This window comes from Pseudomonas sp. W3I7 (assembly GCF_030816095.1).
Classification (GTDB): domain Bacteria; phylum Pseudomonadota; class Gammaproteobacteria; order Pseudomonadales; family Pseudomonadaceae; genus Aquipseudomonas; species Aquipseudomonas salomonii.
This window is the reverse complement of the sequence record NZ_JAUSXP010000001.1, coordinates 227,245-342,587: the sequence shown is the minus strand read 5'-3', so window position 1 is coordinate 342,587 and position 115,343 is coordinate 227,245. Positions and strand designations below refer to the sequence as shown.

Sequence of the window (115,343 nt, the reverse complement as noted above, 5' to 3'; positions counted from 1 at the left end):
TGATTCCGCCGGACGCGCCGCCGGAAATCCCCAATATGAAACCGCTGCACGACCTGTCGAACATGGCTGATGCGCTGTCGGTCGAGGCCGCGCCTGCGGCCAAACAGGAACTGCCCAACGCGCCGGTGGTGCGGAGCCTTAACGGCAAGCACATCCGTTTACCGGGCTATATCGTGCCGCTGGAAGTCAGCGAAGAAGGCCGCACCACCGAGTTTTTGCTGGTGCCGTATTTCGGCGCGTGCATCCACGTACCGCCGCCGCCGTCGAACCAGATCGTGCATGTGAAAAGCGAAGTCGGCGTGAAGCTTGATGAGCTGTATCAGCCGTATTGGATCGAAGGGGCGATGCAGGTAAAGCCGTCGTCCAGTGAACTGGCCGACGCCGGTTACCAGATGGATGCCGAGAAGATTTACGTCTATGAACTGCAGGAATAACCCTTTCCCAGAACACCCACATTTTTGATCAGTGGTGCAAGTGATTGATCGAGCTTTCATTGAGCTGAGTCAAAAGATCGAACGGAACGATCTTTACCATTGGACGTACAACTTTTAACGTCCTTTTGGAGCTCCCATGAACAAGTCTCTGCTCGGCGCGTCCCTCTTCGCGCTTGCCCTCGCCGCCCCTGTCGCACACGCTCACGAAGCGGGTGACATTCTGATTCGTGCCGGTGCAATCACCGTGAACCCGAAAGCAGACAGTGGCCATGTGAAGGTTGACCAGGGGCCATTGGCCGGCACCAACCTGGGCGGCAAGGCGACCATGAGCAGCGACACCCAACTGGGCCTCAACTTCGCCTACATGATCACCAACCACATCGGTATCGAACTGCTGGCCGCCACGCCGTTCGAGCATGACGTGAAGATCAAGAACACCGCCCTGGGCGCCGCCAACGGCAAGCTCGGTACGCTCAAGCACCTGCCGCCGACCTTGAGCGTCGTGTACTACCCGCTGGACAACAAGTCCGCGTTCCAGCCGTATGTGGGCGCCGGTATCAACTACACCTGGATCTACGACGAGCACGTCGGCAGCCGCGCCGAACAAGCCGGTTTCAGCAACTTCAAGGCTGAAAACTCCTGGGGCTGGGCCGCGCAGATCGGTGCCGACTACATGATCAACGACAAGTGGATGATCAACGCCCAGGCGCGTTACATCGACATCAGCACCAAGGCGACTGTGGATAATAATGCGCTGGGCCAAGGCACACGTGCCAAGGTCAATGTGGATGTTGATCCGATGGTTTACATGGTGGGTATTGGTTACAAGTTCTAATACCGGCTCAAGCACCACTGCAAGCCCGCTCCCACATTTTGGTTTTGCAGGGTGTCAGCTTTGGCGGTAGAGCCACCCCACACAAAACCTGCCTCCCACATTGAGTTTTGTGCGGTGTCAGCTATGCCGGTAGAACCGATCCAGCAACGCCGGCAACCCCGCCCGCCACGCCCGTGGCTTGATGCCAAAGGTGTGAAGGATTTTCTTGCAGGCCAGCACCGCGTGCTGCGGCTCGTCCGCCGCATCCGGCCGGGCCGCGTGGGCCTGGGCGGTGGGTGAGTCGATCGCCAGCGGATGGAAATTGCGCGCTTCAGTAAGGATCGCCTGGCCCAGCGCCAACGGCGTGGTGGCTTCGTGACCGGCGTAGTGATAGGTGCCCCACAGCGGCGCCGCGCAATCGAGTTGCTTGAGCACCGAAATGATCACCCGCGCCGCGTCGTCCACCGGCGTAGGGTTGCCGCGCCGGTCATCGGCCATCAGCAATTCATCGGGTTTCTCGGCACGGGCCAGGAAGCGCCCGAGGGTGCCATCGACACTGTCATCCAGCAGCCAGCCAAAGCGCAGCAGCACATGTTGCGGGCAGGTGGCGCGCACGCTCTGCTCGATCCGCCATAACGCCTGACCGCGCAGGCCCAGGGGCACCGGCTCGTCTTTTTCGCTGTAGGCGGTGGCGCGGGAGCCATCGAACACGCGGTAGCTGGACGGTTGCAGCAAGGTGATGTTGTGGTGCTGGCACAGTTCGGCCAGGCGTTCGATGGCGAACTCCTGTGCAGCCAAACGTGTTTCGCTGACCGCTTCGGCCTGGAACCAGTCGAAATAGTAGGCGAGGTTGATCAGCGCATCGGGACGGGTGTCGTCGAGCAATTGGGTGAGGCTCGCGGCATCCCAGCCGTCTTGGGGCGGTTTAGGTGCGAGGAAACCGATGTCTTCCTCTGCACCGAGGCGAATCAGCGCCTGCCCGAGGGCATTCCCGCCGCCCAGTAACATAAGGCGCATTCGCATAGATTGAGCAGGCCCGGTCTGTTTGGAACGATGGTTATTATCGGCAGGCGTGTGCGCCTTGCCGTAGGTTGTTGCCAGAATCGTTGCATTTTGCGGGTTTGTAGCGCAACCGTCACGGACAAAGTACCTGATTGCAACTTGTTGGAATGGGCAGTATCAATCAATAGATGAACCTTCCCGAATCAACCGACACGGTATTGGACGGCTTCCACCCCGCCGTCAGTGCCTGGTTTGGCAATACCTTTCCCTCGGTGACCGGCGCCCAGGCCCAGGCGTGGCCGCTGATCCGCCAACGCCGCTCAACCTTGATCGCCGCGCCCACAGGCTCCGGCAAAACCCTCACCGCGTTCCTGGCGGTGCTCGATGACCTGGTACACCAAGGCTTGGCCAACGGTGGGCAACTGCCGGACGAAACGCTGGTGGTGTACGTGTCGCCGCTCAAGGCGCTGTCCAACGATATCCAGATCAACCTGCAAAACCCACTGGCCGGCATCACCGCGCAATTACAGGCGCAGGGCTTGCCGCCGCTGACTATCCGCACCGCCGTGCGCACCGGCGACACCCCGCAAAAAGACCGCGCGCACATGCGCAAACGGCCGCCGCATATCCTCGTCACTACGCCGGAATCGCTCTATGTGCTGCTGGGCTCGGACTCCGGTCGGCAAATGCTTTCCAGCACGCGCACAGTGATCATCGACGAAATCCACGCCATCGCCGCCGGTAAACGCGGCAGCCACCTGGCCCTGAGCCTGGAACGCCTGCAAGGTTTATGCAGCGAGCCGTTGACCCGCGTCGGCCTGTCGGCCACGCAAAAGCCTATCGAGGCGGTGTCACGCTTTTTGGTCGGCAGCGGGCGTGAATGCGCCATCGTCGATATTGGCCACGCGCGCCCCCGCGACCTGGATATCGAAGTACCGCCGGTGCCGCTCTCGGCGGTGATGGCCAACGATGTGTGGGAATTGGTCTACGACCGCCTGGCCACACTGGCCCGCGAACACCGCACTACGCTGGTGTTCGTCAACACTCGGCGCCTGGCCGAACGCCTGGCCCGGCACCTGAGCGAGCGTTTGGGCAAGACCGCCGTGGCCGCTCACCACGGCAGCCTGGCCAAAGAGCTGCGCCTGGACGCCGAGCAACGGCTCAAAGCCGGTGAGCTGCAAGTGCTGATCGCCACCGCGTCGCTGGAGTTGGGGATTGATATCGGTGAGGTCGACCTGGTCTGCCAGATCGGTTCACCCGGTTCCATCAACGGTTTTCTGCAAAGGGTCGGGCGCTCCGGCCACCAGGTCGGCGGCACGCCCAAGGGACGGCTGTTCGCCACCACCCGCGATGACTTGATCGAATGCGCCGCCCTGCTCGACTGCGTACGGCGCGGCGAACTGGACACCTTGCACATCCCCATCGCCCCGCTGGACGTGCTGGCCCAGCAGATCATCGCCGAAGTCAGCGCCCGCGAATGGCCGGAACAGGCGTTGCTGGACCTCATCCGCCGCGCCTCACCCTACGCCGCACTCGATGAGCGCCACTACCAGGCACTGCTGCACATGCTCGCCGACGGCTACAACGGCCGCCAAGGCATCCGCAGCGCCTACCTGCACCGTGACGCCGTGACCCACACCCTGCGCGCCCGCCGTGGCGCCAAACTGACCGCCGTGACCAGCGGCGGCACCATCCCTGACAACGCCGACTACAGCGTATTGCTGGAGCCTCAGAGCCTGAACATTGGCAGTGTCAACGAAGACTTCGCGGTGGAAAGCATCGCCGGGGATATCTTCCAGCTCGGTAATACGTCCTACAGAATCCTGCGGGTAGAAAGCGGCAAAGTGCGCGTCGAAGATGCCCACGGCCAGCCGCCGACCATCCCGTTCTGGCTGGGTGAAGCACCGGGGCGCAGCAACGAGTTGTCGGCGGCAGTCGCGCGTTTTCAGGGGCAGTTGGACGCCCTGCTCGGCACCACACCCGGTGACCTGCAACCCGCGCAAGACTGGCTCACCGCCAGCCTTGGCCTGAACCGCGCCAGCGCCGAACAGATCCTCGATTACCTGGCCCGTGCACGCCTGGCGCTGAGCGCTTTACCGTCCCAGGACACATTGATCATGGAGCGGTTTTTCGACGCGTCCGGCGGCACTCAACTGATCATCCACACGCCGTTCGGCAGCCGCATCAACCGCGCGTGGGGCCTGGCACTGCGCAAGCGTTTTTGCCGCACGTTCAACTTTGAATTGCAGGCGGCCGCCAGTGAGAATGCAATCGTGCTGTCGCTGTCCACCAGCCACAGTTTTGAGCTGGATGAAGTGTGGCGCTATGTGAACAGCAACAGCGCCGAGCACCTGCTGATCCAGGCCGTGCTGGATGCGCCGCTGTTTGGCGTGCGCTGGCGCTGGAATGCCGGTGTGGCCCTGGCGTTGCCGCGCTACACCGGCGGGCGCAAGGTGGCGCCGCAGATCCAGCGCATGAAAAGCGAAGACCTGATCGCCAGCGTGTTTCCCGACCAGATTGCCTGCCTGGAAAACCTTGCCGGCGAGCGCGAAGTGCCTGAACACCCGCTGGTTGAGCAAACCCTCGACGACTGCCTGCACGAAGCCATGGACAGCGAAGGTTGGCTGAAGCTGTTGCGGCGCATGGAGAGTGGCGAAGTGCGCCTGATCAGCCGCGACCTGCCTGCGCCCTCGCCCATGGCCGCCGAAATTCTCAGCGCGCGGCCCTACACCTTTCTCGACGATGCGCCATTGGAAGAGCGCCGTACCCAGGCCGTGCTCAACCGTCGCTGGAGCGACCCGCACAGCACCGACGACCTCGGCGCGCTGGACGCCGAGGCCATTGCTGGCGTGCGTGAAGAAGCCTGGCCCGCGCCCAATGGCCTGGATGAAATGCATGAAGCGCTGATGAGCCTGGCCTGTATCGCCGGCAACGAAGTCACGCCGCAATGTGCCGAGTGGTTGCACGCCTTGGCCAAAGGTGGGCGCGCCTATCAACTGGAAAATGGCCTGTGGGTGGCGGTGGAACGCCTGAGTTGCCTGCAAGCGATCTATCCGAATGACTTGCCGTTGTTGCCGGGCTTCGATGAGCCGTGGGCCTTTGATGATGCGCTGGCTGAAGTGTTGCGCGCACGCCTCGGCGGTTTCGGCCCATTGATCCTGGCCGAGATCGCCACGCCATTGGCGCTGCCGGTCGCGGATATCAGCCAGGCACTCGCGCGTCTGGAGCAGGAAGGCTACGTGCTGCGCGGCCATTTCAGCCCCGGCGCCAGCCAGGAACAATGGTGCGAGCGGCATTTGCTCGCGCGCATCCATCGCTACACAGTCAAACGCCTGCGTCGGGAAATCGAGCCGGTGGCGCTGCAGGATTTCATGCGCTTTCTGTTCGATTGGCAGCACCTGTCCGACGGCACCCGTGGCCAGGGCAGCGCAATGTTGCCGCAGATTGTCGGGCAGTTCGAAGGCTACGCCGCCGCTACCTCGGCCTGGGACAGCGACTTGCTCAGCGCGCGGCTCAAGGACTATTCCTCCACCTGGCTCGACGAGCTGTGCCGCAGCGGCAAACTGGTGTGGACGCGCCTGAGCAACAAGGCCGGCGCCCTGGCACTGCGCAGTACGCCGGTGGTACTGCTGCCGCGCAGCCAGGTGCCGTTATGGAGCGGGCTGACCGAACCGACCGACAGCACCACATTGTCGCCCAAGGCGCAAAAGGTCCACCTGGCGCTGCGTGAACACGGCGCGCTGTTTTTCGACGAGCTGGTGCACGAAGCCCATCTGCTGCGCAGCGAACTGGAAACCGCCTTGCAGGAACTGGTGGGCGCGGGGCTGGTGAATGCCGACAGTTTCGCCGGGCTGCGGGCCTTGACCACGCCCGCCAGCAAACGCCAGGCACGCAGTAGCCGGCGTGGGCGCGGGGCGTTTATCGGCGGCCTGGACGACGCCGGGCGCTGGGCTCTGGTGCGCCGCTCCCCCACCGCCGCCGGCCCGCATTCGGCCGAGACCCTGGAGCATGTGGCGATGACCCTGCTGCGCCGTTATGGCGTGGTGTTCTGGCGGTTGCTGGAGCGGGAAGCCGACTGGCTGCCAAGCTGGCGCGAATTGCTGCGCACCTTTCATCGCCTGGAGGCGCGGGGCGAGATTCGCGGCGGGCGGTTTGTGAGTGGTTTGGCGGGGGAACAGTTTGCGCTGCCGGAAGCGATTCCGTTGCTACGTGAGGTCAGACGCCGGCCGCATAACGGCAGTTTGATTGCAGTGTGCGGGGCGGACCCGTTGAACCTGGTGGGCACCTTGCTGCCGGGCAATAAAGTGCCGGCGGTGAGCGGCAATCGGATTGTGTATCGCGATGGCTTGCCAGCGGCGGTGATGGTCGCGGGTAAACAGCAGGTGTTGCAGGAGGAGGATTTGCAGGCGGTGCAGGAGAAGTTGATCAGGCGCTGAAACCTGTATGGACCTTGCCGGCCTCATCGCGGGCAAGCCCGGCTCCCACAGGTGAACACAATCCAAAGGTGGGAGCTGGCTTGCCTGCGATGAGGCCGGAAGAGTCAACACATCATTGGGGCCTGTGCTGCTCGGTCAACACCACTGGCCCCGGCACCTCTTCACCCGCCTCATCCACATGAGCGGTGCGCTTAGGCAACCAAACCTGCTGTGGATAAGTCTGCGCGAAGTGCACCTCATCACAGTTATCCACAAGTTTTTTCAGGCGCTGGTTAAACGCGCGGCTCACAGCATATTGCCCGCCCGACACGGTTCGGAACTGCGCCGTCAGCACCACGCCGTTGAGGTCCATCTTGTCGACCCCGAACACTTCCAGCGGGCCTTGCAGGTTGTACTTGAGGAACACGTCGTCGCGGATCGACTGCCCGGCCTCACGAATCAGTTCCACCGCTTTGTCCACATCGGTGTCGTAAGTGAACTGCACCGAGAAGAACGCATAGGCAAACTGCCGTGACTGGTTGGTGACCGCCTTGATCTGCCCGAATGGCACCGAGTGCACAAAACCCTTGCCGTCACGCAGGCGCAGGGTGCGGATGGTCAAGCCTTCCACGGTGCCGGCATGGCCGGAATCGAGCACCACCCAATCGCCGATCGACAGCGTGTCTTCAATGATAATGAACAGGCCGGTGATCACGTCCTGCACCAATTGCTGAGAGCCAAAACCGATGGCCAGGCCGACCACACCGGCACCCGCCAGCAACGGCGCGACATTGATGCCCAGGTTGGCCATGGTGGTGATCGCACAGATCACCACCAGCACGATTTTCACCGCATTGCGCAGCAACGGCAGGATGGTTTTGACCCGTGTGCTGGGCTGGCGACTGGAGCGTTTATTCACCGGCGGTTTCAACGCCTCCTGGATTGCCGTGTCGAGCACCACCCAGAACAGCCAGGTCACCAGCAGGATCAGGCCGATACTGCTCAGAGAATCGCTGATCGCCCGGCCCACCGAGTTACGCTGGGCAAATTCGAACAGCGACACCCCCCAGATACGCCCAAGGGCTTCGATAAACGCGATGGCCATGGCGATGCGCAATATTGCGTGCAGCAGGCTCAGAAAGCGCTCTTTGTAGGCGCTGCTGCGCTGGATCGCCACCTGGCTGCGGGACTTGAACAGGTGCTGCAACACCGTGCTGAGAAACACCGTGCCGATCAACAGAATCGTGGTGAACAGCGCGCAACGCAGGGCCTTCTGATTATCGTCGCCAGCGCCGATCAGGTTGATCGCCGAGACCAGCACCATCAACAGAATCGGCCAATACCACAGCCCGGAAAACACCCGCAGCGATTGCTGCAGCGCCGGGTGTTTGAGGCGCTGGGCCAACGGCCGGTTGCGGATCAGATGCGCGACCGGACGGCGCAGGCGCACCACCAGCACGCCGAAAATCACCGCTGCGAACAGGCCGGTAAACACCGCGATGCTGCTGGTGATATTGCCGCCCAACTGGCGGGCGATTTGCGGGCTGGTCAACGCATCGCTGAGGGCAGCGAGAAAGCCGATCAGGAACAGCGGCTTGGGGCAATAGTTGCGAATAATCTGCACGGCCGGGCGCTTGTGGCCGACGTTGAACATGACGATGACGCACAACAGCATCGACGTGGAGAAGATGCCGCTGCTGGTGGCATAGGCAAAACACAGTGCCAGTGCACGGCCTACGGAGCTGGGTAAAAAGTGGCTGACATAAAGCGTCAGCGGCAGGCAGACAAGGGCCGGGATCGTGTAGGGCACCACGTAGCCCAGTACGCCTTGCAGACGCTCGCGCCGTGCAACGAAATGCCGCCGACCGAGGCGCTGTACGCTAAAGCGCCCGAGCAGGGTGAGTGCCGCAAAGGCGCCGACCCACACCCCGGACAGCAGCAGGAAGTCTCCGGCCACGCTCCACGGCGAACGTTGCGCGGTTTGATCGACCAGCCGCCCGACTTCATCCGCCGCTCGGTCGGCGCGCAGGCGCCAGGCGTCGATGAGGTTCTGGTTGAGGTCGAGCTTGTCTTGCACATCATCAATGCTGGAGCTGATGGCGCCGAGCAAGCCACCTTCGACCAGCAACTCCGGCTTGGCGGGAGCCTCAGCTGCCGCAGGCGCCGCGGCCGCGGCTTGCAGCGCGCCATTGCCACACACCAACAGCGCGACGAGCAGTAATGCAGTCTTTAGATTCAGCAAAACACCGGGCTCCTTCAGCAGGGTCTGTAAGGAACTGACGGGTTTGAGCGCTGATCGTTCCCACGCTCTGCCTGGGAATGCATCTACGGATGCTCTGCGTCCACGGGATGCGGAGCGTGGGAACGATCGGTTAACAGCACCGCCTGTAGGTCACTCGAAACTTTCTCCCAACACTCGCAGTCAGCCAATAACGTCAACCAATAAAACAGGCTTCGCCCTTCACTTATCCACAGGAGCGATCATGGCTGCGATTGCCGACTGGGTGCCCGTTACGCCCAGCACCGCCATCACCCGCTTCACCGTGCTGACGGTCAATATCCATAAGGGTTTCACCGCGTTGAACCGACGCTTCATCCTGCCCGAGTTGCGTGAGGCGGTGCGCAGTGTGGGCGCCGACATGGTGTTCCTGCAGGAAATCCACGGCACCCATGAGCGTCACCCACAGCGCTACAGCGACTGGCCGAAGATGCCGCAGTATGAGTTCCTTGCCGACAGCATCTGGCCGCAGTTCGCCTACGGCCGCAACGCGGTCTACCCGCATGGCGACCACGGCAACGCGCTGCTGTCCAAATTCCAGATCATCCGCTACGACAACCTCGACATTTCCCAGAGCGGCCATGAAAGCCGGGGCCTGCTGCATTGCGTGCTGCGCTTGCCGGGCAGCAGCCAAGAGGTGCATGCGATCTGCATGCACCTGGGCTTGCGCGAGGTGCATCGCCAGCAGCAATTGCGTTTGCTGGAGCAACGCATCGCCGAGATTCCGGCTGACGCGGCGCTGATCGTCGCCGGTGATTTCAATGACTGGCGCCAGAAGGCCGACTTGAGCCAAAGCGGGCTCAGGGAGGTGTTTATCGAAGCCCATGGCAAACCGGCGCGCACCTTTCCGGCGCGCCTGCCATTGCTGCCTTTGGATCGCATCTATGTGCGTAACCTCAAGGTTCATAACCCCAGGGCGCTGACGACGCGGCCGTGGTCTCACCTGTCAGACCACGTGCCGTTGTCGGTGGAGATTGAGCTATGAATGTCGCCGTGGAACACATCGCCACCGACCAGCCGCCGGATGATGCCAAGGCCCGCGACCTGGATTACGGCTGGCAGCCGGGCAACCGCATTGAGCTGCTGGAGAACGGCGAGGCGTACTTTCCCGCCGTCTTCGAGGCCATGCGCCAGGCGCAGCGGGAGATCCTGCTGGAAACCTTTATTCTGTTCGAAGACAAGGTTGGGCATGAACTGCAAGGCATCCTGATCGAAGCGGCGCAACGCGGCGTGAAGGTGATCGTCAGCCTCGATGGCTTTGGCTGCGGCGAGCTGAGCCCAGCCTTTCTCGGTGAACTGGCCGACGCCGGGGTGGCGGTGCAAATGTTTGACCCGGCATCGAAGCTAGTGGGCATTCGCACCAACTGGTTCCGTCGCCTGCACCGCAAGATCGTGGTGGTGGACGCCGCCGTGGCGTTTATCGGCGGGATCAATTTTTCTGCCGACCACCTGGGTGATTTCGGCCCCGAAGCCAAGCAGGATTATGCCGTGCAGGTGAGCGGCCCGGCCGTGGCGGACCTGCATCATTTCGCCCTTGCCCAAAGTGGCCGCCAGGTGCGCACGCGACGCGGCTGGCGACGCCGCCAGCAACGGCCATCGCTGTGGCCGACGCACACCGACGACGGCCTGGTGCGCCTGATTTACCGCGACAACCTGCAACACCGCGATGACATCGAAGAGGCCTATATCCATGCCTTGAGCAAGGCACAAAAGCGCGTGGTGATTGCCAACGCCTACTTCTTCCCCGGCTACCGCCTGCTGCGTGAAATCCGCAATGCCGCGCGGCGTGGCGTGCAGGTGCAATTGATCATGCAGGGCCAGCCCGATGTGCTGCTGGCCAAGCTCGCGGCGCGCATGCTGTATGACTATCTGCTCAAGGATGGCGTGGTGATTCACGAGTATTGCCAGCGCCCGCTGCACGGCAAAGTGGCCTTGGTGGATGACGACTGGAGCACCGTGGGTTCGAGCAACCTGGACCCCTTGAGCCTGTCGCTGAACCTGGAAGCCAATGTGCTGATTCGTGACCACGCGTTCAATCAACAGCTGTACGAAAGCCTGGAAATACTGGCGCGCAATCATTGCCAGACCATGCCGGAAAAGCGCAAGCCGCGCCTGTGGTTATGGCGATTGACCGTGGGCTTTTTGGTGTTCCATGTCATGCGGCACTTCCCCGCCCTGACGGGTTGGCTGCCGGCACACAAACCGCGCCTCAAGCCATTCGAGAGCCAGGCCCATGACCACTGAAAGCGGCGGCTCGCGGTTCAAGCGCTGGAAGAAACCGCTGACGATCGCGTTTTTTCTGCTGCTGATTGTGCTGTTCACCCTGCTCGCGCGGCGCATCGACTGGAGCGAAGTGCTGCAGACGCTGGCGGACTTCAAGCTGCGCACGCTGTTGATCGCCGGTGGGCTGACGCTTTGCAGCTTCCTCGTCTACGCCAGCTTCGACCTGATCGGCCGCACTTACATTCGCCAGGATTTGCGCTGGAAGCAGATCCTGCCGGTGGGGATCATCAGCTATGCCTTCAACCTCAACCTGAGCGCGTGGGTCGGCGGCATTGCCATGCGCTATCGGCTGTATTCGCGGCTAGGGGTCAGCACCAGCAATATCGCCAAAATCCTTGGGCTGAGCTTGGCCACCAACTGGTTTGGCTATATGGCCGTGGCCGGTGTGGTGTTCAGCAGTGGGTTGGTGACCATGCCGCCGGGCTGGAAGGTCAGCAGCGGCGCGTTGCAAGGCATTGGCGTGCTGTTGGTGCTGGCCAGCCTGGGCTACTTGGCGGCGTGCCAGTTTGCAAAGAAACGCGCGTGGTCGGTCAAAGGTATCGAGATCAACTTGCCGTCGTTGCGCATGGCCTGTTTGCAGCTGGCGCTGGGTGCGTTGAACTGGTCGTTGATGGCGGCGGTGATCTTCACTTTGCTGCCGGCCAAGCTGGACTACCCGCTGGTATTGGGCGTGCTGCTGATCAGCGCGATTGCCGGGGTGATCACCCATATCCCCGCCGGGCTCGGAGTGCTGGAGGCCGTGTTTATCGCGCTGATGCAGCATGAGGCATCGCGGGGCAGCTTGCTCGCAGGGCTGATTGCCTACCGGGCGATCTACTTTATTTTGCCGCTGCTGGTGGCGTTGGTGATGTACCTGGCGGTGGAGGCCAAGGCCAAGGCGTTGCGGGTCAAGAAGACACCGGCTTGAAGATGGGGTGATTGGTCTGGCGCCTTCGCGAGCAAGCCCGCTCCCACAGGTGACCCTATTTCAAGGATGTACTCGGTCAAATGTGGGAGCGGGCTTGCTCGCGAAAGCGGCCTAAAGTGCACTGCATCAGCGTGATTGAATAATGCTCAACCGCTCCCCCACCACCATCTCGGTAATCCAGTCCACCAGGATCGAGGTGTAGGCTTGCTGCGACACCGGGTCGCTCAGCGAGTGGTCGGCGCCATCGATGATCCGATGGGTCAGCGAATGGGTGTGCTGGCACGCAGCCCGGTAGCTCATGATGGTGGCATGGGGCACATGGTCGTCGGTTTCCGACTCGACGATCAGTACATCACCGCTGAACTTGGCACAGGCATGCAAGGCACGGTTGGTTTCGGCGTGCACCAGGGTGCTGCGATAATCCATCAGGTCGGCCTTATCCAGGTCGCGCTTGGGCTTGAGCCACTCCTGGTCGCGGTACAGCGCCGGCACGCGTAGCGCCAACCAGCGTACCGGGCGCAATGAAGTGAGAATCGCCGCCAGGTAGCCACCATAACTGGTGCCCACCACAGCCACGGCCGAGGTGTCGATGGCGGGGTGCGAGAGCAGGCGATCGTAGGCCGCCAGCAAGTCGCGCAGGTTGTCTTCACGGGTGACGCGGGACAAGGGAATGCCGGTGCCGGCATGGCCGCGCAGGTCGAAGGTCAGGCACACGCAGCCTAAGCCCGCGATGCCTTTGGCGCGCTCAAGGTCGCGTTCCTGGCTGCCGCCCCAGCCGTGCACAAACAACACGCCGGGGACTTTGGATTTTGGACTCAGGAAGGTGCCGCTCATCTGTTCGTCGTCGATATCGATCGCAATGCTTTCGCTTCTAGCCGTCATAAGATTTAACCGTCACATACTTGAGAAGAAAGTCGCTGTTTTCGGCCGGGCCGCGATAGACCTCAATGGCGTGCGCAGGCAGCGGTTGGTCCACATAGGTCTCCACCGAGGACACATTAATAGCCCGCAGGCCGGGGTTATTGACGAAGCTTTGCAGCGCCGCGACCTCCGCGCTGCTGGCCCCGCCCATGCGCCAGGATTGTTCGAGCACGCCGCTACGGCGTTGGCCGTCACTGTCCAGGCCTTGAGCAATGTCGTAATTACGCCGCGAGGCATAGAAACCAGGGTAGGCCTCATCGGCGGCGCTGTCGAAAACCTGGGCTTGCTGGATGGCTTCGCGCACATCATCGGGCAAATCGAGCTCAAGCAGGTCGTCATAACCACCGGGCACTACCAGCAAGGTCGAGCCGCCGTACACCTCTTCGCCGTGCCCGTCCTGGGTGAGGAATTGCTCGCCGCAGTAGCTGATCACGTGGTCGCCGATAAAGCTCTGGCCCACACTGTGGGTGATGACGTCGTGCAGATCCTGCTCCAGCACTACGCCGTCGTTGAACAGCTGCGCCGCTTCGGGTCGCGCCAGCAACGCTTCGAATGCGTCGAGACTGTGGATAACTTCCTGGCCGCGGCCGGCACAGGCGTGCACCGGTTTTATGCGAATCGGCCCGCTGTAGAGCAAGCGCGTGGCGGCAGGCAACGCGTCTTCAAGGGCAAACACGCTGAGCCCGTCGAGAACAACCGCGCGCACACGCTCACAGAACGCTGGCGACCAGCCTTCAGGCGCCGTCGCGTCAGGACTTAGCAGGCCGTGGGTGATCGCTTTGGTACAGATGAAAGCGTGATCGACATAACCGCCCCACAGATCTTCCGGCCCTTTGATATTGAGCGGCCGCGCTTGCGCGGGGCCGACCAGGGTTTGGGTGGGCAAGACATATAAGTCGAGGCCATCATGTAGCTGCGGGTCATAGCTGCCGCCGAATTTTAGCCCAAGGATCTGCGCCAGCCAGCGCGCGAGGGCGCGATTGGTTTCGACTTCATGCTGCGGCGCCCCTTGTCGTGTGGAGTGGGCGACTACGCGTTTTTTGCGTTGAATCGGGGTCATGCGTCCCCCTTGGCGATCCTGCCATGTGTGTGTGAGAAAGGTTGCATGGATCACGCCAAGGCACGGCTGGGGAGGATGACAGGTAAATCAAACAGTTACCGACACAGCGATGGCACTAGGCCTGTCTTATTCTGCACGACAGGGGTTTAAACGGACGGTGTTCTGCACGACGCCTCCATCAAAGCAGCTGCGTGGATGGCGACGGGCCAGCTAAGATGCAAGGCACTGCCAACCATCATAAGGACGCCCATGGCCAAGCAAGCGCTCATCCTCATCGATATCCAGAACGATTATTTCCCCGAAGGCAAGTGGCCGCTCGCTGGCGTGGAAGCCGCGGCGGACAAGGCTGCGCAGGTGCTGCAGGCGTTTCGCCAGGCGGGCGACGCCGTCATCCATGTGCGCCATGAATTCACCAGCGAAGACGCGCCCTTCTTTACGCCAGGCTCCGAGGGCGCGCACCTGCATGCCAAGGTGCTGAACCAGGGCAACGAGCCGGTAGTGCTTAAACACTTTGTGAACGCGTTTCGCGGCACCAACCTGCGCAGCGTGCTGGAACAACGCGCCATCACAGACGTAGTGGTGGTCGGCAACATGAGCCATATGTGCATCGATGCCGTGGTGCGGGCAGCGGCGGACCTGGGCTACAAAGTCACGCTGATTCACGACGCCTGCGCAACCCGCGACCAGACATTCAATGGCCAGGTGATTGCGGCCGCGCAGGTGCATGGCGCTTATATGGCCTCGCTGGCTTTCGGGTATGCCAGCGTGGTGTCGACGGATGAATACTTGAAGGCGCAAGCGGCGGCACAATGACCTCCGCTTGCTGGCCTTCAGCGCGTTGCGATGATGAACAGGCGTGGAAAAGGCAGCAACACAGTGCCATCAGCCAGGGCTGGGTAAGCCTGGGTGATACGCGCCTGGTATTGCTGTAGGAATGCGGCTTTTTCGCTGTCGGTCAACGGCGCAAGAAACGGCCGCAATGCCGACGCCTTGAACCACTCCACCACCGCCGCGTGATCGGCCAGCGGGTGTTGATAGGTGGTGCGCCATACGTCGACAGTGCTGCAATGTTTGCTCAGCAACTCGTAGTAGTAACTCGCGGTGTGCCGCTCGTTATGTTTGACCGCACCGATCTTCGCCGCCCACGGGCCATCTGCCGCCACGTCGCGGGCCAGCCGGTGGGCCGGTTCGTCAAGGTTGTCCGGGGTTTGTACGGCGAGGGTTCCACCAAGCGTCAGCTGGTCGACCAGATGCGGGTAGAGCGTGGCGTGGTTCGGCAGCCATTGTAGGGAAGCATTGGCGAGGATCACATCGTATTTTTGCGACGGGCTCCAGGCGCCGATGTCTGCCAGCTCGAAATTTAGTTGCGGCAGGCGCTTGCGGGCGTCGACCAGCATGTCGTCAGAGCTGTCCATGCCCGTAATGTGCGCCTGCGGGAAACGCTCGGCCAACACTTGGGTTGAATTGCCGGGGCCGCATCCCAGGTCGACGGCGCTACGGACATTGTCATTCGCAATAGCCGCAACCAAGTCACGGACCGGACGGGTGCGTTGCTGTTCAAACATCGTGTATTGCTTGGCAGACCAGGTCATCGCGGCGTTCCTTCTTTGTTAGAGGTGACCACAGCCTAAATCTTGTGAACCATGAGAACAAATGCCAGGATTGGCAACCTCCCATACCTTGAAAGTATCCTTATGTTGGAGCTTCGCCAGCTTAGAGCCTTCGTGGCCATTGCCGAGGAAGGCTACATCACCCGCGCCGCGGAACGCCTGGGCATGCAGCAACCACCCTTGACGCGCTTGCTGCAAAGCCTTGAAACGCAATTGGGCGTGGTCTTGATGGAGCGCCTGCCCCGGGGTGTGCGCCCAACCACGGCGGGCCTGGCATTGTTGGATGAAGCCCGAGATATTTTGGCCCGAGCCGAAGGTGTTACCGACGTGGTACGCCGCGCCGCCCGGGGTGAGCGAGGCCGACTCGCCATCGGCTTTACCAGCTCGGCGGCATTGCACCCGTTTGTACCCAGCGTGCTGCGGCGGTTTCGCGAGGCCTTTGTGGGTGTCTCGGTGGTACTGGAGGAAGCAGGAACCGGCGAGCTGCTGGACGCGCTGGTGCAGGAAAAGCTGGATGCCGCGTTTATCCGCTCCCCGCTCAGTGGCACGCAACAGTTGCAGGACGAACCTATCCTGGTGGAGCCCATGCTGCTGGCCCTGCCGACCGACCATCCCTTGGCACTCGATGCGGGGCAGCCGTTACCCTTGGCAGCATTGGCTGATGAGGCTTTTGTGCTCTATCGCCGGCGCGTGGGGTTGGGTTTGTATGACGCCATCCTGGTCGCCTGCCGTGAAGCCGGGTTCAGCCCGCAGGTGGTGCAGGAAGCGCCACGCATGACGGCGACCTTGAGTCTTGTGGCTGCGGGGCTTGGGGTCTCTATCGTGCCCGCCTCCATGCAGCGGCTGCGCGGCGATGGCATTGTTTATCGCGAGCTGACCGAGTGCCAGAGCCTGGTGGCGCCATTGCATTTGGCCACACGTATTGGTGACGGTTCGGCGGTCTTGCGCAGGTTCAAGGAGATGGTGGTTACAGCGGCCGCGACAGACGCCTGATTGCAGGCATTAAAAAACCCCCGAGGCTTTCGCCTGCGGGGGTTTTGCTCGTTCCGGGCCTGGGACCTTAGAACGGGATATCGTCATCAAAGCTGTCGAAATCCGGAGCCGGCTGTGGAGCGGCCTGCTGCGGAGGCGGTGCCTGGCGCGACTGTTGCGGAGCCGACTGCTGTGGGCGCGGAGCCTGCTGACGTGGGGCCGGAGCGGATTGCTGGTAGTTATTGCCCCCGCCTTGTTGGTCGCCCTGCTGTGGACGGCCGCCCAACAGCTGCATGGTGCCTTGCATGTCGACCACGATTTCAGTGGTGTAACGCTTGATGCCGTCTTTTTCCCACTCGCGGGTTTGCAGCTTGCCTTCGATGTAGACCTGCGAACCTTTGCGCAGGTACTCACCGGCGATCTCTGCAACCTTGCCGAACATCGACACGCGGTGCCATTCGGTTTTCTCGACCTTCTGGCCGGTCTGCTTGTCGGTCCACTGTTCGCTGGTTGCCAGACTCAGGTTGGTCACGGCGTTACCGTTAGGCAAGTAGCGAACTTCGGGATCCTGGCCGCAAGTACCGACCAATATGACTTTGTTAACCCCACGGGCCATAACGTTCTCCTAGGCTGGGCGCGCTGTCGGCACTGGATTGACCAGTTGCTCAAGCGTCGCGCGATCCAATAATTCGGTGTCCAATTTGATGTAAATGGCCGCCTCTTCAGCAACCACCACTGCATCTGTTACTCCTACGACGGCCTTTAGGCGCTCTACCAGGCCGCTTTCACGGATCGCCTCGGGCGATAGCGGCAAACGCAGGCTTGTGACGTAGGGAGGTTCGCGCATGGTAACAGCAAAGACCAGCCAAAGTGCAGCCAGCCCGGCGCATCCCAGGAACACAACCGACAAACCGCCATGCTGGAACATCCAGCCACCCATGATGCCGCCCAATGCGGAGCCCAGGAACTGGCTGGTGGAATACACCCCCATCGCCGTGCCCTTACCGCCGGCCGGTGAAACTTTGCTGATCAACGAAGGCAGTGATGCCTCCAGCAGGTTGAACGCGGTGAAAAACACCACCGTACCCATTACCAGTGCCCGCAGGCTGTCGCCGAACTGCCAGAAGAATAGCTCAGTGAGCATCAGCGTCGCGACGGCGCCGAGCAAAACTCGTTTCATTTTGCGTTTCTTCTCGCCGTAGATGATGAACGGGATCATGGCGAAGAACGAAATCAGCAAGGCGGTGAGGTACACCCACCAGTGTTGCTCCTTGGGCAAACCGGCTTTTTCGACCAGTGCCAGGGGCAACGCAACGAAGCTGCACATCAGCATTGCGTGCAACACGAAGATACCTAAATCCAGGCGCAGCAGGTCCGGGTGCTTGAGCGTCGGCAGTAACGCCTTGCGTGCAACGCCGGACTCACGGTGCGCCAGCGTGCCGGTAGAGCGCGGCACCATAAAGGCCACGATCACGATGCCGAACAACGCCATGCCGCCAGTGGCGAGAAACAGCCCGTGCAAACCGAAGGCGCGGGTCAGCAAGGGGCCAACCACCATCGCAACGGCGAAGGACAGGCCGATGGTCATGCCGATCATGGCCATGGCCTTGGTGCGGTGTTGTTCGCGGGTCAGGTCCGAAAGCAGCGCCATCACTGCAGCGGAAATCGCCCCGGCGCCCTGCAGGACGCGCCCGGCAATCACACCCCAGATCGAATCGGATTGCGCCGCGAGCACACTGCCGAGGGCGAACACGATCAGCCCCAGGTAGATGACGGGACGACGGCCGATACGGTCGGAAATGATCCCGAACGGAATCTGAAAAAGCGCCTGGGTCAGGCCATAGGCGCCAATCGCCAAGCCGATCAGTGCGGGGGTCGCTCCTGCGAGATCCATTCCATAGGTCGCCAGCACCGGCAACACCATAAACATGCCTAGCATACGGAACGCGAACACCAGGGCCAGACCGCTTGCTGCTCGGGTCTCGCCGCTACTCATGCGTTCGCTGTGGGGATCGTGCATGGAAAAACCTCGTGTGAACCGGCGGCGATTCTACCAGTCCCATCGATTGAGAGGGTATATGCGGCGCTTTGCCGCGCAGCTTTCATGTAAGGCTGCACCCGGCACTTTGACAGTGTATATTCATCCAGTCTTTAGCCGTATACTCCGGCATTATTTACGCCCGCCGTGCGAGGCCATCTTGGACAAGATCCTGATTCGTGGGGCTAGAACCCACAACCTGAAGAACATCGACCTGACCCTGCCCCGGGACAAACTGATCGTCATCACCGGCTTGTCCGGCTCGGGCAAATCGTCCCTGGCGTTCGACACGCTGTATGCCGAGGGCCAGCGCCGCTATGTTGAATCGCTGTCGGCCTATGCCCGGCAGTTCCTGTCGATGATGGAAAAACCCGACGTCGACACCATCGAAGGCCTGTCGCCGGCGATTTCCATCGAACAGAAGTCGACCTCCCATAACCCGCGCTCCACCGTGGGCACCATCACCGAGATCTACGACTACCTGCGTCTGCTGTATGCGCGCGTAGGTATTCCCCGTTGCCCGGACCACGATATTCCGCTGGAAGCCCAAACCGTCAGCCAGATGGTCGACCTGGTACTGGCCCAGCCGGAAGGCGCCAAGCTGATGCTGCTGGCGCCGGTGATCCGTGAGCGCAAGGGTGAGCACCTGTCGGTCTTCGAAGAGCTGCGTGCCCAGGGCTTTGTGCGGGCGCGCATCAACGGCAAGCTGTATGAGCTGGATGAAGCGCCGAAACTCGACAAGCAGAAGAAGCATTCGATTGATGTGGTGGTCGACCGCTTCAAAGTACGTGCCGATTTGCAGCAGCGTTTGGCGGAATCGTTCGAGACCGCGCTGAAGCTGGCCGATGGCATTGCCCTGGTCGCACCAATGGATGACGAGCCCGGCGAAGAGATCATCTTCTCCGCACGTTTTGCCTGCCCGATCTGCGGCCATGCGATCAGCGAGCTGGAACCCAAGCTGTTTTCCTTCAACAACCCGGCCGGTGCCTGCCCGACATGCGACGGCCTGGGGGTGAAGCAGTTCTTCGACATCAAGCGCCTGGTCAATGGTGACCTGACGTTGGCGGAGGGCGCGATACGCGGCTGGGACAGGCGCAACGTCTATTACTTCCAGATGCTGGGGTCGTTGGCGTCGCACTATAAATTCAGCCTGGAAGTGCCGTTCAATCAACTGCCGGCCGAGCAGCAGAAAGTCATTCTGCACGGCAGTGGTTCGCAGAACGTCGACTTCAAGTACCTGAACGACCGTGGCGATATCGTCAAACGCTCCCACCCGTTCGAAGGCATCGTGCCGAACCTCGAGCGTCGCTACCGCGAGACGGAATCGGCCAGCGTGCGCGAAGAGCTGGCGAAATTCCTCAGCACCCAACCTTGCCCGGACTGCCGTGGCACGCGCCTGCGTCGTGAGGCGCGGCACGTGTGGGTCGGTGAGAAAACATTGCCGGCGGTCACCAACCTGCCGATCGGCGATGCCTGTGAATACTTCGGTGTGCTCAAGCTGACCGGTCGCCGTGGGGAAATTGCCGACAAGATTCTCAAGGAAATCCGTGAGCGCTTGCAGTTCCTGGTCAACGTTGGCCTGGACTACCTGTCGCTGGATCGCAGCGCGGATACCTTGTCCGGCGGTGAGGCCCAGCGGATTCGCCTGGCCAGCCAGATTGGTGCCGGCCTGGTGGGCGTTCTGTACATCCTCGACGAGCCGTCGATCGGCCTGCACCAACGTGACAATGATCGCCTGCTGGGTACGCTGAAACACCTGCGCGATATCGGCAACACGGTGATCGTGGTTGAGCACGATGAAGACGCGATTCGCTTGGCCGATTATGTGGTCGACATTGGCCCAGGTGCGGGTGTGCATGGCGGGCATATTGTGGCTGAGGGCACGCCTGCCGAAGTGATGGCTCACCCGGACTCGTTGACTGGCAAGTACCTGTCCGGTCGCGTGAAAATCGCAGTGCCAGCCAAACGTACGCCGCGTAACAAAAAAATGGCGTTGCACCTCAAGGGCGCGCGCGGCAACAACCTGCGCAATGTCGACCTGGAGATTCCGCTGGGCCTGCTGACCTGCGTGACCGGTGTTTCCGGCTCGGGCAAATCGACGCTGATCAACAACACGCTTTTCCCCCTGAGTGCCACCGCCCTGAACGGCGCGACCACCCTGGAAGCGGCTGCACACGACAGCATCAAGGGCCTGGAGCACTTGGACAAGGTGGTCGACATCGACCAAAGCCCGATTGGCCGCACACCCCGCTCGAACCCTGCGACCTATACCGGGCTGTTCACGCCGATACGCGAATTGTTTGCCGGCGTGCCGGAGTCTCGCTCACGGGGCTACGGGCCTGGCCGGTTCTCGTTCAACGTCAAGGGTGGCCGCTGTGAAGCCTGCCAGGGCGATGGCCTGATCAAGGTGGAGATGCACTTCCTGCCGGACATCTACGTGCCGTGCGATGTGTGCAAGAGCAAGCGCTACAACCGCGAGACCCTGGAGATCAAGTACAAGGGCAAAAGCATCCACGAAACCCTGGAGATGACCATCGAGGAAGCGCGGGTGTTCTTCGACGCAGTTCCGGCATTGGCGCGCAAGCTGCAGACGTTGATGGATGTGGGCCTGTCGTACATCAAGCTGGGGCAGTCGGCGACTACGTTGTCGGGCGGTGAGGCGCAGCGGGTGAAGTTGTCCCGTGAGTTGTCCAAGCGCGATACGGGCAAGACCCTGTATATCCTTGATGAGCCGACTACGGGCCTGCACTTTGCAGATATTCAGCAATTGCTCGACGTATTGCACCGCTTGCGCGACCACGGCAACACGGTCGTGGTGATCGAGCACAACCTCGACGTGATCAAGACCGCCGACTGGCTGGTAGACCTGGGGCCGGAAGGCGGCTCCAAGGGTGGCCAGATTATTGCGGTGGGTACGCCGGAGCAGGTCTCCGAGATGCCACAGTCGCATACGGGTTACTACTTGAAGCCACTGTTGGCGCGCGACAAAGCCTGATTTATCGGGCGCATGAAAAAGCCCCTGTCACTTTGCGGTGACAGGGGCTTTTTTGTAGCCGGAAATCAGAACTGCGATTGCAGGTAATTCTCCAGACCGACCAACTTGATCAGCCCCAACTGCTTTTCAAGCCAGTAGGTGTGATCTTCTTCGGTGTCATTCAGCTGCACGCGCAGGATCTCGCGAGTGACATAGTCGTTGTGCTGCTCGCAGAGCTCGATGCCCTTGCAGAGCGCGGCACGCACCTTGTACTCGAGACGAAGGTCGGCAGCGAGCATGTCAGGCACCGTGGTGCCCACGTCCAGGTCGTCGGGACGCATGCGCGGCGTGCCTTCGAGCATCAGGATACGGCGCATCAGCGCGTCGGCGTGCTGTGCCTCTTCTTCCATTTCATGGTTGATACGCTCGTAGAGCTCGGTAAAGCCCCAGTCTTCGTACATACGCGAATGGATGAAATATTGGTCACGAGCTGCCAGTTCGCCCGTCAGCAACGTGTTGAGGTAATCGATTACGTCGGGGTGACCTTGCATCGCCCTACATCTCCCTGCTTGAAAGTCTGTAGTTTGAACCATGCTGACTCGAAGGTCACGGGACAAACGGCAGAAAAGTGATGTTTTTCGGGGAAAAGTAGCTAAAAAAACGCAAAAACCGCCCAAATGAGGGCGGTTCTGCTTCTCGTTTAGAGTCAGCTAAGCGTTACGCCCACTGCGGTTGAAATGCCCTGGCCATAAGCAGGGTCCGCTTGGAAAAAGTACGGAAGTACGCGTCGAATCACGTCGCTGCTAACACCTGCCATTGAACCGGCAATGTTGTTGATCAGCAGGGCCTTCTGAGCATCGTCCTGCAGGCGGAACAACGCACCGGCATGGCTGTAGTAGTCCGTGTCTTCACGTTGATCATAACGGTCAGCAGCACCGCTCAGCGCCAGAGGCGGCTCAGCGTACTGTGGCGCCTGCTTTGGTGTATCCGCAAAGCTGTTGGGCTCATAGTTAGGAGCCGCACCACCGTAACCAAGGGACATGGAACCATCACGCTGGTTGTTATTGACCGGACTCAATGGGGAGTTGATCGGCAACTGCTGATGGTTGGTGCCAACGCGATAGCGGTGGGCGTCCGCATAAGCGAAAACACGGCCTTGAAGCATACGGTCTGGCGACAGACCAACACCCGGAACCATATTGCTTGGACCGAAGCATGCCTGCTCGACTTCAGCAAAGTAATTCACTGGATTACGGTTCAGCTCCAGTTCACCCACCTCGATCAACGGAAACTCCTGCTGCGACCAGGTTTTGGTCACATCGAACGGGTTCTCGTAGTGAGCAGCGGCCTGAGCCTCGGTCATGATCTGAATGTTGACGCTCCACTTTGGATAGTCACCGCGCTCAATTGCAGCAAACAGGTCACGCTGCGCGTAATCAGGATCGGTACCGGCGATACGGGTCGCCTCCTCGGGTGTCAGGTTCTTGATCCCTTGCTTGGTTTTATAGTGCCACTTGACCCAATGGCGCTCGCCTTTGGCGTTGATAAGGCTGTAGGTATGACTCCCGAAGCCGTGCATGTGACGATAGCCGTCTGGAGTACCGCGATCCGAGAACAAAATTGTGATCTGGTGCAGCGCCTCTGGGGACAATGACCAGAAGTCCCAGACCATTTGGGCACTTTTGAGGTTGGTTTGCGGCAAGCGTTTCTGGGTGTGGATAAAATCCGGAAACTTGAGCGGGTCGCGAATGAAGAACACCGGGGTGTTGTTGCCAACGATGTCCCAGTTTCCTTCCTCGGTGTAAAACTTCAAGGCAAAGCCGCGCGGGTCACGCGCAGTATCTGCCGAGCCACGCTCGCCACCTACCGTAGAGAAACGCAAAAACGTAGGGGTCTGCTTGCCTACGGACTCAAAAAGTTTGGCACGGGTGTATTGGGTGATGTCCCGAGTGACGGTAAACGTACCGTGCGCACCTGAGCCTTTGGCGTGCACGCGCCGCTCAGGGATGTTCTCACGGTTGAAGTGCGCAAGCTTCTCGATGAGGTGAAAGTCATCGAGGAGCAATGGGCCACGCGGGCCGGCAGTGCGGGAGTTCTGGTTATCAGCGACGGGAGCGCCGCTGGCAGTAGTCAGAATTGTACTCATGCTCAATCTTCCTCAGGTCAGGCTTAGAACTGCCGGCTAATCGGCTTGGAGGGAGTATTGACCATCAAGATGACACCATCAAATGCATTAAATCATGGACTTTGATAGAAAATAACTAACACCCATCAGGGCGAGTAGAGTTTGTTTAAGAAGGGAACCGACAGCGACTTGAGAAATATAGACGGCTTTTCTATCGCCCACAAAAAACCGGGCACTAGGCCCGGTTCTTCGTTACAGCTAGACGTCTTACTCGGCGCTTACAGCTTCGCCTGCAGTAGCACGATCAACCAACTCGACGTACGCCATTGGCGCGTTGTCGCCAGTGCGGAAGCCGCACTTGAGGATGCGCAGGTAGCCACCCTCACGGGTAGCGTAACGCTTGCCCAGGTCGTTGAAGAGCTTACCAACGATAGCTTTCGAACGGGTACGGTCGAAAGCCAAACGGCGGTTAGCCAGGCTGTCTGTCTTGGCCAAAGTGATCAGCGGCTCAGCAACGCGACGCAGTTCTTTAGCTTTCGGCAGTGTAGTTTTGATCAGCTCGTGCTCGAACAGCGACACCGCCATGTTTTGAAACATGGCCTTGCGGTGCGAGCTGGTACGGCTCAGGTGACGACCACTTTTACGATGACGCATGGTTCATTCCTTACCAAACTCACGTTCGGTGATTACGACGATCAGGCAGTCGCCTTGTCGTCCTTCTTAAGACTTGCAGGCGGCCAGTTGTCGAGGCGCATGCCGAGGGACAGACCGCGGGAGGCCAGAACGTCCTTGATTTCAGTCAAGGATTTCTTGCCCAGGTTCGGAGTCTTCAACAGTTCTACTTCGGTACGCTGAATCAGGTCGCCGATGTAGTAAATGTTTTCCGCCTTAAGGCAGTTAGCCGAACGTACAGTCAGTTCCAGATCGTCAACCGGGCGAAGCAGGATCGGATCGATCTCGTCTTCCTGCTCGATTACCACTGGTTCGCTGTCACCTTTGAGGTCGACGAACGCAGCCAACTGCTGTTGCAGAATGGTTGCAGCGCGGCGGATAGCCTCTTCAGGATCCAGAGTACCGTTGGTTTCCAGATCAATAACCAGCTTGTCCAGGTTAGTACGCTGCTCGACACGGGCGTTTTCCACCACGTATGCGATACGGCGAACCGGGCTGAACGAAGAGTCAAGCTGCAAGCGACCAATGCTGCGGCTTTCGTCTTCATCGCTCTGACGCGAGTCGGCCGGTTCATAACCACGACCACGAGCTACGGTGAGCTTCATGTTCAGGGCGCCGTTAGACGCCAGGTTAGCGATTACGTGATCGGGATTAACGATCTCGACATCATGATCCAGCTGAATATCGGCAGCGGTAACCACCCCCGAACCCTTCTTCGACAAGGTCAGCGTAACTTCGTCACGGCCGTGCAGCTTGATAGCCAGACCTTTAAGGTTCAACAGGATTTCAATTACGTCTTCCTGTACACCTTCGATGGCGCTGTACTCGTGGAGCACACCGTCAATCTCGGCCTCGACTACTGCACAGCCGGGCATTGAGGACAACAGGATGCGGCGCAGCGCGTTGCCCAGGGTGTGGCCAAAACCACGCTCGAGAGGCTCGAGAGTGATCTTGGCGCGGGTTGGACTGACAACCTGCACATCAATGTGGCGGGGTGTCAGGAACTCATTTACCGAAATCTGCATGGATGCACCTATTTTCTAGCCCTTACTTGGAGTAGAGCTCGACAATCAGGCTTTCGTTGATGTCGGCGGACAGATCACTGCGAGCAGGAACGTTCTTGAAAACGCCCGACTTCTTCTCAGTGTCTACTTCTACCCATTCTACGCGGCCACGTTGGGCACACAGATCGAGAGCTTGGACAATGCGAAGTTGGTTTTTTGCTTTCTCGCGAATCGCGACCACGTCACCAGCACGAACCTGGTAGGACGGAACGTTAACGGTTTGGCCGTTTACGCTGACGGATTTGTGCGATACCAGCTGACGGGATTCGGCACGAGTCGAACCAAAGCCCATACGGTATACAACGTTGTCCAGACGGCATTCGAGCAGTTGCAGCAGGTTTTCACCGGTTGCACCTTTCTTGCCAGCAGCTTCTTTGTAGTAGCCGCTGAACTGACGCTCGAGAACGCCGTAGATACGACGGACCTTCTGCTTTTCACGCAGTTGGGTGCCGTAATCGGACTGGCGACCGCGGCGTTGGCCGTGGATACCAGGTGCTGCTTCAATGTTGCACTTCGATTCGATCGCGCGCACGCCGCTCTTCAAGAAGAGATCGGTGCCTTCGCGACGAGCGAGTTTGCATTTTGGACCAATGTAACGAGCCATTCTTTACAATCTCCTGGATTACACGCGGCGCTTCTTCGGCGGACGGCACCCGTTGTGCGGGATTGGCGTCACGTCGGTGATGCTGGCGATCTTATAGCCACAGCCGTTCAAAGCACGGACAGCAGACTCACGACCTGGACCTGGACCTTTGACGTTAACGTCGAGGTTTTTCAGGCCGTATTCCAGCGCAGCTTGACCAGCACGTTCAGCAGCTACTTGAGCAGCAAACGGGGTGGACTTGCGGGAACCGCGGAAACCCGAACCACCAGAGGTAGCCCAAGACAGCGCGTTACCTTGACGGTCGGTGATGGTCACGATGGTGTTGTTAAAAGAAGCATGGATGTGGGCGATGCCATCAACCACTGTCTTTTTAACTTTTTTACGAGGACGAGCAGCAGGTTTTGCCATGATAATTTTCCTGTCGATTCGCGTGGGCGATTACTTGCGGATCGGCTTACGCGGACCTTTACGGGTACGCGCGTTAGTCTTGGTACGCTGACCGCGTACTGGAAGACCACGACGATGACGCAGACCACGGTAGCAACCGAGGTCCATCAAACGCTTGATTTTCATGTTGATTTCGCGACGCAGGTCACCTTCAGTGGTGAACTTCGCCACTTCGCCACGCAACAGCTCAATCTGCTCGTCGCTCAGATCCTTGATCTTTGCGGCTGGGTTTACCCCAGTGTCTGCGCAAATTTTCTGCGCAGTAGTGCGACCAACACCATAGATGTAGGTCAGCGAGATAACAGTGTGCTTGTTATCTGGAATGTTAACGCCTGCAATACGGGCCATTCAGTGGGACTCCAATTGACAGCTACCTACGCCCCGGAAGCCAAGAAATAGGGCGCGAGATAATATCGCTGTAATAACAAATAATCAACCCGGCAGCGCACTAGCTGCCGGGCTTCAAGCGGATCACACTCAGCCTTGGCGCTGTTTGTGACGCGGTTCCGCGCTGCAAATTACTCGAACAACACCTTCGCGGCGAATAATCTTGCAGTTACGGCACAGCTTTTTCACCGATGCACGAACTTTCATCACCAACTCCTCGAACCTTATGGGGTACTCAGCGCAACATGCCGCTGCCGTAGCCCTTCAGGTTGGCTTTCTTCATCAGGGATTCGTACTGGTGCGAAACGAGGTGCGATTGTACTTGGGACATGAAGTCCATCACAACCACGACCACGATCAGCAACGAGGTCCCGCCAAGGTAGAACGGAACGTTTGCTGCAACCACCAGGAACTGGGGAAGCAAGCACACGGCCGTCATATATAGAGCACCGAACAGGGTCAAACGAGTCAGAACGCCATCAATGTAGCGTGCCGACTGCTCACCTGGACGGATACCCGGAATAAAGGCACCGGACTTCTTCAGGTTTTCCGCTACGTCTTTCGGATTGAACATCAACGCCGTATAGAAGAAGCAGAAGAAAATAATCCCTGCACTAAACAGCAGAATATTCAACGGCTGACCAGGAGCGATCGACTGAGAGAGGTCCTGCAGCCAGCCCATATTTTCAGACTGACCAAACCAGGTACCCAACGAAGCCGGAAACAGCAAAATGCTGCTCGCGAAAATTGCCGGAATAACACCGGCCATATTCACTTTCAGCGGCAAGTGGCTGGTCTGCGCAGCAAAGACCTTACGGCCCTGCTGACGCTTGGCGTAGTGAACAGCAATACGACGCTGGCCACGCTCAATGAACACCACAAAACCGATAATCGCTACTGCCAGCAAACCGATGGCAACCAAGGCGAAGATATTGATATCACCCTGACGTGCAGACTCGAAAGACTGCCCAATTGCTCTCGGAAGACCGGCGACGATACCTGCGAAAATCAACATCGAGATACCGTTACCAACACCACGTTCAGTAATCTGCTCACCCAGCCACATCATGAACATCGCACCAGCCACAAACGTGGATACCGCGACGAAATAGAAGCCAAAGTCACCAGTGAACGCAACGCCCTGCCCCGCCAGACCAACGGACATGCCGATAGCTTGAACCAGGGCGAGAACGACAGTGCCGTAGCGGGTGTACTGGCTAATCTTGCGACGGCCAGCTTCACCTTCCTTCTTCAACTGCTCCAGCTGCGGGCTCACGGCGGTCATCAACTGCATGATGATCGATGCCGAAATGTACGGCATGATCCCCAGTGCAAAGATGCTCATCCGTTCCAGCGCGCCGCCGGAAAACATGTTGAACAAGCTAAGAATGGTCCCCTCATTCTGTCGAAACAGGTCTGCGAGTCGGTCCGGGTTGATACCTGGAACCGGGATGTGTGCGCCTATTCGGTAGACGATAATCGCCAGGAACAGAAAACGCAGACGAGCCCAAAGTTCAGACATACCGCCTTTGCCGAGCGCTGAGAGAGCACCTTGCTTAGCCATTTATTCCTCGAACTTGCCGCCAGCTGCTTCGATAGCCGAACGCGCACCTTTGGTGGCGCCGATTCCCTTGCCGATAGTGACAGCGCGAGTCACTTCACCGGACAGCATGATTTTCACACGCTGTACGTTGACGTTGATCACGTTGGCATCTTTCAGGGTCTGCACAGTAACGATATCGCCTTCCACTTTAGCCAGCTCGGACAGACGCACTTCTGCGCGATCCATGGCTTTCAGGGATACGAAACCGAACTTAGGCAGGCGACGATGCAGCGGCTGTTGACCGCCTTCAAAGCCAGGAGCAATGGTGCCACCGGAGCGGGAGGTTTGACCTTTGTGGCCACGGCCACCAGTCTTACCCAAACCGCTACCGATACCACGGCCCGGACGATGCTTTTCGCGACGGGAACCCGGCGCTGGACTCAGATCATTGAGTTTCATCGATTAACCCTCTACACGCAGCATGTAGTAAGCCTTGTTGATCATCCCGCGATTCTCGGGAGTATCCTGGACTTCTACAGTGTGACCGATGCGACGCAGACCCAAACCTTTAACGCACAGTTTGTGGTTAGGAATGCGGCCGGTCATGCTTTTGATCAGCGTTACTTTAACGGTAGCCATGATCAGAAGATCTCCTTGACAGTCAGACCACGCTTGGCAGCGATGGACTCAGGAGATTGCATAGCTTTCAAACCTTTGAAAGTGGCGTGAACCACGTTTACCGGGTTAGTCGAGCCGTAGCACTTGGCCAGAACGTTCTGGACGCCAGCAACTTCGAGGACAGCACGCATAGCGCCGCCAGCGATGATACCGGTACCTTCAGAAGCAGGCTGCATGTACACCTTCGAAGCGCCGTGTGCGGACTTCATTGCGTACTGCAGTGTGGTGCCGTTCAGATCAACTTGGATCATGTTGCGACGAGCAGCTTCCATTGCCTTCTGGATCGCAGCAGGCACTTCACGTGACTTGCCACGGCCGAAGCCAACACGCCCTTTACCATCACCTACCACGGTCAACGCGGTGAAAGTGAAGATACGGCCGCCTTTAACGGTTTTGGCTACGCGGTTAACTTGAACCAGCTTCTCAATGTAGCCTTCGTCGCGCTTTTGGTCGTTATTTGACATAACTTAGAACTCCAGCCCAGCTTCACGAGCAGCATCAGCCAGCGCTTTCACGCGACCGTGGTACTTGAAGCCAGAGCGGTCGAAAGCCACTTGCGAGACGCCCACGGCCTTAGCACGTGTAGCGACCAGCTGGCCAACCTTTGTGGCCGCGTCGATGTTGCCGGTGGCACCATCACGCAGTTCTTTATCCAAAGTCGAGGCGCTGGCCAGGACTTTGTTGCCGTCGGCCGAGATGACCTGGGCGTAGATGTGCTGCGACGAGCGGTACACGCAGAGACGCACGACTTCGAGTTCGTGCATTTTCAGGCGTGCTTTGCGAGCGCGACGCAGTCGAGTAACTTTTTTGTCGGTCATTTGCTATGCCCTACTTCTTCTTGGCTTCTTTACGACGGACGACTTCGTCCGCGTAGCGCACACCTTTGCCTTTGTACGGCTCTGGTGGACGGAAGTCGCGGATCTCAGCGGCCACCTGACCTACCAGCTGCTTATCAATACCCTTGATCAGGATATCGGTTTGGCTAGGGGTCTCAGCGGTGATGCCTTCCGGCAGTTCGTAATCCACTGGGTGCGAGAAGCCAAGGGCCAGGTTCAAAACCGTGCCTTTTGCTTGCGCTTTGTAACCAACACCGACCAGCTGGAGCTTACGCTCGAAGCCTTGGCTTACGCCTTGGACCATGTTGTTTACCAACGCACGCGTGGTACCGGCCATTGCGCGAGTTTGTTGATCGCCATTGCGAGCAGCGAAACGCAGCTCACCAGCTTCTTCAACGATCTCAACGGACGAATGGATGTTCAGTTCAAGAGTGCCCTTGGCACCCTTCACCGAAAGCTGTTGGCCTGCGAATTTTACTTCGACACCGGCTGGCAGCTTAACGGGGTTCTTAGCGACGCGAGACATGCTTATCCCCCCTTAGAACACAGTGCAAAGAACTTCGCCGCCGACACCGGCAGCGCGCGCAGCACGATCCGTCATCACACCTTTGTTGGTGGAGACGATAGACACGCCCAGACCGCCACGAACTTTCGGCAGATCTTCAGCGGACTTGTACTGACGCAGGCCTGGACGGCTAACGCGCTTCACTTCTTCAATGACCGAACGGCCTTCGAAGTACTTCAGCTCGATGGACAGCAGTGGCTTGGTTTCGCTGCTGATCTGATAACCCGCAATGTAGCCTTCGTCTTTCAGGACTTTGGCAACAGCTACCTTCAACTTGGAAGATGGCATGCTTACGACGGACTTTTCAGCCATCTGGGCATTACGGATACGAGTTAGCATGTCCGCTAACGGGTCCTGCATACTCATGGGCTAGACGCTCCTAATACAAAAAAATTAGCCTTGCGGCTACATATGTCGCCGAGAATCTCCGGCCATAAAAAACACGGGCTCAGGCGAGCCGCGTATTTTAGACACACTCCGGAAATGAAACAAGCCCCAAAAGGGGCTTGATCCAGATTCAAGGTCACCGGCGGTCAGTATCTTGCGATTCTGCCCGCCTGGACGTTGAAAGTACTTACCAGCTGGCTTTAACCAGACCTGGTACGTCACCACGCATTGCCGCTTCACGCAGTTTGTTACGGCCGAGGCCGAACTTGCGGTAAACGCCGTGTGGACGACCGGTCAGGCGGCAGCGGTTACGCATGCGCGAAGCGCTTGCGTCACGTGGCTGCTTCTGCAGAGCAACTGTCGCTTCCCAACGTGCTTCTGGACTTGCGTTCAGATCAACGATGATTGCTTTCAGTGCTGCACGCTTCTTGGCGTACTTGGCAACCGTGAGCTGACGCTTCAGCTCGCGGTTTTTCATGCTCATCTTGGCCATGGTCCTACTCCAATCAGTTGCGGAACGGGAATTTGAAAGCACGCAACAGGGCGCGACCTTCATCATCGTTCTTGGCAGTGGTGGTCAGGGTGATGTCCAGACCGCGGAGAGCATCGATCTTGTCGTAGTCGATTTCCGGGAAGATGATCTGCTCTTTCACGCCCATGCTGTAGTTACCACGACCATCGAAGGACTTGGCATTCAGGCCGCGGAAGTCGCGAACCCGAGGCAGGGAGATCGACAGCAGACGATCCAGGAATTCATACATACGCTCACGGCGCAGAGTCACTTTGACGCCGATCGGCCAACCTTCACGGACTTTAAAGCCAGCGATGGATTTCCGAGCGTAAGTCACAACGACTTTTTGACCGGTGATCTTTTCCAGGTCAGCAACAGCGTGCTCGATGACTTTTTTGTCACCGACCGCTTCGCCCAGACCCATGTTCAGGGTGATTTTGGTAACGCGTGGAACTTCCATCACGTTCGAAAGCTTAAGTTCTTCCTTAAGCTTCGGTGCGATTTCTTTCCAGTAAATCTCTTTTAGTCGTGCCATGGTCTTCTACCTAGCAGTGTTCAAGCATCAACCGCTTTTTGGGTCGACTTGAAGACACGAATTTTCTTGCCGTCTTCTACTTTGAAACCAACGCGGTCAGCCTTGTTGGTTTCGCCGTTGAAAATGGCGACGTTAGAAGCGTCCAGTGGAGCTTCTTTTTCGACGATACCGCCTTGTACGCCCGACATCGGGTTAGGCTTGGTATGACGCTTAACCAGGTTCAAACCGCCGATAACCAGACGGTTATTAGCGAGAACCTTAAGCACCTTACCGCGCTTACCTTTGTCTTTGCCGGCGATCACGATGATCTCGTCGTCACGACGAATCTTTTGCATGTCGGATCTCCTTACAGCACTTCTGGGGCGAGCGAGACGATCTTCATGAACTTCTCAGTACGAAGTTCACGGGTCACTGGCCCAAAGATACGGGTGCCGATCGGCTCTTGCTTGTTGTTCAGAAGAACAGCAGCGTTGCCATCAAAGCGGATAATAGAGCCATCAGCACGGCGTACGCCGTGACGAGTGCGGACTACAACAGCAGTCATCACTTGGCCTTTTTTCACTTTACCGCGAGGAATTGCTTCCTTCACGGTAACTTTGATGATGTCACCGATACCAGCGTAACGACGATGGGAGCCACCCAGCACCTTGATGCACATAACACGGCGAGCGCCGCTGTTATCGGCCACATCGAGCATGGATTGAGTCTGAATCATATAATTTCTCCGACCCCTAGTCCTTAGACTTCCACAGCGCGTTCGAGAACATCAACCAGTGCCCAAGACTTGGTCTTGGCCAGCGGACGAGTTTCACGAATAGTGACTTTGTCGCCGATGTGGCACTGGTTGGTTTCGTCGTGCGCGTGCAGCTTAGTCGAACGCTTAACATATTTACCGTAGATCGGGTGCTTAACGCGACGCTCGATCAGTACGGTGATGGTTTTGTCCATCTTGTCGCTGACAACACGGCCAGTCAGCGTACGGACAGTCTTTTCGGCTTCAGCCATGATCACTTACCTGCCTGCTGGTTGAGCACAGTCTTCACGCGAGCGATGTCACGTTTAACTTGCGAGAGCAGATGAGACTGCCCCAACTGGCCAGTTGCTTTCTGCATACGCAGATTGAACTGGTCGCGCAGCAGGCCGAGCAGTTGCTCGTTCAGCTGCTGTGCGGATTTTTCACGAAGTTCATTCGCTTTCATCACATCACCGTCCGTTTAACAAAGGCGGTGGCGAGCGGCAGCTTTGCAGCAGCCAGGGCAAAAGCCTCACGCGCCAGCTCTTCAGTTACACCCTCGATTTCATACAGGACTTTGCCTGGCTGAATCTGGGCTACCCAGTATTCCACGTTACCCTTACCTTTACCCATCCGAACCTCGAGAGGTTTTTTGGAGATCGGCTTGTCCGGGAATACACGGATCCAGATCTTGCCGCCACGTTTAACGTGACGGGTCAGAGCACGACGCGCTGACTCGATCTGACGAGCGGTGAGACGACCACGAGCTACAGACTTCAGCGCGAACTCGCCGAAGCTGACTTTGCTACCGCGCTGAGCCAGACCACGGTTGTGGCCTGTCATCTGCTTGCGGAACTTCGTACGCTTAGGTTGCAACATTTGGCGTACCCCTTACTTAGCAGCTTTTTTACGAGGCGCTGGTGCTTGTGGTTTCAGTTCTTCTTGGCGACCACCAATTACTTCGCCCTTGAAGATCCAAACCTTTACACCGATCACACCGTAAGTGGTGTGAGCTTCGTAGTTGGCATAGTCGATGTCGGCACGCAGGGTGTGCAGTGGCACACGACCTTCGCGATACCATTCAGTACGTGCGATTTCAGCACCGCCGAGACGACCGCTCACTTGGATTTTGATGCCTTTGGCACCAATGCGCATGGCGTTCTGTACAGCGCGCTTCATAGCGCGACGGAACATTACACGACGCTCCAGCTGCTGAGCTACGCTCTGCGCAACCAGCATACCGTCGAGCTCCGGCTTACGGATCTCTTCGATATTGATGTGCACAGGCACACCCATTTGCTTGGTCAGGTCCTGACGCAGTTTCTCAACATCTTCACCTTTCTTCCCGATAACGATACCTGGACGAGCGGTGTGGATGGTGATACGTGCAGTTTGTGCCGGACGATGGATATCGATACGGCTTACGGACGCGCTTTTTAGTTTGTCTTGGAGATACTCACGCACCTTCAGATCAGCGAACAAATAGTCCGCATAAGTCCGACCGTCTGCGTACCAGACGGAGGTGTGCTCCTTGACGATTCCCAGGCGAATGCCAATGGGATGTACTTTCTGACCCATCTCTTCGACTCCGTTACTTGTCAGCAACCTTGACAGTGATATGGCAAGACCGCTTGACGATGCGATCAGCACGGCCTTTGGCACGTGGCATGATGCGCTTCAGCGAACGCCCTTCGTTGACGAAAACGGTGCTGACCTTCAGGTCATCAACGTCTGCGCCTTCGTTATGCTCGGCGTTGGCTACGGCCGACTCCAGCACTTTCTTCATGATCTCGGCGGCTTTCTTACTGCTGAAAGCCAACAGGTTGAGCGCTTCGCCCACCTTCTTCCCGCGGATCTGGTCGGCGACCAAGCGGGCTTTCTGGGCGGAGATTCGAGCGCCCGACAACTTAGCGGCTACTTCCATTTCCTAACCCCTTAACGCTTGGCTTTCTTGTCTGCCACGTGCCCACGATAAGTGCGGGTACCGGCAAACTCGCCCAGTTTGTGGCCGACCATGTCTTCGTTAACGAGAACTGGGACGTGTTGACGACCGTTGTGTACTGCGATGGTCAGACCGACCATTTGTGGCAGGATCATCGAACGACGCGACCAGGTTTTAACTGGTTTGCGATCGTTCTTTTCCGCCGCCACTTCGATCTTCTTCAGTAGGTGAAGATCAATAAAAGGACCTTTTTTCAGAGAACGTGGCACTGTCGTATCCCTCTATTTACTTGCGACGACGGACGATCATTTTGTCGGTACGCTTATTACCACGAGTCTTCGCGCCCTTAGTCGGGAAGCCCCATGGCGATACCGGATGACGACCACCAGAGGTACGACCTTCACCACCACCGTGTGGGTGGTCAACCGGGTTCATGGCAACACCACGAACGGTTGGGCGAACGCCACGCCAGCGTTTGGCACCAGCTTTACCCAGCGAACGCAGGCTGTGCTCGGAGTTCGAGACTTCACCCAGGGTCGCGCGGCATTCAGCCAGCACTTTACGCATCTCACCAGAACGCAGACGCAGGGTCACGTAGACACCTTCACGAGCGATCAGCTGAGCCGAAGCACCAGCGGAACGAGCGATTTGCGCGCCTTTACCTGGCTTCAATTCGATGCCGTGTACGGTGCTACCAACTGGAATGTTACGCAGTTGCAGAGCGTTGCCCGGCTTGATCGGTGCCAAAGCACCTGCGATCAGCTGGTCACCAGCACTCACGCCTTTAGGGGCGATGATGTAGCGACGCTCGCCATCTGCGTACAGCAGCAGAGCGATGTGAGCAGTACGGTTTGGATCGTATTCGATACGCTCGACAGTGGCAGAGATGCCATCTTTGTCGTTGCGACGGAAATCGACCAGACGATAATGCTGCTTATGGCCACCACCGATGTGACGAGTGGTAATACGACCATTGTTGTTACGACCACCAGTCTTCGATTTTTTCTCGAGCAGCGGTGCGTGAGGAGCGCCTTTATGCAGCTCCTGGTTGACCACCTTGACCACAAAACGGCGGCCAGGGGAAGTCGGTTTGCATTTAACGATTGCCATGATGCACCCCTTCCTTACTCAGCACTGCTGCTGAAATCGAGATCTTGGCCTGGCTGAAGGGAGATAACTGCCTTCTTCCAGTCATTACGCTTGCCCAGACCGCGAGCAGTGCGCTTGCTCTTACCCAGAACATTCAGGGTAGTAACACGCTCTACTTTCACGCTGAACAGGCTTTCGACGGCCTTCTTGATTTCCAGCTTGGTTGCGTCAGTTGCAACCTTGAAAACGAACTGGCCTTTCTTGTCAGCCAGAACCGTAGCCTTTTCGGAAACGTGCGGGCCAAGCAGAACTTTAAATACGCGTTCCTGGTTCATCCCAGCAGCTCCTCGAATTTCTTCACGGCCGACACGGTGATCAACACCTTGTCGTATGCGATCAGACTAACTGGATCGGAACCTTGCACGTCACGTACATCAACGTGTGGCAGGTTGCGAGCAGCCAGGTACAGGTTCTGATCAACAGCTTCCGACACGATCAAAACGTCGGTCAGGCTCATGTTGTTCAGTTTGCCCAGCAGATCTTTGGTTTTTGGACTTTCAACAGCGAAGTCTTGAACCACGACCAGACGATCAGTACGCACGAGTTCAGCAAGGATGGAGCGCAGTGCTGCGCGATACATCTTCTTGTTGAGCTTCTGAGTGTGATCCTGTGGACGAGCTGCGAAAGTGGTACCGCCGCCACGCCAGATTGGGCTACGGATAGTACCGGCACGAGCACGGCCAGTACCTTTCTGACGCCAAGGGCGCTTACCGCCACCACGTACGTCGGAACGGGTCTTTTGCTGCTTGCTACCTTGACGGCCGCCGGCCATGTAGGCCACGACTGCTTGGTGAACCAGCGTCTCGTTGAATTCGCCGCCAAATGTCAGTTCGGAAACTTCGATCGCTTGAGCGTCATTTACATTTAATTGCATGTCAGCTTCCCCTTAACCGCGAGCCTTGGCCGCTGGACGTACAACCAGGTTGCCGCCAGTAGCGCCAGGAACAGCACCCTTGACCAACAACAGATTGCGTTCAGCGTCGACGCGCACTACTTCGAGGGACTGCACGGTCACGCGCTCAGCGCCCATATGACCGGACATTTTTTTGCCCTTGAATACACGACCAGGAGTCTGGCACTGGCCAATAGAGCCCGGGACGCGGTGGGAAACGGAGTTACCGTGAGTGTTGTCTTGGCCACGGAAATTCCAACGCTTGATCGTACCCTGGAAGCCTTTACCCTTGGACTGACCGGTTACATCAACCAGTTGACCAGCGGCGAAGATTTCAGCGTTGATCAGATCGCCAGCCTGGTAGTCGCCGTCTTCGAGACGGAACTCCATAACAGTGCGACCAGCTGCAACGTTTGCTTTAGCGAAGTGACCTGCTTGAGCAGCAGTCACGCGCGAAGCACGACGCTCGCCGACAGTGACTTGCACTGCACGATAGCCATCGGTTTCTTCAGTTTTGAACTGGGTGACGCGATTCGGCTCGATCTCAATGACCGTGACCGGAATGGAGACACCTTCTTCGGTGAAAATACGGGTCATACCGCATTTACGACCGACTACACCAATAGTCATGTTGTAAACCTCATGAGTGTACGGGGCTTTCACCCGCTATGGCCGCCCATTTCAGAGCGTTACACGACTAAGACCCAAGTCTTAGCCGAGGCTGATCTGTACTTCCACACCGGCCGCCAGATCAAGCTTCATAAGTGCATCAACGGTTTTATCCGTTGGCTGGACGATGTCCAGTACGCGCTTATGAGTACGGATCTCGTACTGGTCACGCGCGTCTTTGTTGACGTGCGGGGAGACCAGAACGGTGAACCGCTCTTTACGGGTAGGCAGTGGAATTGGACCACGCACTTGAGCACCAGTACGTTTCGCGGTTTCCACGATTTCCTGGGTGGATTGGTCGATCAGGCGATGGTCAAAAGCCTTCAACCTGATACGAATTTGCTGATTTTGCATTGGATTTCAGACTCCGGCTGCTATTCCCAGCGAGCGCAATACGCCCGTTAAAAGGAGGCGCAATTCTATAGACGGCCCTGACAGGTGTCAACCCAATAAAAAAGGCCCCCGCTGAGCGGGGGCCTTTTCAAAACATCAGAGCTATCTCAGAAGAGATAATTACTCGATGATTTTAGCTACAACGCCAGCACCAACGGTACGGCCGCCTTCACGGATTGCGAAACGCAGACCGTCTTCCATAGCGATGGTTTTGATCAGGGTGACAACCATTTTGATGTTGTCGCCTGGCATTACCATTTCTACGCCTTCCGGCAGTTCGCAGTTACCGGTTACGTCGGTAGTACGGAAGTAGAACTGTGGACGGTAGCCTTTGAAGAACGGAGTGTGACGACCGCCTTCTTCTTTGCTCAGCACGTACACTTCAGCTTCGAACTTGGTGTGCGGCTTAACCGAACCCGGCTTAACCAGAACCTGGCCACGCTCAACGTCGTCACGCTTGGTACCACGCAGCAGAACGCCGCAGTTCTCGCCAGCACGACCTTCGTCGAGCAGTTTACGGAACATTTCAACACCGGTGCAGGTGGTGACGGTAGTGTCACGCAGACCAACGATTTCCAGTGGATCTTGAACCTTGACGATACCGCGCTCGATACGGCCAGTTACAACAGTACCGCGACCGGAGATCGAGAATACGTCTTCGATTGGCATCAGGAACGGCTTGTCGATAACACGAACTGGATCTGGGATGTAGCTGTCCAGAGTCTCAACCAGTTTACGAACGGACGTGGTGCCCATTTCGTTATCGTCTTTGCCTTCCAGAGCCATACGAGCAGAACCGATGATGATCGGAGTGTCGTCGCCTGGGAAGTCGTAAGTGCTCAGCAGATCGCGCACTTCCATCTCAACCAGTTCCAGCAGCTCAGCGTCGTCTACCAGGTCAGCCTTGTTCAGGTAAACCACGATGTACGGAACGCCAACCTGGCGGGACAGCAGGATGTGCTCACGGGTTTGTGGCATCGGACCATCAGCGGCCGAGCAAACCAGGATCGCGCCGTCCATCTGGGCAGCACCGGTGATCATGTTCTTCACATAGTCAGCGTGACCTGGGCAGTCAACGTGAGCGTAGTGACGGATCAGCGAGTTGTATTCAACGTGCGCGGTGTTGATGGTGATACCACGAGCTTTTTCTTCTGGCGCGCTGTCGATTTTATCGAAATCAACGATTGCGGAACCGAATACTTCGGAGCAAACGCGAGTCAGAGCAGCAGTCAGAGTGGTTTTACCGTGGTCAACGTGACCGATGGTGCCAACGTTGACGTGCGGTAGGGAACGATCAAATTTTTCTTTAGCCACGACAATTAACTCCTTGCCTAAAGGACTGAATCAGCCTTGTTTTTTGGATACAGTTTCAGCGATGTGCGCCGGAGCTGTGTTGTATTTTTTGAATTCCATAGAGTAGCTTGCGCGACCCTGGGACATGGAACGAACGTCGGTCGCATAACCGAACATCTCACCCAACGGAACCTCGGCGCGAATCACTTTGCCGGAAACCGTGTCTTCCATACCCAAGATCATGCCGCGACGACGGTTAAGGTCGCCCATGACATCACCCATATAGTCTTCAGGTGTAACAACTTCTACCGCCATGATTGGCTCAAGCAACTCACCACCGCCCTTCTGGGCCAGTTGCTTGGTTGCCATGGAAGCAGCCACCTTAAACGCCATCTCGTTGGAGTCGACGTCGTGGTAAGAACCGTCAAAAACGGTTGCTTTCAGGCCGATCAGCGGATAGCCGGCAACAACACCGTTCTTCATCTGCTCTTCGATACCCTTCTGGATAGCCGGGATGTATTCCTTAGGAACAACACCACCAACTACTTCGTTCACGAATTGCAGACCTTCCTGACCTTCGTCAGCAGGAGCAAAACGGATCCAGCAGTGACCGAACTGACCACGACCGCCGGACTGACGAACGAACTTGCCTTCGATTTCACAGTTCTTCGTGATGCGCTCACGATAGGAAACCTGAGGCTTACCGATGTTGGCTTCGACGTTGAACTCACGGCGCATCCGGTCAACCAGGATGTCCAGGTGCAGCTCGCCCATGCCGGAGATGATCGTTTGACCAGTCTCTTCATCAGTCTTGACGCGGAAAGATGGATCTTCCTGAGCAAGTTTGCCCAGAGCAATACCCATTTTTTCCTGGTCATCCTTGGTCTTAGGCTCTACGGCAACCGAAATAACCGGCTCCGGGAAGTCCATACGAACCAGGATGATTGGCTTTGTCAGCGTTGCACAAGGTTTCACCAGTGGTGACGTCCTTCATGCCGATCAAGGCCGCGATGTCACCAGCGCGTACTTCCTTGATCTCTTCGCGGGCGTTTGCGTGCATTTGCACCATACGACCCACGCGCTCTTTCTTGCCTTTAACCGAGTTGATCACGCCGTCGCCGGAGTTCAACACGCCCGAGTAAACGCGGACGAAGGTCAAGGTACCCACGAATGGGTCAGTGGCAATTTTAAATGCCAGAGCGGAGAACGGTTCTGCGTCGTCTGCATGACGCTCCAGCTCGATAGTCTCGTCATCCGGGTCAGTACCCTTGATGGCAGGAATATCCACTGGTGCCGGCAGGTAGTCGATCACAGCATCGAGAACCAGGGGAACGCCCTTGTTCTTGAACGAGGAACCGCAAACAGCCAAGACGATCTCACCAGCGATAGTACGCTGACGCAGAGCAGCCTTGATTTCCACGTTGGTGAGTTCTTCACCTTCGAGGTACTTGTTCATCAGCTCTTCGTTGGCTTCGGCCGCAGCTTCAACCATGTTGTTGCGCCATTCGTCAGCCAGTTCCTGCAGCTCAGCAGGGATAGGCTTGCGAACAGGAACCATACCTTTGTCAGCATCGTTCCAGTAAACAGCTTCCATGGTCAGCAGATCGATCTGGCCTTGGAAGTTGTCTTCGGAACCGATAGCCAACTGGATTGGCACCGGGGTGTGACCCAGGCGCTGCTTGATCTGACCGATCACGCGCAGGAAGTTGGCACCAGCACGGTCCATCTTGTTTACGTAAACAAGACGTGGAACACCGTATTTGTTGGCTTGACGCCATACGGTTTCCGACTGCGGCTCAACACCCGAGGTACCGCAGAACACAACGACAGCGCCGTCGAGTACGCGCAGGGAACGTTCAACTTCAATGGTGAAGTCCACGTGGCCCGGGGTATCGATTACGTTGAAGCGGTGCTCATCTTTGTACTGCTTCTCGGAACCTTTCCAGAAGGCGGTAATAGCAGCAGAAGTAATGGTAATACCACGCTCCTGCTCCTGAACCATCCAGTCTGTGGTCGCGGCGCCGTCATGCACCTCGCCCATCTTGTGACTTTTGCCGGTGTAAAACAGTACGCGCTCGGTGGTGGTGGTTTTACCAGCATCCACGTGAGCAACGATACCGATGTTACGGTAGCGGCTAATCGGAGTAGTACGAGCCATAAAGCCCTCGCAAAATTAGTGAAGCTAAGATTAGAAGCGGTAGTGCGAGAAAGCTTTGTTAGCTTCAGCCATACGGTGCACGTCTTCACGCTTCTTAACAGCAGCACCTTTACCTTCAGCAGCGTCCAACAGCTCGCCGGCCAAACGCAGAGCCATAGACTTCTCGCCGCGCTTACGGGCGAAGTCTACCAACCAGCGCATTGCCAGAGCGTTACGACGGGACGGACGAACTTCGACCGGAACCTGGTAAGTAGCACCGCCTACACGGCGCGACTTCACTTCGACCAGCGGAGCGATGGCGTCGAGAGCTTTCTCGAAGATTTCCAGGGGGTCGCTGTTCTTGCGTTCTTTAACCTTTTCCAGCGCGCCATAAACGATACGCTCGGCAACGGCTTTCTTGCCGCTTTCCATCACGTGGTTCATGAACTTGGCCAGAATTTGGCTTCCGTATTTTGGATCGTCAAGCACTTCGCGCTTGGCTGCTACGCGTCTTCTTGGCATGGATAAGCCCTCAAACGGTCTTCAGGTTCGTTCGGAATCGGTGCCCTTTCGGGACGCCTCCGACCTTACTCTTATCGACTCAGAAAATAAGATGATTCAGTTTTACAAAAAGCCGCTACTACTTAGGCTTCTTGGTACCGTACTTCGAACGACCCTGGTTACGACCTTTAACGCCGGAAGTATCCAAGGAGCCGCGTACGGTGTGGTAACGAACACCTGGCAAGTCTTTTACACGACCGCCGCGGATCAGTACCACGCTGTGCTCTTGCAGGTTGTGGCCTTCACCGCCGATGTACGAGGAAACCTCGAAACCGTTGGTCAGACGCACACGGCATACTTTACGCAGTGCCGAGTTAGGTTTTTTCGGCGTGGTGGTATACACACGAGTGCATACGCCACGACGTTGCGGGCAGTTCTGCAGCGCAGGTACGTCGGATTTCTCGACGATACGCTTACGCGGCTGACGTACCAGCTGGTTGATAGTTGCCATCTACTAGCTCCACTGTTGTCTTGCGACGCTATTGTCTTGCAAGAAAAGCAAAATGGCAGGAACGAATTCCCGCCAAATTTAGGGGTACAAGAGTCTAAAGAGGATCTTGCCCCCAGTCAAGGCAAGGCCCCGACCTCCCCTCTCATCGAACCGGGACAAAAATGCCTCGATCCGACGAATGGGGGCTGCCAGGGCCCAGACTTATTTATCGCAGAACTCAGTTACCGCTTGAGTTCAGCGCTTCGGTCAGTGCAGCTTCCACTTCACTGGCGCTTACGCGCAGCGGCTTGTCAGCATCACGGCGGCGCTTGCGCTCGCTGTGGTAAGCCAAACCGGTACCTGCCGGGATCAGACGACCCACGACTACGTTTTCTTTCAGGCCGCGCAGGTAATCGCGCTTGCCGGTTACCGCTGCTTCGGTCAGTACGCGAGTGGTCTCCTGGAAGGAGGCCGCCGAGATGAACGACTCAGTGGACAACGACGCCTTGGTGATACCCAGCAACACACGAGTGAACTTGGAAACAAATTTGTCTTCCGCGCCCAGACGTTCGTTTTCTACCAGTACGTGAGTCAGTTCCATCTGGTCGCCCTTGATGAAACTGGAATCGCCGGATTCAGCGATTTCAACTTTACGCAGCATCTGACGCAGGATGGTCTCGATGTGCTTATCGTTGATCTTCACGCCTTGCAGACGGTAAACGTCCTGGATCTCGTTAACGATGTACTTGGCCAGCGCACTCACACCCAGCAGACGCAGGATGTCGTGTGGATCGCTCGGGCCGTCGGAGATAACTTCGCCGCGGTTTACCTGTTCGCCTTCGAAGACGTTCAGGTGACGCCACTTCGGAATCAGCTCTTCGTACGGATCAGTACCATCGTTCGGGGTAATGACCAGACGGCGCTTGCCTTTGGTCTCTTTACCGAACGCGATGGTGCCGCTGACTTCAGCCAGAATCGACGCTTCTTTCGGACGACGAGCTTCGAACAAGTCGGCAACACGCGGCAGACCACCGGTGATGTCGCGGGTCTTCGAAGTTTCTTGCGGGATACGCGCGATAACATCACCGATCGCGATCCTCGCACCATCCGCTACACCGACCAGGGCGTTGGCTGGCAGGAAGTACTGAGCGATTACGTCAGTGCCTGGCAGCAACAAGTCCTTGCCGTTGTCGTCGACCATCTTAACGGCAGGACGGATGTCTTTACCGGCAGCTGGACGATCTTTCGCGTCGAGTACTTCAATGTTGGTCATACCGGTCAATTCGTCAGTCTGACGCTTGATCGTGATGCCTTCTTCCATGCCCACGTAGGTCACGGTACCTTTCATTTCGGTAACGATTGGGTGAGTGTGCGGATCCCACTTGGCCACGATTGCGCCAGCGTCGACCTTGTCACCTTCTTTAACCGAGATCACAGCACCGTACGGCAGCTTGTAACGCTCACGCTCACGACCGTAGTCATCAGCGATTGCCAGCTCACCGGAACGGGACACAGCAACCAGGCAACCATCCACTCGCTCAACGTGTTTCAGGTTGTGCAGACGGACGGTACCGCCGTTCTTCACCTGAACGCTGTCAGCTGCGGAAGTCCGGCTTGCCGCACCACCGATGTGGAACGTACGCATGGTCAGCTGGGTACCCGGCTCACCGATGGACTGGGCAGCGATTACGCCAACCGCTTCACCGATGTTCACCTGGTGACCACGAGCCAAGTCACGGCCGTAGCACTTGGCACAAATGCCGTAGCGGGTTTCGCAGCTGATCGGCGAGCGAACAATCACTTCGTCGATGCTGTTGAGTTCGATGAACTCGACCCACTTTTCATCTACCAGGGTGCCGGCAGGAACGATAACTTCCTCGGTACCTGGCTTGAATACGTCACGGGCGATTACTCGACCCAGTACGCGCTCACCCAACGGCTCTACAACGTCGCCGCCTTCGATGTGCGGAGTCATCAGCAGACCGTGTTCGGTGCCGCAGTCAACTTCAGTCACAACCAAGTCTTGTGCAACGTCTACCAGACGACGAGTCAGGTAGCCGGAGTTAGCCGTTTTCAACGCGGTATCCGCAAGACCCTTACGAGCACCGTGAGTGGAGATGAAGTACTGAAGTACGCTCAAACCTTCACGGAAGTTCGCAGTAATCGGCGTTTCGATGATGGAACCGTCCGGCTTGGCCATCAGGCCACGCATACCGGCGAGCTGACGGATCTGCGCAGCAGAACCCCGTGCGCCCGAGTCGGCCATCATGTACATCGAGTTGAACGACTCTTGATCGACTTCTACGCCATGACGGTCGATAACCTTCTCTTTCGAGAGGTTCGCCATCATCGCCTTCGACACTTCGTCGTTGGCCTTGGACCAAAGGTCGATCACTTTGTTGTACTTCTCGCCCTGGGTTACCAGGCCGGAGGCGTACTGGCTTTCGATTTCTTTCACTTCATCAGTTGCAGCATTGATGATCTGGGCTTTTTCATCCGGGATAACGAAGTCGTTAACACCGATGGAAACGCCGGAAATGGTCGAATAAGCAAAGCCGGTGTACATCAACTGGTCAGCGAAGATCACGGTCTCTTTCAAACCAACCACGCGGTAGCACTGGTTGATCAGCTTGGAGATCGCCTTTTTCTTCATCGGCAAGTTGACGACGTCGTACGACAGGCCTTTTGGCACAACTTGATACAGCAGCGCACGGCCGACAGTGGTGTCGACAATACGGGTGCCGCTCACGCTGCCGCCATCACGGTCGTTGACGGTTTCGTTGATCCGCACTTTGACCTTGGCGTGCAGTGCGGCTTCGCCGGCACGGAACACACGGTCAACTTCTTGCAGGTCAGCGAACACACGACCTTCGCCTTTGGCGTTGATCGCTTCACGAGTCATGTAGTACAGACCCAATACAACGTCCTGCGACGGAACGATGATTGGCTCACCGTTGGCTGGCGACAGAATGTTGTTGGTCGACATCATCAACGCACGCGCTTCCAACTGGGCTTCCAGTGTCAGCGGTACGTGCACGGCCATTTGGTCGCCGTCGAAGTCGGCGTTGTACGCAGCACAGACCAGAGGGTGCAGCTGGATAGCCTTACCTTCGATCAGTACCGGTTCAAACGCCTGGATACCCAGACGGTGAAGGGTCGGTGCACGGTTGAGGAGAACCGGGTGTTCGCGAATCACTTCAGCGAGAACGTCCCAAACCTCTGGCAGTTCGCGCTCGACCATTTTCTTGGCCGCTTTGATGGTGGTCGCGAGACCGCGCATTTCCAGCTTGCCGAAGATGAATGGCTTGAACAGCTCAAGTGCCATCTTCTTGGGCAGACCGCACTGGTGCAGACGCAGGGTCGGGCCTACGGTAATTACCGAACGACCGGAGTAGTCAACACGCTTACCGAGCAAGTTCTGACGGAAACGACCTTGCTTACCCTTGATCATGTCAGCCAAGGATTTCAGAGGACGCTTGTTGGAACCGGTGATAGCGCGGCCACGACGGCCGTTGTCGAGCAAGGCATCGACAGCTTCTTGCAACATACGCTTTTCGTTGCGCACGATAATGTCCGGAGCGGACAGATCGAGCAGACGCTTCAAGCGGTTGTTACGGTTGATCACGCGGCGGTACAGGTCGTTGAGGTCGGACGTCGCGAAACGACCACCGTCCAACGGTACCAGCGGACGCAGGTCTGGCGGCAGAACCGGCAGAACGGTCAGCACCATCCACTCTGGCAAGTTGCCGGAACCCTGGAAGGCTTCCATCAACTTCAGACGCTTGGACAGCTTCTTGATCTTGGTTTCCGAGTTGGTTTGCGGAATTTCTTCGCGCAGACGGCCAATCTCGTGCTCCAGGTCGATAGCGTGCAGCAGCTCGCGAACAGCTTCGGCACCCATACGGGCATCAAAGTCGTCGCCGAACTCTTCCAGCGCTTCGAAGTACTGCTCGTCGTTCAGCAGCTGACCTTTTTCAAGGGTGGTCATGCCTGGATCGATAACGACATAGCTCTCGAAGTAGAGAACGCGTTCGATATCACGCAGGGTCATGTCCATCAGCAAGCCGATACGGGACGGCAGCGATTTCAGGAACCAGATGTGGGCAACCGGCGAAGCCAGTTCGATGTGCGCCATGCGCTCACGACGAACCTTGGCCAGTGCAACTTCAACGCCGCACTTCTCGCAGATCACACCACGGTGCTTCAAGCGCTTGTACTTACCGCACAGGCACTCGTAATCCTTTACCGGGCCAAAGATCTTGGCGCAGAACAGGCCGTCACGCTCAGGTTTGAACGTACGGTAGTTAATGGTTTCCGGCTTTTTAACTTCACCGAACGACCACGAACGGATCATCTCAGGCGATGCCAACCCAATACGGATGGCGTCGAACTCTTCGACTTGACCCTGGTTTTTCAGCAAATTCAGTAGGTCTTTCAAGGCCTTTCCTCCTGGCGGAGCAGAGAGCGGGCTAAACAGCCCCGCTCTCGATTCGCGTCACGTGTTATTCGGTTTCCAGATCGATATCGATGCCGAGGGAACGAATTTCTTTGATCAACACGTTGAAAGACTCGGGCATGCCCGGCTCCATACGGTGATCGCCGTCCACGATGTTTTTGTACATCTTGGTCCGACCGTTCACATCGTCCGACTTCACTGTGAGCATTTCTTGCAGAGTGTATGCAGCACCGTATGCTTCCAGTGCCCAGACCTCCATCTCCCCGAAACGCTGACCACCGAACTGAGCCTTACCACCCAGCGGCTGCTGGGTAACCAGGCTGTACGAACCGGTAGAACGAGCGTGCATCTTGTCGTCTACCAAGTGGTTCAGCTTCAGCATGTACATGTAGCCAACAGTAACCGGGCGCTCAAACTTGTTGCCGGTACGGCCGTCGAACAGCTGCATCTGGCCGCTTTCCGGCAGGTCTGCCAGTTTCAGCATGGCCTTGATTTCGCTTTCCTTGGCACCGTCGAATACCGGGGTAGCCATTGGAACGCCGCCGCGCAGGTTCTTCGCCAGATCCAGGATTTCCTGGTCGGAGAAGGTGTCCAGCTCTTCGTTGCGACCGCCGATCTCGTTGTAGATCTCGTGCAGGAACTTGCGCAGGTCAGCAACCTTGCGCTGCTCTTCGATCATACGGTTGATCTTCTCGCCCAGACCTTTGGCCGCGAGGCCCAGGTGGGTTTCAAGGATCTGACCAACGTTCATACGCGAAGGTACGCCCAACGGGTTGAGGACGACGTCGACCGGGGTGCCATTGGCATCGTGCGGCATGTCTTCAACCGGCATGATCACGGAGACCACACCTTTGTTACCGTGACGACCGGCCATCTTGTCGCCCGGCTGGATGCGGCGACGGATTGCCAGGTAAACCTTGACGATTTTCAGCACGCCTGGAGCCAGGTCATCGCCCTGCTGCAGTTTGCGCTTCTTGTCTTCGAACTTGTCGTCCAGCAGACGGCGGCGATCAACGATATAGGCCTGAGCCTTCTCGAGCTGCTCGTTCAGAGCATCTTCAGCCATGCGCAGTTTGAACCACTGGCCGTGCTCAAGACCGTCGAGTACTTCGTCGGTGATGTCCTGACCTTTCTTCAGACCTGCGCCGCCTTCAGCCTTGTGGCCTACCAGAGCGGAACGCAGACGTTCGAAGGTCGCGCCTTCAACGATACGGAACTCTTCGTTCAGGTCCTTGCGGATCTCGTCGAGTTGAGTCTTCTCGATGGACAGTGCACGAGCATCACGCTCAACGCCGTCACGGGTGAAGACCTGTACGTCGATGACAGTACCTTTGGTACCGGTAGGTACACGCAGGGAGGTGTCTTTAACGTCGCTGGCTTTTTCACCGAAGATGGCACGCAGCAGCTTCTCTTCCGGAGTCAGTTGGGTCTCGCCTTTCGGAGTGACCTTACCTACCAGGATGTCGCCTGCGCCAACTTCAGCACCTACGTAAACGATACCGGCTTCGTCCAGCTTGTTCAGTGCAGCTTCACCCACGTTCGGGATGTCTGCAGTGATTTCCTCTGGCCCAAGCTTGGTATCACGTGCCACACAGGTCAGTTCCTGAATGTGGATCGTGGTGAAACGGTCTTCTTGAACAACACGCTCGGACAGGCAGATGGAGTCTTCGAAGTTGAAGCCGTTCCATGCCATGAACGCGATGCGCATGTTCTGACCCAGTGCCAGTTCACCCATGTCGGTGGACGGGCCGTCGGCCATGATGTCGCTACGCTGAACGCGATCACCCTTGCTCACCAGCGGACGCTGGTTGATGCAGGTGTTCTGGTTCGAGCGGGTGTATTTGGTCAGGTTGTAGATGTCGACACCGGCTTCGCCAGTTTCCACTTCATCATCGGCAACACGAACCACGATACGGCTGGCGTCAACGGAGTCGATCACGCCGCCACGACGAGCCACGACGCAAACGCCGGAGTCACGGGCTACGTTACGCTCCATGCCGGTACCTACCAGCGGCTTGTCAGCGCGCAGGGTTGGTACAGCTTGACGCTGCATGTTGGAACCCATCAACGCACGGTTGGCGTCATCGTGTTCCAGGAACGGGATCAGCGACGCTGCAACCGAAACTACCTGCTTCGGCGAAACGTCCATCAAGGTGACGTCTTCCGGCGCCTTGACGGTGAACTCGTTCAAGTGACGAACAGCTACCAGCTCGTCGATCAGGACTTTCTTGTCGTTCATCGTGGCCGAAGCCTGAGCGATCACGTGATCAGCTTCTTCGATGGCGGACAGGAATACGATCTCGTCGGTGACCAGAGCGTCTTTCACCACGCGGTACGGGCTCTCGAGGAAGCCGTACTGGTTGGTGCGCGCATAAGCGGCCAGGGAGTTGATCAGACCGATGTTCGGACCTTCCGGCGTTTCGATCGGGCAAACACGACCGTAGTGCGTAGGGTGTACGTCACGAACTTCAAAGCCTGCACGCTCACGGGTCAGACCGCCCGGGCCCAGTGCGGAAACACGGCGCTTGTGGGTGATCTCGGAGAGCGGGTTGTTCTGGTCCATGAACTGGGAAAGCTGGCTGGAACCGAAGAACTCTTTCACCGCCGCAGCCACTGGCTTGGCATTGATCAGGTCTTGCGGCATCAGGCCTTCGCTTTCAGCCATCGACAGACGCTCTTTGACCGCACGCTCAACACGCACAAGGCCAACGCGGAACTGGTTTTCGGCCATTTCGCCTACGCAGCGAACACGACGGTTACCCAGGTGGTCGATGTCATCGACGATGCCTTTACCGTTACGGATGTCGACCAGAGTCTTCAGTACCGCAACGATGTCTTCCTTGCACAGCACGCCCGAACCTTCGATCTCGGTACGACCGATACGACGGTTGAACTTCATCCGGCCGACCGCAGACAGGTCATAACGCTCAGGGCTGAAGAACAGGTTGTTGAACAGGGTCTCGGCAGCGTCTTTGGTTGGTGGCTCACCAGGACGCATCATGCGATAGATCTCGACCAGCGCTTCCAATTGGTTGCTGGTGGAGTCGATCTTCAGTGTGTCGGAGATGAACGGACCGCAGTCGATGTCGTTGGTGTACAGGGTCTCGATGCGAACAACCTGGGCCTTGGCAATTTTTGCCAGGATTTCGGTGTTCAGCTCGGTGTTGCACTCAGCCAGGATTTCGCCTGTAGCCGGGTGAACGATAACCTTGGCGGTGGTGCGACCCAGGACGTAGTCCAGAGGCACTTCCAGCGACTTGATGCCGGCTTTTTCGATCTGGTTGATGTGGCGCGCAGTAATACGACGACCCGCTTCAACGATCACTTTGCCGTTTTCGTCCTGAATATCCAGAACGGCAATTTCACCACGCAGACGCGAAGCAATCAGCTCCAGGCTGAGGGTTTCATCCTTCAGGCTGAATACGTTGGTGGTGTAGAAAGCGTCCAGCACCTGCTCAGTGGTGTAACCGAGCGCGCGCAGCAGTACCGAGGCCGGCAGCTTGCGACGACGGTCGATACGCACGAACACGCAGTCTTTCGGGTCGAACTCGAAGTCCAACCACGAACCGCGGTACGGAATGATCCGCGCGGAGTACAGGAGTTTACCGGAGCTGTGCGTCTTGCCGCGGTCGTGGTCGAAGAACACGCCCGGGGAACGGTGCAGCTGGGAAACAATAACACGCTCGGTACCGTTGATTACGAAGGTACCGTTTTCAGTCATCAGTGGGATTTCGCCCATGTAGACTTCTTGCTCTTTGATGTCCTTGATCGCTTTGTTCGACGATTCTTTGTCGAAAATGATCAGGCGGACTTTTACCCGCAAAGGTACGGCGTACGTAACACCGCGCAACACGCATTCTTTGACATCAAATGCCGGTTCGCCCAGGCGATAACCCACGTACTCCAGCGCAGCATTGCCGGAGTAGCTGATGATCGGGAAAACGGATTTGAAGGCCGCATGCAGGCCCACGTCGCGGAACTGATCTTTGGTCGCTCCCGCCTGCAAGAATTCACGATACGAATCCAGCTGGATAGCCAGAAGGTACGGGACATCCATGACGTCCGGCAACTTGCTAAAGTCCTTGCGGATACGTTTTTTCTCAGTATATGAGTAAGCCATCAGCGTTCCCCAGCTTGGTCACCTGCTTGTTTGGCCCCTCCGACGGGAGCAGCCAGAAAATCTTGCAAACCCCATGGTTTGCACCACCGCATCGGGTGGTTACAGCGCGTAATTGGCGGCGACCGAGTCGACAGCCAAGAACGGAAAAAGGCCGGTGGCAAGAGCCACCAGCCATCAGCCTTCAGCTTAACGCTTGGGCTGGAGACGCAAGGTCGATGCTTACTTCAGCTCGACTTTAGCGCCTGCTTCTTCCAGCACTGCTTTAGCTTTGTCAGCGGCGTCTTTCGACACTGCTTCCAGAACCTGGGCAGGAGCGCCGTCAACTACAGCCTTGGCTTCTTTCAGGCCCAGACCGGTCAGTTCACGAACTGCCTTGATCACGTTTACTTTCTTCTCGCCAGCTTCCAGCAGCATGACGTTGAATTCGGTTTGCTCTTCAGCAGCAACAGCAGCAACAGCTGGGCCAGCGGAAGCAGCGGCAGCGGAAACGCCGAATTTTTCTTCGAAAGCTTTGATCAGCTCAACAACCTGCAGAACCGACATTTCAGCTACGGCGTTGAGGATATCTTCTTGGGAGATAGACATTACTGTATTTCCTGAATTGGGGGACGGCCTACGCGGCCATCGAAATAAACAAAAATACGCGAAAGGAGGTGCTCAGCCTTAGGCTGCGGCAGCTTCTTTTTGCTCGCGAACTGCGGCCAGAGTACGAGCCAACTTGCTGGTAGCGCCTTGAATCACGCTCATCAGCTGAGAAATAGCTTCGTTACGGGTCGGCAGTGTTGCCAGTACGTCGATTTGGTTAGCTGCGAGGAACTTGCCCTCGAACGCAGCTGCCTTGATCTCGAACTTATCCTGACTCTTGGCGAATTCCTTGAACAAACGGGCAGCAGCACCCGGGTGATCTTTGGAGAACGCGATCAGAGTCGGGCCGGTGAACACGTCGTTGAGGACACTGTATTCAGTGTCAGCAACAGCGCGCTTGAGCAGGGTGTTACGTACAACACGTACGTATACGCCAGCTTCACGAGCCTCTTTACGGAGTCCGGTCATAGCGCTTACTGTCACACCACGGGCATCAGCCACGACAGCGGACAGAGCAGCTTTGGCAGCCTCGTTGACTTCAGCGACGATGGCCTTCTTGTCTTCGAGATTAATTGCCACGGGTTTAACTCCTGCTTGTTACCGTTTCATCTGGCCGAAGCCGGATGTCGTTTTGGTGTCTGATTCGGTAAGGAACCGGGAGCACCATCTGCGTAGGCTTGAGGTTTAAGGCTTGCGCCGCCTACGGTCTTGGATAGCCCCCGCCAGGCAGGGACCCCAATTTTTTCAATTGACGCGATCTCTCGCGCCAATGTGTTTCTTATACGTCCAGCGAGCCTTGGTCGATGACCAGACCTGGGCCCATAGTGGTGCTCAGGGTAACGCGCTTGACGTAGATACCTTTCGAAGAAGCTGGCTTGATACGCTTCAGATCAGCGATCAGGGCTTCAACGTTTTCCTTCAGCTTGACGGCATCGAAGCCGACTTTGCCAACGGAGGTGTGAATGATGCCGTTTTTGTCGGTGCGATAACGAACCTGACCAGCCTTGGCGTTTTTAACCGCGGTAGCTACGTCTGGGGTTACGGTGCCGACTTTAGGGTTAGGCATCAGACCACGTGGACCGAGGATCTGACCCAACTGACCTACAACGCGCATTGCATCCGGGGAAGCAATTACTACGTCGTAGTTCAGGTCGCCGCCTTTCATTTCGGCAGCCAGGTCGTCCATGCCAACGCGATCAGCGCCGGCGGCCAGAGCAGCTTCAGCTGCCGGGCCTTGGGTGAAGACAGCAACACGTACAGTCTTGCCAGTACCGTGTGGCAGCACAGTAGCGCTACGAACGACCTGGTCGGATTTACGTGGGTCAACGCCCAGGTTTACAGCAACGTCAACGGACTCGCTGAACTTGACAGTCGACAGCTCGGTCAGCAGGGCAGCGGCGTCTACAAAGTTGTAGGCCTTGCCTGCTTCGATTTTGCCGGCGATAGCCTTTTGGCGCTTGGTCAGCTTAGCCATTACACACCCTCCACGTTAAGGCCCATGCTACGAGCAGAACCGGCGATGGTACGCACGGCTGCATCCATATCAGCTGCAGTCAGATCCGCGTTTTTGGTTTTCGCGATTTCTTCCAGCTGAGCACGAGTTACGGTGCCAACCTTAACGGTGTTAGGACGAGCGGAACCGCTAGTCAGACCGGCAGCTTTCTTCAGCAGAACCGAAGCCGGGGTCGACTTGGTTTCAAAAGTGAAGCTACGGTCGCTGTATACAGTGATGATCACTGGAGTCGGCAGACCTGGCTCAAGACCCTGAGTACGGGCGTTGAAGGCCTTGCAGAATTCCATGATGTTCACGCCGTGCTGACCCAGAGCCGGGCCGACAGGTGGACTTGGGTTGGCCTGAGCGGCCTTCACTTGCAGCTTGATGTAAGCGGTAATCTTCTTGGCCATGAGGCACTCCAATTACGGGTTCAAACGCCTCGAAAGGCTCCCCGGTTACTTGCGCGTTTATCCCAGTGACGACAAAACCCCACAGCCTAAGGCTGCGGGGCTGGGATGCTTGCTCAGCTAGACCTTCTCGACCTGGCTGAACTCCAACTCTACCGGAGTAGAGCGACCGAAAATGAGCACTGCCACCTGGATCCGGCTCTTTTCGTAGTTAACTTCTTCGACGGTACCGTTGAAATCAGCAAACGGACCATCTGTGACACGAACAACCTCACCCGGCTCGAACAACGTCTTCGGCTTAGGCTTGTCGCTACCGTCAGCAACGCGACGCAGAATTGCTTCTGCCTCTTTGTCAGTGATCGGAGCAGGCTTATCAGCAGTACCGCCGATGAAACCCATGACACGAGGAGTGTCCTTGACCAAGTGCCAAGTACCTTCATTCATGTCCATCTGAACCAGCACGTAGCCAGGGAAGAACTTGCGTTCGCTTTTGCGCTTCTGGCCATTCCGCATTTCAACCACTTCTTCAGTGGGAACCAGAATTTCGCCGAAGCCATCTTCCATGCCTGCGAGCTTTACGCGCTCTAGCAAAGAGCGCATAACATGCTTCTCGTAACCCGAGTAAGCATGCACAACGTACCAACGCTTAGCCACGGGACACCCTTAGCCAACAATCAAGGAAACAAGCCAGCCGAGCAGGGAATCAAGCCCCCACAACAGCAACGCCATAACCAGAACAACAGCCACAACAATCAACGTGGTCTGCGTGGTTTCTTGGCGAGTCGGCCAAACGACTTTACGAATTTCGGTGCGAGCTTCCTTTACCAGGACCGCGAAAGACTTGCCTTTGGCTGTCTGCAGGCCTACAAAGGCAGCTACAGCAGCAAGAGCGAGCAAAGCGAGTACGCGGTACAGGATCGGCGAAGCAGAGTAGTACTGATTGCCAACAACGCCTACGACCACCAATGCGACTACTACGAGCCACTTGACGAGATCGAAACGAGAGCTTTGAGCTTCAGCCTTAGGAGTCATCTATGAAGATCCTGTGAAAAGAAAGCCAGACACACCACGTGAATCTGGCAGGTCAGGAGGGAATCGAACCCCCAACCTACGGTTTTGGAGACCGTCGCTCTGCCAATTGAGCTACTGACCTAAAACAAAATCAGGCCGACCATTATGCAGGCCTGAAAAAGACTTTACAACAACCAACCCCACTAGACCTGAAATCACTTAGCCATAAAGCCAAATGCGACACCAACAAGCCGAGGCAGCTGTTAAAACAAAGGCAGATATTTTCATATCTGCCTTGTTATATGGAGCTCTTGAGCGGATTTGAACCGCTGACCTCACCCTTACCAAGGGTGTGCTCTACCAACTGAGCTACAAGAGCAAAACACATCGCACAACCTGCAAACTTGGAGCGGGTAGCGGGAATCGAACCCGCATCATCAGCTTGGAAGGCTGAGGTTCTACCACTAAACTATACCCGCGGAGCTTGCAGCTCACGCTAAAAATGGTGGAGGGGGAAGGATTCGAACCTTCGAAGTCGTAGACGTCAGATTTACAGTCTGATCCCTTTGGCCGCTCGGGAACCCCTCCTAAGCGAGCCGGCATTCTACATCACGCCGGCCTTCTGTCAAGCATTTTCTCATTAAAAATATGAGGTTAGCTGCGTTGACCTTCGTTTCACCTTGTAGACCGTAAAGGTCTTCACTGCGAAGCGGGCGCCATTCTATGCAAACTATTCGACAGTTGCAACGCCTTCGCACAACATTATTTTATGTTTTAACTCATTGAATTCCTTAGCAAGGTTTTCAAACGGCAGATCGTCAGCCAGCCTCCTGCTTTCAGGGGCCACACGCAGCCAATAACCGGAGGTGTCAGGCGTATTGAGGAGAAGCACCTTGACCTTTATATCCAGGCTTATGAGGCGCTGCTCGACCGACTGAGCCTGACGCTGATCGGCAAAGCCACCAATGTATAGGCAGGTATTTTGTGCGTCAGGCGCTTTTACTCGGTCGCGCCGAACCATGGGGTCAGAGGATTCACTCAATAGGCGAATATCCTGCTGAGAGCCCTTATAGAGGCTCAGAGGTGTTACATCTTTAGCGCGCAACGGGGCTTCCTGTTGATGCCAGATGTAATAGAAGGCATTGAGAACGAGCAAAAGCAAAAACAGCCAACGCATAAACACCTCAGGACAAAGGGCACGCCATCGCCAGACCAACAAAAACCAGATCAGGAACAAAACGAGCGTGAGGCACGGCGTCGGAGACCAGGTCAGCATCCCCGCCAGTCAGAAAAACCGTGAAGTCATCCCCCCAATAGCTTCGAGCCAACTCAAGCTGGGTCAAAACAAACCCCCTGAGCATCAGCGTACAACCCCGCTCAACGGCTTCAACGGTCGTGCGACCTGGCGAGAGGCGCGCCAGGGCCTGCTCCGCCGCAATATCGTCGTAGCGGATCTTGCGCGTGTGCGTTCGCAACTGGCTGCGCATAAGGGGCATTCCCGGGCAAATGAAACCGCCAAGGTGCTCACCATCGGCAGCAATAAAGTCCGCAGTGGCGGCGGTACCGAAATCAAGCACCAGGCAGGCACCTGATGCCAGCTTGAAACCACCAAGCATTGCCAACCAACGATCTAACCCAAGACGCTCAAACTCTTCGTAACCATTACGTACACCCGCCATCTCTCTCGCAGAAGCAGCACAAGACACAACAACCCCAAATGCCCCTTGCAAAGCCTCAACCAGTTGCCCGGTCTCCTCAGCGGCCCGAACACTTACCAGGCGGCAACGCGTCAATGACAGCCCCGGGATTGCCTTCAGGCCCTCGATCAATTCAAGGTCCGAGCCGACAACACCCTCAGCGGACGCCCTGGCCATAGGCGAATCGAGCACACGCCACTTGATAAAGCTATTCCCACAGTCGAGCTCAAGAATCATCACGCAACCTCAGGCTTAGCTCACCGCCGCTGTATATTTTCTCGGCACCCTCGACACTCAGCCGAAGGGCGCCCTGGAGATCAACACCCAGCACCACACCATCAATCTGGTTAACACCCGCGATAAGAGATACGGCCTTACCCTGCCACAAATGATTTCGCTCCCACTCTTCCTGGAGCGCAGCAAAGCCCGAAGCCTTGTGTCGCTCCAGGTGACTTTGCAGTTGCAGCCCAAGCCGTGCGACCAAGTGATTACGGTCCACAGGGGAACCTGTCTCCAACTGCGCCGACGTCCACTGCTGATCGACCTCTGCGGTCTTCTGCATATTTACGTTGATCCCTACACCTAGGACAACGTGGCAAACATCAGCGGGATCTCCGACCAATTCCAGCAAGATGCCGGCAATTTTTTTCTGCCCAACCAGGACGTCGTTCGGCCATTTTAATGCAGCAGCCTGGACACCCAGCTCACGCAGGGCCTGCATAACCGCCAATCCCACGACAAGACTAAGCCCCTCCAATTGCCTTAACCCGCCGTCAATGCGCAATACGAGGCTGTAATACAGGTTTTGAGCGAACGGACTGACCCACTTACGGCCCCGCCTACCCCTTCCGGCTGTTTGCTGCTCCGCAAGCACCAGAAATGGCGCCGCGCAACCGGCGTCGACGAGGCGCAAGGCCTCGGCATTGGTGGAGTCTATGGAATCAGAGATGTAAACAGGCCACGTCAAAGCTGGAGCCTGCCCTTGAATTTCTTCAGCATTCAAGAACACCAATGGAGATGCCAGCTGATACCCCCTGCCACGAACTTTATGGATGGGCAGGTTCAATTCGGACTCCAGATGCTGGAGCTGCTTCCAAACAGCACTGCGGCTGACACCCAGGGCAGCACCCAGCGCCTCTCCGGAGTGGAATCGGCCATCTTTGAGAAGTGTTAACAACGTCAGCATGCAAGCATCGCCTCACAATGAGGCACGCATGATAGCCATGCGCAAGGTCATTGCATAGAAAGGACGGGATTTAGCACTGGTGCTCGCACGAAGGCGTTCGCGGCAGCTCAGGCTGGGCGCGTTGCGATTAACACTAAACATGCGCAAGCTTTGCCCACTATACGACCGCCCAAAACAAAACCCCTGATTGCGTTAGCAATCAGGGGTTTCGGAATTTAATCTTGACGATGACCTACTCTCACATGGGGAAACCCCACACTACCATCGGCGATGCATCGTTTCACTACTGAGTTCGGGATGGGATCAGGTGGTTCCAATGCTCTATGGTCGTCAAGAAATTCGGGTACTGAGTCGTAGCCAGATGGCTTCGCTTCAGCAAATTGGGTATGTGATAGCTTTCGGTGTTTTGTGAGCGTCGAACTTTCGGTTCATCTCGTCTTCACACACCGCAATCTGATGCTCTTTATTAGAGAGTCGACTCAAATTGCTTGGGTGTTATATGGTCAAGCCTCACGGGCAATTAGTATTGGTTAGCTCAACGCCTCACAGCGCTTACACACCCAACCTATCAACGTCGTAGTCTTCGACGGCCCTTCAGGGGACTCAAGGTCCCAGTGAGATCTCATCTTGAGGCTAGTTTCCCGCTTAGATGCTTTCAGCGGTTATCTATTCCGAACATAGCTACCCGGCAATGCCACTGGCGTGACAACCGGAACACCAGAGGTTCGTCCACTCCGGTCCTCTCGTACTAGGAGCAGCCCCTCTCAAATCTCAAACGTCCACGGCAGATAGGGACCGAACTGTCTCACGACGTTCTAAACCCAGCTCGCGTACCACTTTAAATGGCGAACAGCCATACCCTTGGGACCGGCTTCAGCCCCAGGATGTGATGAGCCGACATCGAGGTGCCAAACACCGCCGTCGATATGAACTCTTGGGCGGTATCAGCCTGTTATCCCCGGAGTACCTTTTATCCGTTGAGCGATGGCCCTTCCATACAGAACCACCGGATCACTAAGACCTACTTTCGTACCTGCTCGACGTGTCTGTCTCGCAGTCAAGCGCGCTTTTGCCTTTATACTCTACGACCGATTTCCGACCGGTCTGAGCGCACCTTCGTACTCCTCCGTTACTCTTTAGGAGGAGACCGCCCCAGTCAAACTACCCACCATACACTGTCCTCGATCCGGATAACGGACCTGAGTTAGAACCTCAAAGTTGCCAGGGTGGTATTTCAAGGTTGGCTCCACGCAGACTGGCGTCCACGCTTCAAAGCCTCCCACCTATCCTACACAAGCAAATTCAAAGTCCAGTGCAAAGCTATAGTAAAGGTTCACGGGGTCTTTCCGTCTAGCCGCGGATACACTGCATCTTCACAGCGATTTCAATTTCACTGAGTCTCGGGTGGAGACAGCGCCGCCATCGTTACGCCATTCGTGCAGGTCGGAACTTACCCGACAAGGAATTTCGCTACCTTAGGACCGTTATAGTTACGGCCGCCGTTTACCGGGGCTTCGATCAAGAGCTTCGCGTTAGCTAACCCCATCAATTAACCTTCCGGCACCGGGCAGGCGTCACACCCTATACGTCCACTTTCGTGTTTGCAGAGTGCTGTGTTTTTAATAAACAGTCGCAGCGGCCTGGTATCTTCGACCGGCATGAGCTTACGGAGCAAGTCCTTCACCCTCACCGGCGCACCTTCTCCCGAAGTTACGGTGCCATTTTGCCTAGTTCCTTCACCCGAGTTCTCTCAAGCGCCTTGGTATTCTCTACCCAACCACCTGTGTCGGTTTGGGGTACGGTTCCTGGTTACCTGAAGCTTAGAAGCTTTTCTTGGAAGCATGGCATCAACCACTTCGTTAACTAAAAGTTAACTCGTCATCAGCTCTCGGCCTTAGAATCCCGGATTTACCTAAGATTCCAGCCTACCACCTTAAACTTGGACAACCAACGCCAAGCTGGCCTAGCCTTCTCCGTCCCTCCATCGCAATAACCAGAAGTACAGGAATATTAACCTGTTTTCCATCGACTACGCTTTTCAGCCTCGCCTTAGGGACCGACTAACCCTGCGTCGATTAACGTTGCGCAGGAAACCTTGGTCTTTCGGCGTGGGTGTTTTTCACACCCATTGTCGTTACTCATGTCAGCATTCGCACTTCTGATACCTCCAGCAAGCTTCTCAACTCACCTTCACAGGCTTACAGAACGCTCCTCTACCGCATCACTTACGTGATACCCGTAGCTTCGGTGTATGGTTTGAGCCCCGTTACATCTTCCGCGCAGGCCGACTCGACTAGTGAGCTATTACGCTTTCTTTAAAGGGTGGCTGCTTCTAAGCCAACCTCCTAGCTGTCTAAGCCTTCCCACATCGTTTCCCACTTAACCATAACTTTGGGACCTTAGCTGACGGTCTGGGTTGTTTCCCTTTTCACGACGGACGTTAGCACCCGCCGTGTGTCTCCCATGCTCGGCACTTGTAGGTATTCGGAGTTTGCATCGGTTTGGTAAGTCGGGATGACCCCCTAGCCGAAACAGTGCTCTACCCCCTACAGTGATACATGAGGCGCTACCTAAATAGCTTTCGAGGAGAACCAGCTATCTCCGAGCTTGATTAGCCTTTCACTCCGATCCACAGGTCATCCGCTAACTTTTCAACGGTAGTCGGTTCGGTCCTCCAGTTAGTGTTACCCAACCTTCAACCTGCCCATGGATAGATCGCCCGGTTTCGGGTCTATTCCCAGCGACTAGACGCCCTATTAAGACTCGCTTTCGCTACGCCTCCCCTATTCGGTTAAGCTCGCCACTGAAAATAAGTCGCTGACCCATTATACAAAAGGTACGCAGTCACCTAACAAAGTAGGCTCCCACTGCTTGTACGCATACGGTTTCAGGATCTATTTCACTCCCCTCTCCGGGGTTCTTTTCGCCTTTCCCTCACGGTACTAGTTCACTATCGGTCAGTCAGTAGTATTTAGCCTTGGAGGATGGTCCCCCCATATTCAGACAAAGTTTCTCGTGCTCCGTCCTACTCGATTTCATGACTAAGAGATTTTCGCGTACAGGGCTATCACCCACTATGGCCGCACTTTCCAGAGCGTTCCGCTAATCTCAAAGCCACTTAAGGGCTAGTCCCCGTTCGCTCGCCACTACTAAGGGAATCTCGGTTGATTTCTTTTCCTCAGGGTACTTAGATGTTTCAGTTCCCCTGGTTCGCCTCTTACGCCTATGTATTCAGCGTAAGATAACCATCTTATGATGGCTGGGTTCCCCCATTCAGACATCTCCGGATCAAAGTCTGTTTGCCGACTCCCCGAAGCTTTTCGCAGGCTACCACGTCTTTCATCGCCTCTGACTGCCAAGGCATCCACCGTATGCGCTTCTTCACTTGACCATATAACCCCAAGCAATCTGGTTATACTGTGAAGACAACATTCGCCGAAAATTCGAATTTCTCAACTAAGAGAACTCACAAATTTTACCTTAGCCTGATCCGTTACCAGTGAAAGTAACGTTCAGTCTATCTTTCTATCACATACCCAAATTTTTAAAGAACGATCTAATCAAAGACTAGAAATCAATATTCACTTCAGAATATTCATTTCTAAACTCTAACAGCAGAAGCAGTTAATGGTGGAGCCAAACGGGATCGAACCGTTGACCTCCTGCGTGCAAGGCAGGCGCTCTCCCAGCTGAGCTATGGCCCCATAACAAAATTGGTGGGTCTGGGCAGATTCGAACTGCCGACCTCACCCTTATCAGGGGTGCGCTCTAACCAACTGAGCTACAGACCCAATTTCGAGCGTCACTGATTAGCTAAGAGCTATCAGCTTGGAGCTTAAAGCTGCTTCTATCGTCTTCTTCAATGAATCAAGCAATTCGTGTGGGAACTTATGGAGCAGCTGATGTCGTCGATTAAGGAGGTGATCCAGCCGCAGGTTCCCCTACGGCTACCTTGTTACGACTTCACCCCAGTCATGAATCACACCGTGGTAACCGTCCTCCCGAAGGTTAGACTAGCTACTTCTGGTGCAACCCACTCCCATGGTGTGACGGGCGGTGTGTACAAGGCCCGGGAACGTATTCACCGCGACATTCTGATTCGCGATTACTAGCGATTCCGACTTCACGCAGTCGAGTTGCAGACTGCGATCCGGACTACGATCGGTTTTGTGGGATTAGCTCCACCTCGCGGCTTGGCAACCCTCTGTACCGACCATTGTAGCACGTGTGTAGCCCAGGCCGTAAGGGCCATGATGACTTGACGTCATCCCCACCTTCCTCCGGTTTGTCACCGGCAGTCTCCTTAGAGTGCCCACCATAACGTGCTGGTAACTAAGGACAAGGGTTGCGCTCGTTACGGGACTTAACCCAACATCTCACGACACGAGCTGACGACAGCCATGCAGCACCTGTCTCAATGTTCCCGAAGGCACCAATCTATCTCTAGAAAGTTCATTGGATGTCAAGGCCTGGTAAGGTTCTTCGCGTTGCTTCGAATTAAACCACATGCTCCACCGCTTGTGCGGGCCCCCGTCAATTCATTTGAGTTTTAACCTTGCGGCCGTACTCCCCAGGCGGTCAACTTAATGCGTTAGCTGCGCCACTAAAAGCTCAAGGCTTCCAACGGCTAGTTGACATCGTTTACGGCGTGGACTACCAGGGTATCTAATCCTGTTTGCTCCCCACGCTTTCGCACCTCAGTGTCAGTATTAGTCCAGGTGGTCGCCTTCGCCACTGGTGTTCCTTCCTATATCTACGCATTTCACCGCTACACAGGAAATTCCACCACCCTCTACCATACTCTAGTCAGTCAGTTTTGAATGCAGTTCCCAGGTTGAGCCCGGGGATTTCACATCCAACTTAACAAACCACCTACGCGCGCTTTACGCCCAGTAATTCCGATTAACGCTTGCACCCTCTGTATTACCGCGGCTGCTGGCACAGAGTTAGCCGGTGCTTATTCTGTCGGTAACGTCAAAACACTAACGTATTAGGTTAATGCCCTTCCTCCCAACTTAAAGTGCTTTACAATCCGAAGACCTTCTTCACACACGCGGCATGGCTGGATCAGGCTTTCGCCCATTGTCCAATATTCCCCACTGCTGCCTCCCGTAGGAGTCTGGACCGTGTCTCAGTTCCAGTGTGACTGATCATCCTCTCAGACCAGTTACGGATCGTCGCCTTGGTGAGCCATTACCTCACCAACTAGCTAATCCGACCTAGGCTCATCTGATAGCGCAAGGCCCGAAGGTCCCCTGCTTTCTCCCGTAGGACGTATGCGGTATTAGCGTCCGTTTCCGAACGTTATCCCCCACTACCAGGCAGATTCCTAGGCTTTACTCACCCGTCCGCCGCTCTCAAGAGAAGCAAGCTTCTCTCTACCGCTCGACTTGCATGTGTTAGGCCTGCCGCCAGCGTTCAATCTGAGCCATGATCAAACTCTTCAGTTCAAACATCTTTGGGTTTTTAAGAAACCCTAAACTTGGCTCAGCAATCGTTGGTTACATCTTTGATTTCTCGCGGAGTAACTTGTGATGCTGATAATCTTGTTGACTATCAGTCTGACTCCACAAGCACCCACACGAATTGCTTGATTCAGTTGTTAAAGAGCGGTTGGTTAAGACCTTTCGTCTCAACCGAGGCGCGCATTCTACAGCAGCCTCATTTGCTGTCAAGTGGTTATTTTCAGAAGTTTTCGAAGAATTCTTCAACAACTTCAACCACTTGCGCTTACGATCTCTCGTTAGCGGGAGGCGAATTCTACAGCGTTACACGCTGCTGTCAACACCTCTTTTTCAACTTCCTTTTGGCTTCGATGAACTGAAGCAACTTGCTGCCGAAAACTTCATAACTCTTTGTTTACCAAGGAGTTTTACGTTTCGACTGCGCCGGAAGTGGGGCGAATTATAGACAGATATAATTCGCCGTCAACACCTCATTTCAGTTTTATTCGGCTTTGAGCGTAATACGCGCAAATGCCTTCTTCCCAGCCTGGCAAACGTGGGTAGCGCCCAGTTCGTATATAAAGGTGCGATCGACAACCTCACCATCTATACGCACGCCACCGGAACCCAACAGGTCGCGCGCGACCGCGGAGTTCTTAACCAGGCCCGCCTTATTAAGTACAGCGGCAATCGGCATCGCTTCAGTCGCGGTCAATTCGATCTCTGGCAGATCATCCGGCAGCTCGCCATCCTTCATGCGGTTGCCGGCCGCGCGGTGAGCACTGGCCGCAGCCTCTTCACCATGGAAGCGCGCAACGATCTCTTCCGCCAACTTGATCTTCACGTCACGAGGATTCGCACCCGCCTCGACCTCAGCGCGCAGTGCGTTGATCTCATCCATCGAGCGGAAGCTCAACAGCTCGAAATAACGCCACATCAACGCATCTGGAATCGATACCAGCTTGCCATACATCACACCCGGCGCTTCCTGGATACCAACGTAGTTACCCAGGGACTTGGACATCTTCTTGACGCCATCCAACCCTTCCAGCAACGGCATGGTCAGAATGCACTGAGCTTCTTGCCCGTACGCACGCTGGAGCTCACGCCCCATCAGCAGGTTGAACTTCTGGTCAGTGCCGCCCAGCTCAACGTCCGCGCGCAATGCCACCGAGTCATAGCCCTGCACCAGCGGGTAGAGGAACTCATGAATCGCGATTGGCTGATTGGTGGAGTAGCGCTTGTCGAAGTCATCACGCTCAAGCATGCGCGCCACGGTGTACTGGGAAGTCAGGCGAATAAAGTCGGCCGGCCCCATCTGATCCATCCAGGTGGAGTTGAACGCCACCTCGGTCTTGGCCGGATCGAGAATCTTGAACACCTGGGTCTTGTAGGTCTCGGCATTATCGAGCACCTGCTCACGAGTCAGCGGCGGGCGCGTTGCGCTCTTGCCGCTCGGATCACCGATCATCCCGGTGAAGTCACCTATAAGGAAGATAACCTGATGCCCCAGCTCCTGGAACTGACGCAGCTTATTAATAAGCACGGTATGACCCAGGTGCAGATCCGGCGCGGTCGGATCGAAGCCAGCCTTAATACGCAGGGGTTGGCCACGCTTGAGCTTTTCGACCAGCTCGGCCTCGACCAACAGTTCTTCCGCACCACGTTTTATCAGCGCTAGCTGCTCTTCAACCGACTTCATAACAGACCCGCAAGGCTCAGATTCAAAAGGGAACCAACCATACAAGATCAGGGACTAATTACAAGTTTTGTCCCGCGCACGGACACCGTTCAGCAAGCCCAGCGTTCGCGAGCTTGCGCCACAGATGATTTGGTTATATTTTATACAGTTATTTCATCTTCATCATGTCATTCATCTTTTCCATTTCATCTTCAAAGTCAAAATTACTTATGACCACAGAACCGTCTAAAGCGCCGCCGCTTTACCCGAAGACCCACCTGCTCGCCGCAAGTGGTATCGCCGCCCTTCTCAGCCTGGCACTCCTGGTATTCCCTTCCAGTGACGTAGAAGCCAAACGAACATCCCTGAGCCTTGACCTGGAAAGTCCAGTTGAACAACTGACACAAGATCAAGACGCTTCCGACGCGCAACAAGCCACAAACGCACCGACAGAATCTCCATTCGCACAGATAGAAAGCACCCCGGAAGACACCCAACAGGCCACTCAAGAACCGAATGCGCCAGTTGCAACCAAGAATGCGCTGCACCGCGAAGTGATCGTCGCCAAGGGCGATACGCTTTCAACGCTGTTCGAAAAGGTCGGCCTGCCCGCTGCCACCGTTAATGAGGTGCTGGCCAGCGATAAACAAGCCAAGCAATTCACTCAGCTCAAGCACGGCCAGAAGCTTGAGTTCGAATTGGCTGCCGACGGCCAGCTGAAAAACCTGCACAGCAATGTCAACGACCTCGAGAGCATTAGCCTGAGCAAGGGCGCCAAAGGCTTTGCCTTCAACCGCATCACCACCAAACCGGTGACGCGCTCCGCCTACGTGCATGGCGTCATCAACAGCTCGCTGTCACAGTCGGCCGCCCGCGCCGGCTTGTCCCACAGCATGACCATGGACATGGCCAGCGTGTTTGGCTACGACATCGACTTCGCCCAGGACATCCGCCAGGGTGACGAATTCGACGTAATCTATGAGCAGAGAGTCGCCAACGGCAAAGTCGTCGGTACCGGCGCGATTCTATCGGCGCGGTTTACCAACCGCGGCAAAACCTACACAGCAGTGCGCTACACCAACAAACAAGGCAACACCAGCTACTACACCGCCGATGGCAACAGCATGCGCAAAGCCTTCATCCGTACGCCGGTGGACTTTGCCCGCATCAGCTCGCGCTTCTCAATGGGCCGAAAGCATCCGATCCTCAACAAGATCCGCGCCCACAAAGGCGTCGACTATGCTGCCCCGCGCGGTACACCCATCAAGGCTGCCGGTGACGGCAAGGTGTTGCTGGCCGGCCGCCGCGGCGGTTACGGTAATACCGTGATCATCCAGCACGGCAATACCTACCGCACCCTGTACGGCCACATGCAAGGGTTCGCCAAAGGCGTGTCGACCGGCAGCAACGTTAAGCAGGGCCAGGTCATCGGCTATATCGGCACCACAGGCCTGTCTACCGGCCCGCATTTGCACTATGAGTTCCAGGTAAACGGCGTCCACGTCGACCCACTGGGCCAGAAGCTGCCAATGGCCGACCCAATCGCCAAGGCTGAGCGTGCGCGCTTCCTGCAACAAAGCCAGCCACTGATGGCACGCATGGACCAGGAGCGCTCCACCCTGCTGGCCTCGGCGAAGCGCTAAGGTATGGCGCTCTATATTGGTGTGATGTCCGGGACCAGCCTCGATGGCCTGGATATCGCCCTGATCGAACAAGACCCGGCGATCAAATTGATCGCCACGCACTACATTCCCATGCCGGACGATCTGCGCACCGAGCTGCTAAGCCTGTGCTCCAGCGGCGCGGATGAGATCGCCCGTTCGGCGCTCGCCCAGCAACACTGGGTGACACTGGCGGCCAAAGGCGTGCATGCCTTACTGGAACAACAAGCCCTCAAGCCCCATGACATACGCGCGATCGGCAGCCACGGCCAGACGATCCGCCATGAACCTGCTCGAGGCTTTACCGTACAAATCGGCAACCCTGCCCTGCTCACCGAGCTGACGGGCATTACCGTCGTCAGTGATTTCCGCAGCCGCGATGTGGCCGCCGGCGGTCAAGGCGCGCCCTTGGTGCCTGCCTTTCACGAAGCCTTGTTCGGCGAACGTACCGGCAACCGCGCCGTGCTGAATGTCGGCGGCTTCAGCAACCTCAGCTTGATCGAGACCAACAAGCCCGTAGCCGGTTTCGACTGCGGCCCGGGCAACGTGTTGCTGGATGCGTGGATCCACAATCAGCGCGGCGAGCACTTTGATCGCGATGGCCAATGGGCGGCCGCTGGCCAAGTCGAGCCTGCACTACTCAACGCTCTGCTCAGCGACCCGTTCTTCCTGACCAAAGGCCCGAAAAGCACTGGCCGCGAAGTCTTCAACCTGGGATGGCTGCAACACCACCTGGCCAGATTGCCAGCGTTCCAGCCAGAGGACGTGCAAGCAACCCTGCTCGAACTGACCGCACAGACCATCGTCGAGTCCCTGCAAGCGGCACAAACCGACACCGAAACCCTGCTGGTCTGTGGCGGCGGCGCGCATAACGCCACGTTGATGAAGCGCCTGGCAGCGTTGTTGCCGTCCACTCAGGTCAGCAGCACCGCCACTTACGGCGTGGACCCCGATTGGGTTGAAGCCATGGCCTTCGCCTGGCTGGCCCATTGCTGCCTGGCGGGCATCGCCGCCAACCGCCCAAGTGTCACTGGCGCACGCGGGCTTCGGGTATTAGGCGCAATCTACCCAGCGTAAACCTGCAGACAGCAAAACGCCGCTTGGCCTATCAAAGCCAAGCGGCGTTTTTTATTTGCTGAAGATCAGGCTGCTGATCAGATCGAGAACGAAGACCCGCAACCACAGGTCGTGGTGGCATTCGGGTTCTTGATCACGAAACGCGAGCCTTCCAGACCTTCCTGGTAATCCACCTCGGCCCCTGCCAGGTATTGGAAGCTCATCGGGTCCACGACCAGGCTGACGCCCTCGCGCTCGACGATGGTGTCATCGTCGGCCACATCTTCATCGAAGGTAAAACCGTACTGAAACCCTGAACAACCGCCGCCCGTAACGAATACGCGCAGCTTCAAGCGATCATTACCCTCTTCATCGACCAGGCTCTTCACCTTGTGCGCAGCACCGTGGGTGAATTGCAAAGCCGTGGGGGTGAAGGATTCAACGCTCATGCTGATAATCTCCCGGCGTAGCGCCGCCATATGCGTAATGGCGGGCATTATCCGCTTCTCCTAGAAAAGCGGTCAACTATTGTTACGGTATATCAATCTGCGCTGGCGCCATTAAAAACACAAAAGGCCCGATCAACGGGCCTTTTGCTTAACCGCCAAACAGCCTTAAGGCAGCATGCCCGCATGGGACAGGCCCAGCTTCTCATCCAGGCCAAACAGAATGTTCATGTTCTGCACGGCCTGGCCCGACGCGCCCTTGACCAGGTTATCGATCACCGACAACACCACCACCAAATCGCCATCCTGTGGACGGTGCACGGCAATGCGGCATACGTTGGCACCGCGCACGCTACGGGTTTCCGGGTGGCTGCCGGCCGGCATCACGTCGACGAACGGTTCATTGGCATAACGTTTTTCGAACAGCGCCTGCAGGTCTACCGAACGGTCGACAACAGTGGCGTAGAGCGTGGAGTGAATGCCACGAATCATCGGCGTCAGGTGCGGCACAAAGGTCAGGCCTACGTCTTTACCGGCGGCACGACGCAGCCCCTGGCGAATTTCCGGCAAGTGACGATGCCCTTTAACCGCGTAGGCCTTCATGCTTTCCGACGTCTCGGAGTACAGCGAACCTACAGCTGCACCACGGCCGGCGCCACTCACGCCCGATTTGCAGTCGGCGATCAAGCGCGAAGCGTCGGCCAGACCCGCTTCCAGCAATGGCAGGAAACCGAGCTGCGTCGCGGTCGGATAGCAACCCGGCACAGCAATCAGGCGTGCTTGCTTGATTTGCTCACGATTGACTTCCGGCAGACCGTACACCGCCTCTTCCAGCAACTCAGGCGCGCCGTGTGGCTGGCCGTACCATTTGGCCCACTCATCGGCGTCCTGCAAGCGGAAGTCGGCCGACAGGTCGATGACCTTGGTACCCGCCGCCAGCAATTCGCCAGCCAGCGCATGCGCAACCCCGTGAGGCGTGGCGAAGAACACCACATCGCACGCACCCAGGGTCTTGATGTCCGGCACGCTGAACGCCAGGCCGTCATAGTGCCCTCGCAGGTTCGGGTACATGTCGGCCACGGCCAGCCCGGCCTCGGATCGAGAAGTGATAACCACCACCTCAGCTTGCGGATGCTGAGCCAACAGACGCAGCAATTCGACACCGGTGTAACCCGTGCCGCCGACGATACCGACCTTGACCATAAACCTGCCCTCAACGAACCCACTGGAAAGCCGTCGATAATAGGGGCCGTATCGTCCTGCGACAACCGTCAACGTGACGTACAGGCGCATGAGCCACTACTATCTTCAGTTACCGTGAACCTGGGAATAACTAGAAATGCTCTATCTATGGATCAAAGCCTTCCATATCGTCAGTATCGTCTGCTGGTTTGCCGGGCTGTTTTACCTGCCACGCCTGTTCGTCTACCACGCGCAAAGTGAGGACACCGTCAGCAAAGAACGCTTCAGCGTCATGGAGCGCAAGCTGTACCGCGGCATCATGGGGCCGGCAATGATCGCTACCCTGATATTCGGTGGCTGGCTGATCTACCTCAACCCGGCCATGTTTCAATCCGGTGCCTGGATCCACGCCAAACTCACCCTGGTGGTGCTGCTGATCGGCTACCACCATATGTGCGGCGCCCAGGTAAAACGCTTCGCCCGTGGCGAAAACACCCGCAGCCATGTCTTTTATCGCTGGTTCAATGAAGTGCCGGTTCTGATATTGCTGGCTATCGTAATTTTGGTCGTGGTCAAACCGTTCTAATTTCAATTACTCGGGGAACCTCCAATGTCACTGCCCGCTTCGCTCGAACAACGTCTGCGCCTGCCCGTGGTGGCTGCGCCGATGTTTCTGATTTCCAACCCGCAGCTGGTCCTGGCGTGCTGTCGCAATGGCGTGGTGGGGAGTTTCCCGGCACTCAACCAGCGCGAAAGCAGTGGTTTCAAGGCCTGGCTGGAGGAAATCGAAGCGGGCCTGGCGCAGTTGGACAACCCCGCGCCTTATGCCGTCAACCTGATCGTGCATAACAGCAACCCAAGGCTTGAGGCCGACCTGGCGATCTGCGTCGAGCACAAGGTGCCGATCGTCATCACCAGCCTGGGCGCGGTCAAGGAGCTGGTGGATGCGGTCCACAGCTACGGTGGCCTGGTGTTTCACGACGTCACCACCCGCCGGCATGCCGAGAAAGCCGCAGAGGCCGGTGTTGACGGCCTGATCGCCGTGGCAGCGGGCGCCGGAGGCCACGCCGGCACCTGGAGCCCGTTCGCGCTGATCGCCGAGATTCGCCAATTCTTTGATAAAACCCTGCTGTTGGCCGGCTGCCTCAACCACGGGCATGAGATACTCGCCGCGCAACTGCTGGGCGCAGACCTGGCGTATTTCGGCACGCGCTTTATCGGCACCACCGAAAGCCACGCCCCGCAAGCCTATAAAGAGATGCTGCTCACATCGCGCGCCGCCGACATCGTGCACACTGCTGCGGTGTCCGGCGTACCCGCAAGTTTCATGCGCCAGAGCCTGGAAAACGCCGGTTTCGACCTCGCTGCCCTGCAGGGCAAAGGCGAAGTCAACTTCGGTTCCAAGCTCAAGCCGTTGAGCGATGAGGCCAAGGCCTGGAAAACCGTATGGTCAGCCGGCCAAGGTGTAGGCCAGATTGGTGATTTACCCAGCGTCGATGAACTGATTGCCCGCCTGGATGCCGAATACCGCAAGGCACGCGAGCAGGCAGCGCAACTACGCTGGCCACGTTGAACTGAACAGCAGGCCTGCCCACGTGTGCAGGCCTGCAAACCCTTCCCTGAACAAGTGACAAGGATGCCCGCATGAGCGACAGCCGTTTCAAGATTGTGTTTGACGGGGCCCTGCTCCCGGGTGTCGAAAGCACCACCGCCAAGCTGAACCTCGCCGAGCTGTTCAAAAGCGATGTGGCAGCCATCGAAAAGCTTTTCACCGGCCGCCCGGTCGCACTCAAGCGCGACCTTTCCCGCGCCGATGCCGAAACCTACCTTACTGCGCTGAAAAACGCCGGCGTCGATGCCCGTATCGAACCCGAGCAGCCGGTAACCTTCAACCTCGCCGAAACCCACGAAACCGACGCCAGCGCTGCAGACTTCTCGCGCCCTGCGGCTTCGCCCTATGCACCACCACGTGCTGCCGTGGGTGAATACACCGAGGAATACTCAACCCTTAAAGTGTTCACCATCCACGGGCGCATCGGCCGCTTGCGTTATCTGGCCTGGACGCTGGTATTGACCCTGGCGCTGTTGGTGGCCGGTGGCATCATCAGTACCGCGAGCTTCGCCGTGGCAACTGCCTCGCCGACTGCCGGCACCATCCTCGGGGTGCTGCTGGGTTTGGCCTTGTTTGTTGCACTGGTGTGGGTGAGCGTGCAAATCGGTGTGCAACGCCTGCACGATCTGGGCTGGTCCGGCTGGCTGTACCTCCTCAACCTTGTGCCATTGGTCAACAGCGTCTTCCCGATCCTGCTGCTGGTACTGCCGGGCAACGCAGGCGCCAACCAATATGGCCCGCCGCCGCCGCGCAACTCCACAGCAGTCAAGGTGTTGGCGACCCTGTGGCTGGCGTTTATCCCGGTGATGCTCGCCATTGTGGTGACGCTGGGCATGAACGGCTACCTGAACCAACTCGAAGCGAATATGGACAGCAGCTACGAAAGCAGCTCCATCACCGCCGATGACGCCACCGATCAAAGCGTCACCGTAGATGAAGAAGAAAGCGTGCAAAGTGCTGAGGACGCAGCCGAACCTGTAGACTCTCCAGAACAGTGAAGAAACGCCCCGCCGCCTGTGATGCCTCTGTCACAGGCTCGGCGGCGTTGCGATGGAGAAAGGCATGACCCGTTACGCTCTGATCACCGGCGCCTCCAGCGGCATCGGCCTGGCTTTGGCCGAAGCACTGGCCCGTCGCGGCCGCAGCTTGATTCTGGTGGCCCGCCAGCGTGATCAGTTGGAAAGCATTGCTATTGAATTGACTCAGCGTTTCGGCGTCGAGGTGCTGTTTCGTGCCTGCGACCTGGGCGAACCCCTGCGTTTGTCCGGGTTCCTGCTGGAACTTGAAGAAGGCGAGCGGCAGATCGACCTGTTGGTCAACTGCGCTGGCATGGGCACCAGCGGGCCGTTCCTTGCCCAGGACTGGATGACCGAGCAAGACCTGATCGAAGTCAACATCCTGGCCCTCACCCGCATGTGCCACGCCCTTGGCAACGCCATGGCGCTGCATGGCGGTGGGCAGATTCTCAACGTAGCCTCGGTCGCAGCCTTCCAACCCGGCCCCTGGATGAGCAGCTATTACGCCAGCAAGGCGTATGTGCTGCACTTCTCCGAAGGCCTGCGCGAAGAGTTGAAGACCTGCGGTATCAAGGTCTCGGTGCTGTGCCCCGGCCCCACGCGCACGGCATTCTTCGGTACCGCGCAAATGGACACCGCCAAGCTCGACCGCAGCAATCAACTGATGAGCCCGGAAGAAGTAGCGCTCTATACCGTGCGCGCGCTGGAAAAGAACAAAGCCATCATTATTCCCGGGCGACGCAACCGCTGGCTGGCCTTCAGCCCGCGCTTGAGCCCACGCTGGCTGACCCGCAAGATTGCCGGCGCCATCAACAAGGCCTATTGCCCGCGCTGACGGCCTCGGTACACTCGTTCTGCACTTACATAATGGAGAAACAGCTGTGGATACTCTGTTCACCAAGATCATCAACAGAGAAATACCTGCGAAGATCATCTATGAAGATGACCAAGTCCTCGCCTTCCACGATATTGCCCCAATGGCACCCGTGCATTTTCTGGTCATTCCGAAAAAGCCGATCCGTACCCTCAACGACCTCACCGAAGAAGACAAAGCCCTCGCTGGCCATATTCTGTTCACCGCTCAGCGGCTGGCGGTAGAGCAAGGCTGCGAGAAGGGCTTTCGCGTGGTGATGAACTGCAACGAGGATGGCGGGCAGACTGTTTATCACATCCATATGCACGTGCTGGGTCAGCGCCAGATGAACTGGCCGCCGGGCTGATTGTTGCGGGGAGTTTGCGACGGCTACGCCGTCGGACCGGAGCAAGCTCCCTCGCCACAAGGGCAAATTGACACAGCGCAAACGCATTGCCTTCTCTTGCGGTAAACTGGCCGCCGAGATTCTTCCCGGAGGTCAGCATGACTACCCAACGTCACTACTCGCCGATTGACCGTCTGTTGCTGCAAGCCGACATGGCCATGCGCACACTGCTGCCCTTCAGCGGCCAACCGTACCGGCCTTCGCCCGCCATCGTGCAGCCCGATGCGCAGATGAACGAGACCGACACCCGCCACGTCGCCGGCCTGATGCGCATCAACCACACCGGTGAAGTCTGTGCCCAGGCGCTGTACCAGGGCCAGGCGCTGACCGCCAAGCTGCCGCAGGTACGCGCAGCGATGGAACATGCGGCCGAAGAAGAAATCGACCACCTGGCTTGGTGCGAGCAGCGCATTCGCCAACTCGGCAGCCATCCCAGCGTGCTCAACCCGCTGTTTTACGGTTTGTCGTTCGGTATTGGCGCCGCTGCCGGCCTGATCAGCGACAAGGTCAGCCTCGGGTTTGTCGCCGCAACCGAACATCAGGTGTGCAAACACCTGGATGAACACCTGGAGCAACTGCCGGCCGAAGACGAAAAGTCGCGGGCGATTCTTGAGCAAATGCGCATTGATGAAGAACACCACGCAGAAAGCGCACTGGATGCAGGCGGCTTCCGCTTCCCGGCGCCGGTGAGGTTCGGCATGAGCGTATTGGCCAAGGTCATGACCAAAAGCACCTACCGAATCTGAGCAACGCAACACGAAAAAGGGCGCCATCGAGGCGCCCTTTTCTATTTCCAACCCGCAATCAACCCAGCTCGATAATCTCGTAATCATGGGTGATGGCCACACCGGCGGCGCCCAGCATGATCGATGCCGAGCAATACTTCTCGGCCGACAGCTCGATGGCACGCTTGACCTGAGCTTCCTTCAACGCCCGGCCTTTGACCACAAAATGCATGTGGATCTTGGTAAACACCTTGGGGTCCTCAGTGGCGCGCTCGGCTTCCAGGAAGGCTTCGCAGCTTTCGACGGCCTGGCGGGACTTCTTCAAGATGCTGACCACATCGAAATTGCTGCAACCGCCAACACCGAGCAGGAGCATTTCCATCGGGCGTACACCCAGGTTACGGCCACCGGCGTCCGGCGGGCCATCCATAACCACTACATGGCCACTGCCCGACTCACCGAGGAACATGGCCTCGCCCGCCCATTGGATGCGTGCCTTCATCGCCCAGACTCCACTGCTAAAAAAGGGTCGCCAGCTTAGCACAGGGTCTTGAAACCGCAGCGCCCAGCATGAAAACGATCAATGACAACGTTTGCCCGCTAAATTCCCTAATCGAGGCAGAATGTGTCTGTTAAGCTGGCGCCAATTCAATGGCGTATTGCCATCCTTTTTACAGCGTGTATCAATGCCGTTACCGCTGGATAAAAATAATTCCAACCACACCGTGCAGTCTTTTCGGGATACAACCATGGTTGCTCTTGCTCCCACACCCAAGATCAAGAACCTCGACAAATTGTTGATGCACTGCCAGCGCCGGCGTTACCCGGTTAAGCACAACATCATTTGCGCGGGCGAACGCTCCGAAACACTGTTCTTCATTATCAAGGGTTCGGTCACCATCCTGATCGAGGATGAAGACGGCCGCGAAATGATCATTGCGTACCTCAACACCGGGGATTTCTTCGGTGAGCTGGGGCTGTTTGAACAAGCGGGCAAAGAGCAGGAGCGCAGTGCCTGGGTGCGGGCCAAGGTCGAGTGCGAAGTTGCCGAGATCAGCTATGCCAAGTTTCGCGAACTGGCCCAGCATGATCCCGACATCCTCTACGCCTTGAGCGGGCAGATTGCCCAACGCCTGCGCGACACCACGCGCAAAGTGGGTGACCTGGCGTTCTTTGATGTCACCGGCCGCGTGGCCCGCTGCTTACTGGAACTGTGCAAACAGCCCGATGCCATGACTCACCCCGACGGCATGCAGATCAAGGTCACGCGCCAGGAGATCGGACGCATCGTCGGGTGCTCGCGGGAAATGGTCGGTCGTGTGCTCAAGGACCTGGAAGAACGCAACCTGGTACACGTCAAAGGCAAGACGATGGTGGTGTTCGGTACGCGTTAAGCGGGCAGGAACCCGGCCAGCATTTGACGGTACAACGCGTCCAGTCGGGTGATGGCATCCGGAGCGGGAAAGGCTTCGTGTAGCGCGATATGGCTGTCGGCACGCACCCGCTGGTCGAGGCCGCAGGCCTGATTGAAGCGATTGACCGCCGCAATCAATTCCTCACGTTCGTTATCCAGCAACAATGCACCGTGCACCAAACCCACCGGACGGCCGCCGCTTTGCCGCCAACGCTGGGCGGTGCCAACCATCTTGCGGCCGTTGAGGTTGACGTTGTAGCGACCGTCGCAGAAGGCGCCGTCGATTTCGCCAACAGAAGCGTCACCGCCCAACTCAATCAGCAAATCACAGATCGGCTGGCACAAACGCTGATAACCGGTTTCTATGCGGCCCTGATCGCCCTCGCTGCGCGGCGGCGCGTAAACCAGCGCGATATTGACCGTGGCGGCCGACTGCGGCACCGGCTCTCCGCCGGTTTCGCGCAGCAACACCGGCCAACCGGCAGCAGCCGAAACTTGGCTGGCAGCGTCAAAAGCCGGCAAGCGGCTCAAACGGCGCGGCATGACCAAAGCCTGGTCATTTGGCTGCCAGAACAGTAGCCCGAATGCCTGATCACCGGCGCAAACGGCCGCCAGCAAGTCTTGCTCGGCGGCAAGCCCTGCTTCAACTGTCATCGACACCGGCTCAATCATCGAACACCTATCATCTGAACAAACACAAAACCAAATGTGGGAGCTCCCACATGTTGACCGTATTTCAAGTCAGTCGAGGGTCGAACCGCTCACCGCCACACCACGCTCCGGGAAGAACAGACGCTGCAATTCCGCCCCTGGGTTCTCGGCGCGCATAAAGGTCTCACCCACCAGGAACGAAAACACACCGCTGATTTCCATCAGCTCTACGTCGGCGCGGTTGACGATGCCGCTCTCGGTAATCACCAAGCGGTCGCGTGGAATACGCGGCAACAGGTCCAGGGTATTTTCCAGGCTGACTTCAAAGGTGTGCAGGTTACGGTTGTTAACCCCCACCAACGGTGTGTCGAGGGTTTTCAGCGCACGCTCCAGCTCATCGCCGTCGTGCACTTCGACCAGCACGTCCAGGCCGACGCTTTTGGCCACGGCCGCCAGCTCGGCCATCTTCACGTCATCCAGCGCGGAGACGATCAGCAGCACGCAATCGGCGCCCAAGGCACGGGCCTCGACGATCTGGTACGGGTCAACCATGAAGTCCTTGCGGATCACCGGCAACTTGCACGCAGCGCGGGCCTGTTGCAGGAACAGGTCGGAACCCTGGAAGAAGTCGATATCGGTCAATACGGACAGGCAAGTTGCGCCGCCCTTCTCATAGCTCTTGGCAATGTCTTCAGGAATGAAAACTTCGCGAATCACGCCCTTGCTGGGCGAAGCTTTTTTGATCTCGGCAATCACGGCAGGCTGCTTTTCCTTAGCCTGCTTGATCAGCGCATTGGCAAAGCCGCGCGGCGCGTCGGCAATTTTCGCCTGAGCCTCAAGTTCAGCCAGGCTCACACGGGCGCGGCGCTCGGCGACTTCTTCAGCCTTGCGCGCGAGGATTTTTTCCAGAACGGTCGGGACACTCATCCTTCATTCTCCATTTTGAACACAGCGGTAAAGGCTCCCAGCTCTTCGAGCTTTTCGCGAGCCAGACCGGTATGCAGCGCATCGTGGGCCAAGGCGACACCTTCCTTAAGACTATAGGCGTGGTCCGCCGCGTAAAGTGCCGCGCCAGCATTCAGAACAATCATTTCTGCAGCTTTTTGGCCGTTTTCCGTCTTGCGGCGCCCCAAGGCATCACGGATCAACTCCAGCGAGGCCGCCGGGCTTTCCACCGACAAGCCATGCAAGCTTTGGCTTTTCATGCCGAGGTCTTCGGGCTCGACCCAATATTCGGTGACCTGGTCATTCTTCAGCTCCGCCACGAAGGTCGGCGCTGCCAGGCTGAATTCGTCCAGGCCATCTTTGGAATGCACCACCAGCACGTGCTTACTGCCCAGACGCTGCAACACTTCAGCCAACGGCCGGCACAGCGCCTGGCTGAACACACCGACCACCTGATGTTTCACGCCGGCCGGATTCGTAAGCGGGCCGAGCATGTTGAACAGGGTGCGCAGGCCAAGATCCTTACGCGGGCCGGCGGCGTGTTTCATGGCACCGTGATGGGACTGGGCAAACATGAAGCCAATGCCCACGCTGTCGATGCAGCGCGCCACTTGCACCGGCGTCAGGTTCAGATAAATCCCGGCCGCCTCCAGCAAGTCGGCGCTGCCGCTTTTGCCCGACACCGCACGGTTACCGTGTTTGGCCACCGTGCAACCGGCTGCCGCCACCACAAAGGAGGAAGCCGTCGACACGTTGAAAATATTCGCACCGTCGCCGCCGGTACCGACCACATCGACCACGCCGTCGAGGGTCTTGAGCTCAACCTTGTCGGCCAGCTCACGCATCACCGACACCGCGCCGACGATTTCGTCGATGCTCTCGCTCTTCATGCGCATCGCCATCATGAACGCACCGATCTGTGCGTCAGTGCATTGGCCGGTCATGATCTCGCGCATCACATCGCTCATTTCAGCGGTGCTCAGGTCCAGATGGCCGACGATACGGCTCAGGGCAGTCTTGATATCCATGGAAAGTCCTTAGCGCGTGCCGCCGCTCTGCTTGAGAAAGTTGGCGAACAGCTCGTAGCCCTGCTCGGTCAGGATTGATTCGGGGTGAAATTGCACCCCTTCGATATTCAGTGTCTTGTGGCGCAGGCCCATGATCTCGTCGACCGAGCCGTCTTCCAACTGGGTCCAGGCGGTCAGCTCCAGGCACTCGGGCAGGGTTTCACGCTTGACCACCAACGAGTGGTAGCGGGTGACCGTCACCGGCAGGTTAAGGCCGTGGAAAACGCCGAGGTCTTTATGGAACACCGGGCTGGTCTTGCCGTGCATCACCTGGCGTGCACGCACCACGTCACCACCAAACGCCTGGCCGATGGACTGGTGACCCAGGCAGACGCCCAGGATCGGCAATTTACCGGCGAAATATTGAATCGCTTCGAGGGAGATGCCCGCTTCGGTCGGCGTGCAGGGGCCCGGCGAAACCACGATGCGCTCCGGGTTCAGAGCGGCGATTTCGGCGACCGTCAGTTCGTCGTTGCGCACCACCTTGACCTCGGCACCGAGTTCGCCCAGATACTGCACAACGTTATAGGTAAAGGAATCGTAGTTATCAATCATCAGCAACATGTGGGTTCAAACCTCTTGAATTCACTGATTTCGAATGACCGCCTTCCAAGAGAGTGTCCCGCTGCCAGACGCACGTTCCGGTTGCCAGGGTGAGCCGGCAAGGGGCGTCAAACAAAGGGTGAAGAAGGCAAATCGGTACAGGTCCGGCCGGGCCGGCAGAGAAAAATGTCAGGCGCGCCAACGCCAACGGGCGTGTGCCTTGACTACTCGCATCAAGAGTTTGCTGATGATCAACACGGGGAGGGTCTCATTCATACGTTCAGGCACAGTAACGTAGCCTCGCCAGCGGTGCAATATGGAGCAGCGATTCCGGGGGGCACCACCGAGTATTTGTAAGAAAAAACTGTTTTCTTCGAAGAAAACCCTCACTACATTGCTAGTGTTTCGCTTCCGACACAAAAACAACTAAATGGAATTTCGCATGCTCAGATTACCGTTTTTTGCGCCCCTTGCCGGCTGCCTCCTGTCACTGGCCTGCGCGCAGGCGTTTGCAGCACCCTCACCTTACTCAACCATGGTCGTGTTCGGCGACAGCCTGGCCGACGCCGGCCAGTTCCCCGATGGCTCGGCCGGCGCCACCTTGCGCTTTACCAACCGCACCGGGCCGACATTCCAGGGCGATTATGGCCTGGTGTCATCTACGCTTTTGGGGGGCAAGCTGGGCGTGGCACCCAACGACCTGAATGCCTCCACCTCGCCGGTACGTGCCGCCCAAGGTTTGCCGGATGGCAATAACTGGGCGGTCGGCGGCTACCGTACCGACAATATTCTGGACTCCATCACTTCGGTCTCCAATGCGGCGATCCCGCCCGGCAACGCCGGGGGTGGCACGGTACTGCGCAGCCGTCAGGGTTATCTGCCGGCAAACGGCGGGCGGGCCGACCCGAACGCGTTGTATTTTCTGTCTGGCGGCGGCAATGACTTCCTGCAAGGGCGCGTCCTCAGCCCAGGCCAGGCCGTGGCCGCCGGCGGGCGCCTGGCCGACAGCGCCCAGGCCCTGCAACAGGCCGGCGCGCGCTACATCATGGTGTGGATGTTGCCCGACCTGGGCCTGACGCCCGCCATCAACGGCACGCCCGCGCAAGGCGCCAGCTCGGCCCTGAGCAGCATTTTCAACCAGGCGCTGGTGCAGCGCCTGTCGCAGATCGACGCCCAGGTCATCCCGCTGAACATCCCGTTACTGCTCAATGAAACCTTCGCCAACCCTGCGCGCTTTGGCCTGGCCTCCGGGCAAAACCTCACCGGCACCTGCTTCAGCGGCAACGGCTGCACCGCCAACCCGGTGTATGGCATTGGTGGCACCAACCCGGACCCGACCAAGCTGATCTACAACGACTCGGTGCACCCCACCATCGCCGGGCAACAATTGATCGCCGACTACGCCTACTCGCTGCTCGCCGCACCCTGGGAAGTGACCTTGCTGCCGGAGATGGCCCAAGGCACCTTGCGCGCCCATCAGGATGAGCTGCGCAACCAGTGGCAAGCCGACAATGGCAACTGGCAGGCCGTCGGCCAATGGCGCGCGATTGTCGCCGGTGGTGGCCAGCACTTGGACTTTGATGATCAACGCAGTTCGGCCAGCGGCGACGGCAGCGGCTACAACGTGAACGTCGGCGGCAGCTATCGCCTCGACGAAAACTGGCGCGTCGGCGTGGCCGCCGGCTTGTATCGCCAGACACTCGAAGCCGGCGCCCGCGATTCGGACTACAAGCTCAACAGCTACATGGGCACGGCGTTTGCGCAATATCAGCAAAACCACTGGTGGGCCGATGCGGCGCTGACCGGCGGCAAGCTGGACTTCGACAGCCTCAAGCGCAAGTTCGCCCTGGGCGTCAGCGAAGGCTCCGAAAAAGGCGACACCGATGGCTGGCTCTGGGCATTGAGCGGCCGTTTGGGCTATGACATTGCCGGCGCCGGCAGCGATTGGCACCTGTCACCGTTCATCAGCGCCGACTATTCGCGGGTCGAAGTCGAGGGTTATTCGGAAAAGGACAACCGCTCCACCGCGCTGACCTTCGATGACCAGCAACGCGACTCCAAACGCCTGGGCGTCGGCCTGCAGGGCAGCTACCGGATTACGCCGCAAACCCAAGTGTTTGGCGAAGTGGCCCACGAGCATGAGTTCGAAAACGACACCCAGAAGGTAAAGATGTCGCTCAACAGCGTGCCAGGCATCGACTTCAAGCTGGACGGCTACACGCCACGCAGCAATTCGGACCGATTGAGTCTGGGCGTCAGCCACAAGCTGACTCAGGAGCTGGCGCTACGGGCGGCGTATAACGTGAGGAAGGATGACAGTTTTACCCAGCAAGGCGTCAGTGTTGGGGTGAGTCTGGATTTCTAAGCGGATCTTAAACGCCCCACAAAACAACTGTGGGAGCGGGCTTGCTCGCGAATGCGGTCTATCAGTTACACATTCAGTGACTGACACTGCGCATTCGCGAGCAAGCCCGCTCCCACATTTTGATCTACATCTAATCTCAAGCTTGCGGCGTTTGCTCAGCCAACGCCACCGCCCGGAACATCGCGCGGCGCTTGTTCAGGGTTTCTTCCCATTCCAGGGCCGGCACCGAGTCAGCCACAATCCCGCCACCCGCCTGCACATGCAACTCGCCGTCCTTGATCACGGCGGTGCGGATTGCAATCGCGGTGTCCATATTGCCGTTCCAGGCGAAATACCCCACGGCGCCGCCATACACACCGCGTTTAACCGGCTCCAGTTCGTCGATGATCTCCATCGCACGAATCTTCGGCGCACCCGACAAGGTGCCCGCCGGCAGAATCGCCCGCAGTGCGTCCATTGCGGTCAACCCGGCTTTCAGCTCGCCGGTGACGTTGGACACAATGTGCATCACGTTGGAATACCGCTCGATGACCATCTTCTCGGTGAGCTTCACCGAACCGATTTCCGACACGCGCCCGGTGTCGTTGCGGCCCAGGTCGATCAGCATCAAGTGTTCGGCAATTTCCTTGTCGTCGCTCAGCAGGTCTTCTTCCAGCGCCAGGTCGGCTTCTTCGGTTGCGCCACGCGGGCGCGTGCCGGCGATCGGGCGCACGGTGATCAGGTTGTCTTCGACCCGCACCAGCACTTCCGGCGAACTGCCCACCACGTGGAAGTCTCCGAAGTTGAAGAAGTACATGTACGGCGTCGGGTTGAAGCACCGCAGCGCGCGGTACAGATCGATCGGCGCGGCCTTGAAGTCGATGGACATGCGTTGCGACGGCACCACCTGCATGCAGTCACCGGCAAGGATGTATTCCTTGATGGTATCGACTGCGCGCTCGTAGTCATCCTGGGTAAAGCTTGAACGAAAGATCGGGTCGGCGGCCGGTGGACGGCTGAGGTCCAGGCCACGACGTGGGGTGATCGGTTGGCGCAGTTTTTCCAGCAATGCCTCGAGGCTGGCCTGGCCTTGCTCGAAGGCATCCGCCTGGGCCGGGTCGGCGAGGACTATCGCGTGCATCTTGCCGGCGAGGTTGTCGAACACCACCACCGCGTCGGAGACCATCAGCAGAATGTCCGGCACGCCCAGCGGGTCCGGGTTCGGGCATTTGCCCAGGCGTTGTTCCACGTAGCGCACGCAGTCGTAGCCGAAATACCCCACCAGGCCACCGTTGAAACGCGGCAGGCCGGGAATGGTCGGCACGTTGTAGCGCGCCTTGAAGGTCTCGACGAACGCCAGAGGGTCTTCCACGTCATGGCTTTCGATCTCGACGCCATCATGGGTAATGCTCACATGATGGTCATGCACACGCAGCACGGTGCGGCACGGCAAGCCAATGATCGAGTAACGGCCCCACTTTTCGCCGCCCTGCACCGATTCGAGCAGGTAGGAATTGGGCTTGTCGGCCAGTTTGAGGTAGATCGACAGCGGCGTATCGAAGTCGGCCAGGGTTTCGCAGGCCAAGGGGATACGGTTATAGCCGGCAGCGGCCAAACGCAGGAATTCTTCGCGGATCATGAGGTGCCTCGTGGCTTGAGGGTCAAACGGTCAGGTGTGCAAACGTGCCGCAGCGCGGCCAGGATCGGTCAGGCGCGCCAACGCCAGCGGGCCAGGGCCTTGATGACTTTCATCCAGAGTTTGCGAGTGACCACCACGATGGAATTTCCAGAAGGGGTTGATTCGATGTCGGGCAACGTTATCTCAGCGCCCGCTCCCAAGCAACCGGGGATTAGCAGTCGCAGATCATCAATCACCAGCGCCGGCGACTCCTCGGCGATCGGTCGGCCGTGGTTGTAGCCGTAGCTCAGCGCCACACACTGCACGCCAGCGGCTTTGGCGGCCAGCACATCACTGCGCGAATCGCCGACAAACAACGATTGCGAGGCCGGAATATTGGCCATTTTCATCACAAAGAAAAGCGCCGCCGGGTCAGGCTTTTTCTGCGGCAAGGTATCGCCGCCGATGATCCAGCGGAAATACCGGCCGATTTTCATCTGGTCCAACAGCGGCGCGACAAAGCGCTCCGGCTTGTTGGTGATCAGCGCCATCTCCACGCCTTGCTTGTGCAGCCACTTGAGCGTGTCGCGCACGCCGGGGTAAACCACGGTCAGTTCATGACTGCTTTCATAGGCGACATTGAAGAGTTCCAGGGCGTGCTCGGCCTCGACCTCATCCACACCTTCGGCATCGATGTGGTTGGCCAAGGCCCGACGCACCAGCATCTGCGCGCCATTGCCGACCCACTCACGCACCGATTCAATGCCCGCCGGCTTGCGCCCCAGCTTGAGCAGCATCTCGTCCACCGCCGCGGCCAGGTCTGGCACCGAATCGATCAACGTACCGTCCAGATCGAACATCACCAGCCGTGGCAGTTTGCCGGGGAACAGCTGCTCAAAACCGCTCATGGACGCGCCAGCGCCAGTTCGGCCCGCATCTTGTCGATGACTTCCTGGTAGTTGGGGGCGTTGAAGATCGCCGAGCCCGCCACAAAGGTGTCAGCGCCAGCGGCGGCGATTTCGCGGATATTGTTGACGTTGACCCCACCGTCGATTTCCAGGCGGATATCACGGCCCGACGCATCGATCAGCGCGCGGGCTTCGCGCAGCTTGTTCAGCGTACCGGGAATGAACTTCTGCCCGCCAAAGCCTGGGTTGACGCTCATCAGCAAGACCATGTCGACCTTGTCCATCACGTACTCCAGCACGCTCAACGGCGTAGCCGGGTTGAACACCAGGCCGGCCTTGCAACCGCCTTCGCGGATCAGCTGCAGGGTGCGGTCGACGTGCAGCGTGGCTTCCGGGTGGAAGGTGATGTAGGTGGCACCGGCCTCGATGAAATCACCGACGATGCGATCCACCGGGCTGACCATCAGGTGCGCATCAATCGGCGCAGTGATGCCGTACTTGCGCAGTGCCGCGCAGACCATCGGACCGATGGTCAGGTTGGGCACATAGTGGTTGTCCATGACATCGAAGTGCACGAAGTCGGCACCGGCGGCCAATACCTTGTCCACTTCCTCACCCAGGCGGGCGAAGTCGGCGGAGAGAATCGATGGAGCGATAACGAAGGGCTGCATGACGCACCTTTTTGAGCTAAATCACGATGGCGCGCATTGTATACCTCATGCTTTACCCCGCACACCGTGACCTAACTCAATGGTCAGTAAGCCGCCCGGTAGATTTTCTCGATATCCGCCGCGCTGAGCTTGCGCGGGTTGTTGCGCATCAGGCGCTCGATACCCGCCGCTTCCGTCGCCATGGCGGGGATCGCGTCTTCCGGCACACCAAAGCTGCGCAGGCCTGCCGGGATTTCCACGGCGGCACACAGGCGCGTCATCGCCTCGACCGCCTGATCGGCCGCCGCGTTGACGCTGAGCCCGGCGGTATTCACGCCCATGGCTTGGGCAATGTCCTGCATGCGCTCCACGCAGGCCAGTTTGTTCCAGTGCATCACGTAAGGCAGCAACAGCGCATTGCTCACGCCGTGAGCAATATTGAATCGCCCGCCCAACGGGTACGCCAAGGCATGCACTGCGCCGACGCCGGCATTGCCGAAGGCCATGCCGGCCATCAGGCTGGCGGTGGCCATATCATCGCGGGCCAGCAGGTTGGCCGGGTTGGCGTAGGCCTTGGGCAGCGCATTGGCAATCAGCTTGATCGCGCCGATGGCCAGCGCGTCAGTGATCGGCGAGGCATTCAGCGACAGGTAGGACTCGATGGCATGCACCAGCGCATCCACGCCACTGGCGGCGGTGACACTGCGCGGGCAGGTCAGGGTCATTTGCGGGCTGATCAGCGCAACATCGGGCAATAAGTAATCGCTGACGATGCCTTTTTTCAGCTGTGCGGCCTTGTCGGAGAGAATCGCCACATTGGTCACCTCCGAACCGGTGCCGGCCGTGGTCGGGATGGCGATCAGCGGCGGGCCTTTGCGCGGCACCTGGTCGACGCCGAACAAGTCCGCCAGCGCGCCGTGGTAACCGGCATAGGCCGCGACACTCTTGGCGATGTCGATGGCACTGCCGCCGCCCACGCCGATCAGGCCGTCATGCCCGCCTTCGCGGTACACGCGCATGCAGTCCTCGACGATGGCGATTTCCGGGTCGGGCAGCACACGGTCGAAAATCTCATAAGTGCGCTCGCCCAGGTGCTCGAGCGCCAGTGCGACGGTGCCGGACTTGACCAGCGCGGCATCGGTGACGATCAGCGGGTTATCCACATCCAGACGCGTGAGCTCGGCGCCCAGTTGTTCGATGGCGCCAGCGCCGGTCAGCAGTTTGTGGGCGATCTTGAATGAGGAAGTACTCATGTGCGCGGCCTCTTATTAATGATGGGCTGGCACAAGAATAGCCGGGTATTTCAGGTTGCCCAGCATTCACACACTGAATGGTTATTCACTGAATGGGCACAGATCCAGTGTGGGAGCGGGCTTGCTCGCGAATGCGGTGCATCGGTTACACATTCAGTGGCTGACACCCCGCATTCGCGAGCAAGCCCGCTCCCACAGTTTGATCTCCACTTGGCTTTAGACTTGCGCGGTGCGCAGTTTCTCGCTGCGGCCTCGCAGCCACTCGAGGGTCAGCAACAGCAGCACCGAGAACGCAATCAGCAAGGTTGCCGCCGCAGCAATGGTCGGGCTTAAATTTTCGCGGATGCCGCTGAACATCTGGCGCGGCAAAGTGGCTTGCTCGGGGCCGGCGAGAAACAGCGTCACTACCACTTCATCGAAAGACGTCGAGAAAGCAAACAGCGCCCCGGAGATCACCCCCGGCGCGATCAGCGGCAAGGTGACACGGCGAAACGCGGTCAACGGCGAGGCGCCCAGGCTGGCCGCCGCCCGCACCAGGTTGTGGTTGAAGCCCTGCAATGTCGCCGACACGGTGATGATCACAAACGGCACACCCAGCACGGCATGCACCACAATCAGCGAGAGGAAGCTGTTGCCCAACCCTAGTGGCGCAAAGAACAGATAGCTGGCCACGCCAATGATCACCACAGGCACCACCATCGGCGAAATCACCAAGGCCATGACTAGCGCCTTGCCGGGGAAGTTGCCGCGCGTCAGGCCAATCGCCGCCAGCGTACCGAACACCATCGCCAGCACCGTCGCCGCCGGGGCCACAATAATGCTGTTCTTCAATGCACGCATCCACTCGGCGGAGGCGAAGAAGTCTTGATACCAGTGCAACGAGAAGCCTTGCAGCGGGTACACCAGGAAACTGCCGCTGTTGAACGACAGCGGGATAATCACCAGCACCGGCAAGATCAGGAATAGCAGGATCAAGCCACACAGTATCCGCAAGCTGTAGAACCACACGCGCTCCACGGGTGACATATAAGGGCTCAGCATCGCCAACTCTCCTCAGCTCAGGCGCAGGCGACTGGCGCCGACCAGACGGTTGTAGATCAGGTACAGCACGACGGTCGCCAGCAGCAGCAAGCCGCCCAACGCCGTGGCCATACCCCAATTGATGCTGGTGTTGGTGTAGAACGCGACGAAGTAGCTGACCATCTGGTCGTTCGGGCTGCCGAGCAGCGCCGGGGTGATGTAGTAACCAATCGCCAGTATAAACACCAGTAGGCAACCGGCGCCGACACCGGCATAGGTCTGCGGGAAGTACACGCGCCAAAAACTGGCAAACGGGTGGCACCCCAGGGAAATCGCTGCACGCATATACGTGGGCGAGATGCCTTTCATCACGCTGTAGATCGGCAAAATCATGAACGGCAACAGGATGTGCACCATCGAGATGTAAACCCCGGTGCGGTTAAACACCAGCTCCATGGGTGTATCGATCAGCCCCATGCCCATCAATGCGCTGTTGATCAGCCCACCGGACTGCAGCAATACAATCCATGCCGCCACCCTTACCAGGATTGAGGTCCAGAACGGCAGCAATACCAGAATCATCAGCAGGTTACTTTTGCGTGCCGGCAGGTTGGCCAGCAAGTAGGCCAACGGATAGGCCAGCAGCAGGCAGATGAAGGTAATGACCAAGCCCATCCAGAACGTGCGAGCAAAGATGTCCAGGTAGATGGCCTGGTCAGGTGTGGCCGGGGCCACTTCGCCAAGGTCATTGATACGGTGATCGACGGCCGCCAGCAGGTAGTACGGCGTGAGGCTGCTGGTATTACGCCGGATCGCCTGCCAGTACGCCGGGTCGCCCCAGCGTTCATCGAGGCTTTCCAGCGCGTCCTTATAAGAGCCGGGCGCTTCGGTAAACGGCAGCGCCCGTGCGGTTTTGGTCAACAGGCTGCGATAGCCGGCCAGCTCCATGTTCAAGCGTTTGGACAAGTCGCCCAGGGTCTGGTTTTTACGTGCTTCACCCAGATCTTCGCTGAGCGCCTGATACACCGGTTCACCCGGCAGGCCGCGACCATCCCAGGTCTTGACCGCCACCACGGTACGCGGCAAACCGGCCACCACTTCCGGGTTGCCGACGCTTTTGTAGAGCAGCGCAACAATCGGCACCAGGAACACCAGCAGCAAAAACAGCACCAGCGGCGCAATCAAGGCCTGGGCCTTCCAGCGATTGAGCCGCTCGGCACGCGCCAGGCGCTGCTTGAGGGTGGGGCTGGGAATGGCGATAACCATGGCAAACTCCGGAAATCTTCTAAGAGTTCCCTGTGAGCGGTGCTTTTTTGTGGGAGCTGGCTTGCCTGCGATGGCATCGCCTCGGTGTCACTCAAAGACCGAGTCGATCCCATCGCAGGCAAGCCAGCTCCCACACCAGCCTGCTTTCACAGAGGAATATGCGGTGTTACTTGGCCGCCCAGGAATTGAAGCGCTGCTCGAGCTGCTCGCCGTTATCCGCCCAGAAGCTCACATCGATCTGCACTTGGTTGGCGATGTTTTCCGGCGTGGTCGGCATGTCTTTCAGCACATCCTTGGCCAACAACGGTACGGCCTGGGTATTGGCCGGGCCGTAGGCGATGTTTTCCGAGTAGGTCTTCTGCTGTTGCGGCTGCACCGAGAAGGCGATGAACTTTTTCGCTGCCTCGGCGCGATCCTTGGCCAGGCCTTTAGGGATGGCCCAGGCGTCAAAGTCGTAGATGCCGCCGTTCCACACCACTTTCAGGTTGCTTTCTTTTTGCACGGCAGCGATGCGGCCGTTGTAGGCCGAGCTCATGACCACATCACCCGAGGCCAGGTACTGCGGCGGTTGTGCGCCGGCTTCCCACCACTGGATCGACGGTTTGAGTTCGTCGAGTTTCTTGAACGCGCGATCCTGGCCGTCTTTGCCAGCCAGCACTTTGTACACGTCTTTGGGGGCCACGCCGTCCGCCATCAAGGCGAATTCCAGGGTGTACTTGGCGCCTTTGCGCAGGCCGCGCTTGCCTGGGAATTTCTTGGTATCCCAGAAATCCGCCCAACTGGTCGGTGCAGTGGTCAGCTTGTCGGCGTTGTACGCCAGCACAGTGGACCACACAAAGAAGCCCACACCGCAGGGCTGAATCGCGCCTTTGACATAATCGGCGCTATTACCGAACAGTTTCGGGTCGAGCGGTTCGAACATGTCTTCGTCACAGCCACGGGACAGTTCCGGCGACTCCACTTCCACCAAGTCCCACGACACGCTCTTGGTATCGACCATGGCTTTGACCTTGGCCATTTCGCCGTTGTACTCACCGGCGACGATCTTGCCATTGCCCGCGCTTTCCCACGGTGCGTAAAAGGCTTTGACCTGAGCCGCCTTGTTCGCGCCGCCGAAGGATACGACCGTCAGGTCCGGGCCTGCCATGACCTGTGTCGCGCCCATCAAGCCGATGGCCAGGGCGGAATATTTAAGGGATCTCAACATTGTTGTTCTCTCCACGTGCAGGGTTGGTGAAGCCATGGGGCGATTAATTCGCCTCTAGAAGTGGGTCGAGTGCGCGAACGTGCTCGACTTGCCAGCCAATCGGTACCACGTCGCCGACCGCAAGCGCTGTGTCCAGCTCAGCAATCGGTTGTTTCACAAAAAAATCGGCCTTGCCGCAGACTTCCAGGCGCACACGCACGTGGTCGCCCAGGTAGATAAATTCCGCCACCCGCCCAGAGAAGCGGTTGACGCAGGACTCACTGGAGCCATTGAGGCTGACGCGCTCCGGGCGTACTGACAGGGTGACCGGGCCGCCGAGCTGGCCGACATTCACTGCCAGCGCCTCAACCTTTTCGCCGCGCGCCAACTCCACCACGCAGCGTTCGCCGGTGTGGCTGTGCAGGCGGCCATTGAGTCGGTTGTTCTCGCCGATGAAGTTGGCGACGAAGGTATTTTTTGGCTCTTCGTACAGCGTGCGCGGCGCGGCGATCTGCTGGATCTCACCCTGGTGGAACACCGCCACGCGGTCGGACATGGTCAAGGCTTCGCCCTGGTCGTGGGTCACGTACACCACGGTCACGCCGAGGCGCTGGTGCAGGTGCTTGATCTCCATCTGCATGTGTTCGCGCAGTTGTTTATCGAGGGCGCCGAGGGGTTCGTCCATCAACACCAGCTGCGGTTCGAACACCAGCGCCCGGGCCAAGGCCACGCGCTGTTGCTGACCGCCGGAGAGTTGCGCCGGGTAACGCTGGGCGAAGGCATCCAGCTGGACCATGCTCAGTACGCGTTTGACCCGCTCGCTGATATCGGGCTTGCTCAAGCCGCGCACCGACAAGGGGAATGCCAGGTTCTCTGCCACCGTCATGTGCGGGAACAGCGCGTAGTTCTGGAACACCATGCCGATGTCGCGCTTGTGCGGCGGCACATTGTTGATAGCGCGCCCGGCGAGCAAGATTTCCCCGGCGGTCGGCGTCTCGAAACCGGCGAGCATCATCAGGCTGGTGGTCTTGCCCGAACCGGACGGCCCGAGCAGGGTGAGGAACTCGCCCTTGCGAATCTCCAGGTTGAGGTCTTTGACGATCAGGTTCTCGCCGTCGTAGCTCTTCTGTACGCCACGAAAGCTGACCAGCACATCATTTGAATCCACCTCGCTCATACCCGCACCTTTTGTTTTGGACTGCTGTGGCACAAAGCGTAGTCCAGGCGCGAGGCCCCGGAAATCGGGGGCCAGGAGAGAATCACATCAGCAGGATGGAAGGTTGGGGGTAGGGATCGCCCTACACCGATGGCGGGGATGGAACACTGTCAGCGCGACACGTGCCTGAAATGGCTTCGGCAGGGCTCAAAGGCCGTCGTAAACAGGCATGTCGTCACAACAGCTTGTGTTCCATGGCGTACTTCACCAACTCAGCCAGCGACGTGATATGGAGCTTTTGCATCAACCGCGCCTTGTGGGTGCTGATGGTCTTGCTGCTCAGCGCCAGTTGCTGGGCGATGTCATTGACGTTGGCGCCCTGGGCCAGGCGCTCGAACACCGAGAACTCGCGCTCCGACAGTAATGAATGCAACGGCCGCGTATCGGTGAGGCCGACCTCAAAAACCATGCGGTCCGCCAGGTCCGGGTCGATGTAACGCCCGCCCGCCGCCACCTTGCGAATCGCCGTCAGTAACAGCGCCGGGTCACTGTCCTTGGTGGCATACCCCGCCGCCCCGACTTTCAGGGCGCGGGCAGCCATTTGCGCTTCATCGTGCATCGACAGCACCAGAATCGCGGGCGGGTTACTCAATGCACGGATGCGCGCAATCGCTTCCAGGCCATTGACCCCCGGCATCGAGATATCCAGCAATACCACCTCACAGGCGATATGGCGCAAGGTCTCCAGCAACTGCTCGCCATTGCTGGCCTCGCCGACCACCAGCAGGTCTTTGGCCAGGCCAATCAATTGCTTGATGCCTTCACGAACAATGGTGTGGTCTTCGGCTACCAATACGCGAATCACAGGGGCTTGCTCCTATCGTTATGCATCCAACGGCACCGTGACACTCAAGGTGGTGCCCTCCCCCAGCTCGCTGTGCAGGCTCAATTGCCCGCCCATCATCAGCACCCGCTCACGCATGCCGACTACGCCAAAGGACACCGGGCGACCTGGGTTCTCGACGAAGCCGACGCCGTCATCGCTGATGGTCAGCCGCAAGTCGGCGCTTTCCACCGTCAGGGTCAGTTCGACAGTATGCGCCTGGGCATGACGCATCACATTGGTCAGCGCCTCCTGCAGGATACGGAACAGGCCAATAGCCTTGGCGTCGCTGAGGGCCGGCAGGTTATCCGGGACTTGTACCAGACAGGGAATGTGCGTGCGCGCTTCGAAGCGGCGGGCTTGCCATTCAATCGCCGAGGCGATGCCGGCGTCGAGAATCGGCGGGCGTAGCGCGGTCGCCACATCCCGGACAAGCTGGAACAACTGGGCGATCAGGCGTTTCATGCTGTTCAGGCGCTCGGTCAAGCCCGGGTCCAATTGCGCATAGGCCAATTCGCACATCGACGTCTCCAGCTTGAGCACCGTGAGCATCTGACCCAACTCGTCATGCACTTCACGGGCGATACGCGCCTTTTCCTCTTCGCGCACGGTTTCGAGGTGGGCAGAGAGCTCGCGCAGCTGTGTTTCGCTTTGCTGCAAGGCGGCCACGTAACGACGGCGCTCGGTGACGTCGTTGAGATAAACCACCAGGTATTCGCCCTCGGCAAAGCGCAGAAAGCTCAACGACACATCCGCCGGCAGGATGCTGCCGTCAGCGCGCACGCAATCGGCGGCGAAGGTCTGCGGGCCCTCTTCGCTGGCACGCGCACGCTTCCATACGTCGAGCCAGCGGTCCATATTCAAGGTCGGGTCAAAATCGATCAGCGGTCGCTCGATCAGCGCGCCGGCGGCGTAGCCCAGCATGGTCTCGGCGGCGCGGTTGGCGTAACGCACATGGCTGTCCCAATTGACCCAAAGAATGCCGACCGTACTTTGATCGATGGAGAACTGCGTCAGCCGCAACGCTTCGGCACCGGCCGCACGCGCGGCGCTTTCTTCCCGGGCGGACAGTAAGCTGTGTTCCAGCACTCGCTGGTGACGGCGCTGCCAAAACACCACGGCGAGGCTGGCGAGCAGGAACATCGCCAAGAGCAGGCTGAGGTTTTGCCACAGGCCCGGCGATTCCGTCAGCCTTGGGTATTGGGGTTGCAGCCAGCGGCTGTGCAATTGGTCGAGGTCGCGGGCGGGTATCGCGCGCAAGGCACTTTGCATGATGCTCGCCAGTTCCGGCCACTCACGGCGGGTGGCCACACGCAGCAATTGCGGCAGGCCGATATCGCCGACCACCGCCAGCCCGGCAAACTCCGCCTCGCCGGACAATCGGCTCAATTGCGCTTCATCCACCACCGCATAACGCGCCTGCTGGCTCACCAACAATTGCAGGGCCTGGCGCTCCAGGGGCACGCCTTGCAGGTTGAGGTTGGGGTAATTGCTGCGCAGGTAATCGGCGACAGCGCTGGGCATGCGCACGGCGACACGGGACAGCTCGTCAAGCTTTTCCAGCTCCACCGCGCCGCCGCCCTCGCGAATGCCGACGATATGCTGAGGCACGCGCATATAAGGGTCGCTGAATAACCACAAACGCAAGCCGGCCGGGGTTTGCTGCAGGCCCGGGGCGATATCCACCTCGCCATCGCGTACGGCGGCTTCCAGTTGCTCCTGGCTGGGGAAATTGCGCCAAGTCAGCTCGATATTCAGCGCTTTGGCCAGCCACTGCATCAACTCGACATTCGCCCCGGACAAGCGCTGCAGGCGCCGGTCGTATTGGGCGTACGGTGCTTGCAATACCACGCCCACGCGCAGCTGCGGGTGCTGCGCCAGCCATTCACGCTGCTGAGCATTGAGCTGCGCCTGCGGCGCGACAGGCGCAGGCGCGGCATTCGCCATCAAGGCAAAGCACACACAGCCGATAACCAGCAGACAGCGAAAACCCATGATCCACGTCTCACATCACTGACAAACACTGACCAACCCATTAGGCTGCTGGAATCACTTCTGGCCGGGAATTAACGATGCCCTTTACCCACCGTTCGGCACTGCCAGCATTGTGCCTATCGCTGCTATTTACCAGCGCCTTTTCTGTTCAAGCCGCCGACACGCCTGCGCCCACCGCCGAAAAACCGGCTGAACGCCAACCGCTGCCCGAGCGCAGTCAGGAAGAAGCCAGCGCCCTGGAACGTCAACTGCCGACACAGGAACAGCAACAATTGCAGGCCGGCAGCGATTCATTCCTGGCCCTGTGGAAACCGGCCAACAGCGCCGAATCTGAAGGTGTGGTGATCATTGTGCCGGGCGCCGGGGAAAGTGCCGATTGGCCACAAGCAATCGCGCCGCTACGCCGCAAGTTACCCGATGCCGATTGGGGCACCCTGAGCCTGTCGTTGCCGGATGTGAACCTCGACACCTTGCCGCCTCGGGTCATGGAGTCGCCCAAAACAGCGGTCGACACCAGCAGCAAAGACGGCAGCACGGCCGCCAAACCGATCGAACAAGCCGCCAGCGCCGAAGCCGAAGGCACTGACCCGGCGGTGGTGCCGGGTGCTGATGAACAGGACAAGACCGACGCCAAGCGCATCTTTGATCGCATCGACGCCGCCGTTGCCTTTGCCCAAACCCAAAGCGCGCGCAGTGTGGTGCTGCTCGGCCACGGCACCGGCGCCTGGTGGGCCGCGCGCTACCTGAGCGAGAAACAGCCGTCCCAAGTGCAGAAGCTGGTGATGGTGGCCGGCAAGACGCCAGCGGCCAGGCAGCCGGACCTGCAAAAACTGGCGCCGGCGCTGAAAGTGCCGACGGCGGATGTGTATTACCAGGACGACGCTCAGGCGCGCAAAAACGCCCTGGAACGTATGCAGGCCGCCAAGCGGGGGAAGAATGATGGCTATAAACAGGTGTCGCTCAAGACTCTGCCGGGCAACAGTGCGGCTGAGCAAGAGCAGCTGTATCGGCGGGTTCGTGGGTGGTTGAGCCCGGAGCCGGCCTCCAACTGATCCTGGCCTGGTAACCCGATCAACTGTGGGAGCTGGCTTGCCTGCGATAGCGGACTGTCAGTGACATCTGTGTTACTGACACATCGCTATCGCAGGCAAGCCAGCTCCCACACTGATCGGATTGTCACTTCCAAATTGACGTGACTATCGAAAATCCCGCCGTTCACGAATCAACGCATAAGCATTGTGCAGCTCGCGGGTACGTTCGGTGGCCTCACGCACTTGCGCCAGGCTTGCTCCCGTGCCGGCGATCTTGTCCGGGTGATGGCGGCTGAGCAGGCGGCGATAGGCGCGTTTGATCGCCGCCGGTTCGCTGGTGGACGTCACCCCTAGAATCCGCAGTGCCTCCTGATACGCCCCGCCACGATTGGCCAATGGCTTGCGTTCGGGGGCGTAATCAGACGCCAGCGCCTGCAGCTGTTGCGGCGTCCACCCCAGCCACTTGCCCCACAGGTCAATCAGGTCGCGTTCGGCGTCATCGGCCCTGCCGTCCGCCCAGGCCATGCGCCAGCATGCACGCAACACACCTTCTGCCGCATGGGGTTGGGCTTTGAGTACGCGCAGGTAATTGCGCACCCGGTCGGATCCCGACTTGCCACGATTGAACGCGGTAATCGCCCGACGCTGGGCCGGTTCGCTCATGTCCAGTGCGCGCATTTCCTGACGCGCCTGCTGGATATGCCCAGCCACCACCCGGCCATTACTCTTGGCCAGGCGCCCCAACAATACAAACAGCAATTCGTCGTTGCGCAATGCCGGGCGCCCACCCAGGCGCTCGCGCAATTGCGCCCAGCTGTGCAACTGCAGGCGGCGATCCAGTGCCTGCCCCAGTAACGCGCCCAACAAGGCCCCCGGAATACTGGCAATGGCAAAGCCAGCCCCGGCACCGATCAGTGTCCCTGGCCACAACATCTTATTGCTCCGCAGTCAGCAAGGTTTCAACCTGCGCCAGACGCTCCAGCGTGCCGACATCAATCCAGCGTCCTGTCATGTGCTCTCCCGTTACCAGACCTTTGGCCATGGCCTCCCGCAACAGCGGCGCCAGTTTGAAGGCACCGGCGCTGCAGCCCGCAAACAACTGTGGGTCGAGCACTGAAATGCCACTGAAGGTCAGGTTATCGGCACCGGGCGCGGCATCATGAAGCAGACCGTTGTCCAAATAAAAGTCGCCTCCCGTTGGCGCATGGGCAGGCATGTCGACCATAACCAAGTGGGCAAGGCCCTCCAGCGCCTTGTTGTGCAGACTGGCGAAATCGAAGTCCGTCCAGATATCGCCGTTGACCAACAGGAAAGGCTCGTCGCCCAGCAGCGGCAATGCCTTGAAAATCCCGCCGCCGGTTTCCAGTGGCTCGCCCTCGGCTGAATACTGAATGCGCAAGCCAAACTGCGCACCATCACCCAGATAGCTTTCAATCTGCTGGCCGAGCCAGGCATGGTTGATCACGATATCGGTGAAGCCGGCCTTGGCCAGCGCCTCCAGGTGATACTCGATCAAACGCTTGCCGCCCGCCTCCACCAGCGGTTTGGGCGTGTGCAACGTGAGCGGACGCATCCGCTCACCTTTGCCGGCGGCCAGAATCATGGCCTTCATACGCGCACCTCGGCCGGTTCACGCAGGCTGGCGAGCAACTCACCCAACTCGTCCAGCTCAGGCCGGTCGGCCAGTACGGCTTCTATATAAGCAAAGAAACGCGGCACATCGGCCAGGTAGCGTGGCTTGCCGTCGCGATGGCAGATGCGCGCAAAAATACCGATGACCTTGAGGTGGCGCTGCACGCCCATCAGGTCGCTGGCCCGCAGGAACGCCTCGAAATCAGTCTGCACCGGGATGCCCAAGGCGCCGGCACGCGCCCAGTAGCCGCGCTGCCACTCGCGCACGCGGGCCTTGGGCCAGCTGAGAAACGCATCCTTGAACAGACACGTGATGTCATAGGTAACCGGGCCATAGACCGCGTCCTGGAAATCCAGCACCCCCGGGTTAGGCTCGCCGATCATCAGGTTGCGCGGCATATAGTCGCGATGCACCAGCACTTTGGGCTGGGCCAGGGCGCTGTCGATCAGGTGATCGCTGACGCGCTGCCATAAGGCCTGCTGCCGGGTGTCAAATTCGATACCCAAATGCCGGCGCACGTACCACTCTGGAAACAATTCCAGCTCACGACGCAACAAGGCCACGTCATAGCTGGGCAGCGGTGCGTCCATCGGCAATTGCTGAAAAGCCAGCAATGCGTCGATGGCATCGGCGAACAATTGGTCGGCGTTTTGTTCGTCAATCACGTCCAGATAGGTTTTTCTGCCCAGGTCATTAAGCAAAAGAAAGCCGCGCGGCAAATCTTCTGCATAAATTTTTGGCACATTTATTCCCGATTTCGCGAGTAAATCAGCGATATCGACGAAAGGTTTGCAGTTTTCCTGGGGCGGTGGAGCGTCCATGACGACGAACGTGCGACCGCCACCCTCCCAGCGGAAATAACGCCTGAAACTCGCGTCGCTGCTGGCCGCGGTCAATGTGGCCGGAGGTACGACACCCCAGTCCTGAGCGTTGAAAAGGATCGGCAACTGCTCATCCAGCCAAACTTTCAGCTGTTGTAAACGTAGATCTTGCTCGGGCATTACAAGGGTCTCCGACGGCGCTAGCCGTCAAGCGGGTCATGCTTTATTATCACGCATCTTTTTCAGACCATCGAGAGGCGTGCGGCCCAAACCGCGGGCAGATGGCACGCAGGAAGCCCGGACTAATAAGATGGCATTGAAATCCCCCGCGTTTCGTAGAAAATTTCCGTTGCTGGTAACCGGCAGTCTGCTGGCCATGCAACCTTTCGCCACCTCATTCGTGGTCGCCGCGGAACAGTATGACTGCTCAGTCTCTGCTTCGGGTGCCTGGGATTGCGCGCCAAAAACCGCCGCAGCCCCATTACCACCGCGCCCGGTGCACGACGGTGCAGCCGTCAGCGCCGCTGGCAGCACGGCGCAAGCCGATGCTGGCGGCAGCGCTGCGGCCGAGCCGAAGACCACCCTGGTCACCGAGTCCAAGGGCCGTGGCCTGCGTTCGCGCAGTGCCGACTACAGCCACCTGGACTGGGTGCCTCGCGACAAGCTGACCGCAGCCCAACTGGCTGAGACCGGCCCGTATTGCTCCGGCGCGTACATCGAGCCGACCCGTCCTGGCATGAACGACAAGACGGACAAAAGCGATTCGCCGACCTTCATCGGTGCCAAGGTGTCTCGCTACGAGCAGGAACAGCAGGTTGCGACCCTGGCCGGTGACGTCGTCATGCGCCAGGGCAGCATGCAGCTGGAGGCTCAGGAAGCCAACCTGTACCAGGCCGAGAACCGTGGCGAGCTGAACGGCGATGTGCGTCTGCGCGACAACGGAGCGCTGATCGTCGGCGACCACGCCGAGGTGCAGCTCGATACCGGTGCGGCCCAGATCGACAACGCCGAATACGTGCTGCACAAGTCGCGTGTTCGCGGTAACGCGCTGTACGCCAAACGTGCCGAAAACGCGATCATCCGTCTCAAGGACGGTACGTACACCACCTGCGAGCCGGACAGCAACGCCTGGCAGCTCAAGGGCAACAACATCACGTTGAACCCGGCCACCGGTTTCGGTACGGCCACCAACGCGACGTTGCGGATCAAGAACATCCCGATCCTCTATACCCCGTACATCTACTTCCCGATCGACGACCGTCGTCAATCCGGCTTCCTGCCGCCAAGCTTCAGCACCGGCAGCGAAACCGGCTTTACCCTGATTACGCCGTATTACTTCAACCTGGCGCCAAACTACGACGCCACGTTGTACCCGCAATACATGACCAAACGCGGCTTGATGATGGAAGGCGAATTCCGCTACCTCACCAAGTCCAGCGAAGGGCAGTTCGGCGGCGCGTATCTGAACGACGACAGCGACGAGCGCAAGAAACAGACCGATTACGAAAAAACCCGTTACATGCTCAATTGGCAGCATAAAGGCGGGCTTGATTCGCGACTGACGACACTGGTTGACTACACCAAGATCAGCGATCCGTACTTTTACCAGGATCTGAAAACCAACCAGGAAGGCGTTCAAGCTCAGGACTTCGTGAACCAACAGGGCGCCTTGACCTATCGCGGCGATTCCTACCAGGCGCGTTTGAACGTCCAGGCTTATCAGCTGGCGACCGTTTCGCAGATCACCCCGTATGACCGTCTGCCGCAGCTGACCTTCAACGGCATGTTGCCTTACCATCCTGGTGGCGTAGATCTCGCTTATGAAACCGAAGCTGTAAGGTTTGATCGGGATCTCGAAACCGGCAACTACACGGAAAAAGACGGCGGCCCATTCAACCCGTTCCCACAGGGAAATGGCACGCCTCGCCTGGACACCTACGTATTGGGCTTGAACCGTGCGAACGGTACGCGCCTGAACCTGGCGCCAAGCATTTCCCTGCCGATGACCGCGACCTACGGCTACATCACGCCGAAGCTCAAGTACGTGTACACCAAGTACGATCTTGACCTGGACAGCACGGGCAAAAACGATCTGCTGGTCAATCGTAATAACGCCTCCCAATTGGGTGAGAGCTTCAACAGCTCACAGGATCGCGCAGTTCCAATCGCCAGCATCGACAGCGGCCTGTATTTCGACCGCAATACCCAATGGTTCGGCGAAAACTATCGCCAGACCCTTGAACCGCGCATGTTCTATCTCTACGTCCCAGAGAAAGATCAGAAGAACATTCCGGTGTTCGATACCAGCGAAAACGTGTTCAGCTACTCCTCGCTGTTCCGGGATAACCGTTTCTCCGGTTCGGACCGTATCGGCGACGAGAACAAACTGTCGTTTGGCTTGACCAGCCGCTGGATTCAAGAAAACGGCTTTGAGCGTCAACGTGCATCCATCGGCCAGGCGGTCTACTTCAAGGATCGTGAAGTTCAATTGCCAGGTATTGATGCCAAGACGCGTGATGACGCTCATTCGAATGTCTCGCCAATCGCCTTGGAATACGAGTTCCGCTTCAACCGCGACTGGCGCGCCACTGCCGACTATAACTGGGACACCGAAAGCCACAGTCCTCGTTCCGGCAGCGCGATGTTCCACTACCAGCCGGAAGACAACCCGAACAAGGTTATCAACCTCGGCTATCGCTATCGCAACGACCAGGTGGTCTACAACCAGCTGACCGGCAAATGGCAGTTCGGTGGCGACTTCGGCACCGAAGGCCAGCCTGGGTTCGTGAAGGATTACTACAAAATCCAGCAACACGACTTCTCGATGATGTGGCCGATCATTCCGCAGTGGAACCTGATCACCCGCTGGCAGTATGACTATGCCCGCAACCGCACTCTGGAAGCCTTCGGTGGTTTCGAGTACGACAACTGCTGCTGGAAACTGCGCGTGATCAACCGTTACTGGGTTTCCAACGACGAATACACTCAGATCGCCCCACAGAACGAAAAGGGTGACCACGGGCTCTTCTTCCAGATCGTCCTCAAAGGACTCGGCGGCCTGACCGGCGCCAAGGTAGAGAGCTTCCTCGACAAAGGCATTGAAGGTTATCGTGAACGTGAAGACCAAGCTTTCTGATTGCTTGCGCCCGCTAGTACTGGGCGCGCTGTTCCTGGGGGCCGCATCGGCGCACGCTGCGGTTCAACAGCTGGACAAGGTAGTGGCCATCGTCGATAACGACGTGATCATGCAGAGCCAACTCGACCAACGGGTCAAGGAAGTTCAGCAAACCATCGCCAAACGTGGCGGCGGCGTACCGCCTACCAGCGTGCTGGACCCACAGGTACTTGAGCGCCTGATCGTCGAAAACCTGCAACTGCAGATCGGCGAGCGCTCCGGCATCCGTATTTCGGACGAAGAACTGAACCAGGCCGTCGGCACCATCGCTCAACGCAATAACATGAGCATTGACCAGTTCAAGGCTGCCCTGGCCCACGATGGTTTGTCTTATGAAGACGCCCGTGACCAGATCAAGCGTGAAATGATCATCAGCCGTGTGCGTCAGCGCCGTGTAGCGGAGCGGGTTCAGGTGTCTGAGCAGGAAGTGAAGAACTTCCTGGCCTCGGACCTCGGCAAGATGCAGCTCTCCGAAGAACTGCACCTGGCCAATATCCTGGTTCCAACCCCGGACAGCGCCAGCTCCCAGCAGCTCAACGCAGCTGCGGCGAAAACCCAGGCTATTTATGATCGCCTGAAAGCCGGTGCTGACTTTGCCCAGACGGCCATCGCCATGTCCGGCAGCGACAACGCCCTGGACGGCGGTGACATGGGCTGGCGTAAAGCCGCGCAACTGCCACCTCCGTTCGACCGTGAGCTGAGCGCCATGAATGTGGGTGAAATCACCCAGCCAGCGCGTACTCCAGGCGGTTTCATCATCCTCAAGTTGCTCGGCAAACGCGGCGGCGAGACCTCGCTGAAAGACGAAGTGCATGTTCGTCATATCCTGGTCAAACCAAGCGAAATCCGCACCGAGGCGCAAACCAAGGAGCTGGCCCAGAAGATCTATGACCGCATCGAAGGCGGTGAAGACTTCGCCACCCTGGCCAAGAGCTTCTCGGAAGACCCGGGTTCGGCCCTCAACGGTGGCGACCTGAACTGGATCGACCCGAAAGCGCTGGTGCCAGAGTTCCAGGACGTCATGGCCAAGACCCCGCAAGGCGTTCTGTCCAAGCCGTTCAAGACCCAATATGGCTGGCACGTCCTGGAAGTTCTTGGCCGTCGCGCCACCGACAACACCACCCAGGCCCGCGAGCAACAAGCCCTGACCGTGCTGCGTAACCGCAAGTACGACGAAGAGCTGCAAACCTGGTTGCGTCAGATCCGTGACGAAGCCTACGTAGAGAACAAGCTGCCAGGCGCCGAGCAAACAGGCACCGACCAGGCAGCACAGTGAAACCCCAGCGTTTCGCGGTAACACCCGGCGAGCCGGCCGGCATTGGTCCAGACCTGTGCCTGCTGCTCGCCTCGCACCCTCAGCCACACCCCCTGATTGCCATTACCAGCCGCGACCTGCTCCTTGAGCGGGCCGCGCAGCTGGGTGTGGCTGTCACCTTGCTGGACGTGGCGCCGGGCAACTGGCCCGACCTGCCCGCCCCGGCCGGCAGCCTGTATGTGTGGAACACCCCGCTGGCAGCCAAGGTGGTAGCCGGGCAACTGGACAAGGCCAACGCGGCGTTTGTACTGGAGACCCTGACGCGTGCCGGCCAAGGCTGCATCGACGGCGACTTCGCCGGCATGATCACCGCCCCGGTGCATAAAGGCGTGATCAACGAATCCGGCATTGCCTTTTCCGGCCATACCGAATTCCTCGCCGAGCTGACCCATACCGAACAAGTCGTGATGATGCTGGCCACGCGCGGCCTGCGGGTTGCGCTGGTAACCACGCACCTGCCGTTGCGCGATATCGCCAATGCCATCACTGCCGAGCGTGTAGAGCGCGTCACACGCATCCTGCACGCCGACCTGCAACACAAATTCGGCATTGCCCAACCGCGCATCCTGGTCTGTGGGCTCAACCCGCATGCCGGTGAAGGCGGGCATTTGGGCCATGAAGAAATCGACATCATCGAACCGACATTAGAGCGCCTGCGCCAAGAAGGCATGGACCTGCGTGGCCCATTGCCTGCAGACACTCTGTTTACCCCCAAATATCTGGAGCACTGCGACGCAGTGCTGGCGATGTACCATGACCAGGGGCTGCCCGTGCTGAAGTACAAAGGCTTCGGCGCCGCAGTCAACGTGACACTGGGCCTGCCGATCATCCGCACCTCCGTCGACCATGGCACCGCCCTGGACCTGGCGGGCAGCGGCAAGATCGATACCGGCAGCCTGCACGTAGCCCTGGAAACCGCCTATCAGATGGCCGAGACCCGTATATGACTGAGCATTACCAACACCGGGCGCGCAAGCGCTTCGGGCAAAACTTCCTGCACGACGCTGGCGTGATCGACCGTATCCTGCGCTCCATCCATGCCAAGCCAGAAGATCGCTTGCTGGAAATCGGCCCGGGCCAGGGCGCCTTGACCCAAGGCCTGCTCAACAGTGGTGGCCAGTTGGACGTGGTGGAGCTGGACAAGGACTTGATCCCGATCCTCAACCAGCAATTTGCCGGCATGCCCAACTTCAACCTGCACCAGGGCGACGCGCTGAAGTTTGACTTCAACAGCCTCAACGCTGCACCCAACAGCCTGCGCGTGGTAGGCAACCTGCCGTACAACATCTCCACGCCGCTGATTTTTCACCTGCTGAACAACGCCGGGATCATCCGCGACATGCACTTCATGCTGCAAAAGGAAGTGGTTGAGCGTTTGGCCGCAGGCCCAGGTGGTGGTGATTGGGGCCGTCTGTCGATCATGGTTCAGTACCATTGCCGCGTAGAGCACCTGTTCAACGTCGGCCCTGGCGCCTTCAACCCGCCGCCGAAGGTCGACTCGGCCATCGTGCGCCTGGTGCCGCACGCGGTGCTGCCGCACCCGGCCAAGGACCACAAGCTGCTGGAGCGCGTGGTACGCGAAGCGTTCAACCAACGCCGCAAGACGCTGCGCAACACCCTCAAGGCGCTGTTGAGCAATGCCGAGATCGAAGCCGCCGGCGTTGACGGCGGCCTGCGCCCCGAGCAACTGGACCTGGCCGCATTTGTGCGCCTGGCCGATCAGCTTGCGATCCAGCCCGCGCCCGTAGTGGAATAGGCCGTAAGAACTCGATGCAATCCAATGTGGGAGCGGGCTTGCTCGCGAATGCGCAGTGTCAGTCACCGAATGTGTAACTGATGCACCGCCTTCGCGAGCAAGCCCGCTCCCACATTTGCGCTGCGTTATACCGATAACGCTTGCCGGCTGCCCGACACATGTCTGGCCTAGTGCCCCGCTCATGGCCTAGACTGATCCGCATCTGCTGTCCTCCGCTTTTGCTCTTAAGGCCTCTTGCATGTCCGATCCTCGCTACCAGATCGACGTCAGCGTCGTCACCCGCTTCCTGGCGGACCAATCACACCCCGAAGACAACCGTTATGCCTTTGCCTACACCATCACGGTGAAGAACAACGGGCAGGTGCCGGCCAAACTGCTGTCGCGCCACTGGGTAATTACCGATGGCGACGGCCAGGTCGAGGAAGTGCGTGGCGCTGGCGTGGTTGGTCAGCAGCCGTTGATCGACATCGGCGCCAGCCATACCTACAGCAGCGGCACAGTGATGACCTCCAAGGTCGGCACTATGCAGGGCTCGTATCAGATGAAAGCCACCGACGGAAAACTGTTCGACGCCATCATCGCGCCGTTTCGCCTCGCAGTGCCCGGAGCCCTGCACTGATGACGACGTACGCGGTCGGTGACCTGCAAGGCTGCCTGGAACCCCTCAAATGCCTGCTGGAGCGCGTAGCCTTCAACCCGGCGAGCGACCGCCTGTGGCTGGTCGGCGACCTGGTCAATCGCGGCCCCGAGTCCCTCGAGACCCTGCGCTTTCTTTATAAGATGCGCGATTCATTGGTGTGCGTGCTGGGCAACCATGACCTGCACCTGCTGGCGGCCGGCAATAACATCGAACGCCTGAAAAAAGGCGACACCCTGCGCGAGATCCTGGAAGCGCCGGACAGGACGGAATTACTGGACTGGCTGCGCCGCCAAAAGCTCATGCATTACGACGAAGGCCGCAACATGGCCTTGGTGCATGCTGGCATCCCGCCCCAATGGACGCTGAAGAAAGCCCTCAAGTGCGCCGCCGAAGTCGAAAGCGCCCTGGCCGATGACAATCTTTACACCGCCTACCTCGACGGCATGTACGGCAACGAGCCGGTCAAGTGGGACAATGACCTCACCGGCGTGGCCCGCCTGCGCGTGATCACCAACTACTTCACACGCATGCGCTTCTGCACCGCCGAAGGCAAGCTGGACCTCAAGAGCAAGGAAGGCGCCGACACTGCGCTTCCCGGTTATAAGCCATGGTTTGCCCACAAGGAACGCAAGACCCGTGACATGAAGATCATCTTCGGTCACTGGGCGGCCCTGGAAGGCAAATGCGAAGAACCCGGCGTGTTCGCCCTCGACACCGGTTGCGTGTGGGGCGGCGCCATGACCCTGATGAACATCGACACCGGCGAGCGCCTGAGCTGCCAGTGCGAACCTCCCCCTTCTGTAATACTGCCGGGCGCCAAGCCCTAGGAGCCCGCCATGAGCGAATTCAAACGTATCCCTCCCGAACAAGCCCAGGCCCTGCGCGAGCAAGGCGCCGTGGTGGTCGACATTCGCGACCAGCCGACCTATGCAGCAGGCCACATCAGCGGCGCGCAGCATCTGGATAACCAAAACATCCAGGATTTCATCCGCACGGCCGACCTCGACGCGCCAGTGATCGTGGCCTGCTACCACGGCAATTCCAGCCAGAGTGCAGCGGCCTATCTGATCAGCCAGGGCTTCTCCGACGTCTATAGCCTGGACGGCGGCTTTGAGCTGTGGCGCACGACCTATCCTGCAGAAATTGCCTCTGGCGATTCGCAATAATTTTTTTCACACCCCGCTACCCCGCGTGACGCATGGGCTTGCGCCGTTTCTGACGAACGGCGCAGCCAAACTAATTGCGCATCGCGCCTTGACCTCCCGGATTCCGAACTATCCTTAAGCGCAGGCCATCCGAATCAGGGGAGAGCCGGTACACCGGCGTGCGGGTCATCGGTAGCGTTTCAGGGTGTTCTGGGGGGAAAACAGCCAGTGGCGAATGCCAAGGGCTGCCAGCATCGACTGATTGATCCGGCGTCGGCTCCACGTATCGAGCGAGGTGACGACGTCATGAGTATCTTTAGCCACTTCCAACAACGCTTCGAGTCCACCCAGCAGGAAGAACTTACCCTGCAGGAGTATCTCGAGCTGTGCAAAAAGGACCGCAGCACCTACGCATCTGCCGCCGAACGCCTGCTGTTGGCGATTGGTGAGCCGGAGCTGGTAGACACCTCGAACAATTCGCGCCTGTCGCGAATATTCTCCAACAAGGTGATCCGCCGCTACCCGGCCTTTGAAGACTTCCACGGCATGGAAGAATGCATCGACCAGATCGTCTCCTACTTCCGGCATGCCGCCCAAGGCCTGGAAGAGAAGAAACAGATCCTCTACCTGCTCGGGCCGGTCGGCGGCGGCAAGTCGTCCCTGGCGGAAAAGCTCAAACAACTGATCGAGAAGGTGCCCTTCTACGCGATCAAGGGCTCGCCGGTGTTCGAGTCACCTCTGGGGCTGTTCAACGCCACGGAAGATGGCGCGATCCTCGAAGAAGACTTCGGCATCCCACGCCGCTACCTCAACACCATCATGTCGCCATGGGCTACCAAGCGCCTGTCGGAGTTTGGCGGCGACATCAGCCAGTTCCGCGTGGTGAAACTCTACCCGTCGATCCTCAACCAGATCGGCGTGGCCAAGACCGAGCCCGGCGACGAGAACAACCAGGACATCTCGGCGCTGGTGGGCAAGGTTGATATCCGCAAACTGGAAGAATTCCCACAGAACGACGCCGACGCCTACAGCTACTCGGGCGCACTGTGCCGGGCCAACCAGGGCCTGATGGAATTCGTGGAGATGTTCAAGGCGCCGATCAAGGTGCTGCACCCACTGCTCACCGCCACCCAAGAGGGTAACTACAACAGTACCGAAGGCTTGGGCGCGATTCCGTTTACCGGGATCCTGCTGGCCCACTCCAACGAATCGGAATGGCATACCTTCCGCAACAACAAGAACAACGAAGCCTTCATCGACCGGATCTACATCGTCAAGGTGCCGTACTGCCTGCGGGTCAGCGATGAGATCAAGATCTACGACAAACTGCTCTTCAACAGCTCCCTGGCCAAGGCGCATTGCGCGCCGGGACACCCTGAAGATGCTCGCCCAGTTCACCGTGCTCTCGCGCCTCAAGGAGCCTGAAAACTCGAACATCTACTCGAAAATGCGCGTGTATGACGGCGAAAACCTCAAGGACACCGATCCGAAAGCCAAGTCGATCCAGGAATACCGCGATACCGCGGGTGTGGACGAGGGCATGAACGGTCTGTCGACACGCTTTGCATTCAAGATCCTGTCCAAAGTCTTCAACTTCGACCCACACGAGATCGCCGCCAACCCAGTGCACCTGCTCTATGTGCTGGAACAGCAGATCGAACAGGAGCAATTCCAGGCCGAAACCCGCGAACGCTACCTGCGCTTCCTCAAGGAATACCTGGCGCCGCGCTACATCGAGTTCATCGGCAAGGAAATCCAGACTGCGTACCTGGAGTCCTACAGCGAGTACGGCCAGAACATCTTCGACCGCTACGTGCTGTACGCCGACTTCTGGATCCAGGACCAGGAGTACCGCGACCCGGAGACCGGCGAGATCCTCAACCGCGTGGCCCTCAACGAGGAACTGGAGAAGATCGAAAAACCGGCCGGCATCAGCAATCCGAAGGATTTCCGCAACGAAATCGTCAACTTCGTGCTGCGCGCCCGCGCCAACAACAACGGCAAGAACCCTACCTGGCTCAGCTACGAGAAGCTGCGGGTGGTCATCGAGAAGAAAATGTTCTCCAACACCGAGGACCTGCTGCCGGTTATCAGCTTCAACGCCAAGGCCAGCAAGGAGGACCAGCAAAAACACAACGACTTTGTTACACGCATGGTCGAACGCGGCTACACCGACAAACAGGTACGGCTGCTCTCCGAGTGGTATCTGCGGGTGCGCAAATCGCAGTAAGGCAGCGACAGGCGCGTGCTGCCAGGCTTATGGCCTGGCGGCCGACCGCTTGTCTCTAAGCTTCCAGCTCGCGGCTTGAAGCTTGTAACGTGAAGCTGCCCGGAGGGCTCCCCATGAGCTATGTGATCGACCGACGCCTCAATGGCAAGAACAAGAGCACGGTAAACCGTCAGCGTTTCCTGCGGCGTTACCGTGACCACATCAAAAAGGCCGTCGAAGAGGCCGTCAGCCGCCGCTCCATTACCGACATGGAGCATGGCGAGCAAATCAGCATTCCCGGACGCGACATCGACGAACCGGTGCTGCACCACGGTCGAGGCGGCAAACAGACCGTTGTGCACCCCGGCAACAAGGAGTTCACCACCGGCGAGCACATCCAGCGTCCCCAAGGTGGTGGCGGCGGTAAAGGCCCAGGCAAAGCGGGTAATTCCGGCGAAGGCATGGACGAGTTCGTGTTCCAGATCACCCAGGAAGAATTCCTGGAGTTCATGTTTGAAGACCTGGAACTGCCGAACCTGGTCAAACGCAACCTGACCGGCACTGACACTTTCAAGACTGTGCGCGCGGGGATCAGTAACGAGGGCAACCCGTCCCGCATCAATATCATTCGCACGCTGCGCTCGGCCCATGCACGGCGTATCGCATTGTCCGGTAGCAGCCGCGCCAAACTGAAGGAAGCCAAAGAAGAACTGGCACGCTTAAAGCGCGAAGAGCCGGATAACTTCGGCGATATCCAGCAAATCGAGGCGGAAATCGAGAAACTCAGCGCGCGCATTCACCGCGTGCCGTTCCTCGACACCTTCGACCTGAAATACAACTTGCTGGTCAAGCAACCCAACCCCAGCTCCAAGGCGGTGATGTTCTGCCTGATGGACGTGTCCGGCTCCATGACCCAGGCCACCAAAGACATTGCCAAGCGCTTCTTCATCCTGCTGTACCTGTTCCTTAAGCGGAACTACGACAAGATCGACGTGGTGTTCATCCGCCATCACACCAGCGCCCGGGAAGTGGACGAAGAAGAGTTCTTCTACTCGCGGGAAACCGGCGGAACCATTGTGTCCAGCGCGTTAAAGCTGATGCAGGAGATCATGGCCGAGCGCTACCCTGCCAATGAGTGGAACATCTACGCCGCGCAAGCTTCCGACGGCGACAACTGGAACGATGACTCGCCGATCTGCCGCGACATCCTGATCAACCAGATCATGCCGTTCGTGCAGTACTACACCTACGTCGAAATCACCCCTCGTGAGCACCAGGCACTGTGGTTTGAATATGAGCGCATCGGTGAAGCCTTTGCCGATACGTTCGCCCAGCAGCAACTGGTCTCGGCCGGCGATATCTACCCGGTCTTCCGTGAACTCTTCCAGCGCAGGTTAGTGACATGACCGCCAAAAAAGAGCATAAGCGCCAACCCATTTCCACCGGCTCCGAGTGGACCTTTGAACTGATCCAGGCCTATGACCGGGAAATCAGCCGCATCGCGGCGGGTTATGCCCTGGACACCTACCCCAACCAGATCGAAGTGATCACCGCCGAACAGATGATGGACGCCTACGCCTCGGTCGGCATGCCCTTGGGCTACCACCATTGGTCTTACGGCAAACACTTCCTCAGTACCGAGAAGTCCTACACCCGCGGCCAGATGGGCCTGGCCTACGAGATCGTGATCAACTCCGACCCGTGCATCGCCTACCTGATGGAAGAAAACACCATCTGCATGCAGGCGCTGGTGGTGGCCCACGCGTGCTACGGGCATAACAGCTTCTTCAAGGGCAACTACCTGTTCCGCACCTGGACCGATGCCAGTTCGATCATCGATTACCTGGTGTTCGCCAAGCAGTACATCATGCAATGCGAGGAACGCCATGGCATTGATGCTGTGGAAGACTTGCTCGACTCCTGCCACGCGCTGATGAATTACGGCGTCGACCGCTACAAACGCCCGTATCCGATTTCTGCCGAGGAAGAACGCCTGCGACAGAAGGAGCGTGAGGAGCACCTGCAAAAGCAGATCAACGACCTGTGGCGCACGATTCCTAAAAAAGCCGGCAAAAACAGCGACAAGGACAATGCACGCTTCCCCGCCGAACCTCAGGAAAACATCCTGTATTTCCTGGAAAAACACGCACCGCTGCTGGAGCCATGGCAACGGGAAATCGTGCGCATTGTGCGCAAGATCGCCCAGTACTTTTACCCACAGCGCCAGACCCAGGTGATGAACGAAGGCTGGGCGACGTTCTGGCACTACACCTTGATGAACGACCTGTACGACGAAGGCCTGGTCACCGACGGTTTCATGATGGAGTTTCTCACCTCCCATACCAGCGTGGTGTTCCAGCCCGGTTTTGACAGCCCGTATTACAGCGGCATCAACCCGTATGCGCTGGGCTTTGCCATGTATCGGGACATCCGGCGCATGTGTGAAGACCCCACCGAAGAAGACCGCCGCTGGTTCCCGGAAATCGCCGGCAGCGACTGGTTGTCGACCATCAAGTTCGCCATGAGCAGCTTCAAGGATGAGAGTTTTATCCTGCAGTACCTGTCACCCCAGGTGATTCGCGACCTCAAGCTGTTCAGCATTCTCGATGACGACCTCAAGGATGATCTGGTGGTGCCTGCCATCCACGACGAACCGGGCTACCGCACCATCCGTGAAACCCTGGCGGCGCAATACAACCTGGGCAACCGTGAGCCCAACGTGCAGATCTATAGCATCGACGTACGCGGCGATCGCTCGCTGACCTTGCGTCACCAGCAGCACGACCGCAAACCCTTGGGCGAATCCACCGAAGAAGTACTCAAACACCTGCACCGGCTGTGGGGCTTCGACATTCACCTGGAAACCCTGCAGGGCGATCAGGTGATGAAAACCCACCATGTGCCACCACGCACCGACCACAACGATAACGACTACGGCCGCCTGGACCTGGCCGTCGTTCACCTCTGAAACAGCAAAGCCTCCATTGGTCCGGCACAGGCGGTATCCTGTGCCGCTAATGGAGGCTTTTTCATGAAAATCTACACAGTCGGCGGTGCAGTGCGTGATCGCCTGCTCGGCCTCAACGTCACCGATATTGACCGCGTTGTGGTGGGGGCGACCACTGAAGAAATGCTCGCCAAAGGCTACAAGCCGGTCGGCGCTGACTTCCCGGTATTTCTGGACCCCAAGAACGGCGACGAATACGCCCTGGCCCGCACCGAACGCAAGAGCGGTCGGGGTTATGGCGGCTTTGTGTTTCACGCCAGCCCCGAGGTGACGCTGGAAGAAGACCTGATTCGCCGCGACCTGACCATCAACGCCATGGCCGAGGATGATGACGGCAACCTGACCGATCCTTATGGCGGCCAAAGCGACCTTCAAGCGCGCATTCTGCGCCACGTTTCCCCCGCGTTCGCCGAAGATCCCTTGCGCGTGCTGCGTGTTGCGCGCTTTGCCGCGCGTTATGCCCACCTGGGTTTTACCGTCGCCCCGCAAACCCTGGAACTGATGCGCCAACTCAGCGAGTCAGGCGAACTGCAAGCCTTGACCCCGGAGCGCAGCTGGAAAGAAATTTCCAGGGCGCTGATGGAGGATCAGCCTCAAGTGTTTATTCAGATACTGCGCGACTGCGACGCACTGAAAACTCTGATGCCCGAAGTGAATGCGTTATTTGGCGTGCCACAACCCGAGGCCCATCACCCGGAAATCGACACCGGGATCCATACGTTGAGCGTGCTCGAACAGGCCGCCTTGCATCAGCAGCCGCTGACCGTGCGCTGGGCTTGCCTGCTGCACGACCTGGGCAAAGGCCTGACGCCTGTGGATAAGTTGCCGCAGCACATTGCCCACGAACACACGGGTTTGAAGCTGATCAAGGCGGTCAACGAACGCTTCAAGGTGCCGAAGGATTGCCAGGAACTGGCGCTGCTGGTCGGCCAATATCACACCCATGGCCACCGCGCGCTGGAACTCAAAGCCTCGACATTGCTGGAGTTGCTGCAGAGTTTTGACGTGTATCGCCGGCCGCAGCGCTTTGAAGAGTTTGTGGTGAGTTGTGAAATGGACGCCCGGGGCCGCAAGGGCCTGGAGCAGAGAAGTTATCCACAGGCGGATTATTTACGCGGCGCAGCCAAGGCGGCTCGCGAAGTACCGGTGGCGCCCTTGCTGGAGAAAGGTTTCACAGGCCCGGAGCTGGGCGAGGCGCTCAAGCGTGAGCGGCTTAAAGTGCTCAAGGCCTACAAAGAACAATACAACCTGTAGTCGTTACTCTTTGTGGCAGACGGGTTTGCATCAATGCCGTTCAATTAAACGCAAAACGTGTGGGAGCGGGCTTGCCCGCGAAGACGTCGGCACCGTAAACATTGATGTTGACTGACCCACCGCTTTCGCGGGCAAGCCCGCTCCCACAGTTGAATCCGGTCAAGCCAGGCGCATCGGCGGCTACAGTAGATCCGCTGGGGTCAACTGCTGGCCCTGCCATTCAAACCCGACAGGCGCCAGCACCTGGTCGATCTGGGCATCGCGCCATAACTCGGCCATGGTCTTATCGACTTCAGGGTGTACACGATCCGGCGCCATCAACGACAACGGCCACAGCACAAAAGCATTCTTCAGGATCTCTGCGCGCGGCAGGATCAAACCGTCGAAATTCCCCACCAGGTCACCGTACAACAGCACATCGATATCCAACGGCAGCCCTTTGCGGTCCGGGGCATAACGACCATTGTTGGCCTCGATGAATTTCAACCGGCGATCGAGCTCCATCAACGGCAGGTCGGTATACGCCGACACGACAAGGTTGAAGAATGGCCCGCTCTTGATGCCCACCGGCTGGCTTTCAAATACCGCGGAGCAGCGTACATCGGTCAAGAAGCCCGCCAACGCGTCCAGGCCGGCACGCAGGTGCGGCTCGCGCTCGATATTGCTGCCAAGGCCAAGGTAAACCTGAGTTAGCGACATCCGCGCTCGATCTCCACGCCCACGCCTTTGGCAGCCGGTACGGCGCCGGGCTTGGTCAATTTGAGGTGCAGCCAGGGAATCTGGAATTCGTTCATCAGCACTTCGGCCAACCGCTCGGCAAAGGTTTCCACCAACTGGTACTGGGATTGCTCGGCAAAGGCCTGGATACGCGTGGACACACTGGCGTAATCCAGCGCCAGGGTCAGGTCGTCACCGGCAGCCGCCGGGCGATTGTCCCAGGCGAAGCTAAGGTCCAGGCGCAGGCATTGCTTGATGCCGCGCTCCCAGTCGTAGGCCCCGATTACGGTGTCGACTTCCAGGCCTTCGATAAACACTCTGTCCAAGCTCTTCTCCGCAGCACGACAAGGGCGCATTGCCCCGTTAGAATCAGGGCGTCCTCGCCCGGAATAGTTAGCATGTTTTGGTTACTGGCGATTCTCGCCTACCTGCTCGGCTCGCTGTCCTTCGCCATTTTGCTCAGCCGCCTGACGGGAAATCCCGACCCGCGAATGAGTGGCTCAGGCAATGCCGGCGCCACCAATATGTTGCGCCTGGCGGGCAAGAAACTCGCCGTACTGACGCTGCTGGGCGACCTCTGCAAGGGCTTGTTGCCCGTACTGATCGCCAGCTTCGCCGGTCTTACCTTGCAACAGCAGGCCTGGGTGGGCGTGTGCGCCGTCCTGGGCCATCTGTTTCCGCTGTACTTCCGTTTTCGCGGCGGCAAAGGCGTCGCGACCGCGGCCGGTATGCTGCTGGGGGTTTACCCTCCGGCAGCGCTGCTGGCCGTGCTGGCCTGGCTGCTGACGTTCTACCTGACCCGCACCAGCTCGCTGGCCGCCCTGATCGCCACACCACTCACCCTGCCGTTGCTGGCCTGGCAGGCACCGGCGGCGTTGCTGCCGATGAGCGTACTGACACTGCTGATCGTGTGGCGCCACCGCGGCAATTTACGCGACCTGTTTGCCGGGCGCGAACGGCATTTTTAAATACCGTTGATGAGCCCGGCTCAGATCAAACCGCCTAAAGCGGTGAAAGCTGCTCCATCGGCCAGCGTGCCTGCACGCTGATCGCCAGGCTTTCGTGCTGCCCGGCCTGCAGGCGCTGGCAACCGGCGTAGGCAATCATCGCGCCATTGTCGGTGCAGAACTCAGGGCGGGCATAGAACACATCGCCCTTCATGTCGCCGAGCATTTTTTCCAGTGAGGCACGCAACGCCTTGTTGGCACTGACGCCGCCTGCGATCACCAGGCGCTGCATGCCTGCCTGTTTCAGGGCGCGCTTGCACTTGATGGTCAAAGTCTCCACCACGGCCTGCTGGAACGCCAGCGCGATGTCGCAACGGGCTTGTTCACTGTCGTCCCCGGCGCTGACGCTTTGCTGCCAGGTGTTCAGCGCGGAGGTTTTCAAGCCACTGAAGCTGAACATCAGGCCTGGGCGATCGCACATCGGGCGCGGGAAGGTGTAGCGGCCCGGCACGCCTTTTTCGGCCAGCCGCGCGATTTCCGGGCCACCGGGATAATTGAGGCCCATCATCTTCGCGGTTTTGTCGAAAGCTTCGCCGGCGGCGTCATCCAGCGACTCCCCCAAAAGCGTGTATTGGCCGATGCCATCCACTTGAACCAACTGCGTATGGCCACCGGAAACCAACAAAGCGACGAACGGGAACTGCGGCGGTGTCTTTTCCAGCATCGGTGCCAGTAAATGGCCTTCCATATGGTGCACACCGAGGGCTGGAATGCCCCAGGCAAAGGCCAGCGCCTGGGCGCAAGAGGCCCCAACCAGAAGGGCTCCAACCAATCCGGGGCCTGCGGTGTAGGCAATTGCGTCGATCTCGGTGGGCACACAGCCGGCCTCGTTCAACACCTGGCGAATCAAGGGCAGCATGCGCTTGACGTGATCGCGGCTGGCCAGCTCCGGCACCACCCCGCCATAGGCGCGGTGCAAGTCGATCTGACTGAACAGTGCATCGGCCAAAAGCCCGCGTTCACTGTCGTAAAGTGCGACACCGGTTTCGTCGCAGGAGGTTTCAAGTCCCAGTACTAGCATGGGTTTGCGCCTTGTAGAGGCTGAATTCGAAGGCGCGCATAATAGTCGCCACTCCCCCTCCCGACTAGCGGTTTTCGATCAGAGGCTTTGCATTCCGGTCAATGAGGGGTTAACATCCGCAACCCTTAAAAACCGACGACCTCAGCCGCGAATTTTTTGCGACGAGAACGTTGATTCCCGGTAATGAAAGAAGGTAGCTCTGGATGCCAGCCGTCAAAGTAAAAGAGAACGAACCCTTCGACGTAGCTCTGCGTCGTTTCAAGCGCTCCTGCGAAAAAGCCGGTGTTCTGGCTGAAGTTCGTAGCCGCGAATTTTATGAGAAGCCAACTTCTGAGCGTAAGCGTAAAGCAGCAGCCGCTGTTAAGCGTCACGCCAAGAAAGTTCAGCGCGAACAGCGCCGCGCCGTTCGTCTGTACTAATACACAGACTTACGTAGCAAGCTTCTGCCAAGCCCGGCCCTCAGCCGGGCTGTTGGCATTTGCGGATATCGCTTGATGCTTCACCGTCGACGCCGCACATGCGACCGAGACACTGCTTCACACGTCAGGACTGGCTCTTCTGCCAGCGGTGCGCGTCTCTTCTGACGAGCCTAACAAGGCTACTGACGAGCACACTTAATTTTACAAACAGACGATCAACTGTGTCGGCTGTGCCCATCAAGGCGTTTCCGAGGCCACTACTGGCCAACACCGGACGCCAGGGCAACATTTCCAAGCCGAAGACTGATAGAAGCTAACGTCAGTGAATGCTCGGCAGATACACTCCCCATGCAGACGACAGATGTTCAAGCACTCGATACGTGCGCTTGAACGCTTCACGGGCCCTCATTTACACGCAGTGATGACGAGAACGCCATGGCCGGGCTGATTCCCCAGAGTTTTATTGACGACCTTCTTAACCGCACCGACATCGTCGATGTTGTCAGCTCGCGCGTGCAAATGAAGAAGGCCGGCAAGAACTACACTGCCTGCTGCCCGTTCCACAAAGAAAAAACCCCGTCATTCAGCGTCAGCCCAGACAAGCAGTTCTACTACTGCTTCGGTTGCGGCGCAGGCGGCAATGCCCTCGGCTTCATCATGGACCACGACAACCTGGACTTCCCCCAGGCTGTCGAGGAACTGGCCAAAGCCGCCGGCATGGAAATCCCCCGCGAAGAAAGTGGCCGCGCGCACAAACCGCGACAACCCACTGATTCGCCGCTGTACCCGCTGCTGACCGCTGCTGCCGACTTCTATCGTCAGGCGCTTAAAAGCCATCCGCAGCGCAAGGCCGCCGTCGAGTACCTCAAGGGCCGCGGCCTGACCGGCGAGATCGCGCGAGATTTTGGCCTGGGCTTTGCACCGCCGGGCTGGGACAACCTGTACAAGCATCTGAGCAGCGATACGCTGCAGCAAAAGGCCATGATCGATGCCGGCCTGCTGGTGGAAAACGCCGAGACCGGCAAGCGCTATGACCGCTTCCGCGATCGCGTGATGTTTCCGATCCGCGACAGCCGTGGCCGCATCATCGCGTTTGGTGGCCGGGTACTCGGGGATGACAAGCCTAAATACCTGAACTCCCCGGAAACCCCGGTATTTCACAAGGGCCAGGAACTCTACGGCCTGTTTGAGGCGCGCAAAAACAATCGCAACCTCGATGAAATCATCGTGGTGGAAGGCTACATGGACGTGATCGCGCTGGCCCAGCAGGGCCTGCGCAATGCCGTCGCCACCCTGGGCACCGCCACCAGCGAAGAACACATGAAGCGCCTGTTTCGCGTGGTGCCCAGCGTGCTGTTCTGTTTCGACGGCGACCAGGCCGGCCGTAACGCCGCCTGGCGTGCGCTCGAAGCCACGTTGTCGAGCCTGCAGGACGGGCGCCGCGCGCGCTTTCTGTTTCTGCCCGAAGGCGAAGACCCGGACACCCTGGTGCGCTCCGAAGGCACCGACGCCTTCCGCGCCCGCATCAATCAACACGCGCAACCGCTGGCGGACTATTTCTTCCAACAGTTGACCGAAGAAGCCGACCCGCGCTCCCTCGAAGGCAAGGCCCACATGGCCACCCTCGCAGCGCCGCTGATCGACAAAGTGCCAGGCGCCAACCTGAAATCACTGATGCGCATGCGCCTGCTGGAAATCACCGGCCTGAGTGGCGAGGCCGTCAGCCAGCTGGTGCACAGCGCACCGCAGGAAGCGCCACCGGCCTACGACCCAGGCATGGATTACGACGCCATGCCGGACTATTCCGACTTCCACCAACCGCAGGAGGCCTACGCGCCCCAGCAGGAGTGGACACCGAAGAAACCCGGCGCCGGCGGTAAAAAATGGGACAAAAAACCCTGGAACAAGAACGGCAAGCGCGGTGACCGCGACGAGGCTTACGCGCCGCGAACACCTGTCGCCGTCGAAGCTCCAACGCTCATTGCGCTGAGAAC

At 58.3% G+C, this 115,343-nt stretch carries 108 protein-coding genes, 6 tRNA genes, 3 rRNA genes and 2 pseudogenes (2 of these 119 only partly in view); 34 read left to right on the top strand and 85 right to left on the bottom strand.

The window, feature by feature from the left end:
- A protein-coding gene (locus QF043_RS01665) for a DUF3299 domain-containing protein (protein WP_307417286.1) crosses the window boundary here: on the top strand, positions 1-434 show its 3' portion. Its footprint begins 88 nt before the window's first position; 434 of the gene's 522 nt are visible here — the last part of the coding sequence; the start codon falls outside the window, past its left edge; the stop codon is at positions 432-434.
- 136 nt (positions 435-570) lie between these two features.
- Positions 571-1,269 carry an OmpW family protein gene (locus tag QF043_RS01660; RefSeq protein WP_017135983.1) on the top strand — a complete coding sequence of 233 codons (699 nt, stop codon included), beginning with the start codon at positions 571-573 and terminating at the stop codon, positions 1,267-1,269.
- 117 nt (positions 1,270-1,386) lie between these two features.
- Here the strand turns inward: QF043_RS01660 and QF043_RS01655 are convergent, their stop codons facing one another.
- Positions 1,387-2,271 (bottom strand): sugar nucleotide-binding protein, encoded by an 885-nt coding sequence (locus QF043_RS01655; protein WP_307417285.1) that lies wholly within the window; start codon positions 2,269-2,271, stop codon positions 1,387-1,389.
- A 167-nt stretch (positions 2,272-2,438) separates the two neighbouring features.
- Here QF043_RS01655 and QF043_RS01650 point away from each other — a divergent pair, with 167 nt between their 5' ends.
- Positions 2,439-6,686, top strand: coding sequence for a DEAD/DEAH box helicase (locus tag QF043_RS01650; RefSeq protein WP_307417284.1), 4,248 nt, complete (start codon positions 2,439-2,441; stop codon positions 6,684-6,686).
- Positions 6,687-6,798: 112 nt separating this feature from the next.
- On the opposite strand, the gene QF043_RS01645 is transcribed toward QF043_RS01650, so the two are convergent.
- Positions 6,799-8,907: a mechanosensitive ion channel family protein gene (locus QF043_RS01645; protein ID WP_307417283.1), complete on the bottom strand. Its 2,109-nt coding sequence runs from the start codon at positions 8,905-8,907 to the stop codon at positions 6,799-6,801.
- A gap of 241 nt (positions 8,908-9,148) precedes the next feature.
- On the opposite strand from QF043_RS01645, the gene QF043_RS01640 reads away from it, so the two are divergent.
- The 3 genes from QF043_RS01640 to QF043_RS01630 are packed head-to-tail and all read left to right on the top strand — an operon-like array spanning position 9,149 to position 12,133.
- On the top strand, positions 9,149-9,928 hold the full coding sequence (locus tag QF043_RS01640; RefSeq protein ID WP_305456046.1) for an endonuclease/exonuclease/phosphatase family protein: 780 nt from the start codon (positions 9,149-9,151) through the stop codon (positions 9,926-9,928).
- Positions 9,925-11,187, top strand: coding sequence for a cardiolipin synthase ClsB (clsB, locus tag QF043_RS01635; protein WP_307417282.1), 1,263 nt, complete (start codon positions 9,925-9,927; stop codon positions 11,185-11,187). Before QF043_RS01640 ends, clsB begins: the two co-directional genes overlap by 4 nt.
- On the top strand, positions 11,177-12,133 hold the full coding sequence (locus QF043_RS01630; protein ID WP_307417281.1) for a lysylphosphatidylglycerol synthase domain-containing protein: 957 nt from the start codon (positions 11,177-11,179) through the stop codon (positions 12,131-12,133). The genes clsB and QF043_RS01630 overlap by 11 nt, the downstream gene beginning before the upstream one ends.
- Before the next feature lie 126 nt (positions 12,134-12,259).
- Here the strand turns inward: QF043_RS01630 and QF043_RS01625 are convergent, their stop codons facing one another.
- On the bottom strand, positions 12,260-13,015 hold the full coding sequence (locus tag QF043_RS01625) for a S9 family peptidase (protein ID WP_065930336.1): 756 nt from the start codon (positions 13,013-13,015) through the stop codon (positions 12,260-12,262).
- Entirely contained in the window at positions 13,005-14,114 is a 1,110-nt protein-coding gene (locus QF043_RS01620) for a DUF3182 family protein (RefSeq protein ID WP_307417279.1), read from the bottom strand. The genes QF043_RS01625 and QF043_RS01620 overlap by 11 nt, the downstream gene beginning before the upstream one ends.
- Before the next feature lie 249 nt (positions 14,115-14,363).
- Here QF043_RS01620 and QF043_RS01615 point away from each other — a divergent pair, with 249 nt between their 5' ends.
- A complete protein-coding gene (locus QF043_RS01615) occupies positions 14,364-14,927 on the top strand; it encodes a cysteine hydrolase family protein (RefSeq protein WP_307417278.1) in 564 nt (187 codons plus the stop codon).
- Between the two features lie 17 nt (positions 14,928-14,944).
- Here the strand turns inward: QF043_RS01615 and tam are convergent, their stop codons facing one another.
- Entirely contained in the window at positions 14,945-15,706 is a 762-nt protein-coding gene (gene tam / locus QF043_RS01610; RefSeq protein WP_307417277.1) for a trans-aconitate 2-methyltransferase, read from the bottom strand.
- A 102-nt stretch (positions 15,707-15,808) separates the two neighbouring features.
- Here tam and QF043_RS01605 point away from each other — a divergent pair, with 102 nt between their 5' ends.
- The gene (locus tag QF043_RS01605) at positions 15,809-16,717 is read left to right on the top strand and encodes a LysR family transcriptional regulator (RefSeq protein WP_307417276.1); all 909 of its coding nucleotides are present in this window, start codon (positions 15,809-15,811) and stop codon (positions 16,715-16,717) included.
- A gap of 67 nt (positions 16,718-16,784) precedes the next feature.
- Here the strand turns inward: QF043_RS01605 and QF043_RS01600 are convergent, their stop codons facing one another.
- Together QF043_RS01600 and QF043_RS01595 are read right to left on the bottom strand one after the other, a co-directional pair.
- A complete protein-coding gene (locus tag QF043_RS01600; RefSeq protein ID WP_010467282.1) occupies positions 16,785-17,312 on the bottom strand; it encodes a single-stranded DNA-binding protein in 528 nt (175 codons plus the stop codon).
- 9 nt (positions 17,313-17,321) lie between these two features.
- Positions 17,322-18,716: an MFS transporter gene (locus QF043_RS01595; protein ID WP_307417275.1), complete on the bottom strand. Its 1,395-nt coding sequence runs from the start codon at positions 18,714-18,716 to the stop codon at positions 17,322-17,324.
- Between the two features lie 178 nt (positions 18,717-18,894).
- On the opposite strand from QF043_RS01595, the gene uvrA reads away from it, so the two are divergent.
- On the top strand, positions 18,895-21,729 hold the full coding sequence (gene uvrA, locus QF043_RS01590; protein ID WP_307417274.1) for an excinuclease ABC subunit UvrA: 2,835 nt from the start codon (positions 18,895-18,897) through the stop codon (positions 21,727-21,729).
- Positions 21,730-21,794: 65 nt separating this feature from the next.
- Here uvrA and bfr read toward each other — a convergent pair whose 3' ends face one another.
- The 55 genes and pseudogenes from bfr to tyrS all read right to left on the bottom strand — a co-directional run bounded on the left by bfr (position 21,795) and on the right by tyrS (position 64,364).
- A complete protein-coding gene (gene bfr / locus QF043_RS01585; RefSeq protein ID WP_015886133.1) occupies positions 21,795-22,259 on the bottom strand; it encodes a bacterioferritin in 465 nt (154 codons plus the stop codon).
- Between the two features lie 155 nt (positions 22,260-22,414).
- Positions 22,415-23,854: a catalase gene (locus QF043_RS01580; RefSeq protein WP_373460652.1), complete on the bottom strand. Its 1,440-nt coding sequence runs from the start codon at positions 23,852-23,854 to the stop codon at positions 22,415-22,417.
- 246 nt (positions 23,855-24,100) lie between these two features.
- On the bottom strand, positions 24,101-24,487 hold the full coding sequence (rplQ, locus tag QF043_RS01575; RefSeq protein WP_007918448.1) for a 50S ribosomal protein L17: 387 nt from the start codon (positions 24,485-24,487) through the stop codon (positions 24,101-24,103).
- Between the two features lie 41 nt (positions 24,488-24,528).
- Positions 24,529-25,530, bottom strand: coding sequence for a DNA-directed RNA polymerase subunit alpha (locus tag QF043_RS01570; protein WP_003176403.1), 1,002 nt, complete (start codon positions 25,528-25,530; stop codon positions 24,529-24,531).
- Between the two features lie 22 nt (positions 25,531-25,552).
- Positions 25,553-26,173, bottom strand: a complete 621-nt coding sequence (gene rpsD, locus QF043_RS01565; protein ID WP_003210056.1) for a 30S ribosomal protein S4 — start codon at positions 26,171-26,173, stop codon at positions 25,553-25,555.
- Between the two features lie 18 nt (positions 26,174-26,191).
- On the bottom strand, positions 26,192-26,581 hold the full coding sequence (rpsK, locus tag QF043_RS01560) for a 30S ribosomal protein S11 (RefSeq protein WP_002555466.1): 390 nt from the start codon (positions 26,579-26,581) through the stop codon (positions 26,192-26,194).
- Between the two features lie 30 nt (positions 26,582-26,611).
- Complete coding sequence (rpsM, locus tag QF043_RS01555; protein WP_003210063.1) at positions 26,612-26,968, bottom strand: 30S ribosomal protein S13; 357 nt, start codon at positions 26,966-26,968, stop codon at positions 26,612-26,614.
- Between the two features lie 129 nt (positions 26,969-27,097).
- Positions 27,098-27,214 carry a 50S ribosomal protein L36 gene (gene rpmJ / locus QF043_RS01550; protein WP_002555468.1) on the bottom strand — a complete coding sequence of 39 codons (117 nt, stop codon included), beginning with the start codon at positions 27,212-27,214 and terminating at the stop codon, positions 27,098-27,100.
- Between the two features lie 28 nt (positions 27,215-27,242).
- Positions 27,243-28,571 carry a preprotein translocase subunit SecY gene (gene secY, locus QF043_RS01545; RefSeq protein ID WP_016969470.1) on the bottom strand — a complete coding sequence of 443 codons (1,329 nt, stop codon included), beginning with the start codon at positions 28,569-28,571 and terminating at the stop codon, positions 27,243-27,245.
- Positions 28,572-29,009: a 50S ribosomal protein L15 gene (rplO, locus tag QF043_RS01540; RefSeq protein ID WP_003176407.1), complete on the bottom strand. Its 438-nt coding sequence runs from the start codon at positions 29,007-29,009 to the stop codon at positions 28,572-28,574.
- A 3-nt stretch (positions 29,010-29,012) separates the two neighbouring features.
- Entirely contained in the window at positions 29,013-29,189 is a 177-nt protein-coding gene (rpmD, locus tag QF043_RS01535; protein WP_003176408.1) for a 50S ribosomal protein L30, read from the bottom strand.
- A 2-nt stretch (positions 29,190-29,191) separates the two neighbouring features.
- Positions 29,192-29,692, bottom strand: a complete 501-nt coding sequence (rpsE, locus tag QF043_RS01530) for a 30S ribosomal protein S5 (RefSeq protein ID WP_003176409.1) — start codon at positions 29,690-29,692, stop codon at positions 29,192-29,194.
- 3 nt (positions 29,693-29,695) lie between these two features.
- Positions 29,696-30,046 (bottom strand): 50S ribosomal protein L18, encoded by a 351-nt coding sequence (gene rplR, locus QF043_RS01525; RefSeq protein ID WP_017135964.1) that lies wholly within the window; start codon positions 30,044-30,046, stop codon positions 29,696-29,698.
- 10 nt (positions 30,047-30,056) lie between these two features.
- Entirely contained in the window at positions 30,057-30,590 is a 534-nt protein-coding gene (gene rplF / locus QF043_RS01520; RefSeq protein ID WP_003176412.1) for a 50S ribosomal protein L6, read from the bottom strand.
- A 12-nt stretch (positions 30,591-30,602) separates the two neighbouring features.
- Positions 30,603-30,995 carry a 30S ribosomal protein S8 gene (rpsH, locus tag QF043_RS01515; RefSeq protein WP_010566853.1) on the bottom strand — a complete coding sequence of 131 codons (393 nt, stop codon included), beginning with the start codon at positions 30,993-30,995 and terminating at the stop codon, positions 30,603-30,605.
- Between the two features lie 208 nt (positions 30,996-31,203).
- Positions 31,204-31,509, bottom strand: coding sequence for a 30S ribosomal protein S14 (rpsN, locus tag QF043_RS01510; protein WP_003176414.1), 306 nt, complete (start codon positions 31,507-31,509; stop codon positions 31,204-31,206).
- 13 nt (positions 31,510-31,522) lie between these two features.
- Positions 31,523-32,062, bottom strand: a complete 540-nt coding sequence (gene rplE / locus QF043_RS01505; RefSeq protein ID WP_003176415.1) for a 50S ribosomal protein L5 — start codon at positions 32,060-32,062, stop codon at positions 31,523-31,525.
- A 20-nt stretch (positions 32,063-32,082) separates the two neighbouring features.
- On the bottom strand, positions 32,083-32,397 hold the full coding sequence (rplX, locus tag QF043_RS01500; RefSeq protein WP_003176416.1) for a 50S ribosomal protein L24: 315 nt from the start codon (positions 32,395-32,397) through the stop codon (positions 32,083-32,085).
- An 11-nt stretch (positions 32,398-32,408) separates the two neighbouring features.
- The gene (rplN, locus tag QF043_RS01495; protein WP_002555479.1) at positions 32,409-32,777 is read right to left on the bottom strand and encodes a 50S ribosomal protein L14; all 369 of its coding nucleotides are present in this window, start codon (positions 32,775-32,777) and stop codon (positions 32,409-32,411) included.
- A gap of 23 nt (positions 32,778-32,800) precedes the next feature.
- Entirely contained in the window at positions 32,801-33,067 is a 267-nt protein-coding gene (gene rpsQ / locus QF043_RS01490) for a 30S ribosomal protein S17 (protein WP_003176419.1), read from the bottom strand.
- A gap of 2 nt (positions 33,068-33,069) precedes the next feature.
- On the bottom strand, positions 33,070-33,261 hold the full coding sequence (gene rpmC / locus QF043_RS01485) for a 50S ribosomal protein L29 (RefSeq protein ID WP_002555481.1): 192 nt from the start codon (positions 33,259-33,261) through the stop codon (positions 33,070-33,072).
- Complete coding sequence (gene rplP, locus QF043_RS01480; RefSeq protein ID WP_003232424.1) at positions 33,261-33,674, bottom strand: 50S ribosomal protein L16; 414 nt, start codon at positions 33,672-33,674, stop codon at positions 33,261-33,263. Before rplP ends, rpmC begins: the two co-directional genes overlap by 1 nt.
- Positions 33,675-33,686: 12 nt before the next feature.
- Positions 33,687-34,373, bottom strand: a complete 687-nt coding sequence (rpsC, locus tag QF043_RS01475; protein ID WP_003176422.1) for a 30S ribosomal protein S3 — start codon at positions 34,371-34,373, stop codon at positions 33,687-33,689.
- 13 nt (positions 34,374-34,386) lie between these two features.
- Positions 34,387-34,719, bottom strand: coding sequence for a 50S ribosomal protein L22 (gene rplV, locus QF043_RS01470; RefSeq protein ID WP_003103908.1), 333 nt, complete (start codon positions 34,717-34,719; stop codon positions 34,387-34,389).
- 11 nt (positions 34,720-34,730) lie between these two features.
- Entirely contained in the window at positions 34,731-35,006 is a 276-nt protein-coding gene (gene rpsS, locus QF043_RS01465) for a 30S ribosomal protein S19 (protein WP_002555486.1), read from the bottom strand.
- A 16-nt stretch (positions 35,007-35,022) separates the two neighbouring features.
- Complete coding sequence (gene rplB / locus QF043_RS01460; protein WP_003176423.1) at positions 35,023-35,847, bottom strand: 50S ribosomal protein L2; 825 nt, start codon at positions 35,845-35,847, stop codon at positions 35,023-35,025.
- A 14-nt stretch (positions 35,848-35,861) separates the two neighbouring features.
- Positions 35,862-36,161, bottom strand: a complete 300-nt coding sequence (rplW, locus tag QF043_RS01455) for a 50S ribosomal protein L23 (protein WP_002555488.1) — start codon at positions 36,159-36,161, stop codon at positions 35,862-35,864.
- Positions 36,158-36,760, bottom strand: a complete 603-nt coding sequence (gene rplD / locus QF043_RS01450) for a 50S ribosomal protein L4 (protein ID WP_017135963.1) — start codon at positions 36,758-36,760, stop codon at positions 36,158-36,160. The genes rplW and rplD overlap by 4 nt, the downstream gene beginning before the upstream one ends.
- 12 nt (positions 36,761-36,772) lie before the next feature.
- Positions 36,773-37,408, bottom strand: a complete 636-nt coding sequence (rplC, locus tag QF043_RS01445; RefSeq protein WP_003194649.1) for a 50S ribosomal protein L3 — start codon at positions 37,406-37,408, stop codon at positions 36,773-36,775.
- Positions 37,409-37,489: 81 nt separating this feature from the next.
- Positions 37,490-37,801, bottom strand: a complete 312-nt coding sequence (gene rpsJ, locus QF043_RS01440) for a 30S ribosomal protein S10 (protein ID WP_003186070.1) — start codon at positions 37,799-37,801, stop codon at positions 37,490-37,492.
- 159 nt (positions 37,802-37,960) lie between these two features.
- Entirely contained in the window at positions 37,961-39,154 is a 1,194-nt protein-coding gene (tuf, locus tag QF043_RS01435) for an elongation factor Tu (protein WP_003176426.1), read from the bottom strand.
- A 30-nt stretch (positions 39,155-39,184) separates the two neighbouring features.
- Positions 39,185-41,291: pseudogene (fusA, locus tag QF043_RS01430) on the bottom strand (elongation factor G).
- A gap of 30 nt (positions 41,292-41,321) precedes the next feature.
- Positions 41,322-41,792, bottom strand: coding sequence for a 30S ribosomal protein S7 (gene rpsG / locus QF043_RS01425; protein ID WP_002555493.1), 471 nt, complete (start codon positions 41,790-41,792; stop codon positions 41,322-41,324).
- A 118-nt stretch (positions 41,793-41,910) separates the two neighbouring features.
- On the bottom strand, positions 41,911-42,282 hold the full coding sequence (gene rpsL / locus QF043_RS01420) for a 30S ribosomal protein S12 (RefSeq protein ID WP_002555494.1): 372 nt from the start codon (positions 42,280-42,282) through the stop codon (positions 41,911-41,913).
- Positions 42,283-42,499: 217 nt separating this feature from the next.
- Complete coding sequence (gene rpoC, locus QF043_RS01415) at positions 42,500-46,699, bottom strand: DNA-directed RNA polymerase subunit beta' (RefSeq protein ID WP_307417272.1); 4,200 nt, start codon at positions 46,697-46,699, stop codon at positions 42,500-42,502.
- A 64-nt stretch (positions 46,700-46,763) separates the two neighbouring features.
- A complete protein-coding gene (gene rpoB, locus QF043_RS01410; protein ID WP_017135961.1) occupies positions 46,764-50,837 on the bottom strand; it encodes a DNA-directed RNA polymerase subunit beta in 4,074 nt (1,357 codons plus the stop codon).
- A gap of 219 nt (positions 50,838-51,056) precedes the next feature.
- Positions 51,057-51,422, bottom strand: a complete 366-nt coding sequence (rplL, locus tag QF043_RS01405) for a 50S ribosomal protein L7/L12 (protein ID WP_010566858.1) — start codon at positions 51,420-51,422, stop codon at positions 51,057-51,059.
- A 78-nt stretch (positions 51,423-51,500) separates the two neighbouring features.
- On the bottom strand, positions 51,501-52,001 hold the full coding sequence (rplJ, locus tag QF043_RS01400; protein ID WP_056861893.1) for a 50S ribosomal protein L10: 501 nt from the start codon (positions 51,999-52,001) through the stop codon (positions 51,501-51,503).
- Positions 52,002-52,200: 199 nt separating this feature from the next.
- Positions 52,201-52,896: a 50S ribosomal protein L1 gene (gene rplA / locus QF043_RS01395; protein WP_003232403.1), complete on the bottom strand. Its 696-nt coding sequence runs from the start codon at positions 52,894-52,896 to the stop codon at positions 52,201-52,203.
- On the bottom strand, positions 52,896-53,327 hold the full coding sequence (rplK, locus tag QF043_RS01390; RefSeq protein ID WP_003176435.1) for a 50S ribosomal protein L11: 432 nt from the start codon (positions 53,325-53,327) through the stop codon (positions 52,896-52,898). Before rplK ends, rplA begins: the two co-directional genes overlap by 1 nt.
- Before the next feature lie 117 nt (positions 53,328-53,444).
- Positions 53,445-53,978, bottom strand: a complete 534-nt coding sequence (nusG, locus tag QF043_RS01385) for a transcription termination/antitermination protein NusG (RefSeq protein WP_003176436.1) — start codon at positions 53,976-53,978, stop codon at positions 53,445-53,447.
- Between the two features lie 9 nt (positions 53,979-53,987).
- Positions 53,988-54,356, bottom strand: a complete 369-nt coding sequence (secE, locus tag QF043_RS01380) for a preprotein translocase subunit SecE (protein WP_003232399.1) — start codon at positions 54,354-54,356, stop codon at positions 53,988-53,990.
- Between the two features lie 45 nt (positions 54,357-54,401).
- Positions 54,402-54,477: transfer RNA gene (locus tag QF043_RS01375), tRNA-Trp, on the bottom strand.
- 161 nt (positions 54,478-54,638) lie between these two features.
- Positions 54,639-54,714 (bottom strand) — tRNA-Thr (locus tag QF043_RS01370).
- A gap of 26 nt (positions 54,715-54,740) precedes the next feature.
- Positions 54,741-54,814 (bottom strand) — tRNA-Gly (locus QF043_RS01365).
- A gap of 24 nt (positions 54,815-54,838) precedes the next feature.
- Positions 54,839-54,923, bottom strand: a tRNA-Tyr gene (locus QF043_RS01360).
- A 142-nt stretch (positions 54,924-55,065) separates the two neighbouring features.
- Positions 55,066-55,512, bottom strand: coding sequence for a hypothetical protein (locus QF043_RS01355; protein WP_307417271.1), 447 nt, complete (start codon positions 55,510-55,512; stop codon positions 55,066-55,068).
- Positions 55,513-55,519: 7 nt separating this feature from the next.
- The gene (locus tag QF043_RS01350) at positions 55,520-56,269 is read right to left on the bottom strand and encodes a pantothenate kinase (RefSeq protein WP_058421345.1); all 750 of its coding nucleotides are present in this window, start codon (positions 56,267-56,269) and stop codon (positions 55,520-55,522) included.
- Complete coding sequence (birA, locus tag QF043_RS01345) at positions 56,259-57,218, bottom strand: bifunctional biotin--[acetyl-CoA-carboxylase] ligase/biotin operon repressor BirA (protein ID WP_307417270.1); 960 nt, start codon at positions 57,216-57,218, stop codon at positions 56,259-56,261. The genes QF043_RS01350 and birA overlap by 11 nt, the downstream gene beginning before the upstream one ends.
- A gap of 219 nt (positions 57,219-57,437) precedes the next feature.
- A 5S ribosomal RNA gene (gene rrf / locus QF043_RS01340) occupies positions 57,438-57,553 on the bottom strand.
- Between the two features lie 164 nt (positions 57,554-57,717).
- Positions 57,718-60,609, bottom strand: a 23S ribosomal RNA gene (locus QF043_RS01335).
- 237 nt (positions 60,610-60,846) lie between these two features.
- Positions 60,847-60,922: transfer RNA gene (locus QF043_RS01330), tRNA-Ala, on the bottom strand.
- Between the two features lie 10 nt (positions 60,923-60,932).
- A tRNA-Ile gene (locus QF043_RS01325) sits at positions 60,933-61,009 on the bottom strand.
- 122 nt (positions 61,010-61,131) lie between these two features.
- A 16S ribosomal RNA gene (locus tag QF043_RS01320) occupies positions 61,132-62,668 on the bottom strand.
- Together the 16S, 23S and 5S rRNA genes with 2 tRNA genes alongside form the textbook arrangement of a ribosomal RNA operon.
- Positions 62,669-63,164: 496 nt before the next feature.
- Positions 63,165-64,364, bottom strand: a complete 1,200-nt coding sequence (gene tyrS / locus QF043_RS01315) for a tyrosine--tRNA ligase (protein WP_307417269.1) — start codon at positions 64,362-64,364, stop codon at positions 63,165-63,167.
- A 209-nt stretch (positions 64,365-64,573) separates the two neighbouring features.
- On the opposite strand from tyrS, the gene QF043_RS01310 reads away from it, so the two are divergent.
- Together QF043_RS01310 and QF043_RS01305 are read left to right on the top strand one after the other, a co-directional pair.
- A complete protein-coding gene (locus tag QF043_RS01310; RefSeq protein ID WP_307417268.1) occupies positions 64,574-65,986 on the top strand; it encodes a peptidoglycan DD-metalloendopeptidase family protein in 1,413 nt (470 codons plus the stop codon).
- A gap of 3 nt (positions 65,987-65,989) precedes the next feature.
- Positions 65,990-67,081, top strand: a complete 1,092-nt coding sequence (locus tag QF043_RS01305) for an anhydro-N-acetylmuramic acid kinase (RefSeq protein ID WP_307417267.1) — start codon at positions 65,990-65,992, stop codon at positions 67,079-67,081.
- A 77-nt stretch (positions 67,082-67,158) separates the two neighbouring features.
- Here QF043_RS01305 and erpA read toward each other — a convergent pair whose 3' ends face one another.
- A complete protein-coding gene (gene erpA / locus QF043_RS01300) occupies positions 67,159-67,509 on the bottom strand; it encodes an iron-sulfur cluster insertion protein ErpA (RefSeq protein WP_003176443.1) in 351 nt (116 codons plus the stop codon).
- Positions 67,510-67,674: 165 nt separating this feature from the next.
- Positions 67,675-68,709 carry an N-acetyl-gamma-glutamyl-phosphate reductase gene (argC, locus tag QF043_RS01295; RefSeq protein WP_010206935.1) on the bottom strand — a complete coding sequence of 345 codons (1,035 nt, stop codon included), beginning with the start codon at positions 68,707-68,709 and terminating at the stop codon, positions 67,675-67,677.
- A 136-nt stretch (positions 68,710-68,845) separates the two neighbouring features.
- Between argC and hemJ the strand changes: the two genes are divergently transcribed.
- The 6 genes from hemJ to coq7 all read left to right on the top strand — a co-directional run bounded on the left by hemJ (position 68,846) and on the right by coq7 (position 73,321).
- The gene (gene hemJ / locus QF043_RS01290) at positions 68,846-69,274 is read left to right on the top strand and encodes a protoporphyrinogen oxidase HemJ (RefSeq protein WP_307417266.1); all 429 of its coding nucleotides are present in this window, start codon (positions 68,846-68,848) and stop codon (positions 69,272-69,274) included.
- 24 nt (positions 69,275-69,298) lie between these two features.
- The gene (locus QF043_RS01285; protein ID WP_307417265.1) at positions 69,299-70,261 is read left to right on the top strand and encodes a nitronate monooxygenase family protein; all 963 of its coding nucleotides are present in this window, start codon (positions 69,299-69,301) and stop codon (positions 70,259-70,261) included.
- A gap of 71 nt (positions 70,262-70,332) precedes the next feature.
- Positions 70,333-71,298 (top strand): DUF805 domain-containing protein, encoded by a 966-nt coding sequence (locus QF043_RS01280; protein WP_307417264.1) that lies wholly within the window; start codon positions 70,333-70,335, stop codon positions 71,296-71,298.
- A gap of 64 nt (positions 71,299-71,362) precedes the next feature.
- Positions 71,363-72,151, top strand: coding sequence for an SDR family oxidoreductase (locus QF043_RS01275; RefSeq protein WP_138813622.1), 789 nt, complete (start codon positions 71,363-71,365; stop codon positions 72,149-72,151).
- Between the two features lie 46 nt (positions 72,152-72,197).
- A complete protein-coding gene (locus QF043_RS01270; protein ID WP_003210943.1) occupies positions 72,198-72,536 on the top strand; it encodes a histidine triad nucleotide-binding protein in 339 nt (112 codons plus the stop codon).
- Between the two features lie 137 nt (positions 72,537-72,673).
- Positions 72,674-73,321, top strand: coding sequence for a 2-polyprenyl-3-methyl-6-methoxy-1,4-benzoquinone monooxygenase (gene coq7, locus QF043_RS01265; RefSeq protein WP_307417263.1), 648 nt, complete (start codon positions 72,674-72,676; stop codon positions 73,319-73,321).
- Between the two features lie 58 nt (positions 73,322-73,379).
- Here coq7 and QF043_RS01260 read toward each other — a convergent pair whose 3' ends face one another.
- On the bottom strand, positions 73,380-73,802 hold the full coding sequence (locus QF043_RS01260) for an OsmC family protein (RefSeq protein WP_017138086.1): 423 nt from the start codon (positions 73,800-73,802) through the stop codon (positions 73,380-73,382).
- A gap of 247 nt (positions 73,803-74,049) precedes the next feature.
- Between QF043_RS01260 and crp the strand changes: the two genes are divergently transcribed.
- Complete coding sequence (gene crp / locus QF043_RS01255) at positions 74,050-74,694, top strand: cAMP-activated global transcriptional regulator CRP (protein WP_056857865.1); 645 nt, start codon at positions 74,050-74,052, stop codon at positions 74,692-74,694.
- On the opposite strand, the gene QF043_RS01250 is transcribed toward crp, so the two are convergent.
- From QF043_RS01250 to QF043_RS01235, 4 genes are all read right to left on the bottom strand, one after another.
- The gene (locus QF043_RS01250; RefSeq protein WP_307417262.1) at positions 74,691-75,386 is read right to left on the bottom strand and encodes a lipoate--protein ligase family protein; all 696 of its coding nucleotides are present in this window, start codon (positions 75,384-75,386) and stop codon (positions 74,691-74,693) included. The two genes, crp and QF043_RS01250, sit on opposite strands and share 4 nt — an antisense overlap.
- 69 nt (positions 75,387-75,455) lie before the next feature.
- On the bottom strand, positions 75,456-76,292 hold the full coding sequence (gene trpC / locus QF043_RS01245; protein WP_065929370.1) for an indole-3-glycerol phosphate synthase TrpC: 837 nt from the start codon (positions 76,290-76,292) through the stop codon (positions 75,456-75,458).
- Positions 76,289-77,338, bottom strand: coding sequence for an anthranilate phosphoribosyltransferase (gene trpD / locus QF043_RS01240; RefSeq protein ID WP_106575502.1), 1,050 nt, complete (start codon positions 77,336-77,338; stop codon positions 76,289-76,291). The genes trpC and trpD overlap by 4 nt, the downstream gene beginning before the upstream one ends.
- A gap of 9 nt (positions 77,339-77,347) precedes the next feature.
- Complete coding sequence (locus QF043_RS01235; protein ID WP_053258301.1) at positions 77,348-77,941, bottom strand: aminodeoxychorismate/anthranilate synthase component II; 594 nt, start codon at positions 77,939-77,941, stop codon at positions 77,348-77,350.
- A gap of 421 nt (positions 77,942-78,362) precedes the next feature.
- Here QF043_RS01235 and estP point away from each other — a divergent pair, with 421 nt between their 5' ends.
- Positions 78,363-80,285, top strand: coding sequence for an esterase EstP (gene estP, locus QF043_RS01230; RefSeq protein ID WP_307417261.1), 1,923 nt, complete (start codon positions 78,363-78,365; stop codon positions 80,283-80,285).
- A gap of 136 nt (positions 80,286-80,421) precedes the next feature.
- Here estP and trpE read toward each other — a convergent pair whose 3' ends face one another.
- The 10 genes from trpE to QF043_RS01180 all read right to left on the bottom strand — a co-directional run bounded on the left by trpE (position 80,422) and on the right by QF043_RS01180 (position 92,199).
- Positions 80,422-81,903 (bottom strand): anthranilate synthase component I, encoded by a 1,482-nt coding sequence (trpE, locus tag QF043_RS01225; protein WP_307417260.1) that lies wholly within the window; start codon positions 81,901-81,903, stop codon positions 80,422-80,424.
- Between the two features lie 68 nt (positions 81,904-81,971).
- Positions 81,972-82,790, bottom strand: coding sequence for a phosphoglycolate phosphatase (locus QF043_RS01220; protein WP_068931558.1), 819 nt, complete (start codon positions 82,788-82,790; stop codon positions 81,972-81,974).
- Positions 82,787-83,461: a ribulose-phosphate 3-epimerase gene (gene rpe, locus QF043_RS01215; RefSeq protein WP_017138077.1), complete on the bottom strand. Its 675-nt coding sequence runs from the start codon at positions 83,459-83,461 to the stop codon at positions 82,787-82,789. Before rpe ends, QF043_RS01220 begins: the two co-directional genes overlap by 4 nt.
- Before the next feature lie 83 nt (positions 83,462-83,544).
- Positions 83,545-84,693 (bottom strand): iron-containing alcohol dehydrogenase, encoded by a 1,149-nt coding sequence (locus tag QF043_RS01210; protein WP_307417259.1) that lies wholly within the window; start codon positions 84,691-84,693, stop codon positions 83,545-83,547.
- 216 nt (positions 84,694-84,909) lie between these two features.
- Positions 84,910-85,734: an ABC transporter permease gene (locus tag QF043_RS01205; protein WP_017138075.1), complete on the bottom strand. Its 825-nt coding sequence runs from the start codon at positions 85,732-85,734 to the stop codon at positions 84,910-84,912.
- A gap of 12 nt (positions 85,735-85,746) precedes the next feature.
- Positions 85,747-86,979: an ABC transporter permease gene (locus tag QF043_RS01200; RefSeq protein WP_307417258.1), complete on the bottom strand. Its 1,233-nt coding sequence runs from the start codon at positions 86,977-86,979 to the stop codon at positions 85,747-85,749.
- A gap of 166 nt (positions 86,980-87,145) precedes the next feature.
- On the bottom strand, positions 87,146-88,186 hold the full coding sequence (locus QF043_RS01195) for an ABC transporter substrate-binding protein (protein ID WP_305456107.1): 1,041 nt from the start codon (positions 88,184-88,186) through the stop codon (positions 87,146-87,148).
- Positions 88,187-88,229: 43 nt separating this feature from the next.
- Positions 88,230-89,342 (bottom strand): ABC transporter ATP-binding protein, encoded by a 1,113-nt coding sequence (locus tag QF043_RS01190; RefSeq protein WP_307417257.1) that lies wholly within the window; start codon positions 89,340-89,342, stop codon positions 88,230-88,232.
- A gap of 214 nt (positions 89,343-89,556) precedes the next feature.
- The gene (locus tag QF043_RS01185) at positions 89,557-90,186 is read right to left on the bottom strand and encodes a response regulator transcription factor (RefSeq protein ID WP_017138071.1); all 630 of its coding nucleotides are present in this window, start codon (positions 90,184-90,186) and stop codon (positions 89,557-89,559) included.
- Between the two features lie 18 nt (positions 90,187-90,204).
- Entirely contained in the window at positions 90,205-92,199 is a 1,995-nt protein-coding gene (locus tag QF043_RS01180; protein WP_307417255.1) for a histidine kinase, read from the bottom strand.
- Between the two features lie 77 nt (positions 92,200-92,276).
- On the opposite strand from QF043_RS01180, the gene QF043_RS01175 reads away from it, so the two are divergent.
- Entirely contained in the window at positions 92,277-93,251 is a 975-nt protein-coding gene (locus tag QF043_RS01175) for an alpha/beta hydrolase family protein (RefSeq protein ID WP_307417254.1), read from the top strand.
- Between the two features lie 144 nt (positions 93,252-93,395).
- On the opposite strand, the gene QF043_RS01170 is transcribed toward QF043_RS01175, so the two are convergent.
- From QF043_RS01170 to QF043_RS01160, 3 genes are read right to left on the bottom strand one after another with little or no spacing between them, the layout of a single operon-like run.
- A complete protein-coding gene (locus QF043_RS01170) occupies positions 93,396-94,163 on the bottom strand; it encodes a TerB family tellurite resistance protein (protein ID WP_307417253.1) in 768 nt (255 codons plus the stop codon).
- 1 nt (position 94,164) lies between these two features.
- On the bottom strand, positions 94,165-94,842 hold the full coding sequence (murU, locus tag QF043_RS01165) for an N-acetylmuramate alpha-1-phosphate uridylyltransferase MurU (protein WP_305456115.1): 678 nt from the start codon (positions 94,840-94,842) through the stop codon (positions 94,165-94,167).
- Positions 94,839-95,864, bottom strand: coding sequence for an aminoglycoside phosphotransferase family protein (locus tag QF043_RS01160; protein WP_307417252.1), 1,026 nt, complete (start codon positions 95,862-95,864; stop codon positions 94,839-94,841). Before QF043_RS01160 ends, murU begins: the two co-directional genes overlap by 4 nt.
- Positions 95,865-95,994: 130 nt before the next feature.
- Here QF043_RS01160 and QF043_RS01155 point away from each other — a divergent pair, with 130 nt between their 5' ends.
- The 11 genes and pseudogenes from QF043_RS01155 (at position 95,995) to QF043_RS01105 (ending at position 110,185) form a co-directional block, all read left to right on the top strand.
- On the top strand, positions 95,995-98,820 hold the full coding sequence (locus QF043_RS01155; protein WP_307417251.1) for an LPS-assembly protein LptD: 2,826 nt from the start codon (positions 95,995-95,997) through the stop codon (positions 98,818-98,820).
- Positions 98,795-100,135 carry a peptidylprolyl isomerase gene (locus QF043_RS01150; RefSeq protein WP_307417250.1) on the top strand — a complete coding sequence of 447 codons (1,341 nt, stop codon included), beginning with the start codon at positions 98,795-98,797 and terminating at the stop codon, positions 100,133-100,135. The genes QF043_RS01155 and QF043_RS01150 overlap by 26 nt, the downstream gene beginning before the upstream one ends.
- Complete coding sequence (gene pdxA, locus QF043_RS01145; RefSeq protein WP_307417249.1) at positions 100,132-101,121, top strand: 4-hydroxythreonine-4-phosphate dehydrogenase PdxA; 990 nt, start codon at positions 100,132-100,134, stop codon at positions 101,119-101,121. The genes QF043_RS01150 and pdxA overlap by 4 nt, the downstream gene beginning before the upstream one ends.
- Positions 101,118-101,930, top strand: coding sequence for a 16S rRNA (adenine(1518)-N(6)/adenine(1519)-N(6))-dimethyltransferase RsmA (gene rsmA / locus QF043_RS01140; protein ID WP_065929386.1), 813 nt, complete (start codon positions 101,118-101,120; stop codon positions 101,928-101,930). The genes pdxA and rsmA overlap by 4 nt, the downstream gene beginning before the upstream one ends.
- Before the next feature lie 238 nt (positions 101,931-102,168).
- Positions 102,169-102,549 carry a Co2+/Mg2+ efflux protein ApaG gene (gene apaG, locus QF043_RS01135; RefSeq protein ID WP_065929387.1) on the top strand — a complete coding sequence of 127 codons (381 nt, stop codon included), beginning with the start codon at positions 102,169-102,171 and terminating at the stop codon, positions 102,547-102,549.
- Positions 102,549-103,397 carry a symmetrical bis(5'-nucleosyl)-tetraphosphatase gene (locus QF043_RS01130; protein WP_307417247.1) on the top strand — a complete coding sequence of 283 codons (849 nt, stop codon included), beginning with the start codon at positions 102,549-102,551 and terminating at the stop codon, positions 103,395-103,397. Before apaG ends, QF043_RS01130 begins: the two co-directional genes overlap by 1 nt.
- Positions 103,398-103,406: 9 nt before the next feature.
- Positions 103,407-103,736, top strand: a complete 330-nt coding sequence (gene glpE / locus QF043_RS01125; RefSeq protein WP_307417246.1) for a thiosulfate sulfurtransferase GlpE — start codon at positions 103,407-103,409, stop codon at positions 103,734-103,736.
- A 285-nt stretch (positions 103,737-104,021) separates the two neighbouring features.
- Positions 104,022-105,945: pseudogene (locus QF043_RS01120) on the top strand (PrkA family serine protein kinase).
- 113 nt (positions 105,946-106,058) lie between these two features.
- Complete coding sequence (locus QF043_RS01115; RefSeq protein WP_017138057.1) at positions 106,059-107,330, top strand: YeaH/YhbH family protein; 1,272 nt, start codon at positions 106,059-106,061, stop codon at positions 107,328-107,330.
- The gene (locus QF043_RS01110; protein ID WP_307417245.1) at positions 107,327-108,892 is read left to right on the top strand and encodes a SpoVR family protein; all 1,566 of its coding nucleotides are present in this window, start codon (positions 107,327-107,329) and stop codon (positions 108,890-108,892) included. The genes QF043_RS01115 and QF043_RS01110 overlap by 4 nt, the downstream gene beginning before the upstream one ends.
- 63 nt (positions 108,893-108,955) lie before the next feature.
- On the top strand, positions 108,956-110,185 hold the full coding sequence (locus QF043_RS01105; RefSeq protein ID WP_307417244.1) for a multifunctional CCA addition/repair protein: 1,230 nt from the start codon (positions 108,956-108,958) through the stop codon (positions 110,183-110,185).
- 180 nt (positions 110,186-110,365) lie between these two features.
- Here the strand turns inward: QF043_RS01105 and folK are convergent, their stop codons facing one another.
- Both folK and folB read right to left on the bottom strand, forming a co-directional pair.
- A complete protein-coding gene (gene folK / locus QF043_RS01100) occupies positions 110,366-110,884 on the bottom strand; it encodes a 2-amino-4-hydroxy-6-hydroxymethyldihydropteridine diphosphokinase (RefSeq protein ID WP_307417243.1) in 519 nt (172 codons plus the stop codon).
- Entirely contained in the window at positions 110,875-111,228 is a 354-nt protein-coding gene (folB, locus tag QF043_RS01095; protein WP_017138053.1) for a dihydroneopterin aldolase, read from the bottom strand. Before folB ends, folK begins: the two co-directional genes overlap by 10 nt.
- 72 nt (positions 111,229-111,300) lie before the next feature.
- Here folB and plsY point away from each other — a divergent pair, with 72 nt between their 5' ends.
- The gene (plsY, locus tag QF043_RS01090) at positions 111,301-111,870 is read left to right on the top strand and encodes a glycerol-3-phosphate 1-O-acyltransferase PlsY (protein ID WP_056857845.1); all 570 of its coding nucleotides are present in this window, start codon (positions 111,301-111,303) and stop codon (positions 111,868-111,870) included.
- 34 nt (positions 111,871-111,904) lie between these two features.
- Here the strand turns inward: plsY and tsaD are convergent, their stop codons facing one another.
- On the bottom strand, positions 111,905-112,930 hold the full coding sequence (gene tsaD / locus QF043_RS01085) for a tRNA (adenosine(37)-N6)-threonylcarbamoyltransferase complex transferase subunit TsaD (RefSeq protein WP_307417242.1): 1,026 nt from the start codon (positions 112,928-112,930) through the stop codon (positions 111,905-111,907).
- A 203-nt stretch (positions 112,931-113,133) separates the two neighbouring features.
- Here tsaD and rpsU point away from each other — a divergent pair, with 203 nt between their 5' ends.
- On the top strand, positions 113,134-113,349 hold the full coding sequence (gene rpsU, locus QF043_RS01080) for a 30S ribosomal protein S21 (protein WP_002551877.1): 216 nt from the start codon (positions 113,134-113,136) through the stop codon (positions 113,347-113,349).
- Positions 113,350-113,784: 435 nt separating this feature from the next.
- On the top strand, positions 113,785-115,343 hold the 5' portion of the coding sequence (gene dnaG, locus QF043_RS01075) for a DNA primase (RefSeq protein ID WP_069786299.1). 412 nt of this gene lie beyond the right edge of the window; the window shows 1,559 of its 1,971 coding nt (coding positions 1-1,559); its start codon is at positions 113,785-113,787; its stop codon lies off the right edge, out of view.

Excerpts from the sequence above, each read along its gene's own strand:
- rplF (WP_003176412.1), bottom strand. The coding sequence starts at position 30,590 with ATGTCTCGCGTCGCTAAGAACCCCGTTAAGCTGCCAGCCGGTGTCGAA.
- rplW (WP_002555488.1), bottom strand. The coding sequence starts at position 36,161 with ATGAACCAGGAACGCGTATTTAAAGTTCTGCTTGGCCCGCACGTTTCC.
- rplC (WP_003194649.1), bottom strand. The coding sequence starts at position 37,408 with ATGACTATTGGTGTAGTCGGTCGTAAATGCGGTATGACCCGTATTTTC.
- apaG (WP_065929387.1), top strand. The coding sequence starts at position 102,169 with ATGTCCGATCCTCGCTACCAGATCGACGTCAGCGTCGTCACCCGCTTC.
- rpsE (WP_003176409.1), bottom strand. The coding sequence starts at position 29,692 with ATGTCAAATAACGACCAAAAGCGCGACGAAGGCTACATTGAGAAGCTG.
- QF043_RS01200 (WP_307417258.1), bottom strand. The coding sequence starts at position 86,979 with ATGGTTATCGCCATTCCCAGCCCCACCCTCAAGCAGCGCCTGGCGCGT.
- trpD (WP_106575502.1), bottom strand. The coding sequence starts at position 77,338 with ATGGATATCAAGACTGCCCTGAGCCGTATCGTCGGCCATCTGGACCTG.
- rplB (WP_003176423.1), bottom strand. The coding sequence starts at position 35,847 with ATGGCAATCGTTAAATGCAAACCGACTTCCCCTGGCCGCCGTTTTGTG.
- rplX (WP_003176416.1), bottom strand. The coding sequence starts at position 32,397 with ATGCAAAAGATTCGTCGTGACGACGAGATCATCGTGATCGCCGGCAAA.
- QF043_RS01195 (WP_305456107.1), bottom strand. The coding sequence starts at position 88,186 with ATGTTGAGATCCCTTAAATATTCCGCCCTGGCCATCGGCTTGATGGGC.
- rpoB (WP_017135961.1), bottom strand. The coding sequence starts at position 50,837 with ATGGCTTACTCATATACTGAGAAAAAACGTATCCGCAAGGACTTTAGC.
- QF043_RS01580 (WP_373460652.1), bottom strand. The coding sequence starts at position 23,854 with ATGAGTACAATTCTGACTACTGCCAGCGGCGCTCCCGTCGCTGATAAC.
- glpE (WP_307417246.1), top strand. The coding sequence starts at position 103,407 with ATGAGCGAATTCAAACGTATCCCTCCCGAACAAGCCCAGGCCCTGCGC.
- QF043_RS01660 (WP_017135983.1), top strand. The coding sequence starts at position 571 with ATGAACAAGTCTCTGCTCGGCGCGTCCCTCTTCGCGCTTGCCCTCGCC.
- rpsL (WP_002555494.1), bottom strand. The coding sequence starts at position 42,282 with ATGGCAACTATCAACCAGCTGGTACGTCAGCCGCGTAAGCGTATCGTC.
- rsmA (WP_065929386.1), top strand. The coding sequence starts at position 101,118 with ATGACTGAGCATTACCAACACCGGGCGCGCAAGCGCTTCGGGCAAAAC.
- QF043_RS01190 (WP_307417257.1), bottom strand. The coding sequence starts at position 89,342 with ATGAGCGAGGTGGATTCAAATGATGTGCTGGTCAGCTTTCGTGGCGTA.
- rpsH (WP_010566853.1), bottom strand. The coding sequence starts at position 30,995 with ATGAGTATGCAGGACCCGTTAGCGGACATGCTAACTCGTATCCGTAAT.
- rplR (WP_017135964.1), bottom strand. The coding sequence starts at position 30,046 with ATGACCGACAAAAAAGTTACTCGACTGCGTCGCGCTCGCAAAGCACGC.
- QF043_RS01570 (WP_003176403.1), bottom strand. The coding sequence starts at position 25,530 with ATGCAGATTTCGGTAAATGAGTTCCTGACACCCCGCCACATTGATGTG.
- rplK (WP_003176435.1), bottom strand. The coding sequence starts at position 53,327 with ATGGCCAAGAAGATTACCGCTTACATCAAGCTGCAAGTGAAGGCCGCT.
- QF043_RS01625 (WP_065930336.1), bottom strand. The coding sequence starts at position 13,015 with ATGACGGCTAGAAGCGAAAGCATTGCGATCGATATCGACGACGAACAG.
- tsaD (WP_307417242.1), bottom strand. The coding sequence starts at position 112,930 with ATGCTAGTACTGGGACTTGAAACCTCCTGCGACGAAACCGGTGTCGCA.
- QF043_RS01655 (WP_307417285.1), bottom strand. The coding sequence starts at position 2,271 with ATGCGAATGCGCCTTATGTTACTGGGCGGCGGGAATGCCCTCGGGCAG.
- plsY (WP_056857845.1), top strand. The coding sequence starts at position 111,301 with ATGTTTTGGTTACTGGCGATTCTCGCCTACCTGCTCGGCTCGCTGTCC.
- secE (WP_003232399.1), bottom strand. The coding sequence starts at position 54,356 with ATGACTCCTAAGGCTGAAGCTCAAAGCTCTCGTTTCGATCTCGTCAAG.
- QF043_RS01110 (WP_307417245.1), top strand. The coding sequence starts at position 107,327 with ATGACCGCCAAAAAAGAGCATAAGCGCCAACCCATTTCCACCGGCTCC.
- QF043_RS01235 (WP_053258301.1), bottom strand. The coding sequence starts at position 77,941 with ATGTTGCTGATGATTGATAACTACGATTCCTTTACCTATAACGTTGTG.
- rpsQ (WP_003176419.1), bottom strand. The coding sequence starts at position 33,067 with ATGGCTGAAGCCGAAAAGACTGTCCGTACGCTGACTGGCCGTGTTGTC.
- hemJ (WP_307417266.1), top strand. The coding sequence starts at position 68,846 with ATGCTCTATCTATGGATCAAAGCCTTCCATATCGTCAGTATCGTCTGC.
- birA (WP_307417270.1), bottom strand. The coding sequence starts at position 57,218 with ATGCTGACGTTGTTAACACTTCTCAAAGATGGCCGATTCCACTCCGGA.
- trpE (WP_307417260.1), bottom strand. The coding sequence starts at position 81,903 with ATGATCCGCGAAGAATTCCTGCGTTTGGCCGCTGCCGGCTATAACCGT.
- rplA (WP_003232403.1), bottom strand. The coding sequence starts at position 52,896 with ATGGCTAAGCTGACCAAGCGCCAAAAGGCTATCGCCGGCAAAATCGAA.
- rplN (WP_002555479.1), bottom strand. The coding sequence starts at position 32,777 with ATGATTCAGACTCAATCCATGCTCGATGTGGCCGATAACAGCGGCGCT.
- murU (WP_305456115.1), bottom strand. The coding sequence starts at position 94,842 with ATGAAGGCCATGATTCTGGCCGCCGGCAAAGGTGAGCGGATGCGTCCG.
- QF043_RS01115 (WP_017138057.1), top strand. The coding sequence starts at position 106,059 with ATGAGCTATGTGATCGACCGACGCCTCAATGGCAAGAACAAGAGCACG.
- QF043_RS01250 (WP_307417262.1), bottom strand. The coding sequence starts at position 75,386 with ATGATTGAGCCGGTGTCGATGACAGTTGAAGCAGGGCTTGCCGCCGAG.
- bfr (WP_015886133.1), bottom strand. The coding sequence starts at position 22,259 with ATGCAAGGTCACCCCGACGTAATCGATTACCTCAACACGTTGCTGACG.
- QF043_RS01355 (WP_307417271.1), bottom strand. The coding sequence starts at position 55,512 with ATGCGTTGGCTGTTTTTGCTTTTGCTCGTTCTCAATGCCTTCTATTAC.
- folK (WP_307417243.1), bottom strand. The coding sequence starts at position 110,884 with ATGTCGCTAACTCAGGTTTACCTTGGCCTTGGCAGCAATATCGAGCGC.
- rpsJ (WP_003186070.1), bottom strand. The coding sequence starts at position 37,801 with ATGCAAAATCAGCAAATTCGTATCAGGTTGAAGGCTTTTGACCATCGC.
- QF043_RS01280 (WP_307417264.1), top strand. The coding sequence starts at position 70,333 with ATGAGCGACAGCCGTTTCAAGATTGTGTTTGACGGGGCCCTGCTCCCG.
- rpmD (WP_003176408.1), bottom strand. The coding sequence starts at position 29,189 with ATGGCTACCGTTAAAGTAACGCTGATCAAAAGCATGACCGGCCGCATT.
- QF043_RS01205 (WP_017138075.1), bottom strand. The coding sequence starts at position 85,734 with ATGCTGAGCCCTTATATGTCACCCGTGGAGCGCGTGTGGTTCTACAGC.
- QF043_RS01605 (WP_307417276.1), top strand. The coding sequence starts at position 15,809 with ATGTTGGAGCTTCGCCAGCTTAGAGCCTTCGTGGCCATTGCCGAGGAA.
- rpsD (WP_003210056.1), bottom strand. The coding sequence starts at position 26,173 with ATGGCTCGTTACATTGGTCCAAAATGCAAACTCGCTCGTCGCGAAGGC.
- rplL (WP_010566858.1), bottom strand. The coding sequence starts at position 51,422 with ATGTCTATCTCCCAAGAAGATATCCTCAACGCCGTAGCTGAAATGTCG.
- rpe (WP_017138077.1), bottom strand. The coding sequence starts at position 83,461 with ATGCAGCCCTTCGTTATCGCTCCATCGATTCTCTCCGCCGACTTCGCC.
- QF043_RS01160 (WP_307417252.1), bottom strand. The coding sequence starts at position 95,864 with ATGCCCGAGCAAGATCTACGTTTACAACAGCTGAAAGTTTGGCTGGAT.
- rpsM (WP_003210063.1), bottom strand. The coding sequence starts at position 26,968 with ATGGCCCGTATTGCAGGCGTTAACATTCCAGATAACAAGCACACTGTT.
- QF043_RS01275 (WP_138813622.1), top strand. The coding sequence starts at position 71,363 with ATGACCCGTTACGCTCTGATCACCGGCGCCTCCAGCGGCATCGGCCTG.
- crp (WP_056857865.1), top strand. The coding sequence starts at position 74,050 with ATGGTTGCTCTTGCTCCCACACCCAAGATCAAGAACCTCGACAAATTG.
- rpsG (WP_002555493.1), bottom strand. The coding sequence starts at position 41,792 with ATGCCAAGAAGACGCGTAGCAGCCAAGCGCGAAGTGCTTGACGATCCA.
- rpsK (WP_002555466.1), bottom strand. The coding sequence starts at position 26,581 with ATGGCAAAACCTGCTGCTCGTCCTCGTAAAAAAGTTAAAAAGACAGTG.
- QF043_RS01350 (WP_058421345.1), bottom strand. The coding sequence starts at position 56,269 with ATGATTCTTGAGCTCGACTGTGGGAATAGCTTTATCAAGTGGCGTGTG.
- rplV (WP_003103908.1), bottom strand. The coding sequence starts at position 34,719 with ATGGAAGTAGCCGCTAAGTTGTCGGGCGCTCGAATCTCCGCCCAGAAA.
- QF043_RS01630 (WP_307417281.1), top strand. The coding sequence starts at position 11,177 with ATGACCACTGAAAGCGGCGGCTCGCGGTTCAAGCGCTGGAAGAAACCG.
- estP (WP_307417261.1), top strand. The coding sequence starts at position 78,363 with ATGCTCAGATTACCGTTTTTTGCGCCCCTTGCCGGCTGCCTCCTGTCA.
- argC (WP_010206935.1), bottom strand. The coding sequence starts at position 68,709 with ATGGTCAAGGTCGGTATCGTCGGCGGCACGGGTTACACCGGTGTCGAA.
- QF043_RS01310 (WP_307417268.1), top strand. The coding sequence starts at position 64,574 with ATGACCACAGAACCGTCTAAAGCGCCGCCGCTTTACCCGAAGACCCAC.
- rpsN (WP_003176414.1), bottom strand. The coding sequence starts at position 31,509 with ATGGCCAAGATGAGCATGAAAAACCGCGAGCTGAAGCGTCAGCTCACG.
- QF043_RS01220 (WP_068931558.1), bottom strand. The coding sequence starts at position 82,790 with ATGAGCGGTTTTGAGCAGCTGTTCCCCGGCAAACTGCCACGGCTGGTG.
- tyrS (WP_307417269.1), bottom strand. The coding sequence starts at position 64,364 with ATGAAGTCGGTTGAAGAGCAGCTAGCGCTGATAAAACGTGGTGCGGAA.
- QF043_RS01105 (WP_307417244.1), top strand. The coding sequence starts at position 108,956 with ATGAAAATCTACACAGTCGGCGGTGCAGTGCGTGATCGCCTGCTCGGC.
- rpmJ (WP_002555468.1), bottom strand. The coding sequence starts at position 27,214 with ATGAAAGTTCGTGCATCGGTGAAAAAGCTGTGCCGTAACTGCAAGATT.
- QF043_RS01285 (WP_307417265.1), top strand. The coding sequence starts at position 69,299 with ATGTCACTGCCCGCTTCGCTCGAACAACGTCTGCGCCTGCCCGTGGTG.
- rplE (WP_003176415.1), bottom strand. The coding sequence starts at position 32,062 with ATGGCACGACTAAAAGAGATTTACTGGAAAGAAATCGCACCGAAGCTT.
- rplQ (WP_007918448.1), bottom strand. The coding sequence starts at position 24,487 with ATGCGTCATCGTAAAAGTGGTCGTCACCTGAGCCGTACCAGCTCGCAC.
- QF043_RS01170 (WP_307417253.1), bottom strand. The coding sequence starts at position 94,163 with ATGTTGTGGCCAGGGACACTGATCGGTGCCGGGGCTGGCTTTGCCATT.
- erpA (WP_003176443.1), bottom strand. The coding sequence starts at position 67,509 with ATGAGCGTTGAATCCTTCACCCCCACGGCTTTGCAATTCACCCACGGT.
- rpsU (WP_002551877.1), top strand. The coding sequence starts at position 113,134 with ATGCCAGCCGTCAAAGTAAAAGAGAACGAACCCTTCGACGTAGCTCTG.
- QF043_RS01650 (WP_307417284.1), top strand. The coding sequence starts at position 2,439 with ATGAACCTTCCCGAATCAACCGACACGGTATTGGACGGCTTCCACCCC.
- QF043_RS01600 (WP_010467282.1), bottom strand. The coding sequence starts at position 17,312 with ATGGCCCGTGGGGTTAACAAAGTCATATTGGTCGGTACTTGCGGCCAG.
- rpmC (WP_002555481.1), bottom strand. The coding sequence starts at position 33,261 with ATGAAAGCGAATGAACTTCGTGAAAAATCCGCACAGCAGCTGAACGAG.
- QF043_RS01175 (WP_307417254.1), top strand. The coding sequence starts at position 92,277 with ATGCCCTTTACCCACCGTTCGGCACTGCCAGCATTGTGCCTATCGCTG.
- rplD (WP_017135963.1), bottom strand. The coding sequence starts at position 36,760 with ATGCAATTAAATGTAAATGACGCTCAAGCGATCGAAGTTTCCGAACTG.
- QF043_RS01595 (WP_307417275.1), bottom strand. The coding sequence starts at position 18,716 with ATGCACGATCCCCACAGCGAACGCATGAGTAGCGGCGAGACCCGAGCA.
- secY (WP_016969470.1), bottom strand. The coding sequence starts at position 28,571 with ATGGCTAAGCAAGGTGCTCTCTCAGCGCTCGGCAAAGGCGGTATGTCT.
- rplO (WP_003176407.1), bottom strand. The coding sequence starts at position 29,009 with ATGAAACTCAATGATCTGAGTCCAGCGCCGGGTTCCCGTCGCGAAAAG.
- coq7 (WP_307417263.1), top strand. The coding sequence starts at position 72,674 with ATGACTACCCAACGTCACTACTCGCCGATTGACCGTCTGTTGCTGCAA.
- tam (WP_307417277.1), bottom strand. The coding sequence starts at position 15,706 with ATGACCTGGTCTGCCAAGCAATACACGATGTTTGAACAGCAACGCACC.
- QF043_RS01620 (WP_307417279.1), bottom strand. The coding sequence starts at position 14,114 with ATGACCCCGATTCAACGCAAAAAACGCGTAGTCGCCCACTCCACACGA.
- QF043_RS01180 (WP_307417255.1), bottom strand. The coding sequence starts at position 92,199 with ATGGGTTTTCGCTGTCTGCTGGTTATCGGCTGTGTGTGCTTTGCCTTG.
- rplP (WP_003232424.1), bottom strand. The coding sequence starts at position 33,674 with ATGTTGCAACCTAAGCGTACGAAGTTCCGCAAGCAGATGACAGGCCAC.
- QF043_RS01260 (WP_017138086.1), bottom strand. The coding sequence starts at position 73,802 with ATGAAGGCACGCATCCAATGGGCGGGCGAGGCCATGTTCCTCGGTGAG.
- QF043_RS01640 (WP_305456046.1), top strand. The coding sequence starts at position 9,149 with ATGGCTGCGATTGCCGACTGGGTGCCCGTTACGCCCAGCACCGCCATC.
- clsB (WP_307417282.1), top strand. The coding sequence starts at position 9,925 with ATGAATGTCGCCGTGGAACACATCGCCACCGACCAGCCGCCGGATGAT.
- QF043_RS01130 (WP_307417247.1), top strand. The coding sequence starts at position 102,549 with ATGACGACGTACGCGGTCGGTGACCTGCAAGGCTGCCTGGAACCCCTC.
- QF043_RS01155 (WP_307417251.1), top strand. The coding sequence starts at position 95,995 with ATGGCATTGAAATCCCCCGCGTTTCGTAGAAAATTTCCGTTGCTGGTA.
- trpC (WP_065929370.1), bottom strand. The coding sequence starts at position 76,292 with ATGAGTGTCCCGACCGTTCTGGAAAAAATCCTCGCGCGCAAGGCTGAA.
- QF043_RS01210 (WP_307417259.1), bottom strand. The coding sequence starts at position 84,693 with ATGAGTACTTCCTCATTCAAGATCGCCCACAAACTGCTGACCGGCGCT.
- QF043_RS01305 (WP_307417267.1), top strand. The coding sequence starts at position 65,990 with ATGGCGCTCTATATTGGTGTGATGTCCGGGACCAGCCTCGATGGCCTG.
- QF043_RS01615 (WP_307417278.1), top strand. The coding sequence starts at position 14,364 with ATGGCCAAGCAAGCGCTCATCCTCATCGATATCCAGAACGATTATTTC.
- rpsC (WP_003176422.1), bottom strand. The coding sequence starts at position 34,373 with ATGGGTCAGAAAGTACATCCCATTGGCATTCGCCTGGGAATCGTCAAG.